Here is a 112170-nt window from a genome sequence, read left to right as displayed (position 1 = left end):
GCGGTGCGCGGCGAATCGGTCCGTGCCCTGTCGCGACTGCTGAGCATCCTTCCCGACCATCAGCGTGAGTTGCTCTGGTGGCGCTTGGGCCTGGGCATGAGCGCGGCCGAGGTCGCCCAAGCCCTGGGCTGCTCGACCGGGTCCGTGCGGGTACGCCAACACCGGGCGCTGACCCGGCTGCGCAAACACCTCGAAGCGGGCGGCCGGGCCCTCCCGAGCACGGCTTTGGATGCCCTGGCCTGCGCCTGACGCGGTCAGCGGAACCTCAGGACCACTCGCGACGAGCAACCCGCCCGCCACACACGGCGATGACGCGCACGCGGACGTCAACGCCCGTGCGCGAACACGACAGCGGCACAACGCTCGACGGGGGCGTCCCGCCACATCGATGACGGTGCCGCCCGTACGCCCCCTTGACCAGCCGGTGGTCCGGCAGGCCCAGGACACAGCGATCGGTGGGCCGCGTCGGTCAGTGTCCGGTCGCGGCGCCGAGCAGGGTCGACGAGAGCGTGCGGGCAGCCTCACGCTCGGCGATCGAGCGCCGAGGCTGCGCCGGGATGGCGACATCCTCCGGCCGCGGTTCGGCCAGTCCCTCGGCGGCACTGAGACCGAGCATGTCCAACAGCACCGCGAGTTCCTCGGCGTTCTCGGCCTGGCTCGCCAACACCCTGGCGGCGAGGTGGCGCTTCCTCGATTCCTGCTCCGTGCCGCTCATCGAGTCCTGCCTTTCTTCACCGTCTCCTGCTTCCGATCCCAGGAAACCGCAAACAGCGGGGTCCTCCACAGGGAGTCTGGTCAGGACTGTGCGGGACCTTTGTCCCGTCGAGCCCTTCAGCCCGCATTGACGGGACTTCCCACTCTGTGTAAAACCACACCGCCACCGCAAGCTGAGGTAGGAACAGCGAGAGGTGACAGTGATGCTCAACAACGAAACCCTGGTCGTGCCGGACACCGACACGGTGCGGGCGGCACTGGATCTCGCCTGCCGCGCGCCGTCGGTGCACAACTCCCAGCCCTGGCGCTGGCGCGTGGGCGGCTCGACGGTGGACCTGTTCGCCGACTGGAGCAGGCACCTGCCCGGGACCGACCCGGACGGGCGGGACCTGCTGGTGAGCTGCGGCGCCCTGCTGCACCACACGAAGGTGGCGTTCGCCGCGTTCGGGTGGCAGACCCAGGTCCACCGGATGCCCGATCCGGGCGATCCCCACCACCTGGCCACGATCGGGTTCGCCCCCGGTGAGGCCGACCGGTCCGATCTTGCCTTGGCCGCGGCGATCCTGCGCAGGCGTTCCGACCGGCGTGCCTACAGCGCGACCGCGCTGTCCGCGAATGTCTTGGCCACCCTGGCCGCCGCCGCGGACGCGAACGGGGCGGTCCTCGCCCCCATCACGAGCCCAGCTGCCCGTGCCCCGCTGGTCGCGGCGATCGCCCGGGCCACGGCGAAGCAGAACCGCGACCCCCGGTACCGCGAGGAGATCGCCCGCTGGAGCGGCAGGCAGGCCACGTCGCCCGACGGCGTCGCGTCGTCGAACACCGTGACCGCGGCGAGCTATGGCGCCATCGCCCTTCGCGACTTCGCCGCCCCGGCCATCGAGGTGCTCAGCCAGGTCTCGGGCGCGGGCCAGTTGCTGGTGCTGGCCACGACTTCCGACGACACGCTGTCGCGGTTGCGCGCGGGCGAGGCCTCCAGCGCCGTCCTGCTCGCCGCCACCGTCGCCCGGCTGGCCGTATGCCCGCTGACCCAGCCTCTCGAAGTCGAGTCGACCCGTGCGCTCGTGCGCGACACGGTCCTCGGCGGCGCACTCTTCCCGCAGATGGTGCTCCGGGTGGGTCTGTCGCGGCGCGGCGACCTGGCGTTGCCGACCACAGCACGCCGGCGGTTGGACGACATGCTCACGGCGTGACAGTCGTCGCCCGGTCGGCGGTCAGGCCAGTGGGACCCGCCAGACCACTCTCGTGCCGCCGCCTTCGGGCGCGGATATCTCGACCGTGCCGTGGGCGCGCGAGGCGCGGCGGGAGATGTTGGCCAGGCCGCTGCGCTTGCCCCGTTCGGCGATCCCGACCCCGTCGTCGGTGACCTCGATGGTCAGTTCGTCGCCCGCCTCGATGACGACCGTGATCTCCGAGGCGTTGGCGTGGCGCACTGCGTTGCCCATGGCCTCGCGGAGCGCCGCCTCGGCGTGCTCGACGAGGCCCGCGGGCACCAGGGTGTCCACCGCGCCTGAGATGCGGACCGCGGGCGAGACCGGCGACCCCGCACTCGTCTGGGCGACGATGTCGAGCAACCGTCTGCGCAGACTCACCGCGGCGCTCGCACGACTCTCGGTGTGCAGGTCGAAGATGGACGTGCGGATCTCCCGGACGATCTGGTCAAGTTGCTCGACCGCCTGACGCACCCGCGCGCGCACGTCCTCGTCGGCGATGCGCCGGAGCGCGCCCTGCAGACTCATCCCGGTGGCGTAAAGGCGTTGAATCACGTGGTCGTGCAGGTCCTGGCCGATCCGGTCACGGTCGGCGAGCACGTCGAGGAGCCGCAAGTTGCGCTGGCTGTCGGCGAACTCCAGGGCCACCGCCGCCTGCCCGGCGAACGAGGCCAGCAGCTCAGCCTGGTCAGCGGCGAACTGGGCGCCGGACTTGCCCCGAGCGGCGAGCAGAATTCCGCCGGTGTTGCTCAAGGGCACCGCCAACGCCGGTCCCAACGCGGTCGAGATGGGCCCGAGGTTCGCACCGAGGTGGCGCGAAGGGTCGAGCATGATCATCGGATCACCCGAGCTGAAGACCCCGTCGAGATCGGACACCTCCGCCCCGACAACCAACTCACTGTCCATGCCCGCCGCGGCCGCGACGCGCAGCAGACCCTGGTCAGCGGTGTCACCGAGGAGGATCAAGGCCACCTCGGCGTCGGCAAGGTCGACAACCCGCTCGGCGATCAGCGTCAGTGAGTCCTCCTGCGAGGCGCCCGCCAGCAGAGCGGCGTTGATCTCACTGGTCGCGGCCAACCACCGTTCCCGGATCCGGGACCGCTCGAACAGCCTGGCGTTCTCGATGGCGACACCGGCCGCGCTCGCCAGTGCCCTGATCACGATCTCGTCGTCGGAGGTGAACTCGGCCCCACCACGCTTCTCGGTCAGGTAGAGATTGCCGAAGACCTCGCCGCGCACATGCACCGGCGTGCCCAGGAAGCTGCGCATCGGCGGGTGGTTCGGCGGCAAGCCCACCGAGGCCGGGTGCTTGCTCAGGTCCGCGAGCCGGATCGGCACCGGATGCTTGATGAGCAGCCCCAACAGGCCACGGCCTTCGGGCAGGTGCCCCATCGTCTGCCGCTCCTGCGGGTGGATGCCCTCGAAGACGAACTCCGAAAGTCCTTCACCCTCGCCCAACACGCCCAGCGCTCCGTACTGGGCGTCGACCAGTTCGACCGCGACCTGCACGATCCGCAGCAACGTCGATTCAAGCTCGAGCCCGGCGCCGACGACCACGACGGCGTCGAGCAGGCGCTGCAGTCGGTCGCTTGTCTGGCGCACCTCGGTCAGGCGCTCCTGCAACTCACCCAGGAGCTCGTCGAGCCGCAGCCCGGACAAGGACACGCGCACGCGATCACCCGGTGCGGACATCAGGAACCAGCCGCCTGGTCATCGCACGCGCTCCCACCCGCGCCGAGGGGGTCGGCTGCCGAGCTGGGTGTCACGGCTGCGGTAGACGATGTAGGGGCGGGTCAGGTAGCCCAGCGGCATGGAGAACACGTGCACCAGGCGGCTGAAGGGCCAGAACGCGAACAGGGCCCACGCCGCGAGCGCGTGCAGCTGGAACCCGATCGGCGCGGCCCGCATCAGCATGGGCTCCGGCTGGAAGTAGAAGATCGAGCGGAACCACGGTGAGACCGTCTCCCGGTAGTCGTGGGGGTGGTCGGTCAGGTTGCCCAGCACGGTGGTGCCCAGGCCCAGCACGATGGTGCCGACCAGCAGCACGTACATGACCTTGTCGTTGCGGGTGGTCGCGGAGAACACCGGGCCGACGGTGCGCCGCCGGTAGACCAGGATCGCCGCCCCGGCCAGCGTGCAGAACCCGGCCAGGACACCGAGAACGACGGCCACGACGTGGTAGGCGCTCTCGCTCACCCCGAGGGCCTCGGTCCACGACTTGGGGATGAGCACCCCGCCGACGTGGCCGAGCGCGACGAGCAGGATTCCGAAGTGGAACAGCGGACTCCCCAGGCGCAGCAGCCGGTTCTCGTAGAGCTGGGAGGAGCGGGTGGTCCAGCCGAACTTGTCGTAGCGGTAGCGCCAGATGTGTCCGACCACGAACACCGCGATCGCCACGTACGGCACGACGACCCACAGCATGATGTCGAGCGTGGTCGGCGCCGTGACGCCGGTTTCCTGAGCGGCGGTCATCGGGCGCCTCCCTGTGCCTGCGGCATGTACTCGGGCGGCGCGAAGGGCGCGAGGCCGACTTCCTCCTCGGGTGGCCCTTCGGCGGCCAGACGGGCGACGGCTTCGTGTTCGCGTTTACCCAAGGGCGGCAAGGTCGCGGTCACCGACTCCAGGACGTGCGCCCAGGGCGAGCCGGTCTCGCGCAGGCCGATGCGGATCAGTTCGAGCCCGGCGCGGTGTTCGATCATCAGCCGCGGTCCGGTGACCGGGTTGCCGGTGGCGGCGAACTCCAGCACGACCGCGAGGTGGTCGGGCAGTTCGCTGTCGCCGAGTTCCAGGCCTGCGGCCCGGTAGGCGTGTTTGAACCGCAGCAGCGCCATGCCGCGTTTGCGGGTGTCGCCGTAGGCGAAGTAGGTGAGGTAGGGGCTGAACCGCTTGCGGTGGTCGAACGTGGCCACGTAGTCCGCGGCCAGGTCGATCAACGGTGTGGCCGACACGTGGTCCAGGAACGCGTTCAGTGGTGCGGCCAACGCTGTGGGCAGCGTCGCGGTCGCGGCCCGCAGCAGCGCAAGCCGGTCGACGAGTTCGTCGTCGGGATAGCTCATGAGAAGGGACTGGGTTTGCCACGCGGTGGCGCAGTCGGCTTCGGAGAAGGTCATGGTTTCGGGTCCACTTCCGCGGCCGGGTCGCCGCCGCCGGGCTCGTCCATCGGTGGGAACAGTCCTTCCGGGCGGCCCTTGCCGTCCCAGTTGAGCAGGTTGACCCGGCTGCCCTTGTCCTCGGGCGCGGCCATGGTGTCGCTGGTCTGCCGGTCGCGCAGCATGCGGAAGTTCTCCACCGCGATCGGCGATGCGCCGCCGGAGCTCTCGCCGAACGGCCCGGAGCCGCCCATGCCGGGGCCGCCCTCGTAGTCGAGGCTGCACTCGGTGGCCAGTTCCTCCAGCCCGTGGGCCTGTTCGGCGTGGGCGGGCGGGATGACGTAGCGCTCGTCGTATTTGGCCAGCGCGAGCAGGCGGAACATGTCGTAGATCTGCTCGCCGGTCATGCCGACCTTCGCCGCGATCGCCTCCTGGGGTTCGCGGCCGAGGTTGATGTCGCGCATGTAGGAACGCATGGCCGCGAGCCTGCGCAGCACCGCGTTGACCGGCTCGACGTCGCCCGCGGTGAACAGTTGCGCCAGGTACTCGACCGGGATGCGCAACGCCTCGATCGCGGCGAACAGGTTCCCGTGGTCCTCGGCGTCGTGGCCGGTGTCGCGCACGATGTCCACGACCGGCGACAGCGGCGGGATGTACCAGACCATCGGCATGGTGCGGTATTCCGGGTGCAACGGCAGCGCCACGCGGTAGGTGTTGATCAGGGAGTAGATCGGGGACCGCTGGGCGGCCTCGATCCAGTCGCGTTGGATTCCCGCCCGTTCGGCCTCGCGGATCACCGCGGGGTCGTTCGGATCGAGGAAGACCTGGCGCTGCGCCTCGTAGAGGCCGGTCTCGTCCGGTGTGGACGCGGCCTCCAGGACTTTGTCCGCGTCGTAGAGGATCAGGCCGATGTAGCGCAGGCGGCCCACGCACGTCTCGGCGCACACGGTCGGGAGTCCGACCTCGATGCGGGGGAAGCAGAAGGTGCACTTCTCCGCTTTGCCGGTGCGGTGGTTGAAGTAGACCTTCTTGTACGGGCAACCCGACACGCACATCCGCCAGCCCCGGCACCGGTCCTGGTCGACCAGCACGATGCCGTCCTCGCTGCGCTTGTAGATAGCGCCCGAGGGGCACGAAGCGGCGCACGAGGGGTTGAGGCAGTGCTCGCAGATCCGCGGCAGGTAGAACATGAAGGTCTGCTCGAACTCGAACTTGACCTTGTCGGCGATGCCTTTGAGCATCGGGTCCTTGTGCCCGTTCTCGGACGCGCCGCCGAGGTTGTCGTCCCAGTTCGCCGACCAGGTGATCTTCGTGGGTTCCCCGCTGATCAGCGATATCGGCCGGGCGACCGGGGTGTGCTGCTGCGCGGGGGCGCTGATGAGGTTGTCGTAGTCGTAGGTCCAGGGTTCGTAGTAGTCGTCGAGGGCGGGCAGCTTCGGGTTGCTGAAGATGGTCAGCAGCTTGCGCAGCCTGCCGCCGCCCTTGAGCCTGAGCCTGCCGCGCTTGCCGAGCTCCCACCCGCCGCGCCAGCGCTCCTGGTCCTCATAGCCGCGTGGATACCCTTGTCCGGGGCGGGTCTCGACGTTGTTGAACCACACGTACTCGACACCGGAGCGGTTGGTCCACGCCTGCTTGCAGGTCACCGAGCAGGTGTGGCAGCCGATGCACTTGTCGAGGTTCATCACCATCGCCATCTGGGCCATGACGCGCATCAGTACTCGACCTCCTGGCTCCGGCGCCGGATCACGGTGATCTCGTCGCGCTGGTTCCCGGTCGGCCCGAGATAGTTGAACGCGAAGCTGAGTTGCGCGTACCCGCCGATCAGGTGGGACGGTTTGATCATCAACCGGGTCAGCGAGTTGTGGATGCCCCCGCGTTTGCCGTTGGTCTCGCTGCGCGGCACATCGATCAGCCGGTCCTGCGCGTGGTGCATGTAGACGGTGCCCTCGGGCATGCGGTGGGAGACCACGGCGCGGGCGACCACGATGCCGTTGCGGTTGACCGCCTCGATCCAGTCGTTGTCCGCCACCCCGATCTTCACCGCGTCCAGTGTGGACATCCAGATCGTCGGCCCGCCGCGCGAGAGGCTGAGCATGAACAGGTTGTCCTGGTACTCGGAGTGGATGGACCACTTCGAGTGCGGCGTCAGGTACCGCACGGTGATCCCGAGCGGACCCTGCTCGCCGATGCGTGGCTCGTCGAACAGCGCGGTCATGTCCAGCGGCGGCCGGAAGACCGGCAGGTTCTCGCCGAGTTCGGATATCCAGTCGTGGTCGAGGAAGAAGTGCTGCCTGCCGGTGAGGGTGTGCCAGGGCTTGAGCCGCTCGACGTTGATCGTGAACGGCGAGTACCGCCTGCCGCCGGTCTCCGAGCCCGACCACTCCGGTGAGGTGATCACCGGGACCGGCGCGGACTGGGTGTCGGCGAAGGTGATCTGCTTGCCCTCGTGTTCGGCGGCCAAGTCCGCCAGCTGCGTCCCGGTGCGTTGTTCGAGGGTGCGGAAGCCCTGGGTGGCGAGGTGGCCGTTGGTGGTGCCGGACAGGGCGAGGATCGCCTCGCAGGCGTGCACGTCGCGCACCAGCGACGGGCGGCCGTCAGCGGGTCCGCCCCGGATCGCGCCGTTCTTGTGCTTGAGGTACTCGACCTCCCGCTCGACCCGGAAGGTGACGCCCTTGGTGGTCGCGCCGAGCGAGTCGGCCAGCGGGCCGAGCGCGCCCATCTTCGCCGCGATCGCGGTGTAGTCGCGCTCCACGACCGTCAGTCTCGGCATCGTCACACCGGGGACTGGCTCGCACTCCCCCGCTTTCCAGTCGCGCACCACACCGTGGGGGTTGGCCATTTCGTCGGGGGTGTCGTGCAGCAGCGGGGTGGCGACAACGTCCTTGCGCGTCCCGAGGTGTGTCTCGGCGAGTCTGCTGAAGGCCTCGGCGACGGCCTGGAAGGCGGCCCAGTCGGTGCGGGTCTGCCACGGCGGGGCGATCGCGGGGTTGAACGAGTGCACGAACGGGTGCATGTCGGTGGTGTTGAGGTCGTGTTTCTCGTACCAGGTCGCCGCGGGCAGCACGACGTCGGAGAAGACGGTGGTGCTGGTCATGCGGAAGTCCAGTGACAGCAGCAAGTCCAGCTTGCCGACCGGCGCCTCGTCGTGCCACACGATGTCCTTCGGGCGCGACTCGGGTGGGGTCTCCTCGGCGCGCAGCGAGTTGTCCGCGCCCAGCAGGTGTTTGAGGAAGTACTCGTTGCCCTTGGCCGAGGACCCGAGCAGGTTCGCCCGCCAGACGGTGAGCACCCGGGGGAAGTTCTCCCGGGAGTCCGGGTCCTCACAGGCGAACCGCAGCCGCCCGGCCTTCAACTCGCCCGCCACGTGCTCACCGATGGGGGCACCGGCCCGTTCGGCGTCGTCGGCCAGGTCCAGGGGGTTGCGGTCGAAGGTCGGGTAGGACGGCATCCAGCCCATCCGGGCGGACTGGGCGATCACGTCGGCGGTGGTCTTGCCCGCCAGCTGCCCGCCCGCCGTGGCGGCTGCGAGGGTGTCGGCGCCGAAGCGGTCGTAGCGGAACTGGTCGGTGTGCAGGTACCAGTAGGCGGTCTGGATCATCTGCCGCGGCGGTCGCGACCAGTCCAGTCCGAACGCGAGCTGGGACCAGCCGGTGATCGGGCGGCACTTCTCCTGACCCACGTAATGGGCCCAGCCGCCGCCGTTGACGCCCTGGCAGCCGGTCAGCGTGGTCAGCGCCAGGAACGACCGGTAGATGGTGTCGGAGTGGAACCAGTGGTTCGTCCCGGCCCCCATGATGATCATCGACCGGCCGCGGGACTCCTCGGCGTTGGCCGCGAACTCCCGTGCGATCCGAGCCGCGGCCTGTGCCGGGACACCGGTGATGGCCTCCTGCCACGCCGGCGTGTAGGGCTGCCCGGCGTCGTGATACCCGCTGGGCCACACCCCGGGCAGGTCGTCGCGGCGCACGCCGTACTGGGCGAGCAGGAGGTCGAAGACTGTCGTGACCAGGTGTTCCCCGACCCTGCGCGCGGGCACTCCCCGGCGCAGCACGGCCGCCGAGCCGGCCGGGGCGTCGAAGCGTGGCAGGTCCACGAGGACCGACTCGCCGCCGTGGACCGACAGCAGTGGGTCGACGTCGCCGAGGTCGAGGTTCCACCGCCCCATTCCCTGCTCGCCGTAACGGAAGCCCAGGGAGCCGCCGGGCACGACCGGGTCGCCGGTGGCCGAGTCGAGCAGCACGGTCTTGAACGCCGCGTTGTCCTGATCGGCATGACCGGCGAGGTCGGCGGCGGTGAGGAACTTCCCCGGCCGGTGGGCGTCGCCGTGCTCGTCGAGCCGGACCAGGAACGGCAGGTCGGTGTAGCGCTTGACGTAGTCGGTGAAGTACGGCACCTGACGGTCGACGAAGAACTCGCGCAGGATGACGTGGCCCATGGACATGGCCAGCGCGCCGTCGGTGCCCGGCCGGGCGGGCAGCCACTCGTCGGCGAACTTGACGTTGTCGGCGTAGTCCGGCGCGACGGCGATCACTTTCTGGCCGCGGTAGCGAGCCTCGGCCATCCAGTGCGCGTCCGGGGTGCGGGTCACCGGCACGTTCGAGCCCCACATGATCAGGTATCCGGCGTCCCACCAGTCGCCGGACTCGGGCACGTCGGTCTGGTCGCCGAACACCTGCGGCGAGGCCACCGGAAGGTCGGCGTACCAGTCGTAGAAGGACAGCATCGTCCCGCCGAGCAGCGAGACGAACCGGGCGCCGGAGGCGTGCGAGACCATCGACATGGCCGGGATCGGGGAGAACCCGGCGATCCGGTCGGGTCCGTAGCGCTTGATCGTGTGCACGTGCGCGGCGGCGATCATCTCCGTCGCCTCGTCCCAACTCGACCGGACCAGCCCGCCCTTGCCGCGGGCGGCCTTGTAGCGGCGGGCCCGCTCCGGGTCCTCGACGACGTCGGCCCAGGCGAGCACCGGGTCTCCGGTGCGGGCTTTGGCTTCCCGGTACATCTCGAGCAGGACGCCGCGGACGTACGGGTAGCGGACCCTGGTGGGCGAATACGTGTACCAGGAGAACGCGGCACCTCTCGGACACCCACGCGGCTCGTACTCGGGGCTGTCCGGGCCGACCGACGGGTAGTCGGTCTGCTGGGACTCCCAGGTGATGATCCCGTCCTTGACGTAGACCTTCCACGAGCACGACCCGGTGCAGTTCACCCCGTGGGTGGAGCGCACGACCTTGTCGTGGCTCCACCGGTCCCGGTAGAACTCGTCGGCCTGCCTGCCACCGATCTGGTGGAGCGTGCGAAGATCCGGGGACACTTCCGCGCGACTGAAGAACCGGCGCGTGCGCACCAGGGCCTCGGTCAGTTCGGTGTCCAGACCCGCGACTTGGGAACGGGGGTCGGTTTCAGTGCTCACGAGCAGGCTCCTCTGGCGGTCACAGTCAAGGCTGAGTCCACAGGGCCATTACGACCCTAGTGGCGTTGCGGGCGGTTCGCAGATCACCGACCAGGCGCAAGCCCGGTCACTGATCGTGCGCGAGCACGGCCCGCCGGACCGCGGTCGAGGTGAACACCAGGGTGGCGAGGGCGACCACAGCCAGTGCGGCCAGCCCGAGCGCGTAGGAGCCGAACGCGCCGTACAGCGCGCCCATCAACAGCGGTGGGACGAATCCGCCCAGCCCGCCCGCGGCCCCGACGACCCCGGTGACCGAGCCGACCTTGTTCGGCGGGGCGAGCAGGGCGACCAGCGCGAACACCGCTCCGCTGCCCGCGCCGAGCGCGGCGGCCATGGACAGCAACGCCACGGTCCCCAGCGGCATGAGCGGCGGGGTGAACGCCTGCACGGCCGCGCCCACAGTCACCACGGCCAGGCCGGACGTGAGGACCCGCACCGGGCCGAACCGGTCGGACAGCCAACCGCCGACCGGCCGCATCAGCACCGCGAGCAGCACGAACCCGGCCATCCGGTTGGCCGCGTCGGCCTGGGTCAGTGCGTAGGCGGTCTTGAGGTAGGCGGGCAGGTACACGGAGAACGCCACGAACCCACCGAACGCGACGGCGTAGAGCACCGAGGCCTGCCAGGTGATCGGCAACCGGACGGTGTCGGCCAGGCGGCGGAGCATCGACTGGGTCGGCACCACCCGTCCCGGGGCGTCGCGCAGCAGCAGCGCCGCCGCCACCGCGTAGATCGCCAGCACCACGGCCGTCACCAGGAAGGGGGTCTTGAGTCCGCCTCCGTCCACCAGTTTGACGGTGGTCAGGGCGCTGATCGCGGTGCCGCCCATGCCCGCGCCGAACACACCGATCGCCAGCCCGCGCCGCTCGGGTGGGAACCAGGCGTTGACGAACGGCACCCCGACCGCGAACGAGGTGCCCGAGATCCCCAGGAAGAACCCGCCGACGAGCAGTCCGCCCAGCGAGGTGTGCCCGGCCAGCCCAAGGAACAGCACCGGCACGATCGTCGCCGCAGACACGAGCGGGAACATCACCCTGCCGCCGAACCGGTCGGTCAACGCCCCGACTGGGATGCGCCCCACCGAGCCGACTATCACCGGAACCGCCACGAGCAACGCCTGTTGGAAGGCACTCAAGCCGAGCGAGTCCTTGAACAGCGGACCCAGCGGGCTCAGCAGCGCCCAAGCCCAGAAGTTCAGGGCGAAACCCAGGGTGGCGAGGGCGAGCATCCACATCCGCCGAGTGGTCGTCGGAGGACTTCCCGGGGTCGGTGGCACCGGCACGCCTTCGGCGTGGACCCCGGTCGGCCTGTGGTTCGTCCTGTGGTTCGTCGTGGTCATCGTCGTCCCGACTCGTCGTCGCACTCTGGTGTGTCCAGGATGCGAGGCGCCGCGACGGACGAGTAGAGATCAACGAACCAGAACCGCAGGGACTAACGTCCCAGTCCCATTCGGACGGTGGCCGGTCGTGCGCGCGCGGTCAGTCTCCGTAGACGACGGGTTCCAGCACGGCGGGATCGATCCAGCCGTCGGTGTCGATGTCGTTGCGGGCGGCGATGTCCAGCAGGTCCTCCAGCCGCGCCTGGTAGAGGTGCGCGGCGTAGTCGTGGCCGCCGCGCTGGGCGTCGGCGATCGCCAGGGCCACATCGTCGACGCGGCCCCGCAGAGTCGATCTGAACATGCTCGTCGCCTCCACTTTCCGAACGGGGAGATTCCATCATCTTCATATTTGAAGAACTTTGCAAGTGTTTTCGGTGCGATGATGCCCACTGCCTACTACAGGTCGTTGCCCGCGTAGGACAGGTTGAAACTCTTGTTGACCAGCGGGAAGTCCGGGACGATCGTGTCCGCCAGCGCGACCGGCAGCGCGGGCCAGTTGAAGAAGCTCGGGTCGGCGACCTTCACCCGCGACAGCGTGCCGTCGGCGGCGATTTCGACCCGGTGCACGATGGTTCCCCGCCAGCCCTCCACGATGCCCACTCCCGAACGGCCCGCGCCACCGCTCGACGCCGACTCGGCGGTCGGCCCGCCGATCGCGTCGGCGAGAGCGGCGATCATCGCGATCGAGGTGGTGATCTCCTCCGCTCGGACCAGGAAACGGGACAGGACATCGCCATCGGTGTGGGCGTGCTCGACACGGTTGGACTCGCCCGGCAGGAACGGGTGGTCGTGCCGGGCGTCGACGGTCAGTCCGCAGGCTCGGGCGACGTAGCCGAGCGTGCCGAGGTCGGCGGCCTGCTCGCGGGTGAGCGGGGCGGTGCCGGTGAACCGGTCGCGCACCACGCTGTGATCCAGGGCCAGGGTGGCGATCTCAGCCATGTCGGCGCCGACGGCGGCCAGCGCCGTCGGGTCGGGCAGGGCCCGCACCCGCGCCCCGCCGGGGCGAATCGCGCCACGCAGCAGGCGATGACCGGTCACCTCGTCGTTGATCCGCAGCAGCCGCTCGCGCACCCGCTGGGCGTGGACGTTGAGGATGCCGTGGCCGACATCGTTGCACAGCGCGCCCAGGTCGGTGACGTGGTTGTACAACCGCTCCAGTTCCAGCAGCACACCCCGGATCCGTTGCGTGGCGGCGGACACCGCGTCGCCGCGGGCGTCCTCGACGGCGAGGCAGAACGCCAGGGTGTGCCCGACCGAGGTGTCGCCGCTGATCCGCTCGGCCAACTCGACACCCCGCTCCGGCGTGCGGCCGTGGAACAGCTTCTCCAGTCCTCTGTGGACAAACCAGAGGCGGGCCTTGAGGTTGAGGATGGTCTCCCCCACCACGGAGAACCGGAAGTGCCCCGGCCCGATCATGCCCGCGTGCACCGGGCCGACAGGGATCTCGAACACACCGGGACCTTCGACCGTTCGGAAGGGGTACGGCCCGTCGACGTCGCCGAAGCCCGGCGGGTCACCGGCGTCGGCGAGCATCGGGTACCAGCCCGCGGGCCAGTGGAAGTGCCGGACCAGGCGACGCGGCAGCGGGTGGTCGTCGGCGACGATGCCGAACAGGTCGCGCATCTCCCGCTCGAAGCGGCCCGCGGCGAACGACAGCCCCGCCAGGCTGGGCACGTGCGGGTGGTCGCGGTCGAGCGGGACGTGCAGTTCGACGCGCCGGTCCGGGCGCGGCGCGGTGAACAGGTAGACCGCGCGCAGCCGGTCGGTGTCGTCGTGGCCCGCGACCAGGGCGACCCGGAATCCTTGGCCCAGCAGTGCCTCCGCCAGCCCCGGGAGTTCCTCCGGGGTGATGGTGCGGGCGGTGCGGCGCTCGCCGACCGGGGTGCTCATCGGACTCCCATGGCGGTGTCGGCGGCCAGGTCGATCAGGGTGGTGAGCGGGCCGGTGGCGATCCCGATCAGCGCGCACGCGAGCAGGGCCGCGCCGATCGCGACCGCGGTGGTCGCGGGCAGACTCGAGGTGTCGGTCGTGTCGGGGGGTTCGCCGAGCAGCATGCGGCTGGTGTGCGACACCAGAGCGGCGGCGATCACCAGGACGAGCACGAGCGCGGCGGCGGTGGCCCAGCCCAGGCCCGCGGCGAATCCGGCGCGGACGATGCCCAGTTCGCTGGCGAAGACGCTGAACGGCGGGAACCCGATCAGCGCCAGCACACCGAACCCGAACCCACCGGCGAGCAGCGGCTGCCGGGCGGCCAGTCCGCGCACCCCGTCGACGACCAGCAGACCGACCGACCCCGGATTCGCGGTCACCGGCTGGGCTTGCGCCGCGATGCGGCTGGTTCCGGTGACTTGCAGGATCCGGCCCGCGCCGACGAACAGCGACGCCTTCACCAGGCCGTGGCCGAGGATGTGCAGCAGCACCGCGGCCAGCGCGAGCGGAGTGCCGATCGCCGCGCCAAGGGCGACCAGTGCCATGTGCTCCATGCTGGAGTACGCGAGCAGCCGTTTGTAATCGCGCTGCGCGAGCAGCAGTGAGGCGGCGACGGCCAGCGAGGCGATGGCCATCACCGCGAGGAGGGCACGGGCGAAGCCCGCGCCGAGTGCGACGTCGGAGATCACCTTGACTCGAAGGATCGCGTAGCCCGCGACCGAGAGCAGCACCCCGGACATCAGCGCGGACACGGGGGCGGGCGCCTGGGAGTGCGCGTCGGGCAGCCACGCGTGCAGCGGGGCGAGGCCCGCTTTCGTTCCGAATCCGATGATCAGCAGGACCACGGCGATCCGGGTGACGTCGCCGTCCAGGCCCGCCGCCGCGGCGCCGAGTTCGGCGAGGTCAAGACTGAGTGGCCCGCCCGCGGCGTGGCGGGCGGCGTGGTTGAGCACGATGATGCCCAACAGGGCCAGCGCGATCCCGGTCGAGCAGATCACCACGTACTTCCAGGCGGCCTCGACACCGGCCCGGCTTCGGCGCTGCCCGACGAGGAAGGCCGTGACGATGGTGGTGGCCTCGATCGCGACCCACAGCAGGCCGAGGTCGGCGGCGAGCACGGCCATCGCCATCGCGGCGAGGAACAGGTGAACCAGCACGCTGTGCCGGGTCGCGGTACGCGCGGTGTCCCGCCCGGCGGTGATCTCGGCGCGCAGGTGGGCGGGGGTGGCGACAGCGGCGATGAGCGCGACCGCGCCGATCACGATGAGCATGAACGCCGAGAGCGCGTCGATTCGCAGCGGACCGGCGTCGTGGGGGCCGGTGGTCACCACGGACATGGCTGCCACGACACCCAGGCTGAGCATGGCCGCGGCACTCCCCACGCCAAGCCACACCGTGGAGCGGCGCCACCCGGCCAGGGCGAAGACCAGCGCGGCGAGTAGCGGTACGAGGATCGGGGTGAGGATCATCATCAATCACGCAACTCCCGCAGGCCGTCGAGGTCGGTGTCGCCGAAGGCCTCCCGCATGCGGGTGGTCAGCAGCTGCAGGACGAGCACGGCGAGCAGCACGTCGAGTGACACGCCGATCTCGACGGCAAGGTCGATGCCCGCGGTGGTGAGGAACCCGACCGCGGTGATCCCGTTGTCGAGCAGCAGGAACCCGACGACCTGCGAGAGCGCGCGGCGGCGGGTCACGAGCACGAAGAACCCGATCAGCACCACGGCCACACCGACTGGGATCGCCCGGGTGGCTGGTGAGGGAGCCAGCGAGACCAGCGGCGCGGACACGACGTAGGCCAGCATCATCAGCACGGCGGCGGCCAGCAGCGAGGCGGCCACGTTGACCAGTGGCGCGGTCTCCCGCCGCGCCGCGACCGCCAGGGCCCGGCGCAGCAGGTACGGCAGCACGCCCGCGCGCAGCACGCCGATCCCGACCGCGATCGCCCACAGCTCACCGGAGTCCTCGTGCGCGGCGAGGACGGCGACCAACCCGGCCAACGCGAGGCCCTGCAACGCGAAGACGCGCACGATCACGGCGAGTTCGCGCCGCCAGAGGATCAGCACGGCGGTCAGCAGCATCGCGCCCGCGGTGAGGTCCACCAGTTGCGTGAACAGGGTCTCGTTCACCGATTCTCCTTTCAGGCCAGGAAGAACGACGCCGAGACGGCCAGCAGGGACAGCAGGAAGGACCCGGCGAGCAGCTCCGGGACGCGGAACAGGCGCAGCTTCGCGAGGAAAACCTCCGCGGCGGCGAGCAGCGCCCCGAGGACCGCGATCTTGACCACCAGCGCGAGGACCCCGACCAGCAGCGCGAGCGGCGCGGCCGAGGTCGCGATCCCCCAGGGGGCGAACAGGTTCGCGAACAGGCCGAGGAACACCGTCAGTCGCATGGCCGAGGCCAGCTCGACGAGCGCCAGGTCCGGACCGGCGTACTCGAGGGTCATCGCCTCGTGCACCATCGTCAGCTCCAGGTGCGTGGCCGGGTTGTCGACCGGCAGCCGCCCGGTCTCCGCGACGATCACCACGACCAGTGCCACCGCGGCGAGCAGGCTCACCGGCGAGACGACCCGCGCGGGATCGTTCAGGGTCGAGGACACGATCGCGGCCAGGCTGGTCGACCCGACCGGAACCGACAGGGCGAAGATCGCCACCAGCAAGGTCGGCTCGACCAGTGCGAGGATGGTCATCTCCCGGCTGGCGCCCATCCCGCCGAACGCGGTGCCGGTGTCGATCGCGGCCAGCGCGAGGACGGCCGTGCCCAGGGCGAGCAGGGCGACCACGGCGAACAGGTCGGCCACGGGATCGGCCGCGGACGCGGTCGTGACGAAGGGCGCGACCACCGCGACCACCAGGGTGGTGGCCACCAGGACCAGTGGCGCGACCCGGAACAGCTCGCTGGTGCCCCGCGGGGTGATCGCCTCCTTGCCGACCAGTTTGCGCAGGTCGCGCCACGGCTGCAGCACGCCCGGCCCGACGCGCCCCTCCAGTCGGGCCCGCACCTGCCGCAGCACGCCGACCAGCAGCGGAGCGCCGCCGACGATCAGGACCGGCTGGATCACCCCGCCGATCAGGCCCAGGAGGGTCATCTGGTCACCGCCAGCAGGATCAGCAGACCGCACAGCGTGTAGAAGCCGTAGCCGAGGTAGCGGTGCACGCTGCCGGTCGCCAACCGCGTGCCCGCCCGGCCCCACGCGGCCACCGCGGCGAGCACCGGTTGGTAGAGCCTGCGCTCGACCCGGTCGGGCACCGCCCGCCGGTAGGCCACCGCGCGCACCAGGTACCGCGACTCCTCGAAGTGGTCCACGTCCACGTCCTGCTCGGGCGCCAGAACATCGTCGAACACCCGTTGCAGCGGCTCGGCGAACGACGTCGCCGTGTATTCCATCCGCGCGGAGAGGGGACCGCCGCCGCAGTCCCACAGCCGCGCGGTCCGGCGCGCCCGCCGCGCGGCGACCGCGCGAAGCACACCCAGCGACACCACCGCCGCCACCAGGAGACCCAGGGTGATCATCAGCGGTGACAGCGATCCGGCGACGCCCGCGAGACGAATCGTGACCGTCCCGGTCACGGCGGACGCCTCACCACCCAGCGCGACACCGGAGGCCGCACCCACCGCGGGCAGGACCAGCGTCGGCGCCAAGGCGAGCACCGCGCAGGCCAGACCCGCCAGCCCCATCCCGGCGAGCATGGTCGGCGGGCTCTCATGGGCCCGCGCCGCCGCCTCACCGCGCGGCTTCGCGAGGAAACCGACACCGAACGCCTTGACGAACGTCGCCACCGCCAGGCCCGCGGTCAGCGCGACGGCGGCGACCGCCACCGGCATCACGATCGCGTCGGCTCCGCCATCGGCGGGCAACCCGTGGATCAGCGCCTGCAGCAGCAGCCACTCCGAGACGAACGCGGTCCCCGGCGGCAGCGCCGAAGCGGCCAGAGCACCCCAGCCGAACGCCGCCGTGGTCACCGGCATCCCCGCGCGCAGGCCCCCGAGTTCGTCGAGGTCGCGCGTACCGGTGGCGTGCAGCACCGAGCCCGCCGCGAGGAACAGCAACGACTTGAACGCCGCGTGGTTGAGCACGTGCAGCAGCGCGGCGGCCAGCGCCAACCCGCTGAGGACCCGGTCGCCGAAGGCAGCGAACAGCCCGGCGGCGCCGACCCCGATGAGCACCAGCCCCAGGTTCTCCGTCGTGGAGAAACCCAACAGCCGCTTGAGATCGGTGCTCATCGCGGCCTGCAGGATCCCGTACACCGCCGACACCGCGCCCAGCGCCAGGACCAGCAGCCACCACCAGCGCGGACCGCCGCCGAGCAGGTCGAACCCGACCCGCACGATCCCGTAGACACCGAGGTTGACCATCGCCGCGGACATCAGCGCCGAGACATGGCTCGGGGCCTCCGGGTGCGCGCGCGGCAGCCAGGCGTGCAGCGGCAGGATTCCCGCCTTCGACGCGAACCCGGCCAGGGTCAGCAGGAACACCAGTGCGGCGACCGAGGGCGAGACCTCCGCTTCGCGCAGGGCCGCGAAGTCGTCGCCCGGGGCGTGCGCGGCGAACACGAGCAGTCCACTGAGGATGGTGACGAAGCCGAGGTGGGTCATCACCGCGTACCAGCGGGCGGCCGAGGCCACCGCCGGTCGGCGGCGGTGCTCGGCGAGCACCAGCAGCAGCGAGGTCAGCGCCATAAGTTCCCAGAAGACCAGCAGCGTGCCCACCGAGGACGCGACCGGGACCAGCAGCATCGCCACCACGAACAAGGGAAAGACCGCCTGCACCAAGCGGGAATCGAGGCCGTGGCGGGCGTAGGAGACGCCATACACACCGCAGGCGACGGCGACGCCGCCGGTGACCGCGACGAACAGCGCGCCCAACGCGTCCAGCGTGAGCGACACCCCCGACAGTGGCAGCAAGCCCGGCGCGGCAAGGGAAAACGACTCACCGGTGAGCGCGGCTCCCCCGGCCAGGAGCGCGGCCACCCCAGTCGTCGCGGTGCCGATACCGACCAGGGTCGACCGGCTCCGCGCGGTGGCGAGCGCGCCGATGATCGCGGTGAGCGCGCCGATGGACACGGCGGCGCCGAAACTCGAAGCGGCCAGGTTCATCTGCCGGTCAGCTTCCGCAACCCCTCGACGATCGCCTCCGGCCGCGGTGGGCACCCGGCGATCTCAAGGTCCACCGGGACGACATCGGACACCGGCCCGACCACCCCGTACGCGCCGGCGAAGACACCGCAGTCGCGGGCGCAGTCGCCCACGGCGACCACCAGCTTCGGGGCCGGGACGGCCTCGAAGGTGCGGCGCAGCGGCTCTGCCATGTTGCGGGTCACCACACCGGTGACCAGCAGCGCGTCGGCGTGCCGGGGCGAGGCCACCAGCCGCGCGCCGTAGCGCTCCGCGTCGTGGACCGGCCCGAACGCCGAACCGATCTCCACCTCGCAGCCATTGCATGACCCGGCGTCGACATGCCGGATCTGCACGGAGCCGCCCAGCCCCGCCGCCGCCTCGACCCGGTCACCAGGGGCAGGCGGCGCGGGCTCGGCGATCCGCCCGGTTCGGCGGATCTTGCGCCAAAGACCCAGCATCGGCACTCCTCGTCAGGGTGCGACCACCCCCGCCGGGCGGGCGAGCCAAGGATCAGCGGGGATGGTCGCGGCTCATGAACCCCGCGCCGTGCGCAGGTCCTCCAGTAGCTCCATTTGTCCGGAAAGGACACCGGTCAGGATTTTGCGTGCGACGGCCAACAGCTCGGCCACATGCGGGCTGGTCAGCGAGTAATAGACGGTCGATCCTTCTTTGCGCGTGGTCACCAGCCCGGCCCGGCGCAGCACGGCGAGCTGCTGCGACAGGTTCGACGGCTCGATGCCCATCTCCGGCAGCATCTCCGCCACCGCGTGCTCGCGCTCGCTGAGCAGCTCGAGCACCCGGATGCGAACGGGGTGGCCCAGCGTCTTGAAGAACTCCGCTTTCAGCGCGTAGAGGGGCTTGCTCATGAGCACCCCTCCTCGCCGGCAGGCGAATGCCGCGTTGTCGTCATGGCCGCGATCCTCCCTGGCCCGAGCCCATGACGATGCGGCGACACCCTGTCATCATGCTTCTTCAATTGCCAATCTTAGCAAGTCATCAAGCGATGGGGGTCGTGGTGTCACTCACTCGTCGGGGCGAGATGGCCGGGTTTCCCCGCAGCGTCCGCACGGTCAGCGGCAGGAAGCCCGTCGCGGTGACCAGCGCGCCGATCGTCATCCAGTTCTCGGTTCCGGCGAAGGCGAGAATGAGGGCGTTTCCGGTGATGACGGCGATGGCGGACCACCGCGACAGAAGGCCGCCGCGGGTGAGCGCCGAGGCCAGGACGATCAGTCCGACGAAGACCAGCACGGACAACCCGGTGGACACCAGGAGCACGCCTTGCACCGTGGTCAGCGCGCGCACCACCGGGCCGAGATCGGCGATCTCGTCGGGGGAGACCGAGCCGACGACCGGGAAGGACAGCCAGGCACCGAGAACGCCGACGAAGTACACCGCGCCGATGGTGGTCAGCGCGGCCCCGATCACGGCCCGCCACGGCGCCGCCCGGTAGAGAAGGAAGGCGAGATACAGCACCGCGGCGATGATGACGGGCATGGCCGCGTAGATGAAGTAGTGCGGCAGGAGCAGGTACCGGAATCCCCCGTCCGCGCCGGTGATCGTCGCCAGGAACTGCTCGGCCGACGAGGACTTGCCCGAGCCGGTGTAGGGCGAACTGAGGTCGAAGGTGAAGAAGTCGCCGACGCCGCGGTAGTTGAGCGCCCAGCCGATCGCCAGCCCCAAGGGCCCAAGCACCAGCGATACTCCGCCGACCGCTCGCACCACGCGGTCCACAGTCCTTGTCCCGCCACTGTCCACAATGTCCTCCGTGTCATGCGCGCCGGTGAATTCGGGACGATCGTCCGGTAATGGACGCTTGTCTCATATTCGAGTATTCTTGGCGGCAAACGCGCAGGTCAATCCACAGATCGCCGGTGTAGTGCGCTACCGGACAGAAGCGGGAAAGTGTCCAGCGTCGGAGGTTCGATGCGACAGGCCAAGACAGACCGCCGTTCGCGGCGGACTCAGCAGCTGCTCATGCGCGCGCTGATGGATCTGCTGCGCCGCAAGCGATACCACGCGATCACGGTGCAGGACATCGTCGACGAGGCCGATGTCGGCCGCTCCACCTTCTACGCGCACTTCACCGACAAGGACGACCTGCTGGTCGACGGCGTCCACCGAATGCTGGCCGGTCTCGACGAGGAGGCAGGCGAGCCGGACATCGCCTGCCCGTACCCGACAGCGGCGCTGCTGCGTCACCTCGGCGACGAGGCCGACCTCTACGCCATCCTGGCCAAGGACCGCGGGCTCGCGGTCTTCCTCACCGCGATGCAGGAGCACATCGCGGCCACGCTCACCGCCCGCCTCACCGCCCGCCTCGGCGACGACGTCACCCCGTCGATTCCGCCCGCGCTGCTGGCCGCCCTGGTCGCCTGCATGCTTCTCACCTCGATCCGGCTCTGGATCGAAGGCGGCCTCACCCTGCCCGTCGAGACGGTGGACCGCATGTTCCACACCGCCGCCACCGCGACCATCGACGCCGGTCTGCGGCCCCGCTGAGGTCGGAAACGGCCCGAGCCGCACCGGATAGTGGCAGGCGCGCCGGTGTCGCCGCGGCGGTGAGTCCTCCGGCTTCGTGTCGGTCGGAACCTATGACCGCGGCCGCCGCAGCCACTTGTCGGCCGCGACCACGAGGCTCGCCGCCGCGGCGATGGCCAGGATGCGCAGCCAGGCCGGTCCACCGATGGGTGCGGTGCCGAACAGGGTGTTCATGGCGGGCAGGTAGGTGATGGCGAGTTGCCCGATCGCCTGGACGGAGACACCGACGATGATCCACCGGTTGGTGAACAACCCGATCCGCCAAGCCGAGCGCGTCAGTGAGCGGCAGCTGAACAGGTAGAACGCCTCCACCACGACGAACAGGTTCATCGCCGCGGTGCGGGACTCGGCCAGGGTCGCGCCGTGGGCGAGTTCCCATTCGAACAGCCACCACGAGCCCGCGACCAACAGGGTCGACACCAGCATGATCCGCGCTATCAGCCCGCCGGTGAGCAGCGGCTGATCAGGGTCGCGGGGCGGCCGGGTCATGATGGCCGGTTCCTTCGGCTCGAACGCGAGCATCAGCCCCATCGCGACCGCGGTGGTCATGTTGATCCACAGGATCTGGGTGGGCAGGATCGGCAGGGCCGTGCCGAACACGATCGCGGCGAGGATGACCAAGCCCTCACCGATGTTCGTCGGCAGGGTCCAGGTGATGAACTTCGTGAGGTTGTCGAATACGCCGCGGCCTTCCTCGACCGCGGCTTCGATGGTGGCGAAGTCGTCATCGGTGAGCACCATGTCCGCGGCGTCCTTGGCCACCTCGGTGCCGGTCTCGCCCATCGCCACGCCGATACCCGCCTGGCGCAGGGCGGGGGCGTCGTTGACCCCGTCGCCCGTCATGGCCACCACGTGGCCGCGGGCTTGCAGCGCCTCGACAAGGCGGAGCTTCTGCTCCGGGGACACCCTGGCGAACACACTCGCGCGGTCCGCGGCCTCCGGGAAATCCTCGGCCGGTATCGCGGCCAGGTCGGCGCCGGTCAGCACGACGCCCTCGCCTGGGTCGCGGCCGTCGAGCAGTCCGACCTCGCAGGCGATGGCGGTGGCCGTCGCGGCGTGGTCACCGGTGATCATCTTGACCGCGATGCCCGCCGTGTGGCAGGCGGCGACCGCGGCTTTCGCGGCGGCCCGGGGTGGGTCGAGCATGGCCTGCAACCCGGTCAGGACCAGACTTCCCGGCACCGCTTCGTCGGCGAAGTCCTCCGGGCCGCCCACGGTGCGCATCGCCGTGGCGAGCACCCGCAGGCCCCGTGCCGCGAGTTCCTCGGCGGCGCGCAGCACCCTGTCACGCTGGAGCGGCTGGATGGCGCCGTCAGGGCCCATCTGTGCGCCGGACAGGTCGAGCATCCGCTCGACGGCGCCCTTGGCCAGCACCACGTGGCCCGCGGTGTCGGTGTCGCGGTGCAGAGTGGCCATGTACCGGCGGTCGGAGCTGAACGGGATGGTCTTGACTCGTGGCACGAGGTGCGTGACTCGCTCGGGGCCGAGTCCGGCTTTGGCGGCGACGACCAGCATCGCGCCCTCGGTGGGATCGCCGACGACCTCCCAACGTCCGCCCCGTTCGGCGAGGGCGGCGTCGTTGCAGGCGGCGCCCGCCAACAGCGACCAGCGCAGCGACTGGTCCTCGGTCGCGCGGGCGCCGGTGTGGTCGTTCAGCGTTCCTTCCGGGGCGTAGCCGGAGCCGGTCACCTCACACCGACCGCCGGGGGTCCACACGATGCGCACCGTCATTTGGTTCTCGGTGAGTGTGCCGGTCTTGTCCGTGCAGATGACAGTGGTGCTGCCCAGGGTCTCCACCGCGGGCAGCCGTCGGATCACCGCGCGTCGCCGCGCCATCCGGGCCACACCGATGGCCAGGGTTATGGTCACCGCGGCGGGCAGGCCCTCGGGGATCGCGCCCACCGCGAGCGCGATCGCGGCGGTGAACGTCGCCACCGCGTCCTGCCCGCGCATCAGGCCGACGGCGAAGGTGATCGCGGCCAGGGCAAGGATGCCCACCGTCAGGATCTTGCTGAAGTGGGCGAGCTTTCGCGTCAGCGGTGTCGCCAGGGTCTCCGCGGCGCCGACCAGCCGGTGTATCTCGCCGAGTTCGGTCTCGGCCCCGGTCGCGACCGTGATCCCGAGTCCCCCGCCGGTGGTCACCAGGGTGCCGGAGTAGGTCATGTTGCGGCGGTCGGCCACCGGGGTCGCCCTCGACAGCACGACCTCGTCCTTGCGCACCGCCAGGGATTCCCCGGTCAACGCGGACTCGTCCACGCGCAGCTCGGTCGACCGGACCAGGCGCAGGTCTGCGGGAACCCTGTCACCCGCTTCAAGCCGCACCAGGTCGCCGGGAACAAGGTCGTCCGACGGCACGATCCGCTCGTGGCCGTCGCGGACGACTTTGGCCTGCGTGCGCGCCATCGACCGCAGGCTGTCCAATGCCGCCTCGGCCTTGTATTCCTGGATGAAGCCGACGAGCGCGTTGACCAGGACCACGCCGAAGATCACCGCGGAGTCGACGTACTCACCCAGCCCGGCGGTGATCGCGCCCGCGGCGAGCAGGACGTAGATCAGCGGGTGGTGGAACTGCCGCAGGACGCGCACCAACAGCCCGACGCCCGCGGTGGCGGGCAGGGTGTTCGGCCCGAACCGGTTCAGCCGCGCGTGCGCTTCGTGGGCGCTCAGGCCGCGGTGGGCGTCGGTTTCCAGCAGCAGCACCACTTCGTGGGCGGCCAGTTCGTGATGTGCCGCCGACGCCGGCGGCGAGGCGACACTGGTCATCAGGTTCCCATCCCGTGGGCGTGGGCGGGCGCCCGCTGTGGCGCGTCACCGGTGCAACCGACGATCATGACCGGACAGTGCGCGTGGCGGGCGCAGTGCGCGCTGGTGGAGCCAAGAAGCAGGTCGGCCACCTGGCCGCGTCCACGCGTGCCCAGCACGAGCAAGTCGGCGTCGGCACTGTGACGCACCAGCACCTCGGCGGCATGGCCGTGCACGACGACCGGGATGCCCTCCACACCGGTCGCGACGAACTCCGCGGCGATGAGGCGGTGGCCCCAGTCGATGAGCTGCTCGACCGTCGGCGTGAGCATTTCCGTGCCGAGGTGATCCCAATGCACCGCGTGGACAACTTCCAGCGCGGCGCCACGAAACCGGGCCTCCTGAGCCGCCACCCGCAGCGCTTGGTGGGAATGTTCGGACATGTCGACGCCCACGACAACCCGGCCGTGGACAGTGGTTCCGGGCCGGTCGGGGTGTACCACGACGACGGGGCAGGGTGCGTGCGCGAGACACGTGCGGCTGACTGAACCCAGCAGCAGACCCGCGACCGAGCCGCGAGAGCGTGATCCGACCACCAGGAGGTCCGCGCCGCGTGCGGCGGCTGCCAAGGCGGTGGCGGCGTCCCCGCGCCCACGGCGAATCGTCACCGGATACCCGCCGGTTGCCTCTTTGGAGAAGAACTCCGTCGCGGGAAGGCCACGATGGTCGACGATCGTCCACGCGACGAGTTCCGCACCGCGCAGCCGGGCTTCGCGTGCGGCCCAGGCGAGCGCCGCCGCGGCCGCGGGTGAGCCGTCGATCCCGACAATGACGCGGTGAGCTGTCGGAGCCATGTCAATCACCATCCTGAGTAGACACGAAGCGGCGAGTCGTCGGGCCCGAGATGGACCCGCGTCAGCCCACTCGCAGGGTGCGTTGTCCGGCGTCGACGAAATCCTTGGAGCCGTGGGCATGCGGGCCGGTGGTCGCGATGCAGACGGCACCGGCCGACGTGTCGTAGACGGCTGCGACGTGATGGCTGCGCGGACACCGCACGCTCAGCCGCCGGTGGTCGCCGCGGTGTGGTCGGAGTGCGGCCACCGCGGCCACCGCGCGCCGCGACCTGCTGAGGAGAGCCATGGCACCGACGCTAGGCGGGATCGTGATCGTCCACCGTGGCCGTAGGTCCCGAGGTGGCGGGACCTACGGCGTGGGCGACAAGACCGGTGAGATGGCTTCGGTCACCGCAAGCCGGGACGCAAGTCCCTGCCCGACCTCTTGGCGGCGGTGCAGAGTCGGCGTGAACCCCGGAGGTGGGCGATGGCCGTCACCTGGCGCGATGGAGCGAGCTCGGCGCTCGTGGCCGTGATCGTGGTCTCGTACACGTGGTACCAGAACACCGGATCCCTGTTGTTCGTGCGTGATGCGCGCGGCATGGCCGTGGTGGGTCTGGCCCTCGGTCTCACCGCGTGTGTGGTGGGTGCGAGGGTCACCGATGGGCACATGCCCGTGGCGCGGCTGGTGCTTGGCGTGCTCGCGATGATCAGCGGCGTGCTGACGCTGGTGGTCTCCGCCGAATGGTCACTGGGGCTGTTCATGTTGACCGTGATCACCCTCTGGCTCACCACCACGTTCCGCCACATCTCCGGGCGCCGTTCCACGCTCCCCTCGACGGAACCGGCGGATCGGGTCGAATCGGAGCGCTAGGCCGACCGCGATGGTCCCGGCAAGTCGGGTCCAAAGACCGTCGGACGCGACACCCCCGAAAGGCGAGGGTGGGACCATGATGCCGAGGCACCGCGCCACCACCGCGCTCGCACCCGCCGTCCTGGTGACCCTGGTCGGGTTGGTCGAAGTCGCTCGCGACCGCGACTGGGACCTGATCACGATCTTCGCCGCTGCCGTGGTGGCGCAGCTGGTCGCGCTCGGCGTTGTGTGGCTGGGCAGGCAGCCCGTCCATGTGCGAGCCGATCTCACCGTCTGGCTGCACGAACACGCCGCGGCCACCGGTGAGCCCGCTGGGCGGATCGTCGACCGCGCCCTGGCCGAGCACCGGGCCGGTCTCGTGGCAGGCGAACGGGAATCGCGATGACCGTCGTGGATTCGGAGGCGTTCACCGCGGGGCTCGGGTGTGGCGCTCCGCTGCTGAACGCGGTCGCGGGTGGGAAGGGGTCCGCCCTCGATCGCTTGGCGCGGTCGGGTTTCACGATTCCGCCGACGTCGATCGTGACCGCGACGGCCTATCGCACGGTGGCCGAACACCCGGACCTGGCCGCGCTGTTGGCCCGACTGTCCGACCCGCGGGCCATGGTGCCCGCGCAGGTCGTCGATGAGGCGTTTCTGGCCGTCCCGGTGCCGGACTCGGTGGCGTACTCCATCGTCGAGGCGGCCCGCGGGGTGGGCGGGCCGGTAGCGGTGCGTTCGTCGGCGACGGTCGAGGACACCGCCGGGGCCTCGTTCGCCGGCCAGTACCGGTCGACCCTCGGCGTCGAAGGCGACGACGCGGTGCTGCGCGCGGTGCGCCTGACCTGGGCGTCGCTGTGGCACCCGGCGCCCCGCGCCTATCGCGCGATGTGGGGTATCGGCGGCGACATCGCGATGGCCGTCGTGATCATGCGCATGGTGCGAGCCCGCACCGCCGGGGTGGCCTTCACCGTCGACCCCGGCGGCGACCCGGACCTGGTCCGGGTCGAGTCGGTCGACGGGCTCGGCGAGTCCCTGGTCTCCGGTGACCGGACCCCCGAGGTCTGGCTGGTGCCCCGCTCCGGGGTCCGCGATGACAAGGCACCGCAGGTGGTCCGCGCCGCCGCCGATCTGGCCTTACGGGTGGAACGTGCTTGTGGCGTCCCGCAGGATGTCGAGTGGGCGCGGGACGACGAACGGGTTTGGCTGGTGCAGGCCCGGCCGATCACCGTGGCGTCCGGCGACCGGACCGACCCGTGCGACACGCCCGTCGACGACAGTGAACTGACCACGAACGGCATCGGCGAGACCCTGCCCGGGGTCATCCCGCCGCTGGTGTGGGATGTGGCCTCGGTCCTGGTCGAGGAGGCGCTGCGGGACGCTCTCGACGCGCTGCGGGGGCTGCCCGCGCGGGATGGGCGGTTCGTGCGGCGGGTGCGCGGCCGTGCCGCGTTGGACCTCGACCTGCTGCGGGCCTCGGCCCGGACGATGCCCGGCGGCTCCGAGGCCGAGATCGAGCGCCAGTACTTCGGCGTCGCCGCGGACACCGCCGAGCCCCGCGCTCGCGGCGGGCCGCGGTCGCTGGCGCACGGGCTGCGCGCCGCCGCGCTGCGCAGGCGGTCGGTCGTGGAGGCCGAGGTGGTGATCGCGGCCATCGACGAGATCGTGGCCACTCCCCCGCCGCTGTCCGAGCGACCCGACGACGACCTGCTGGCGTATCGCCGCCGGCTGATCGCCCTGGGTGGGCGGGCCATGACGGTGGAGCTGGCCGTCGCCGCCGCCGCGGTCGCGGCCTACCAGCAGTTGACGGACTTCCTACTGCCCCATCTCGGCGATTCGGCGGCGTCGTCGTTCGCGCAGCGAGTCACCAGCGGCGCGGGAACCTCCGCGGCGCACCCGGCGACCATGTGCCGGTCGATCTTCGCGGGGCCGACGTGGGCGGAGGCGGGTCTCGACGCACCCGGGCGCGCGCCGCGCCGCGACGAGAGCAAGGCCGCGCGGCTGGACCTGGAGCGGCGCCTGCGCACCCCGCGGTGGCGGCGGGTGCGGATGCTCACCGGGCAGATCGTCGACGTGCGGATGCACCTGCTGCGGCGTCTCGTCGGCGACGCCGCCGACGGGTTGGCCCGCCGCGAACGGGTCAAGGCCGCCGTCCTGATCCTCGGCGGCGAGGTCCGACGGGTGCATCTGGAGTTGGGCCGCAGGCTCGTCGCGGCGGGCGTGCTCGACGAGGCCACGCAAGTGGATCTCCTCCACAACCGGGAACTCGCGCCCGCGCTTCGCGGCGCGGGCCCGCCACCTGTCGAGCTGGCTCACCGCGCGCGGTGGCTGGCGCGCCGACAGGTCGAGGGTCCGCTGCCGGTCCGGTTCACCGGCACACCAGACGTCGCCGCGCCCGCGGCCCCCACCGGCGACCAGCTCACCGGCTGGGCGGCGAGCCCGGGCACACACACCGGCCGAGCACGGGTCGTCACCGACCCCGTGGACACCGACTTCGCGGCAGGCGAGGTGCTCGTCGCCGCGGCCACCGACGCGTCCTGGTCGCCGCTGTTCCTGCGCGCCGGGGCCATCGTCGTCGAGCGCGGCGGGCCGCTGTCGCACGCCGCGATCGTGGCCCGGGAGCTGGGCGTGCCCGCGGTGCTCAACCTGCCCGGCTCCTGTGCGGCCCTCGACGGCCGCATGGTCACCGTCGACGGCGACACGGGCACCGTGACCGTCCACTCTGGAGGGACACAGTGAACCGCCGCCGCGTACGCGAGGACTGGCTGTCGGACTTCGACGTCACCCGCACGCACATCTTCGTGCCCGCGATCATGGGTGCGGGCGTCCTGGTCTCACTGCTCACCCTGCTTCGCGACGCGCTGCACGGCAAGGGCGGCCGTGGGCGGGCGCGTCGGATCGAGCTGGAGGCGCGGGCGACCGCCCGGCACACCCTGACCGGCGACCCCGCGGGCGACGCGCTCACCGCCGGGCTGCGCCCGCGCGCGGCCTATCTGCTGGCCGCGCTGAGCTGCGGCGGGTTCGCCGTTTACGTCCTGATCGGCGCCACGGCGAACTACCTGCGCCGGGGGGCGTACGTCGCGGACATCGCGTGGCTGTGGGCGCTGTCGCTGGCGGTGGCCGCGGCGCTGGGCGCGGTCGCGGCGGTGTGCGCGGTGGCGTACTCGCGTTGGCCGAAGGCCGCCCGGTGGGAGCTGACAATGCTCGCGCACACCCCGCTCGGCCAGTCGCCCGCCAAGCCGCGGGTGATCAGCGTGCTGCTGCTCGGCTGGGCGGCCGCGTTCGCCGGGGCCACCGCGGCGATCTTCACGTTCGTCGTGGCCAAAGCGCCGCGCAGGCTGGAGGGGCTGGACGCCTGGGTGGCCGCGACCGCCCCCAAGCTGCCCGGGGTGGACCTGGTCGGCCCGTTCGATCCGCTGGGGCCGGTGCCGCTGTACCTGCTGGCGGTCGCGGTGATCGGTTTGTCGGCGGTCCGCTGCTCCGCCGTCCCGGTGGTCTACGTGGTCGCCGCGGCGAGCGGCTTGCTGCTCGACGTCGCGCTCGACCTGCTGGTCCCGCGTGACCGCCCGATTGGTGCGACGGGCGACTCGTTCCCCAGCGGCCAGGAGATCCAGGGCGTGCTGCTCATCGGCTTCGCCCCACTGGCGCTGCTCGTGCTCACCCGGCGCACACGGGTGGCCTGGGTGGGGGCCGGGCTGCTGGCGCTGAGCGCGGGCGTGGCCGGACTCAGCGCGCTGCGCGCCGGAACGCACTGGTGGTCCGACTCGGCTTCCGGGGTGTTGTGGGGCGTCGCGGCGGTGCTGGCCTGCTGGTGGGCGCTTGCCCACCCCCGCCTGCACCGGCACTGCACCGACTGCCCTCTGGCGGCGTCGCCGCACCCGGGCGAGGTCGGCTTGATCCACGTGGGCCCGAGAGTGCAACGCGTCATCCGGCTGGCGAGCCGGGTATGGGCGCCCGCCGCGATCATCGGGTTCCTCGCGCTGGCCGGGTTCGTCGGGCTGCCGTCGAACCCGGAAGCCGACACCCTCGGCCCCCAGATCGCGGACCCGGCTCAGCTGGTGCTGCTCGCTCTGGCGACGGTGGGGTGGCTGCTGGCCTTGAAGTCCGAGGCGGCAGGCGCGGTGGTGCTGGCGCTCGCGGGCGGCGTGCTCGGCACGCTGGCGGCGCTGGCGTACCACCCGCTGGTCAGCCTGGCGGTCGCGGTGGTGTTCCTCGCGCCCGCCGCCGGTTTCTGGCTGGTGTGGCAGCACGGGCGCACGATCCGCGCGATCACCGTGCTGGCCGTGAGTTCGGTGCTGCTGCTGAGCGGCACGTGGGTCGGCGCGCTGACGGTCTACGACACCTACTACGGTCCCGCCCACCCCGCCTCCTCGGTGCCCGCTCTGCCCGCCGACCGGGTGCTGTGGTCGTGGGCGGGCGGCGTAACGACCGGTGGGGCGACCGTTGTCGCCGAACTCGCCGCCGGGTCCCGGCAGGCGCGGCTACGCATGGAGCCCGTGTCCGGCGTCGAGCCGATCATCATCTCGCCGCAGGCGGACGTGGGGGCCGACGGGGTCGCACGGCTGGTGGTCGACGGGTTGGCGCCGGGGACCGCCTACCGCTATCGGATCGAGGTCGACGGCGTGGTGGACCGCTCCCGCGGCGTGGGCGAACTGCGCACCGCGGGCGCCACGTCGTTGACAGTCGCGTTCGGGGGGTGCGCCCGCACGGGGTCGAACGGCGCGGTGTTCGACGCGATCCGGGCCCTGCGCCCCGACCTGTACATCGCCACCGGGGACCTGCACTACGGCAACCCCGACACCCCCGACGTCGGGCGCTTCGCCGGTTTCTACCGGCGGACCCTGACCGCGCCCGCTCAGGCGGCGCTCTACCGGAGTGTGCCGATCGCCTACGTGTGGGACGACCACGACTACGGGCCCAACGACGCCGACGCGAGCGCGCCGACCCGCGCGGCCGCCCGCGCCGCCTACGACCGGTACGTGCCGCACTACCCGCTCGCGTCGGGACCGGGCGAGGCGATCAACCAGGCGTTCACCCTGGGTCGGGTGCGGTTCGTGCTCACCGACACCCGTTCCGAGCGCACGGCCGCGACGATGCTCGGCGAGCGGCAACTCGCCTGGCTGCGACAGGAACTCGTGACGGCGAGCCACACGCACGCGGTCGTGGTCTGGGTGAATCCCGACCCTTGGATCGCGCCCGCCGACCCGACGGGCGACGACTGGGGCGGGTACGCGCAGGAGCGCCGGGTGGTGGCCGACACGATCGCCGAGGCGGGCATCCGCAACCTGGTCATGGTCAGCGGCGACGCCCACATGGTCGCCATCGACGACGGCACGAACACCGACTACAGCACCAGCGGCTACCCCGGTTTCCCGCTGCTGCACGCCGCGGCGCTCGACCGTCCGGGCGGTGTGAAGGGCGGCCCGTACAGCGAGGGCGCGTTCCCCGGGGCGGGCCAGTTCGGCACGCTCACGGTCACCGACGCGGGGGCGTCGGTCGCGGTGACGCTCACCGGGCGCGACTGGCGCGGGGAGGTTCTCGCCGAGCACCGGTTCACGGTTCCCGCGCGGTGAACCCGCTGGTGGACGGGCCTACGTCGCGGAAGCCCAGAGCAGGGCGGAAACCAGCACACCCAGTCCGTTCGTGGCCCAGTGCAGGCCGGCGGAGGCCAGCACGCTGCCGCTGCGCCGGCGCAGTTCGGACAGCAGCACCCCGGCGAGGCCGGTGAACAGGACCGTGCCCGCCACGACGAGGATCTGGGCGCGCAGATCGGTGCCGACGGCCGAGCCCAGCGCCGCGTTCTGCGTGTTGAGCCGCAGCGAGGGGATGACGTGCCATAGGCCGAACAGCGCCGAGGACAAGCCGATGGCCCACGCGGTTCCCAGCCGGCCGCGCAGCATCGCGGGCAGCACGCCGCGGAACGCGACCTCCTCGATGAGGATGGTGTGCACGGGAATCAGCACCAGCGCGAGCAGCAGCGCCTGGCTCATGGCCATGTCGTAGCGGATGTCGGCGAACGCCGACCGGGTCATCGGCAGCAGCGCCCCGACGATGTAGACCAGCGCGACGAGGGCGATGGCGACCCCGCCGTAGAGGGCACCTTTGCGCCAGGTCTTGCGGGCGAAGCCGAGGTCGTGCCAGGACAGGCCGTGCAGGCGGGCGAGCACCACCAGCACCACGGCGACCGCGGGTCCGATGAACGGGCCGAGCCCGCCTGGCATGAACACAGGCGCGACGTTGAACCCGACCAGTGCGGCCAGCGCGGCCAGCAGGAACGGCCACCGACGGCGCGTGGTTGCCGCGGTGGGGGGACGGCTGAGGACTGTGGTGTTCGCTGAACTCTCGATATGACCAGTCTACGTGGCGAACAGGTGCGAGCGGCGGGCCCGAATTCGAGGCGATCGGCTACGAGCCTGGGCGGTACCCGAGGAACGCCTCCAGGCGCTCGGTGTGCGACGCGGTCCAGTGTGCGGGTGGCGCGATCCACGCCCATGAGGCGACCGCGTCTTCACGGTAGTTGTGGCCGTAGCCGCTCGGCGCGTCGTTGGCGACCAACAGGTCGGCGGTGAGCTGGGCGAAGGTGATGAACGGGTACCACCGCACGCCCGGGCTCACCCCGGGGCCGCGGTCGGTGAGCCAGGACGGCGCGCGCAGAATCAGGTCCGGCGACCACCACACCACCGGATCGGACTGGTGCTGCAGGTATCCGACGCGGGGGTGACCCCAGGGCCCGGTGGGGACACCGAAGTCGGCGGCGCTCGCCCCGAACCGCGCGGTCACGCCACCGTCGTACACCGGCAGCGCTTCGGTGGACCCGGGTTCGCGGGCCGCGGTGAGCTCCTTGCGGTTGGGGCTGTTGTTCGGCGGGCCGACGAGCAGGACGCCGTCGGCGCGCTCACTGAGTTCGGAGGGCCCGGCGAAGGTCGCGTCGGCGCCCAACGCGCCGAGGCTCTCGCCGAACACGAGCAGCTTGGGCCGGGAACCGACGGGCAGGAGGGACCACCGGGCGTGGACTTGGTCGAACAACTCGTGTCCGGCCGTGCGCACCGCGTCGCCGTCGGTGAGGAACGACAGCCAGCTGGGCAGGTGGGAGTACTGGATCGCCACGATCGCGGTGTCGCCGCCGTGCATGTACTCCAGTGCCCCGGTGAACGCGGAGTCGATGTATCCGCGGCCGGTGGTGGTGACCACGCAGAGCACGGATCTGGAGAAGGCGCCGGTGCGTTCCAGTTCGCGCACCGCCAGGGCCGCGGTGTCGTGGATGGACGGCGCCGAGCGCCTGCCCGCGTACGCGCGGATCGGCTGTTTCGCCTGCCCGCCGGTGAACCGGCTGATGTCGGCGGCGGTGGGCCCGCCGATGAGGAACTCCCGCCCCTGCCTGCCGATGGTGTCCCAGGCGACGAGGGACTCCGCGCTGCCCGACAGCTCGGCGGCGGCCGGGCGGGCGCGTGGTCCGCCTTGTTCGTCGAACAGTCGGAAGTTCTCGTTCGCCAGCGCGAAAACGCCGTACACGACGGCGAACTGGGCGGCCAGGACCGCGGCGAACACGGCGGTGCCCGACAGGCAGGCCGCGGGCAGGCGCCGCAGCCGACGGGTGAGCACGTGCGTGAGCCGCCGGGTGGCCCAGGACCGGAACCGCGACATCGCCAGCAGCATCAGGAAGATCGCGGCGGTCACGAGCGGCACCCTGAGGTACTGCAGGGTCGACGGCGCCTGCACCCCGGTCAACAGAGAGACCTCCTGCTGCCAACCCGCGCCCTGGTAGGCGAACACCGCGATCAGCGGCCCGGTGGTGTAGGCGAGCACCCGCCGGGCGATGGCGCGCAGGTCGGGTTGAATCCGGCGCAGCAGCGGCGCTCCGAGCTTGCCCAGGCCGATGCCCACGAGGTAGCCGAGGCTGACCGCCACGCCGCTGATCACGCCCTGCAGCAGCCACGGCCGGGGCAGCAGGGAAGGCGTGACCGACAGGTAGAACATGCCGATGGCGATCGTGGTGCCCACGAAGTCCAGCCTCGCCAGGGCCGCGGCGGGCACCCGCGCCGCGCCGCGCCGGATCGGCCAAGCCGGGAACGCCAGTCGCCCGGACCGCAGCACTGGATCCGGGATCCGCGCCAGGCCGGTCATCCCGCTTCTCGCCCGGCGGCGAGGTGTCGAGCCGACCGTGCTCGCGTCACCGCGCGCCACAGTTTCCGCAGGGCCCCGCGGCGTGGAGTCTCAGGTTCGGCGGCGCCTCGCGGGTCGAGCGCCGCGCGGACCACCAGCACCACCGGCACGGCGAGCAACGCGCCGACGATGCCCGCCAGCACCACGCCCGCGGCGACGGCGAACACCACGGCCAGCGGGTGCAGCCGCACGGCCCGGCTGAGCAGGAAGGGTTGCAGCACCTCGCCTTCGAGTTCCTGGACGGCCACCGAGAGCAGCAGCGTCGCCAGCGCCATCACCGGCCCGCCGGACACGAGGGCGACCAGGACCGCCACGAACCCGGCGAAGAACGCGCCGACATAGGGCACGAAGGCGGCGAGGAAGACCAGCGACGCCAGCGGGACCACCATCGGAACACCGATGATGAGCAGTCCGACGCCGATCGCCACCGCGTCCACCGTCGCCACCACCAGGGTCGCCCGGGTGAACCCGCCAAGCGAGCTCAGCGCCAGCCGCCCGGTGTCGTCGACCCGCGCCCGCACCCGGTCGGGCGTCACGGTGAGCACCCAGGCCCAGATCCGTTCGCCGTCATAGAGGAAGAAGAACAGGGCGAACAGGGTCAGGACCAGCCCGGCGAGCGCCGCCCCGATCGCCGCTGCGGTGGTCGACGCGCCGCTGACGATCCGCTCGGCCTGCCCGCCGACCAAACCGACCAGGTCGTCGACCGCGGCGTCCATCTGGCGCTCGCTGAGCCCCAGCGGGCCGGTGACAAGCCAGTCGCGGATCGACATCACACCGTCGCGCAAGGTGCCGCCGAGGTCGCCCGCACCCGTGATCAACGCGTTCACGGTGAGGGTGAACAGCCCGCCCAGCACGGTGAGGGAACCGAGCAGAACCAGCGCGGCGGCCAGCCACCGGGCGCAGCCGCGGCGGACCAGCCACTGGGCGACGGGCGCGAGCAGCGCGGCCAACAGGACCGCGATGGCGAGCGGGATGAGTACCGCGGCCAGCGCCAGCACCACCCGCAGCGCCACATAGCCGATCGCAAGGAAGATCAACACAGCGGCGCCGGTCCAGACCGCGCCGCCTCCCCGGAATTTCGCTGTGCCGCCTCCTCGGAATTTCAACGGTTGGTCACCTGTGAGGGACCGTGCGCGATGGTGGGAGCCGTGGTCAGCCGCCGTCACGGTCCCCTCAGGCGCCGGTAGGTCCTCTCCGCCAGGGATCGCGTCTCCGTGACCGAGGGATGGTGACGAACCGGTTCGCGCCATCGTCTACCTCCCTTTGGTGCCCGACGTCGATCCGCTGCTGCGCCTGCCGTTCACGATGCGCCAGGCGGGTCGGGGGCGGACCGGGTCGAAGATCCCGACTGTGGCGGGTACATCCGCCCTTTCGTGCGCCAGATGCCCTAGGACCCGCGCGGTAAGGGACCTCACGCACTGTGTGCCGTCGCCTGCGCAGGCGAGCGTCACAGTGCGGCGTGCGTCCCTCCGCCGCCTCGACATTCGGAGGCAACGATGCGATGGCGGACCGTCATGACCGGGCATCGGCGGCTGTGGGCACTCATCGCGGTGGCCGTCGCGATCACGCTGACCGTGGTGCTGTTCGCCATGTTGGGTGGGCCGGGCAGGCTGACCACCGGACACCCGGTGACCGGTTCCGCGCCGACCACCACCGCGGTGCTCCCACCGCCGTCCGAGCCGTCGGCCCCGGTGCTCGCGGTCAAGATCGACAATGTGTGGCAGGCGCGGCCGCACACCGGGCTGTGCGGCGCGGACATCGTCTATGTCGAACCCGTCGAAGGCGGCCTGACCCGGTTGCTCGCGCTGTACCAGGGTGAGCAACCGGATGCGGTGGGGCCGGTCCGCAGTGCGCGGCGCACCGACATCGGGCTGCTCGCCCAGTACGGCACCCCGGTGTTCGCCTACTCCGGGGCCGCCCCCGAGCTGCTGCCCGCGCTCGCCGGGGCCGAGTTGGTCAACGCCTCCCCGCACGAGACCCCGGGCGCCTACTACCGCGACGACGACCGCGCGGCCCCGCACAACCTGTTCGTGCGCCCGGCTTCCCTTCCGACCGCGGCGAAGCCACCCCAGTCGCCGCCGCTGCAGTTCGGGCCCGCGCCCGCGTCCGGGGTGGCGGCGGACCGCCACCAGGTCGGCTTCCGCGCCGCCGACTACGCCTTCACCTGGTCCGCGGAGTCGGGCCGGTGGGCGGTGTCGATGAGCGGCAGACCGCTGACCTCGACCGAGTGCGGCCCGCTCGGCGCGGCGACCGTGGTCGAGCAGCGGGTCGCGATCACCGCCGATGAGGCCATTGAGGACAGTGCGGGCACCCGCTCCCCCGTCGTGCGGAGCGTCGGCGGTGGGTCGGCCACCGTCCTGCGTGATGGCAGGCGCTTCGCCGCGAGGTGGTCGAGGCCGGACGCGGCCTCGCCCACCCGGTTCCGCACCGAGGTGGGCGAGGCCTTGCCGCTGTCGGGCTATCCCGTCTGGATCCTGCTCGTCCCGCAGTGATCAGTCGTCGTCCGAGGCGCGGCCCGGGGGTTCGTCGCTGACCTCGACCGCGCCGAAGATCGCGGTCGCGTTGACCTTGAGCAGCGGCGCGTCCGCGGGCAGCGAGCCGTTGCCCCTGGTCTTGTCCTCGTAGCCGCCGAAGATCGGCAGCCCACCGACAGAGACCCGCCATCCCTTGGGCACCAGGACATCGACACCGCCGAAGAGGGCGAACGCGTCCACTGTGGCCGATCGGTCGATGTGCGCGTCGCGCAGGTCGAGGGTGGCGCCGCCGAACACGGCCGAGACGGTGCTGTGGTCGAAGTGCTCGCCGTGGTCGGTGGTCTTCGCCTCGCCGAACAGCGCGACCGGCGCCCGGGAGAGGTGGTCGTGGGTGCGGTTGCGGACGACACTGGCCAGCACCACGATGCCGATCGTGATGAGCAGTGCGGGCCCGATCAGGTCCTCGTCGGCCCAGTCGTTGGTGTCGGCCAGCAGGATCAGGCCCAACCCGGTGACCACAGCGGGGCCGAGGGAGACCCGGCCCTGGGTGATCATGGCGACCACCCCGAGCCCGCTGAGCGCGGCGGGCCACCACCGGTCGATGGTGGTGCCCGCGTCGAGCACGTCGAGCGCGTCGAGGGCCAGGAATGTGCCGAGGACCAGCAACACCAGGCCGATCCACAGTCGCACCGGTTTCACGACTGATCCTCCGGCTCGGTCCCGGGTCCATCGGTGGTCGGGCTCGCGGGGCGCTCGACCTTGATCGTGCAGTGGACCGCGAGCGCGGCGAGCGCCCCGAGCGCGGTCGCGGCGGGCGCGACCACGGCGGCGACGACACCGGCGGTCACGGGCAGCTTCGCCACGGTCTCGCCGTGGCTGTTGCGGACGACGATGCGGCGGACATTGCCCTGGTGGACGAGTCGCTTGGCGTCGTCGAGCCAGGTTTGCCCGCTCAGCAGCACCGCCGCGCGCCGGTCGTTGTCGACTTCCTGGTCCAGCGTCATGACGTGTCTCCTCAATTCGTGTGTCTTCGCTGTCCTCACCACCGTCGTCGGCCGTGCTGCAGCGGGCACAGGGCCCTCTGGCACCTCGCACAGGGACCTCTAGCGACATCGTTGATCCGGGAACGGCGCGCGCCCCGGAATGGTCGATGAAGCAGAGGAGTCACCGGCAGGATCAGTGGGTCGCCGCACCCAGTTCACAGGGCTTCATCGGCGCGTTCCAGCGCACGAATGCCCGCGCGGTTACCACCGGCGCTCCCGCCTTCTCGTCCGCGAGATGATCCGCCACCCACGCCCGTCCGGGCGGGCACTCGAACTGGCGCACCGGATGGGCGTGCACGGCACCGACCCACGCCGGCCGTAACCTTGCGGGTCATGGCGACCACCGAACTGCCCGCGAACCTGCGAGCCGACGTCGAAACCCTGTGGGCCTACCACGACATGGGCCACCAACCCCGCCACTGCGACGTTGGCATCGGCCTCGGCTCCCACGACCTCGGCGTCGCTATCCACGCCGCGCAGCTATACCAGCAGGGCCTGTTCGAGCGGATCGTGTTCACCGGCGCCAACGCCCCCACCACCATCGAACGCTTCCCCCGCGGCGAAGCCGTCCACTACCGCGAGCACGCCATCGAACTCGGCGTCCCCGCCGACGCCATCCTCATCGAGACCGCAGCTACCAACACCAGCCAGAACCTCACCAACACCCGCCAGGTCCTCGCGGACGGGGACATCCACCCGGCGTCGGTCATGCTGATCTCCCGGCCCTACCAGCAGCGCCGCGCCTACGCGACCTGCCGCAAGGTCTGGCCCGAAGTCGACGTCATCTGCTTGTCCCGGCCGCTACCGCTCGACAAGTACATCGCCACGATCGGGGACGCCGACCGCGTCATCAACATGCTCGTCGGCGACACCCAACGCATCACCGAATACGCCCGCCTCGGCTTCGCCATCGAGCAGGACATGCCCGAGCCGGTGCACGCCGCCTACCAGCGGCTTGTCGACGCGGGCTTCACCAACCGCCTGATCTGACCACCGGGCGCCCGCTTACCGCGGCCAGCGTAGGAAGTCCAGCACGTAGCGCCACGCGTCGCCGCTCCTCGACACCGCACGATTCCCGCTGTGCGGGAGCTCAACGCCCGCATCGGCAGCGCACTGAAGGGCTGCGTGACGCGGTGGTCATTCCTGTCTGGTCGTCCACTGCACGCGCACCCGGGTCCACTCGTCCGCCCAGCGGCGCAGTCGGTGGCGGTCCAGCGCCCACCGCACGAGCTGGTAGGCGAGGAGGAGCCCGACGACGCCGAGGCACAGGGCGATCAGGCCGGTCGCCACCGCCGCGACGACCACTCCCCCTTCGGTGATCGGCGCGAGGGTCACCTCGCCGGACCGGTCGACCCAGATGTCCACCCGGTCACCGGCGGCCGCCTCCTGGCGCACGTTGACTTTCCCGACCGCGACCTGTCCGTCCGGCCGCACCCACGAGGCCCGCACGAGCTCGCCCAGGACCCCGGGGTCGACGCCGGGCGCCGGTTCGAGCAGGGTCGCGGTGGTGGGCATCCTGTCGTCGCGCTGCTGCCGGGCCAGTTCGGAGGTGGTGGTGTAGGTTTCCGAACCCACCGCGCCCGCGACCGGCACCGTCACCATCAGCAGCAGGACGAGGATGAGCAGGCAGCCCGCCTCGATCCAGTCGCTGGGCCTGGCCAGCGCGCAGCGCCCGGGCCACAAGCGGCGGGCCAGGCGACCCAGGTCCATTGTGGAGGGCATCTCGACGCCCCTTTCGCTCTCGGCTCTGTTGGTGTCGCGGGACAATCACAGCGCGTGCGGTGGTGGCCGCCACACGGCACAAGGCCCCCGTCCGGCCGGGACTTCGGTCAGCGCCGGGTGAGGCGGGCGCCCAGCCAGAAGCACAGGGCGATACCCGCCGCGCCGACGAGGACCGCCTTCGCCTCGGCGGGCAGGGGCAGCGGCCGGGCGGCGACGGCGAGGGTGATGAGGACCGGCCCTTGCGCCACGAAAGCGACGAAGGCGCCTCGGGACAGGGTTTTGGCGAGCGGACCGTGCCAGGTGAATCCGCGCTGGGCGAGTCCGAGCAGCCACACGGACCCCGCGACCACCAGCGCGCCTTCGAAGGCCGCGGTGCCCAGGGCCGGTAGGTTCCATCCGCCCTGGAAGGGGGCCAGGTCGTCGGTGAGGTCGCGCACGCCGACCAGCAGCCCCAGCGACGGCACGAGGATGATCGCGGTCAGCGCGACGGCCGCGCAGCCGCGGTAGACCCGCTCGGGGACTCTGGTGGCCCATCCCTGACGGGCGGCGACGATGCCGAGGCAGAACATCGCGGCGAGTTGCGGCCACTGCCATAGGTGCAGGTCGAGTGGTTGGGCGCTGCGCGCGGGCAGCCACAGCCGCACAACGAAGGTGGTGGCGGTGACCAGCACGGCCACCGCGATTAAGTGGTGTCCGAGCAACGCGCGGGTGGGTGCGTCCGCACGGGAGGGGCGCACGAAGCGGCGCCACGCGGCGAAGGCCAGCGAGTAGATCAGCAGGATCTCGGCGAACCACAGCGCGCCGGAGTCCAGCAGCGGCTCGCGGGCCAGCGTCACGTCCCACGGCGCGCCCTCGCGGCCCGCCGCCCGGTAGGCCAGCCACATCGAGAGCGGCCACAGCAGCAGAGCCGAGACCAGGAAGGGCACACCCAGCCGCCGCAGCCGGTCCCGCGCGAAACCGCCCGCGCCCTTGCGGGCCAGCGCTTCCGGGGAGAACAGGCCCGCGACGAAGAAGAACACCCCGATCATGTAGAGCCCGGACGAGCCCAGGATCGTGCCCAGGACCAGTTCGACGCCCGGGGTGAACGTGACTTCGTTGACCTCGTCGTAGGCCCACCCGCCGGTGGCCGAGTAGCCCAGCAGCGCGTGCCCGCCGATCACCCAGGCGACCATCAGGGTCTTCAGGTTGTCGATCTGCGGCAGCCTGGTGCTTGTTCTCGGTTCGCTGGTGGTGGACATGTCAGTGGCAGTGGTGGCCGTTCCAGCCGGCGTACCCCTGGTGCGTGCCCGGGTTGTGCCCGGCGTGGAACCCCATTGTCTGAGCGCAGGTCGACACGTGGTGGCCGAACTCCTGGCCGGTGTCCGCCTGCGCGGTTCCGCCGCCCAGCGCGGTGAGGGTGGCGGCGACGAGCGCGGTCGCAAGGATGGTGGCGTTTCGGTTCATGGCGGTGCCCTTCCCGAGGGTTGTCGTCTCTCCAGGACAGTCGCCGCGGCGACCCTGGCGGAGAGTCGAAAGGCGGTGGTCTCCGGGACCAACGGAGCTTTGATCGCGGTGTCGGACCTTGGTCCCTCGGGGTGGTGTCTTTCGCGGCTGCCGGGCGCGCTCCCACGCGAGGTCTGCTTTCGGTGGGACCATCCGCGAAAGGGAGCGACAGATGATCACGTGGCTGAGGACGCACCGCCTGGTCGCGGTGGGAGCGAGCGCGCTGGTGGTGTTGTTGGTCGCCGTGCTGTCGGTGGTGCTCACCCGAGGCGGCGACGAACCGGACGTGGCCGAGCCGGGCGCTTCGGCCACCCCAACGACCACGACCACCACGGAGACGACCGCGACGACGACTTCGGCGCCCGCCACCTCGACGGCGCCCGCGACCTCAAGCGCCACCGCGACGTCGACCACACGTCCGTCACCGAAGCCCACCACCTCGATGGCGCCGACGACGAAGGCCCCGCCGTTTCCCGCCGCGCTGCGCGGGCAGGACCTCACGGTGCTGCCCACCTCCCGCAAGGTCGTCGCACTGACCTTCGACGCGGGCGCGAACTCGGCGGGCCTGCCCAAGATCCTGGCCACGCTCTCGGCCAAGCAGGTGCCCGCCACGTTCTTCCTGACCGGCACGTGGGCGCAGTCGAACCCGGCCGGGGTCAGGTCGATCGCGGCGGGCGGGCACCGGGTGGGCAACCACTCCATGACCCACCAGCACCTGCGCGGGATGTCCGACGCGGCGGTCGCCGACGAGCTGGCTCGGGCCGAGCGGGCGATCCGGGCCGCGGGAGCCGACCCGCGCCCGTGGTTCCGGTTCCCGTTCGGCGACCGCGACGCCCAGACCATCGCGGCGGTCAACGCGGCGGGCTATGTCCCGGTCCGCTGGACGGTCGACACCCTGGGCTGGAAGGGAACCAGTGGCGGGATCACCGCCGCCCAGGTGACTGAGCGGACCCTGAACGCGCTGCGGCCCGGCGAGATCGTGTTGATGCACATCGGCTCCAACCCCGAGGACAAGTCCACTTTGGACGCCGACGCGCTGCCCGGGATGATCGACGCGCTGCGCGCCAGGGGATACGGGTTCGTGACGATGCAGGCCGCCCTCGGCTGACCCGGTCCGGGGATCACTCTCGGGTTCGAAGGTGCTTGTCGAAGAACGCGATGACGCGGCGGCGGGCGTCCGCCGTGGCGTCCGGGTCGTAGCGGGTGCCGGAAATGCGGGCCAGCAGTCGCAGCATGGGAGTCGTATCCGCGGGGTCGTGGTCGTTCATGAACCCGTGGCCGACGCCGGGGTAGATCTTCACATCGTGCTCCACACCGAGATCGGTGAGCACCCGCTCCATCCGCACACCCGCCGATCGGCCCAGCGGCGACCGGTCCGCGCCGCCGAAGCTGCCCACGATCGGGCAGGCCTCGCCGAGCCAGGTCTCGGCGTCGGTGGGGCATCCGCCGTAGTTGACCGAGGCGGCGGAGTAGCCGTTGCCCGGGGCCAGGGCGATCGCGTAGCCGCCGCCCATGCAGAACCCGATGACACCGGTGGTGCCGGTGCAGTCCGGGTGGTCGACAACCCAGTCCTGGGCGGCTTTGATGTCGTCGAAGGTCCGGCCCCGCCGCCTGCCCAGGTCGCCCATGATCGTGCGCAGGCAGCCCAGGCGACTTCCCCAGTAGTACAGGTCGGGGGCGATCGCCAGGAACCCCTCCCCCGCCAGCCAGTCGGCCTGGGCGCGCAGATCGGTGGTCATCCCGGTGACGTCGTGCACCACGACCACGCCCGGCCAGGGTGGGTCCGAAGTGGGCACCGCGAGGTAGGCGGGCATGAGCCCCAGTGGGGTCTTGACCTGCAGGTCCGTCATGGCGATCCGTCCTTCCGATTCAGTTCGCGGTCTCGGCCGCCTCGCGTAACCAGGCGCCGACCTCGTCGTCGAGGTCGGCGAGGTCGTGGATCTCGAGGTGGTGCATCCAGTGCCCGGGCGCGGGATTCACCACCTCCTTGAACCGCTCGGAGTCGACCTGTCGGCTCAGTGCGATCGACAGCACCACCTCGGCGCCCGGTTTCGCGAGGTAGCGGCCGGGCAGCCACAGATAGGCGAATCCCCGCGAGCGGCGGAAGGCGAGTTGGCTGCGGCTGACACGCACGGTGAACGGGCCGAACGCGGCGACGATCGAGCAGGTGCGCTGGAACACCGCCGCCGCGAACGGCCTGCCCGCGAGGAACTCCTCGAGCGTCATGCCTCCATGGTGGCTGATCAGCGGGCCAGTGTCCGTGCGCCGACGCGCAGCGCCAGCTCCATCGCCCGCCAGCCTTGGCCCGAGTGGAACGGCAGGCCGCGGCGGAACCGCATCGGCAGGTACACGCCGAGGGCCTTCTTGCCCAGCCGCCAGATGGGGCTGGTACCGACCCGGTAGGCATCGGCCTGGTCCTGGTCGACCGCGACCGGGGCCGACGGGTCGCCGGTCGCGATGAGCGGCACCTGCGCGAAGGTGGCTTTGTCGAACATCTCCATCACGCACATGCTGGTCGGGGTGAACGCGTCGGCGGGCGCGGTGCCGCGGATCTCCGCGGCGATCACCCCGGCGGCGGCGTCGGCCTGCAGGAACGCCAGGAACGCCTGTTTGACGGGGAAGTCGCCCGCGTCACCGGGCGCGAAGATCTCGGGGTGGTCGACGAGCGCGCGGCTCGCCGGGTCGCAGGTGAGGAATCCGCGGTCGTCGGCGGCCAATCCCTCGTAGCGCACGGACGCGACATACGGCGGGAACGTGACGAGCAGGTCGTAAGACTCCTCGGTGCCGTCGTCGAAGAGCAGTTCCGACTCCCCCACCTTGGTCACGGCCGCACCGGTGCGGCCGTCGATGCCGCGGTCGGCGAACTCGTCGGTGACCACCTCGTGCAGCCGCGGGCCGAACGCCTGGATGAACGTGTGCTCGTAGGTGCGCAACGCCACTTCGACCTGGTGGCGGACGTCGCGACGGCGCAGCCAGGTGTCGAGCATGAAGGCGAGTTCGTAGAGCGGCCCCGCGCACTTGTTGCCGGGCGGCACCAGGAACACCACCCGCTGTTGCCTGCCGTGCCGGGCGTCGGCCACGACCCACTGCAGCGCCTCACCGAGGCGATGCAGCTGCCCCGGGGTCCACATCTGGTATGCGTGCTCGGCGAGGCCCGGGATCTCCTCGGGCGCCATGGCCGCACCGGTGGCGATCACCAGCCGGTCGTAGTGCAGTGGCAGTCCCGTGGTCAGGTGCACCCGGCCGCCCGCGATGTCGACGTCCTCCACGGTGCCGATCCGGTGGCGGATGTCCCTGCGCGCCATGGCTTTGGCCAGTGGGATGTGCAGCGGGGCCTCGGCGGCGCCGAAGGGCAGGTAGATGGTGTTGGGCTTGAACAGGAAGTCGTCGCGGTCGGACACCACGGTGGTGGCGACCTGGTCGTCGGTGAGCTGGGCGGCGAGTTGGAAGGCCGTCTCCAGCCCGGCGAAGCCGCCGCCGAGGACGACGACACGTTCGGGGGCCATGGGAACTCCTTGGGTCGAGGGACACGCCCTTCCTGATCGAAGTCGCCATACGCGCCGCCGGTCAGCGCCGAACGTCCCGTGACGAAGGGGACAAGAACCCTCCCGGCCGGCGGGACGCCGCGCGCAGCATCGGTGTCCTGGGACAGGGAGGCAATGACATGACGATGAACGTCGCCATCAACGGATTCGGCCGGATGGGCAGGAACATCCTGCGCCGGGTCATCGACCGCGTCGAGGACGACATTCAGGTGGTCGCGATCAACGACCTGACTGCCCCCGCCGTGCTGGCGAATCTGCTGCGCTATGACTCGACCTACGGGCCGTGGGGCTCGGAGGTCGGGTCGGGCGACACCTGGATCTCCGTCGACGGCCGGGTCATCCAGGTCAGCGCGGAACCGGACCCGGAACTGCTGCCGTGGCGAGCGCTGGGCGTGGACCTGGTGATCGAGGCCAGCGGCCGCTTCCGGACCCGCGACGCCGCCGCCGCGCACCTGCGCGCCGGGGCCTCGAAGGTGGTGGTCACCGCGCCGGGCAAGCAGGTCGACGCGACCATCGTGCTCGGCGTCAACGAGGACACCTACCGGCCGGACGCGCACCACGTGGTGTCCAACGCATCGTGCACGACGAACTGCCTCGCGCCGATGCTGGCGGTGCTCGACGCCGCGTTCGGGGTGCGGCGCGGGCTGATGACCACGATCCACAGCTACACCAACGACCAGTCGCTGCTGGACTCGCCGCACAAGGACGCGCGCCGGGCCCGCTCCGCGGCGGTCAACATCATCCCGACCAGCACCGGCGCGGCCGCGGCCGTCGGCGAGGTGCTGCCGCGGCTGCGCGGCAAGCTCGACGGGGTGGCGGTGCGGGTGCCGGTCGAGGACGGGTCGCTGACCGACCTGTGCGTGGAACTCGACGTGGCGGTGACCGCGGCCGAGGTGAACCAGGCGTTCGCCGAGGCGGCCGAGGGCCATCTCAAGTCGATCCTGCGCTACACCGAGGACCCGATCGTGTCCCGCGACATCATCGGCGACCCGGCCTCGTGCGTGTTCGACGCGTCGCTGACCCGGGTCAGCGACAACCTGGTCAAGGTGTTCGGCTGGTACGACAACGAGTGGGGCTACGCCAACCGCACGGTCGAACTCGTGGCGCTGATGGCCGGTTCGCGATGAAGGCGACCATCCCTTTGGGACGGTTCTCGGGTATCCCGATCGGCGCGCACTGGTCGGTGCTGCTGACGGTGGCGTTGCTGGCCTGGCTGCTCGCGGTGGACGTGCTGCCGACGACCGCGCCGGACGCGCCCGCGGCCGCCCGCTGGGCGAGCGCTGGCGTGGTCGCGGTCGTGTTCCTGGCGTCCCTGGTGGCCCACGAACTCGCGCACGCGCGGCTGGCCAAGCGGTTCGGCGTACGGGTCAAAGGCATCACCCTGTGGATGCTCGGCGGGGCGGCGACCCTCGACGACGAGCCGTCCACCCCGAAGGCGGACGCGCTGGTCGCCGTGGCGGGGCCTGCGACCAGCGCTGTTCTGAGCGCGTTCTTCCTGGCCGCCGCGGCCGCCGCCGAAACCGGCGGGGGCACGGGTCTGGTCGTGTCCGCCCTGGTCTGGCTCGGCGCGGCCAACCTGATCCTCGCCGTGTTCAACCTGCTTCCGGCGAGCCCGCTCGACGGTGGCAGGCTGCTGCGGGCGTGGCTGTGGCACCGATCGGGCGACCGGTCGAAGGCGGTGGCGACGTCCTGCGCGGTGGGCCGGGCCCTGGGGACAGGGCTGATCGCCCTGGGTGTGTTCGAGGTGATCGCACTCGGTTCACTCGGCGGGCTGTGGCTGGCGCTGGTCGGCTGGTTCATCACGCTCTCGGCTACCGCCGAACGCGCCCAGTCAGCGGTGCTCACCCAGTTGGGCACGACGACCGTGGCCGACGCGATGTCGGCGAACCCCGTGGTCGCCCCCGGGTGGTGGACGGTGGACGCGTTCGCCAGACACGTCGCGAGCGCGGGGGTGGCGCACCGGGTGTTCCCGGTGCTGGACTTCGGTGGCGCGCCGATCGGCTTGGTCAGCCTGCACGACCTGGGCAAATCGGGGGTCAACTCGTCGGAGGCGGTCCGGTCGGTCGCCCGGCCGTTGGACGTCCGCGCCACAGCGGGCCTGGACGAGCCGCTGGCCGACGTGGCGCGGCGGGCGGTGTTGCGTCCCGGTGAGGACGCGATCGTGGTGGTGCGCGACCACACGCTGGTGGGTCTGCTGACCGCGACCGACATCACCAGGACGCTGGAACTGGCCCGGCTCGGCGAGCACCCGCGCAAGCGCGCGGGGAGCGTCTAGACATCGCTTCGGCACACCACGCCGACGAGGGTGCCCCGGCTGTCCACGACGAAGAGCCTGCGAACGCCCGGTTCGGCCAGCTTCCGCAGGGCGTCGGCCAGTGGGTGGTCGGCGTGGACGGTGGGCGCGGTGGCGGTGGCCAGGTCGAGCGAGGACAGCGCCGTGGCACGGCGATTGCGTGTTTTGCTTGCCAGCCGAGCGAACCAGCGCTTCGGTCCGGGCTCCACTTCGGACCTTACTTCGGACCTTACTTCGGACACCGCGCCGAGCAGTCGGCCGGTGATGTCGACCAGGGGCAGCACCGAGCTGCCGTGGGCCGTCATGGCGGCGATCACCCGGATGTACGGGGTGCCAGGGCACACGGCGGCCACCGGCTGAGTCATCACCGCTGCCACGGTCGGTTCCCACATCACGGCCTCCCGCGCGCTTCGCGTTCCGGGTCCAGACAAGCGCGGGCGGGCAGGCCGGGGCAGAGAAGGTGTTCCCTGTCCGGACGGGACCTTGTTCTCTCCCGCGCCGCGGCCGGGCCGATCAGGCTGCGTCAAAACGACCGGGGAGGCAGCAACATGGCGGGCACCGCGAGCAAGTCCCTGACCCGAGAGCAGGACGCCGCGCTGCGCAAGCTCGGCGCCGACGGCCTGCTCACCGACGTCCAGGTCGACGCCGTCCTGGCGGCGCTGCGGGCCGGCCGGGTGACCGCCACCGAGCCGCGTCGGGTCGCGGAGATCCTGGGCTATCTGGGCGGTGCGCTGATGCTGGCGGGCGCCAGCCTGCTCGTCGGCACGTCCTGGGAGGACCTCACCCGGCCCGGGCGGATCGCGGTGCTGGCGCTGGCGTTCACGATCCTGGCGTCCGCGGGAGTTCTGGCGGCGCACGGTCGGGTGAGCCCGGCGCGGACCCGGGTCAGCGGCGTCCTGCTCGCGTTGAGCGCGGTGGTGGGAGCCTTGACCGCGGGGACTATTGCCACCGGCCACGAAGGTGTGTGGGCGGCGGGGGCCGCGTTCCTGCTCGCCTTGTGCGGCTACCTGTACGTGCCGTCCCTGGCCGGTATCGCGGTGGCGGCGATCAGCGGTTTCGCGCTGGTGTCGCAGGTCATCGTGGACCTGCTCGCGGCGGACTCCCGGTATCACGCGGGCGCGCTCATCGCGTTGGGGCTTGGCTGGGGTGTGTCGGCCTGGGCGGGCGCGGTGCGTCCGGCCTGGGCTGGGTTCACCGTGGCGGCGGGCATCGCCCTGCTGGGCGCGCAGCAGCCGCTCGGCATGTCGGGCTGGGAGCCGTGGGCCTATGGGCTCACCGCGGGCATCGCCGTTCTCTGTTTCGCGACGTACCCGCTGCACCGGTCCCCCGTGCTGCTCGCCGCCGGGGTGCTGGGCGTGACCATCGCGGTGCCCGAGGCCATCTGGGACTGGACGGGCGGCACCGTCGGCGGCGCCGCCATCGTGCTCATCGCGGGGGCGGTCCTGCTCGTCATGGGCGCCCTGAGCCTGCGCGTCCGACACTGACAGGAGATTCCACAATGGAACGAAAGCCCCAGGTGCTGGTGGCCTACGCCACCGGCACCGGATCGACCAAGGGTGTGGCGGAGCGGATCGCGGCGACCCTCACCGAACAGGGCCACCCGGCCCACGCCCGGTGCGTCACCGAGCAGCCCGACCCCGCCGACTACGACGTCGTGATCCTGGGCAGCGCGGTCAACGGCGCGGCGTGGCTTCCCGACGCGGTCGGCTACACCCGCACCCACCAGGGCAGTCTCGCCCAGCGTCCATTGTGGTTGTTCAGCGTCGGTTTGCGCGGCACCCAGCGCGGCCCGATCACCAAGGTCTTCGCCCGGCAGCAGGCGCGCGCGGAACTGCCCGGTGTCACCGGGTCGCTGCGTCCGCGCGGCTACCGGTTCTTCGCCGGGGTGATGGACGAGGCGAGCACGTCTCGGCTGTCGCGGCTGGTGTGGAAGGGGCTGGGTGGCCGGTTCGGCGATTTCCGCGACTGGGCCGCGATCGACGCCTGGGCCCGCGACATCGCCGAGTCCCTGGCAGCTGCCCGACGCTGAGAGCGGCCGACGCCACGGCGCGCCTGGACACCTTGGGCGCCACCGCCATGGGAGTGGCGGGCCGAGGCGAATCCCGTCGCCGGGGCCGCTGCCGTCGCGGCGGCCCCGCACCTTCTCGCCCGGTCAGCCGGCGGGGCGGCGTAGCATCCGCAGGCAGCCCGCGATGGTGCGCAGACCGCTGTAGTCGTCCTCTTCGAAGCGCATCCCGGTGCGCGTGTTGAGCTGCTCGACGAAGGCGAGGAAGTCCAGCGAGTCCAGTTCCAGGGCCTCGCGCAGATCGGTGTCGTCGGCCAGCTCGGCGATCGGGGCGTCGGGCACGATGGCGAGCAGCGCGTCGGACACCGCCTCGCGGGCGGCGCTGTCGGTGGCGGATCTGGTCATAGCAGCTCCTCGGGTGTTTGCAGACTGTTGTCGATCATGTGCAGGAAGCGGGCGCCGACCGCGCCGTCGGTGGCCCGGTGGTCGGCGGCGAGGGTCACGGTGACCACCGGGCGCACGCCGAGCAGCCCGTCGACCGACCAGGGCCGTTCCACTACGGCGCCGAATCCGACCAAGGCCACCTGTGGCGGGTGGATCACACCGTGGACGACCTCCACGCCCAGATCGCCGAGGTTGGTCACGGTGATCGACGCCTGGCCCAGGTCGGAGGCCCGCGGCCGCCCGGACCGGGCGCGCGTGGCCTGCTCGCGCAGCCCGCGCATGATCTCCGCGAGCGGGAGCGTGTCGGCTTGGGGCAGGACGGGCACGAGCAGGCCGCCGCCGCGCACCGCCACAGCCATCCCCAGGTCCACTGTGGATGATGGTTGCAGGGCGCCGTCGACCCAGTGTCCGTTGAGTTCCGGCACCGCGGCGGCGGCCAACGCGGTCGCCTTGAGCAGCAGCGCGGCGGGCAGGACGCGCTCGGCGACCGGCAGGGCCTTGTTGTGCTCGCGCAGCCAGGCGAGGGCGCGGTCCAGGTCGACCGTGGTGGCCAGGTGGTAGTGCGGGATGTCGCGGTTGGCCCGGCTCATGAGCGCCGCGATGGCGGTGCGGTTGTCGACGCCGCGCGCCTTGACCGGGCGCCGTTGCGCCGGTTGCCGTTGCGCCGGTTGCCGTTGCGCCGGTTGCTGTTCTGCCGCGGCCCGGATGTCGGCCGCGGTGACGGGGCCGTCGCCGGGGTGCAGCGCGGCCAGGTCGACGCCCAGGTCGGCGGCGAGCTTGCGGGCGTAGGGCGAGACCCTCGGCGCCTGCTGCCCCCGGGGATGGGGCGGTGTCTGCGGGCGTTCGGCAGGGCGGGGTGGGTGCGGGGTGGCCTGCTCGATGTCGTGGCGGGTGACCGCGCCGCCCGCGCCGGTGCCGTGCAGCGCGGCGAGGTCGAGGCCTGCCTCTTTGGCGAGGTGGCGCACGATCGGCGTGGTGGGTCGGGTCGCGGGGCGCGTGGGCGGTTCAAGGGTGGTCGCCGCCTGGTCACCGGTGTGCACCGGCGCGGCGGCGGAATCGGGCGGTGCGGGCGCGTCCGGGCGCCCAGGTGTGGTCGGTGCCGCGGCTTCGTCGGTCGTGATCACCGCGAGTGGGGTTCCGACGGGCACCGACCGGCCTTCGGGCACGAGCAGCCGGTCGACGCGACCGGACTGGAAGCACTCGACTTCGACGGCGGCCTTGGCGGTGTCGACGACGGCGACCACGTCGCCTTTGCGCACCAGGTCGCCGGGTTTGACGAGCCATTCGGTGACGGTGCCCGATTCCATGTCGGCGCCCAGTGACGGCATCACGAACTCGGCCATGTCAGCCCACCATCGCGCGTACGGCCGCGACGATGTCGGCGACCTGTGGTAGCGCGGCCTGTTCGAGCTGGGCGGCGTAGGGAACCGGCACCTCCGCGGCGCACACGCGGGCCACGGGGGCGTCGAGTTGGTAGAAGGCCTGTTCGGCGATGCGGGCGGCGATCTCGGCGGCGAGGCTGCCGCTGCGCCAGCCCTCGTCGACGACGACGGCGCGGTGGGTGCGGCCGACCGACTCGAGCAGGGTGCGCTCGTCGAGCGGCCGCAGGGTGCGCAGGTCGATCACCTCGGCGGAGATGCCCGCGTCGGCGAGTTCGCCCGCGGCGTCGAGCGCCTTGGCGACGGTGCCGCCGTAGCTGATCAGGGTGACGTCGGTGCCGGGTCGGCGCACGGCGGCGGTGTCGATGTCGACGGGCCCGCCGTCGCTCAGCTCGCCTTCCACCGAGTACAGGGAGTTGTGCTCGAACATGATCACCGGGTCGGGGTCGGCCAGCGCCGTGGCGAGCATCCCGCGGGCGTCGGCGACGGTGGCCGGCGAGATGACCCGCAGACCGGGAATGTGGGCGTACCAGCCTTCGAGGCTGTGCGAGTGCTGCGCGGCGAGCTGGCGGCCCGCCCCGGTGGTCATCCGGATCACCAGGGGCACCGCGATCTGCCCGCCGGACATGTGCAGCAGGGTGGCCGCGTTGTTGAGGATCTGGTCGAGCGCGAGCAGGCTGAAGTTGACGGTCATGATCTCCACGATCGGGCGCATCCCGGCGATGGCGGCGCCGATGCCCGCGCCGACGAACGCCGACTCCGAGAGCGGGGTGTCACGGATCCGGTCGGGTCCGAATTCCTCGAGCAGCCCGAGGCTGACCGCGTAGCAGCCGCCGTAGCGGCCGACGTCCTCGCCCATGAGGAACACGCGCTCGTCCTCGCGCATCGCCGAGCGCATCGCCTCGCGGAGGGCTTCACGGTAGGTGGTCCGCACGGTCGTCACGTCCGTTCCGAGTAGACGAAGCGGGTCAGGTCGGCGACGGGTTCGACGGGTGCCTGTTCGGCGGCGGCGACCGCGGTGTCGATCTCTTCACCGATGGTCGCCTCGATGCCCGCCAGGTCCTCGTCGGTGAGCTGGTCGGCCGCGCGCATCAGTTCGGTGAGCGCCGGGATCGGGTCGCGCCGCTTCCAGGCGCCGATCTCGGCTTTGTCGCGGTAGCGGTCGGAGTCGTACATGGAGTGCGCGCGGAACCGGTAGGTGCTCAGTTCCAGGAAGCACGGCCCGGATCCGCCACGGATCGTGTCGACGGCGCGGGCGGCGACGTCGGCGACCGCTTCGGCGTCCATCCCGTCCACGGCCCACGAGCGCATCCCGTAGGACGACGCCCGCAGCGCGAGGTCGGTCACGGCGTGCTCGCGTTCCAGCGCGGTCCCCATGGCGTAGCGGTTGTTTTCGCAGCAGAACAGCACCGGCAGCCGCCACAGGGCGGCCAGGTTCATGCACTCGTGGAACTCGCCCTCGGCGACGGCGCCGTCGCCGAACAGACACGCGGTGACCGTGGGCCGGTCTCGCATTCGGTCGGCGAGCGCGAGGCCCACAGCGACCGGGAGCCCGCCTGCGACGATCGCGTTGCCCCCGTAGAAGCGGCGCTCGCCGTCGAACAGGTGCATCGACCCACCGCGGCCGTGGCTGGCCCCGGTGGCGCGGCCGAACATCTCGGCCATCACCGCGGCCATGGGCAGGCCGCGGGCCAGGGCGTGGCCGTGCTCACGGTAGGTGGAGACCACCGCGTCGAGGGGGCCCAGCGCGCGCAGCACACCGGCCGACACGGCTTCCTCGCCGATGCACAGGTGCATGAATCCGCGGATCTTCTCGGCGCTGTAGAGCTCGACGCACCGCTCCTCGAATCGGCGCACTCGGAGCATGGTGGTGAGCAGCTCCAGGCGGGTCTTCGCGTCGGCCGTGGTCATCACGCACTCTCCAGTGTGGACAGATCACCTTCGGGGGTGCCGAGTTCGCGGGCTTTGAGCAGCCTGCGCATGACCTTGCCGCTGCGGGTGTGCGGCAGGGCGTCGTCGAACGCGATCTCCTTGGGGGCGACCGCGCCGAGCGCGCGCCTGCCGAAGGCGAGCAGTTCCCCGCGCAGCTGTTCGGTCGGCTCGAATCCCGGGCGCAGCGACACGAACGCCTTGACGAGTTCACCGGCGACCGGGTCGGGTTTGCCGATGACACCGGCCTCGGCCACGGCCGGGTGCGCCATCAGGGCGCTCTCCACCTCGAACGGGCCGACGAGGTGGCCCGCGGACTTGATCACGTCGTCGGCGCGGCCGACGAACCAGTAGTAGCCGTCGGCGTCGCGGCGGGCGAGGTCGCCGGTGAGGTACCACCCGTCGGCGAAGCAGGCCGCGTACCGGGCGGGCTCGTCGAGGTAGCCGCGGAACATCGATGGCCAGCCGGGGCGCAACGCCAGTTCGCCGACCTCACCGGGTTCGGCGACCTCACGAACCTTGCCGTGGGTGATCTGGGCACGCCCGTCGGGCCCGCGGCGCAGCACCGCGGCGGTGACGCCGGGCAGCGGGCGGCCCATCGATCCGGGCCGGACCTCCTCGGCACGGAAGTTGCTGATCATGATCGCGCCGGTCTCGGTCTGCCACCAGTTGTCGTGCACCGGCAGACCGAGCACGTCGCGGCCCCAGATGACGGCCTCGGGGTTGAGCGGCTCGCCGACGCTGGCGACGTAGCGCAGCGCGGACAGGTCGTACTCCCCCGCGATGTCGGCGCTGTGCCGCATGAGCATGCGCAGCGCGGTCGGCGCGGTGTACCAGACCGTCACCTTCTGCTCGGAAAGCACGCGGTACCAGCGGCGGGTGTCGAACTCGCCCTCGTCGCTGACGACGGTGGCGCCGATGGTCAGCGGGGCGATGATCCCGTAGGACATGCCGGTCACCCACCCCGGATCGGCCGTGCACCAGAAGACGTCGCCCGCGCGCAGGTCCAGCGCGTGTTTGGCGGTGCTGTGGTGGGCGACGACGGCCTCATGGACGTGGACGGCCGCTTTGGGTTGGCCGGTGGTGCCGCTGGTGAAGTGCAGCAGGGCCATGTCCTGCGGGGACGTGGGCTCGACGGTGAAGTCCGGGGAGCTGCCGGCGAGCTGTTCGGCCAGGGTGGCCTCGCCGGGCAGCGGGTCCGGGTTGACCAGCAGCACGTGGCGCAGCCCGGGCAGGTCGTCCTTGATCGGCGCGATCTTCTTCCAGTACAGCGCGGGGGTGGTCACCAGCACCGCGGCGCCGCCAAGCCGCATCCGTTGGCGAATCGGTTCGGGCCCGAACGCCGAGAACAGCGGGGCCAGCACACACCCGGCCTTGAGCGTGCCGAGCACGGCGACGTAGAGCTCGGGGACCCGCCCGAGCAGGGTGAACACCCGCTCGCCGCGGCCGACACCCAGTGTCCGCAGCAGGTTCGCGAACCGGTTGGTCCGCTCGGCGAGGTCGGCGTAGCTGATGTCGGTGACCTGGTCGTGCCGGTCGATCCAGCGCAGCGCGGTCACCTCCCCCCGGCCCGCGGCGACGTGGCGGTCCACCGCCTCGTAGGCGATGTTGAGGCCCCCGCCGGGCAGACCCGACAGTTCGGCACGCGCGGCGCCCCAGTCGAACGCGCGGCAGGCCCGCGCGTAGTCGGTCAGGTTCGACTGCTCTCGCACGTCGCGCGGCTTGGTGATGGGCGCCCAGTGGCTGCTCGTTGTCTGCTGCACCACCCCATCAAGCCGCGCGCGGCCCGGGACCGCGAGGGGCCAAGGGCCCGCTTGGGCCGGGACCGTCGCCCCTCGTCGCGGCGGATCAGGTCTCGCATCGTCGGAGGCACACCCACGAAAGGACTGTCATGATCAACTACAAGCTCGGGGACAAGGTCGCCGTCATCACCGGCGGCGCATCCGGTATCGGCCGGGCGTGCGCGCACACCATGGCCCGCTCCGGCGCCGACGTCTCGATCTGGGACCTCGACCAGGACGCCATCGACGACACGCTCAAGGAACTGGCCCGCTACGGCCACCGCACCCACGGGATCGTCGTCGACGTCGCCGACAGCGCGGCGGTGGACCAGGCCATGGCCGATGTGGTCGGCACCCTCGGCCGGGTCGACATCGCCGTGTGCAACGCGGGAATCGGCGGTGAGGCGAGCACATCGGGCGACTACACCGACGAGGGCTGGCACCAGGTCATCGGGGTCAACCTCGACGGGGTGTTCTTCACCCAGCGCGCCGCGATCCGCGCCATGCGCGCCAACGGCGGCGGGTCGATCGTGAACATGGCCTCGATCCTCGGCCAGGTCGGCTTCCCCACCGCGAGCGCCTACACCGCGGCCAAGCACGGCGTGGTGGGCATGACCCAGGTCGCGGCCTGGGAGCACGCGGCCGACGGCATCCGCGTCAACTCGGTCGGTCCGGCGTTCATCCGGACACCGCTGCTGACCGCCCGCCTCGACGAGGCCACCCTGCAAGCCATGGCGGGCCAGCACGCGCTCGGGCGCATCGGCACGCCCGAGGAGGTCGCCGAACTGGTCACCTGGCTGGCCAGCGACGCGGCGTCCTTCGCCACCGGCACCTACTACCCGATCGACGGCGGCTTCCTCGCCAAGTAGGCGCCGGCGGCACAGACCTCCGCCACCGTCCGATGGAGACCATCGACTCTGTGGCGCACCGGCTAGGTGGCGAAGCGTTGGCACTACCGGGATCTGATCCCGGTCCCCGGCCCGAGAGCGGATCGGCGTGGTGCCGCGGCACGCACGCCCGGACCGTCCCGTCGCCCCCCACGGCGGGCGTCTCCGCCTCTCGGGCCGGTGCGATCTCGACGGGAACGAGGGAGAGCAGTGGAGCAGCTGAGCCCACTCGACGCGGCGTTCCTCGACGTGGAGGACGCCGACCCGCACGCCGCACTGGCCATCGGGTCCGTCGCGGTCTTCGCTGGGCCCACCCCCGACCCCGCCGCGGCCCGGGCCGCCATCCTCGCCGCCATGCGAACCGTCCCGCACACCACGCAGAAGGTGCGCAGGACACCCCTCGACCTGACAGCACCGGTGTGGGTGGACGACCCGGACTTCGACCCCGACAACCACCTGCGGCGCACGGCGCTGCCCGCGCCGGGCGACGACGCCGAGCTGTGCGAGCTGGTCGGCCGGGTCATGTCGTCGCGAATGGACCGCGACCACCCGCTGTGGGAATCATGGGTCATCGAGGGCCTCGCGGGGAACCGGTGGGCGCTGCTGACCAAGGTGCACCACAGTGTCGCCGACGGCGTGTCGGGCAGCCACCTCTACGAAACCGCCCTCGGCGACCGGCCACCGACGGTGCCGGCGTCGAGCCACTGCGGGCCGCTGCGCCTGCTGTTGCGGGCGGTCGACCCGCGCAAGCCCATCGGCGTGCTGTGCGGTGCCGCCCGCTCCCCGGTCCGGGCTGGGCGCAGGGTGATCGCCGCGGCCCGTGGCCTGGTGTCGCTCGCCGCCGTGGCGCTCCCGGCCGATCCGTCACCGCTGACCGGACCGCTCGGGTCGCGGCGCGGCTACGGGGTGGCCCGCGCCTCGCTGCCGCAGGTCGCCGAGATCGGCAGGCACTTCGGGGCCACCGTCAACGACGTCGTCCTCACAGCGGTCAGCGCGGCGCTGCGTGAACTGCTGCTCAGCCGAGGGCAGGCGCCTTCGGCGCGCGCGGTGCGCACCCTGGTCCCGGTCTCGACGCGCGCCGCCGGTGAGGACACCCTCGACAACCGGATCTCGCTGCTGCTGCCGTTGCTGCCCGTCGACATCGCCGACCCGGTCGAGGCGCTGCACGCGGTGCGTGCGCGGCTGGGCTCGGCCAAGAGGAGCGACCAGACCCACGCGGGCACCGCGGTCACCGACCTGGCGGCCTACGGCCCGTTCGCGCCGATCTCCGCGGCCATCCGGATCGCCGCCAGGCTCCCGCAGCGCAACATCATCACGGTCACCACGAACGTGCCCGGCCCACGCAACCCACTGTCCTTTCTGGGCAGCGAACTCGTGGAGCTGATGCCCTACGTCCCACTCGCCTTGCGGCTGCGCACCGGGGTGGCGGTGCTGTCCTACCGCGACCGCCTGGTCTTCGGGGTGACCACCGACGCGCACAGCGTCCCCGAGGTCGACCTGCTGACCCGCACCATCGAACGCACCATCGCCGAGTTGGCCGCGTCCACGCGACCGCTCGGCATCCCCTTCTCAGCAAAGGAATCCGGATGACAACCCTGAGCATCATCAAAGCCGACACCGGCGGATTCGTCGGCCACTGCGAGGTCCACCCCGACATGCTCGTCGCGGCGACCACCGCGGTGGAGACCGCCATCGCCCAAGGCCTGCTGATCGACGGGAAGGTCAGCCGCTGCGGCGACGACATCTCGCTGATCATGACCCACGACCACGGCCCCGACGCGGAGCCGGTGCACACCTTCGCGTGGGAGACGTTCCTGCGCACCACCGAGATCGCCAAGCAGCTCGGGCTCTACGGCGCCGGGCAGGACCTGCTGTCCGACGCGTTCAGCGGCAACCTGCGCGGCATGGGACCCGGCTACGCCGAACTGGAGTTCACCGAACGCGCCAGCGAGCCGGTGATCTGCTTCCTGGCCGACAAGACCGAGCCGGGGGCGTGGAACCTGCCGCTGTACAAGATGTTCGCCGACCCGTTCAACACCGCGGGCCTGGTGATCGACGAGAAGATGCACGACGGGTTCCGCTTCGAGGTCTACGACCTCTACGAGGAGAAGCGCATCACCTTCGACACCCCGCGCGACAGCTACGACCTGCTGATGTTCATCGGCGCCCCCGCCCGGTACGTGGTGCACAGCGTCGAGTCGATCAAGCTGGGCGTCCCGGCTGCGGCCACCTCCACCCAGCGGCTCTCGCTGATCGCCGGGCGCTACGTCGGCAAGGACGACCCGGTCATGATCGTGCGCTGCCAGTCGGGCCTGCCCGCGGTGGGCGAGGTCCTGGAGCCGTTCTCGTTCCCGTACGCGGTGGCGGGCTGCATGCGCGGGTCCCACCACGCCCCGATCATGCCGGTGGGCCTGGCGCAGGCCACCCCGGCCCGGTTCGACGGCCCGCCCCGGGTCGTGGCGTTGGGCTTCCAGATCACCGGTGGCAAGCTCATCGGCCCGCGGGACATGTTCGCCGACCCGTCGTTCGACCGGGCCCGCTCGCAGGCCAACGAGGCCATGGACTACTTCCGCGGGCACGGCCCGTTCGAGCCGCACCGGCTGCCCCTGTCCGAGCTGGAATACACGACGATGAGCGCGCTGGAGGCGAAGATGGCCGACCGGTGGGAGCCGATGCCGCCGGTGCCCGCGACCCGCGCGCCCGTGTAGCCGAGCAGGCCGTCGCCCCGGCGGGTGTCGCCGGGGCGACGGCTTTCAGTTCACCAGAACGGCGGCGCCGTGGACACGGTCGGCGGCGAGGTCGGTCAACGCGGCGTCGGCCTGGTCGAGGCGGTAGGGCGACGTGGTCACCCGCAGGTGGTGTTCTTCGGCCACGGCAAGGAATTCGCGGGCCTGGGCCCGGGTGTTCGAGGTGACGCTGCGGAGCTGCCGCTCCTGGAACAGGTGCCGCTGGTAGTTCAGCGACGGGATGTCGCTGAGGTGGATGCCTGCGACGGCCAGCGTGCCGCCCCGATCGAGCGCGGCGAGGGCGGGCGGCACCAGCTCTCCGGCCGGGGCGAACAGGATCGCCGAGTCGAGTGGTTCCGGTGGCGGATCGGCGGCGCCCTGGACCGAGGCGGCGCCCAGATTCAGCGCCAGTCGTCGGGCCGCGGCGTCCCGGGTCATCACGTGCACCGTCGCGCCCCCGGCCAGGGCGACCTGGGCGGCGAGGTGGGCGCTGGCGCCGAACCCGTACACCCCAAGGGTCCCGCCCGCGGGCAGCTCGGCGCGCAGCAACGCGTGGTAGCCGATGACGCCCGCGCACAGCAGCGGCGCGAGTTCGGTGTCGGAGTACCCGGCGGGCAGCGGCAGCGCGAAATCGGCGGGCACGGTGGTGTATTCGGCGTACCCGCCGTCGGCGTCCCACCCGGTGTACCGCGAGAGCGGGCACAGGTTCTCCCGGCCGCGCAGGCAGTACCGGCAGCGCCCGCAGGTGCGCCGCAGCCACGCGACCCCGACCCGGTCACCCACCGCGAACCCGGTGACCCCGGTCCCGGTGCCGACGACCTCGCCGACCACCTCGTGGCCGGGCACGACCGCGGCCCGGTGCACCGGCAGGTCGCCCTCGGCGACGTGCAGATCGGTGCGGCACACCCCGCAGGCCAGCACCCGCACGAGCAACTCGTCGGGGCCGGGCTCGGGGATCGGCAGCTCACCCAGGCGCAGCGGCCCGGTCGCCATCGGCCCCGGCAGCGGCACCTGCCAGGCACGCATCCTGTTCTCCGCTCGGTCGACTGTCCCACCTGACGATAAGACGACCTTCGCCGGTCAGGCAGGGCAGATCTTCGGCGCCGCACGGGACCAAGTGCCCTTCGCCCAGGCCGACCCGGGCGGCCACGCTGGACTGGACGGACCCCCTCGGACAGGAGCACAGCCGTGGACACTTCCAACCGTGAACACAGGATCGTCGTCGGCATCGACGGGTCGCCGCGCAGCCGCGCCGCCCTGCGATGGGCGATGGAGGAAGCGCGCGGCAGGCACGCGGTCGTGCGGGCGGTCGAGTTGACCGCTCCCCGACCCGCGGGCATGGGCGGTGCGCCGCGCCCGCGGGAGCACACCGACACCGAGCGACTCGCCGACTTGGTGGCCGAGACCGCCGCCCGAGTCGACGACGCGCCACCGGTCGTCGACACCGCGATGCCCGGGCACCGCGGCCGTGAGCTCGCCCGCGTCGCCGAGGACGCGGACCTGCTGGTCATCGGCGCCCACCAGCACGCGGCGAACGTCACCACCGGAGTCGGGGCGTTCGCCGCGGACCTGCTGCGGCACGCGACCTGCCCGGTGGTGATCGTCCCCGCCGACTGAGTCCCACACAGCTGTGGGCGGGACCCGTACGCGGGTCCCGCCCACAGCTTTCTCGGCTACAGCAGTGGCCCGGGCAGCGCCGACTCCACCATGGAAGTAGTGGCGGTTTCGCGCACGGCCATGATGTTCGGCACGACGACCACGGGGCAGCGGGCGAACCGCACGCAGTACGCGGTGACCGAGCCGAGCAGCACCGACACGATCCGGCTCACACCGTGGCTGCCGACCACGAGCATCGCCGCGTCGGCGGCGTCGTCCACGAGGACCCTCCCCGGCGCGCCGGTGCGGTAGACGTGGGACAGGGTGACGCCCGGTCGGCGCCGCGACGCCGTGTCGATCTGTTCGGCGACACCCTCGACGAAGTATCCGGGGGCGTCCTGCGGGGCGGCGGTCACCGCGCGCACCGGGCAGCCGCGCCGGGCGGCTTCCTCGACCGCCCACGACAGGGCCGCGGCGGCGGTCGGCGACCCGTCGACGCCGACCACGATGGTCTGGGTGTGCTGTCCTTGCGGCATCATGACTCCTCCGGCCGATGAGCTGGGTGTGCGCTGATTTCCCGCTGGACGCGGGTGAGGCGGGCGTTCGCGGCGGCGTCGGCGGCGGCGAGGTCGGCCGCGCTGACCACATGCCCGTCGGGTCCGGGGAACACGAGCACGACGCGGTCGGTGTCGAGCCACCGCACCACGAACGGCGGGGTCCCGCCCGCGCCGCGGACCTGCTCGATACGGCCGCGTCGGGCGTGGTGCTCGATGTCGGAGCGTTCGATGACCAGCCAGTCACCAGGTTCGGCGTGCATGCGCGGTCCTCCCGTCCTGTCTCACCCATCACGGTCGTTGCCGAGCCGTGTCGTCGACAGGGCATCTGGGCCCGCCGCCGCGGGACCTCGGTCTCTCGCCCGCACCCCACGCGCGACCGACAGTGGAGGTGACCACAAACCATGTTGGTGAAGGGAAAGGCCATGACCGCACCGGAATTGGATCGCGTCACGGTGAACGACGCGATCGAGCTGGCTGCCAGGGCGCCGTCGGTGCACAACTCGCAGCCGTGGCGCTGGCTGATCGGGGACGACTCGGTGCATCTGATGGCCGACTGGTCCCGCCAGGTGCCCGCGACCGACCCGCAGGGCCGGGACCTGCTCATCAGCTGCGGCGCCGCCCTACACCACCTGCGGGTCGCGTTCGCCGCGCTGGGATACGCCACACTGGTGCACCGCATCCCGAACCCGGCGGCGCCCGATCACCTGGCCGCCGTGGAGTTCGTCCCGGCCGAGCCGTCCCGTGAGGACGTCGCCCTGGCCACGGCGATCACCCGCAGGCGCACCGACCGGCGCGCGTACTCGTCGTGGCCGGTGCCCGCGGAGCTGATGGATCTGCTGGTGGAGCGCGCGGCCCATGAGGGTGTCCTCGCGATCCCGGTCGCCGACACGGAAACCCGTTACCGGCTCGCGGTGGCGATGGAACTCGCCGCCGAGCGGCAGCAGCACGACCCCGAGTACGCCGCGGAGATCGCCCAGTGGAGCGGCCGGAGCCGGGTGAGCACCGACGGGGTCCCCGCGGCCGCCGCACCGGCGGGCAGCGAACACCACGGCGACACCCGGATGCGCACGTTCACCGGGGGCGAGCTGCGTGAGTCGCCGGTGCGCCGCAACGAGCCCGACGCCGCTGAACTCATCGTGCTGGCCACCCCCGGCGACGACGCGCTGTCGCGGCTGCGCGCCGGTGAGGCCGCGAGCGCGGTGCTGCTGACCGCGACCGAGCTCGGGTTGGCGACTTGCCCGCTGTCACAGGGGATCGAGGTCGCCGACAGCCGCATCCTGATCCGCGACACCGTCCTCGACGGCGCCGCCATCCCCCAGTTGGTCCTGCGGGTCGGGTGGGCGCCCACCTCCGCCGAGCCGCTGCCCGCCAGCGCGCGCCGCGCGGTGGCCGACATCAGCGCACCCCTCTGATCTGCGAAGGGAACGACCACCATGCCGTATGAGATCTCGATTCAGGACACCCCGCCACGTCTGGTGCTCAAGATGAGCCACACATTGCGCGCGGCGACCATAGGCGAGGACGTCGCAGGGGCGATGGCGGACCTGTACCAGCGGGCGGGCCGAGCCCACCTGCCCATCACCGGCCCGCCCGCCATCACCTATCGCGGCGAGTTCCGCCCGGACCAGCCGATCGACGTGGACTTCACCGTCCCCGTGGGCACGGCCGACGACACCGCCGGGGTGGTCCGGCAGGAGGCCGCCACCGTCGCCACGACCCGGCACCGCGGCGCCTACGACGACATCGGCGCCGCGCACCAGGCCCTCGACGAGTGGATCCGGGCCTCGGGCAGGCGCGCTGCGGGCCCGCCCACGGAGACCTACCTCGTCGGCCCGGACCAGGCCGCGGGTGTGGACGACCTGCTCACCGAGGTGTCCGTCCCGGTGGCCACGTAGGCGACCGGCCCTCGCAAGTCGGCGCCCGCCTTCCCGGCGGGCGCCGACTTGTGTGCACCGCTTGTGATCAGCCGCGGTCGCGGCGGCGGAACCCGGCCACGCCCGCCGCGTTGATCACCGCGGCGGTGGCGCTCAACCCGAGCAGCGGTGTGGCAGTCCACTCCGAGCCCGGGAGTTAGGGGATGTGGGTGAACGGCGAGAGGTCCTGACCCACTGGTCGAGCTCCAGCAGCGGGCCGAGGTCGCTGAGCACGATCACCGCGACCAGCGCCCACCCCACAGGTCCGCACCGAGGACGGTGGCCCGTCCCCCGACGACCCGGAGCAGACCGAGCAGCGCGCGCAGGGCGGTGGTCTTCCCGGCGCCGTTCGGCCCGAGGAACCCGTGGCCTCACCGGTGCGGACCTCAAGGTCCATCCCGTCGAGGGCGTGGGTGCGGCCGAAGACTTTGACCAGTGACTCCGTCCGGATCGCAGTAGTCATGGCGCCACGCTGCGCCGGCGCGACCCGGTGGTGAAACCCACCTCACGCTGGGCGACGACCGGCGCCGTTGATGTTCTGAACGTTGGACTCGTTGTTTTGAACGTTGGACTCGCGATCGTGCCGGGAAGTCCTCAGGTCCCCGAACCCGCACCCGAAGGGCTCATCGGGTCTTGTCGCGGCCGAAGGGCACTGGGCGGGTGGGACTTAGGCGACTGTGCGCCCACCCGGTGACGGTGTGCGATCACCTCAACTGACCATGGAGGCTTCCCATGTCCATTCGCGGACACGTCGTTCTCGGTGTTCTCCTCGCCACGGTCGCCACGGCGACCGGATGCGGCCGTTCCGAACCCGGCACACCACAACCGACCCCACCCACCGGCACCAGCACCGCGAGCAGCGGACCGAGCACCAGCACGACACCCGCCACACCGACGACCACACCACCGAGCGCGGCGCCGACGACCAGCGCACCCGCCCCCACAACCCAGCCCCCGGCCGCCACCGCGGGCGTGTCGGTGTATTTCCTGCGCGGGGAGAAGCTGATCGCCACCCGCAGGCAGGTCCAGACACCCGCGGTCGCCTCGGCGGCGGTGCGCGCGCTGCTGCAGGGGCCCACAGCGGCCGAACAGCAGGCCGGGTTGACCTCGGCGGTCCCCGCGGGCACGACCCTGCGCGGCATCGCCCTGCGCGACGGGCTCGCCACCGTGGACCTGTCCGGGTCGTTCGCCTCCGGCGGCGGCACCCTGTCGATGACCGCGCGGCTCGCGCAGGTCGTGTTCACCCTGACCCGGTTCGCCACGGTCGACCGGGTGAACTTCCGGCTCGACGGTGCCCCGGTGACGGTCTTCGGCGGCGAGGGGATCATCCTCGACCACCCGCAGACCCGGGCCGACTACGAAGACCTCTCCCCCGCCGTGCTGATCGAATCGCCGACTATCGGCACCACCGCGCGCAGCCCCCTGCGTGTGTACGGCACGGCGAACACCTTCGAAGCTGTCTTCCAACTCCAGATCGTCGACTCCGGGGGCCGCTCACTCACCGACCGGCGGGTCATGGCCACCTCGGGCACCGGCACCCGCGGCACCTTCGACGTCACCCTGCGCTTCACCGCGCCCCAGGCAGGCACCGGAAAGCTCATCGCCTGGTACTCCTCGCCCAAGGATGGCAGCCGCGTCGTCGTGGCCGAGATCCCCGTCAACCTCGCCCGATGAACGCGCCGAGGCACACGCGAATGGCGAACAACGAGATCGTGGTCGGGGTGGACGGCTCACCCGCGAGCCGCTCCGCCCTGCGCTGGGCGGTGGAACTCGCGGCCACCACCGGGGCGCCGGTGACCGCGGTGGAAGTCGGCTACCCCGTCACCGTCGCCCACGTCACCGCCTTCACCCCGATGCCCTACGGCACCGCGCCACCGCTCGAACAGGCCCGTCCGAGCCCGCGCCTCTACGACCTGGTCGTGGCGGCCCGGGCGGGCGTCTGGGGCGCCCCGGAAGTCCGCAGACTGCACGTCGACGGTGATCCCGGGGCCGAACTCACCAGGCTCGCCGAGTCCGCGGCCATGCTGGTGATCGGCAAGACCAGGCACAGTCGACTGGCCGAGTTCGTCCTCGGGAGCGTCGGGGCACACTGCCTGCGCCACGCCCGCTGCCCGGTCGTCACGGTGCCCGCGTGACTTAGGTCGACGCTGGTCGGGAACAACTGCCCTGCCACCGCCGCGGTGTCGGCGCGACGCTGTTCGCATGACTCAGGTACTCATCGCATACGCGAGCAAAATGGGCTCCACCAAGGAAATCGCCGACGCCATCGGCGTGGAACTGTTGAAGCTGGGGGTTTCGGCGGACGTGCGTGACGTGGCCGGTGTGACCACGCTCAAAGGCTATGACACCGTCGTGCTGGGCAGCGCGGTCTACGCGGGCCGGTGGCGCCCGGAGGCATCCCGCTTCGTCAAGCGCAACGCCCCAGGTCTGGCCGCCCGCCGGGTATGGCTCTTCGAGAGCGGCTGGATCGGCAAGCGACCGGAGACGATCACCCCGTCGCCGTTCGCCGCGAAGTGGGCGGGCCGCATCGGAGCACCGCCGCCCACCGTGTTCGGCGGGCGCCTGGACCCGAAGCTCGCCACCGGGCCGATCGACCGGCTGCTGGCCAAGCGGATGCCGGGCGACGCCCGCGACTGGGACGAGATCCTCGCCTGGGCCCGCACCCTCGCCGCGGCCCTGACCGGGGACCGCGAGGAGCACCGATGAGCCGCCACCGGCCCGACCCCGAGACCATGTACGGCGCGCTGGCCCTGGCCACCCGCGCCCCGTCGGTGCACAACACCCAGCCGTGGCGCTGGCTCATCGGGCGGCAGTCGCTGCACCTGATGGCCGACTGGACCCGGCAGGCGCACGTCACCGACCCCGACGGGCACGACCTGCTCCTCAGCTGCGGCGCCACCCTGCACCACGCCAGGGTCGCCTTCGCGGCGCTGGGCTGGGCGAGCCGGGTGCACCGGATCCCCAACCCGGCCGACACCGACCATTTGGCGGCCATCGAGCTGCACCCGGCCGACCCGTCCGACGAGGACGTCGCGCTGGCGGCGGCGATCACGGGCAGGCACACCGACCGGCGCCGGTACTCGTCGTGGCCCGTGCCCCAGGGACATGTGGACCTGCTGGTCGAGCACGCCGCCCGGCAGGGTGTCCTCGCCGTGCCGGTCACCGACCCGATCCGCAGACACCGACTCGCCACGGCGATGGGACTGGCGGCGGACAAGCAGGAGAGCGACCCCGCCTACAACATGGAGATGGCACTCTGGAGCGGGCTCGGCCTCGCCGCCACCGAGGGCGTGCTGAGCGCGAGCGCCCCCGCGGGCAGACGCTGCCACGGCGACACGCGGATGCGCACCTTCGCCCGCGGCGACCTCCTCGAGTCCACTGTGGAACCCTCAGCGCTCGACGGCGGGGAACTGCTGGTGCTGACGACCCCCCAGGACGATCCGGTGTCGCGGCTGCGCGCCGGTGAGGCCGCGAGCGCGATGCTGCTCGCCGCCACCGATCTCGGGCTGGCCACCTGCCCTTTGTCACAGGTTGTCGAAGTTCCCGGCGGCAGGCAAAGCGTCCACGAGGACGTCCTCGACTCGGCCGGTGTGCCCCACCTCGTGCTGCGGGTCGGCTGGGCGCCGATCGCCGCCCCCACCCTGCCCCGCAGCAGGCGCCGCCCGGCCGAGCAGGTCACCGCGTTCCTGCCCGGCGCCGCGCCTTGCCGCGCACATCGGTGAATCCGCGCGAACGGAAGTGACCGGTGGGCGTAGGCCCACCGGTCACTTCCCACGTCCAGCTCAGAGAACGCGCGCACCACCCGACTCACGCCCACGTTCAGCAGGCAGCCTGCCGCAGCAGAAGTAGGCGATCGGGCCGACGAAGTTCACCGCGATCGCCGCGGCCCACAGCGGCTTGCGGCCACGCACCTGCTCCGGCGTGCGGCGGGCCAGGTCGGTCCACGCGGCGGCCGCGAGCGCGAACTCGACAAGACTCGCCGCGATGAACCCTCTGCGCTGCCCCGGCCTGAGGTCACTCCACTTCTTGCGAGTCATGTCCCGCCTCACAGTCCGGTGCTGACCGCGTCGTCGATCTCGTAGCGCAGGTTGCTGCGCACGCCCACGACCCCCGAGACGGCCCCGGTGAGGGCGCGGGCGACCTCGGCGGTGCTGCGGTGCTCCAGCGTCCCGTAGAGGGTGGCGACGCCGTCGTGGACCTTCACGGTCACGGTCCCCGGGATCAGCCACATGCCCCTGGCCAGCACCTGGCGCTCGATGTCGGCGCGGATGTCGTCGTCGTCGCGCAGGAACGTGCCGAGAACGTCGCGGCGCGCGAGCACCCCGACGACGCGGCCCGTCTTGTCCACGACGAACAGCCTGCGCAGCTTCTTCTCTGCCAGCAGACGGGCCGCGACGGTCACCGGCTCATCCTCGCCGACGGTCACCGCGGGCGAGGTCATGATGTCGGCCGCGGTGCTGCCCTTCGCCTTGAGCCACCGCGCTTTGCGCCCACGGCGGGCATACCAGGGCGGCGGGTCGTCGGTTCCCGCGTGGTATTCGCGCTTGGCCAGCGCGTCGGCCTCGGACACGACCCCGAGCGGCCGCAACTGCTCGTCGAGCACCGGCACGGCGCTGATCGCATTGCGCGCGAGGGTCAAGATCACGTCCTTGACCGGTGTGCCGGGGTCGACCGCGACCACCTTCTTCGCCATCACGGCCGCCACCTTCAGTTCGGGCATGTCCGCCTCCCGTGTCGTTCGGTTTCTCCCCTCCAGACAACCCGTCGTCCCGACTTGGCGGCAGAGCAGCAGTCCCCGCCGACGGCGGCCGAAGGTCCCGGTTCACCAGGGCCCTCGCCGCGCCGTTGGTCCCCGCCTGCCAGGACTGAAGGGCGCGGCACAGACGGGAGGATGGGATGTGGTGGCGGTCACAGCCCGACGGTCATGGTGGACAGGTACCGAAACCACGCCGAAAGGAACCGACGATGTTCCAGCACCGAGTCACCACCGCCACCGTCGCTCGGACCCCGGCTGTGGAACCGGCGGGCCCCGTCCGCGACCGCTACGCCGACCTTCGCGACCGCCGCCTCGCCGTCGAACTGTCCATTGAGGACGCAGCGGAGGACGGTGACCTGAATCCGCTGGACCGCAAGACCTGTCGGACCCACCGGCGCTGGCTGCACGACTGCGTGTCCTCACCGCTGCACGTGATCCCCGTAACCGGACACCGCTGGTGCCGCGACTGCTCTTGCGCGGTGAACATCGCGATCGACGCCCTCACCGGCGCCGTCCGACTGACCTGCCCGAAGTGCTCCCGCACCCCCGACACCGCCGCGACCCGACAACTCGTCCGCGCCTGCCGGGCCAGCCTCGCCGCAGCCACGCACGCCGACGTCGACCCGTGGACCACCATCGAGTCCCTGCGCCGCCGCCCATCGCGGCGCTGACGCGTCGATCGTCCCGCGAGCACGGGACCTTCGCCCCTCGGCCACCCCACCCGCCCACGCGCACGCTGGGTATCGACCCCAGGAGGAACACCATGACCGAAACCAAGCAGTGGCGCGTCGACATCTTCATCGACGAGCACGAGGAACGCACCCGCGCGAAGGCCCGCCTGACCACCCGGGACAACACCGCCCTCGTCGGCATCGGGCTCGCCCGGCTCGCCCCCAGCGACACGAACGTCCCCGAGATCGGCGACGAACTCGCCACCGCCCGCGCCCTGTCCGACCTCGCGCACAAACTGCTCGAGGCGACCGTGACCGACATCGAGGCGGTCACCCACCGCCCCGCCCACCTGACCCGCTGATCGCGGCTCGACCGAGGAGTTCGACATGCACGGATGGGACTACGGCAACTACGGCGGCATGGGCTGGCTGGGTGCGCTGATGATGATCGTCGCGATGATCGTGTTCTGGGGCGGTCTGATCACCGTCGCAATCCTGGTCATCCGCCACTTCGGCAAGCACCGCACCGACTCCGGCGCCCGCGCGATCCTCGACGAGCGCTTCGCCCGCGGCGAGATCGACGCCGAGGAGTACCGCGCCCGCCGATCCACCCTGACCGGCTGACCGACGCCATGGACGGCGCGCTCACCCTCACCGACACCCGATCGGACCGCGGCGCGGACACTCCCGCCGCGGTCCTCGACTGCGCGGGGCTCACCCGATCGTTCGGCGACCGGCTCGCCATCGACGACGTGAGCCTGCGCATCGCGCCCGGCGAGACCTACGGGCTGCTCGGCCCCAACGGGGCGGGCAAGAGCACCACGATCCGCATGGTCTGCGGGCTGCTCACCGCCGACGCCGGCACGGTCACCGTCGCCGGGCTGCCCATGACACCCGGCGCCCCGGCCCGCGCCCTCGTCGGGTACGTGCCGCAGGACGTCGCCCTCTACCCAGACCTCACCGCCCGGGAGAACCTGCGGTTCTTCGGCCACATGTACCGGCTGCGCGGAAAGCAGCTGGCCGAGCGGGTGGCCGAGGTCCTCGACCTGACCGGGCTCACCGACCGCGGCGGCGACCGGGTCGAGTCGTTCTCCGGCGGCATGCGCAGACGCCTCAACATCGGCGCCGCGCTGCTGCACCGCCCGACCCTGCTCGTTCTCGACGAACCCACGGTCGGGGTCGACCCGCAGAGCAGACACGCGATCCTCGACAGCGTCCGCGCCTTCGGCGCCGCGGGCATGGCCGTCCTCTACACCACGCACTACATGGAGGAAGCCGAACGCATCTGCGACCGCGTCGGCATCATCGACCACGGCAAGCTCATCGCCGAGGGCACACCAAGGGAACTGGTCGCCCAGGTCGCCGAGCGCGACCGGGTCGAACTGACCGCCACCGGGAACCTGCCCGGGTTCGCCACCGCCTGCGCCGCGCTCACCGGTGTCACGCACACCGATTCCGGCGACGGCATGGTCACCCTGCTCGTCGAGGACGGCCGCGCCGTGCTGCCCGCCGTGCTCGACGCCGCTGAACGCGCCGACATCGCAGTGCGCTCGGTCCAGGTGGTCGAACCGGACCTGGAATCGGTGTTCCTGCACCTGACCGGCACCAGCCTCAGGGAGTGACATGCACCCGGCCCTCACCATCGCGGGCAAGGACCTGCGCCAACGCCTGCGCGACAAGTCCGCGATCGTGCTCGGACTGCTCGCCCCCCTGGCCATCGCGGCGCTGATGAGCTTCGCGTTCGGCTCGGCGCAGACCTTCCACCTCGACACCGCCATCGTCGACGAAGACCACGGCGAACTGGCCGCCGCCTTCACCTCGATGCTCTCCAGCGACGACCTCTCCGACCTCGTCACCCTCGTGCCCGCCACCAGCCGAGCCGACGCCGAGTCCAAACTGGACAATGGTGAGGTCGCGGCGGTGTTCGTCATCCCCGCCGGGTTCACCGCCGCCGCCCACGGCGGCGGCGCGGTCCCCGTGACCGTGCTCGGCACCGTCGACCAACCCGTCGCCACCCAGGTGGGCACCGCCATCGCGAACGCGTTCGTCGCCCGGTTCAACGCGGTGCGGCTGTCGGTCGGCGTGGCCGTCGCCGGCCGAACCCCACCCTCCGACGCCCTGGTCGCCGACGCCGCCCGCGCCGCCCTGCCCGAACAGGTCGTCGCCCGAAGCGCGGGCACCCGCCCACTGGACGCCATCAGCTACTACGGCCCCGGCATGGGCATCTTCTTCACCATGTTCGCCACCGGGTTCACCGCCCGCGGCTACTTCGCCGAACGCGCCAACGGCACCCTCGACCGCATCACCGCCGCACCCGTCGGCCCCGGCACGGTCCTCGCGGGCAAATCACTGGCCACCTTCGGCTACGCCCTCGCGAGCCTGACCACCATGGCCGTGGTGACCACCCTCGTCTTCGACGCCTACTGGGGCCCACCCGCCGCCGCCGGGGCACTGATCATCGCCATATCACTGGCCCTGGTCGGGCTGACCGCCCTGGTCATCGCGATCTCCCGCACCGAACGCCAGGCCGACGGGCTCGCAGGCATAGCGACCTTCGCCCTGGTCCTGCTCGGCGGGAACTTCGTCTCCCTGTCCATGGCGCCCGCCGCGCTGCGCACACTCGCCCTGTTCACCCCGAACGGGTGGGCCATGCGCGGCTTCACAGACCTGTCCACCGGAGCCGAAGCGTCCGCCATCGTCCTGCCGCTGGCCGCCATGCTCGGCTTCACCGCCGCCACCACCGCGATCGCGATGTTCCTCATTCGAAGGACGGTGACCCGATGACCGCGCTCACCGTGACCGCCGTCGAACTGCGCAGACTGTTTCGTGACCGCACCGCGATCTTCTTCATGGTGCTGCTCCCGATCGTGATCATCCTCGTCATCGGCGCCACCGCCGGGAACGCCACCGCCCTGCGCGTCGGCGTGGTCACCGCCGCCGACACCGGCCCCCTCGCCCGCACCCTCGTCGACGACCTGCACGCCATCCCCGGCGCCCGCGTCACCGACCCCGCCGACGAGGAAACGGCCCGCACCGCCCTGCGACGAGGCGAACTCGACGCCGTCGTCCTGATCCCCACCGACCTCGACGCCACCCTGCGCGCCGGAGGCACCGCGGCCATCCCGGTCCTCGGCAGCGGCTCCCAGGCAGGCGTCCAAGCCGCCCAGTCCGCGGTGTCCGGCGCCGTCGCCACCCACGCGGCCCGCGTCCAAGCCGCCCGCTTCGGTGTCGCACACAGCGGCGGCACCTTCGACCAGCAACTGGCCACCGCCGACACCGTACGCACCATGCTGCCCGCCATCGAGGTCCGCTCCGAGACCGTCGACGCCGACAGCGACTACCTGCCCCGCGGATTCGGCTACAGCGCCCCCACCATGCTGGTGCTGTTCGTCTTCATCAACTCCCTCGCGGGCGGAGCCGCCATCATCCAGGCCCGCAAACTCGGCATCCACCGCCGCGTCATGGCCGCCCCCGTCCGCGCCCGCGACCTCGTCTTCGGCGAAACCCTCGCCTACGCCGTGATCGGCCTGCTGCAGTCCCTGCTCATCGTCGGCATCGGCGCGGGCCTCTTCGGCGTCGACTGGGGCGACCCCACCGCGGCGGCCGCCCTCATCGGCGTCTGGGTCCTCGTCGGCGCGGGCACCGGAGTCCTGGCCGGAACCCTGTTCAGCACCCCCGAACAGGCCTCCGCCATCGGCCCGGCCATCGGCATCGCCTTCGGCATGCTCGGCGGCGCCATGTGGCCACTGGAGATCGTCACCCCGCTCATGCGGACCATCGGACACCTCGTGCCCCACGCCTGGGCCGTCGACGGCTGGGTGGAAGTCCTCTCCCGCGGCGGCGGAATCGCCCAGATCGGGACCCAACTCGCGGTCCTCGGCGCGTTCGCACTGGTCCTGCTGACCATCGCCAGCCTCCGACTGGGCAGGCGCGTCACCGAATAGCACCCGCACAGACGGATCCCCGCTCCCCCGACGTCGGGAGAGCGGGGATCCGTGTGATTCAGCGCGCCGGGTTCGTCCGCACACCCGAGCGCAGCGCCGCCTCCAGCAGGATCCGCTGCTCCGCCGAGGCGATCGCCGACCGGGCCGACGACACCGCGTCCGGGATCACCGACACCGACGTGATCCCCAACCGCACCAGGTGCTCGGCGAAACCAGGGCGGGTCGACGGGGCCTGACCGCACAGCGACGACGTGATGCCCAGCCGCTTCGCCGAGACCACGATCCGGGCGATCGCGTCGAGCACCGCCGGGTCGCTCTCGTCGAACAGCTCCGCGCACACCTCCGAGTCCCGGTCCACACCCAGGATCAGCTGCGTGAGGTCGTTGCTGCCGATCGACACCCCGTCGATCCCCATCGACACATACTCCGGCAACCAGTGCAGCACCGACGGCACCTCCGCCATCACCCACCGGCGCATCCCCCGGGCCCGGCCCAGCTCACTGGCGTCCACCAGCTCCAGGCACGCCTCCAGCTCCCATTTGGTGCGCACGAACGGGATCATCAGATGCAGGTTCGGGGTGCGCTCCCGCACCCGCGCCAGCACCCGCAGCTCCAACGCGAACAAGTCCGGCTCCCGCACATACCGGAAACAGCCGCGGTACCCGATCATCGGGTTGCTCTCCACCGGCTCGTACGCCGCTCCCCCAACCAGACCGCGGAACTCGTTGCTCCGCAGATCCGTGGCGCGATACACAACCGGCCGCGGCCCGAACGCGGTCGTGATCCGCAGCAGCGACTCCGACATCGCCGACACGAACGTCTCCTCCTCACCCCGGGCAAGCAGGTCCCGCGGGTGCCGACCACCGAGGGCCTCGGTGAGCATGAACTCCGCCCGCAGCAGCCCAACACCGTCGACGTCGAGCGCGGCCACCTCCTCCGCCTTCTCCGGCATCGCCAGGTTCACATACAGCCGCGTCCCCGTCGGCTGGACCGCCTGTGCCGTGACCGGGGCGGTCCTGGCCGGAGCCGACACCGTCCGGTCACCGGCGAACACCACCCCAGCCGAACCGTCCACAGTGACCAACAGACCATCGGCGAGATCCGTGGTGGCGGTGCGCGCACCGACGACACACGGCACACCCAGCTCCCGGGCCACGATCGCCGCGTGGCACGTCATGCCGCCGCTGTCGGTCACCAACGCCGCGGCCCGCCGGATCGTCGGGACCCAGTCGGGGTTCGTCATCGGCGCCACCAGCACCTCCCCCGCGAGCAGCGCACCACCCTGCTCCGGTGAGGTCAACACCCGCACCCGTCCCACCACTCGTCCCGGCGCGGCCCCCGAACCGGTGACCAGCGGCCTTCCCGTGGTCGCGGGCCCCGGGGGGCCACCGACCGTCGTGATCGGTCGCGCCTGCACCAGCCAGGTCATCCCGGCCGCGTCGATCGCCCACTCGATGTCCTGCGGCCGCCCATAATGCTTCTCGACCCGCAGTGCCAGCCGCGCCAGGTCCGCTGCCTCCGCGTCCCGCAGGACCCGCTGAGCCGCGTGCGCGGCATCGAGATCGACCCGCCGGTCGCCACCATCGGCGCCACGGACCAACTTGAACGTCTTGTCACCGACCCGGACCCGCACCAGCCGCTGGTCGTCTCTGGCCAGCACATAGGTGTCCGGCTCCACCGAACCCGACACCACCACCTCGCCCAGCCCGAACGCCGCCTCCACCACCACCCTCGACGCGTCCCCGGTGCTCGGGTCCACGGTGAACGTCACGCCCGCACGCTCCGCCTCCACCATGCGCTGCACCACCACGGCCATCGCGGGCTCACCGGTGAAACCCCGGCTCGCCCGGTACGCGATCACCCGAGGCCCGAACAGCGACGTCCAACACTCCACCACCCGATCCACAAGCTCATCGACACCGTGGACATTGGTGAACGTCGCGTTCATCCCGGCGAACGACGCGTCGGCCCCGTCCTCCCCGGTGGCCGACGACCGGACAGCGACATCCCCGCCAAGCACCGCGTACGCCGCCGCGATGTCCTCGCGAACCCGCGCGCCCACCCCCGCCTTGGCCACCAGTTCCCGCAGCCGCTCGCCGGCCCCCGCCAACCGCACCGGGTCGTCCACCGCGGACAACGCCTCCGCGTGCACCTCGGCGAGCTCGGCACGGACCCCCGCACCGTCCATCGAGTCGAGATAACCCGACCGCAGCACCACGAACCCCGGCGGCACCGGCAAGTCCGCCGCCACCAGCTCACCAAGGTTGGCGCCCTTGCCGCCGGCCTCCTCGGCGTCGCGCAGACTGATCCGGGTGAAATCGAGAACATGGCTCATAGCGACACGACTCCCATTTCGGCGACCGCGACCCGCACCTCGGGTGGCTGCCGCAAACTGTTCTGAACAGTGCAGTGATCAACCGCCGCGAGCAGCGCGGCCGTGCGGTCGGCGTCGAGCGGCACGGGCGCGACCACGGTCAGCTCCACCCGACCCACCCGCGGCGGGTCGGCGCGCATCGTCCAGCGGCACTCGACCCGCAAGTCCTCCTGCGGCAAACCCTGATGCCGCAAGTACCCGGCCGCGTAATGCGCGGCGCACGTGGCCAACGACATCACGAACAACTCCACCGGCGTCGGACCGACCTCGACACCGTCGTCACCACGGGGCTGATCGGCCAACACGACGTGCCCGCGGGTCTGAATCTGGAACCTGTCGTCACCCACATGGGTCACGCTGATGGCGGCCATATCCCCTCACTTTCGTTCATACGGAAAGAAAGAACCGCGCACCGGCCCACTGGCCGGTGCGCGGTCGCACTCACTTCTTGGTCGTCGACACCGGAACCTGACGGGCCTCCGGCACCTTCTTGATCGGCACCTCGACCGTGAGGATGCCCGCGTCGTACCCGGCCTTGATGTGGTCGGAGTCCGCCCCCTTCGGCAACGTCACCGTGCGGCCATAGGAGCCGTAGTGGAACTCGGTGTGCGACTTGGTGTGCTTCTCCTCCGACCGCTGCGCCGCGATCGTCAGCTCACCGTTGGCCACCGAGATCTCGATGTCCTTCTCCGCGTCCAACCCGGGCATCTCCGCCCGGACCACATAGCGGCCGTCGTCGAAGTAGTCCTCGACCCGAACCATGTGCCGGTCCGTGAACGGAAAAGTCTCCATCAGACGGATGAGATCCGGGAACATCGAGGAGCGGGGAACAATGCTGGTCATGGCCAGTCCTCTCATGGCTGTCGAAACCGGTACCCCACCAGCACACTCCGCCCGCCATCGGCAGAGCAGGGCACCAGTTCCCGACCAGCAGGGACCTTGGCCTCACACCACGACATGCTCACCATCGCGCGGCACCACCGCGTTCCATCCCAACTCGACACCCAGCCGACGCGCCAGCTCCGCCGACGCCGCGGGCTCGCCATGCACCAGGAACGTCGTCCCCGGCGCGGAGGCCGCCGAATTCGCCCACGCGACCAGCTCATCGGAATCCGCGTGCGCGCTGAACCCCTCCAACACACCCACCCGCGCCCGCACCGGCACATACCGCCCATGGATCTTCAGCTGCGTCGCCCCATCCACCAACTGCCGAGCCCGGGTCCCCGCCGCCGCGAAACCCACGATCACCACCGTGTTCCGCCGATCCGGCAGCAGATGCGTCAGGTGATGCAGCACCCGCCCACCCGAAGCCATCCCCGACGCCGAGATGACGATCGACGGCATCCGCGGATGGTTGGCCCGCATGGACTCCTCCACCGTGCGCAGCTCCTGCAGATTCGGCACGGCGAACGGGTCACCCCCGGCGAGATCCGACCGGATCTCAGCCCACCGCTCGCCGATCGCCCGCCGATAAACCCGCAGCGACGCCAACGCCATCGGGCTGTCCACCAGCACCGGCACCTCCGGAATCGCACCGGCCCGCATCAGCTTCGCCAACTCGATCAGCAGCACCTCCGTGCGGTCCACCGCGAACGCCGGGATCAACACGCTCCCCCCGCCCGCGACCGTGCTCGTGATGAGCTCCGCCAACTCGTCGGACGCACCCTCGTCACGGTGCTCACGCGCACCGTAGGTCGACTCCATGACCAGGACATCGCACTCCGGCCGCGCCCGCGGCGGCGCGAGCAACCGGTGCGCCTGGCGACCCATGTCGCCGCTGAACACCGCCGACCGCCCACCAAGCTCCAGCCGCGCCCACGCCGACCCGAGAATGTGCCCGGCCTCCCCGAACTCCAACTCGACGCCTTCGGCGATCGTCGTCGGCGTGCCGAAGTCGACAACCCGCAGACACGACAACGCACGCTCGGCATCCCGGTCGTCATACAGCGGCAGCGCCGGCCGGTGCTTCGACCAGCCATGGGTGTTCGCGTGCGCCGCCTCCTCCATCAGCAGGTGGGCGCTGTCGCGCAACACGATCTCCACCAGCGCGGCGGTCCCGGGCGTGACGTACACCGGACCGCGCCACCCTTCCCGCACCAACACCGGCAAATAGCCGCAGTGGTCCAGATGCGCATGGGTCAACACCACCGCGTCCAGTTCAGTCACGTCGACCGGCGGCCGCTGCCAGTTGCGGCGCCGCAGCGGCGCCAAACCCTGAAACAGTCCACAGTCGACAAGAACTCTCGAATCCCCCGACCTGACAAGGAACTTGCTGCCGGTGACCGTCCCGACCCCACCGAGAAAATCGATCGACGGCGGAACCTTCAGGCGACTGTCATGGTCGGACAACGCGGGCGCGGCGGTCATGGACTTCTCCTCAGTGAGCGAGACGCCGCCTTCGCGGCGGCGTCGGCGAACAGAACGACAGGAACGGCGAAAGCCGCGGCCAACCAACCCAGCAGGTTCGGCAGCGAGCCACCAAGCAACTCAGGCAACGGCGGAAGCACCAAGAACAAGAACAGCAGCACCACCTCCACACCGACCGCCACCAACAGCAGCGGATTGCCCCGCAGACCCACCCGCCCCACCCAGTGCGACTCGCTGCGGCACGCGAACGCGTTGGCGAGCTGGCCGAGCACGATCGCCGCGAACGCCGTGCCCGACGCGGTCGCGAGCAACGCCGGGTCGGCGTCACGGCCGAACGTCCATCCGCCCGCGAACAACACAGCGAGGAACGCGCCCATCGTGGTCAACGCCTCAGCAGGCCCCAGCACACCGAAAGCCCGCCGCAACACCGTCCGGTCCATCAGCGAATCCGTCCGCATCCGCCCACGCATCGTCCGCGGATTCGCGGGTTCGGCCCCCAAGGCCAACGCGGGCAGCAGATCCGTCCCGATATCGATCGCGAGAACCTGCAACACCGTGATCGCCAGCGGAATCTGCCCACCCGACAGCGCCCACACACCGAACGGCGTGAGCTCGGCGACGTTGTCAGTCAGGTGATAGGTCAAGAACCGCCGGATGTTGGCGAACGTCGCCCGACCCAGCTCCACCGCCGCGACAATGGTGCCGAAATGGTCATCGAGCAGCACCAAGTCCGCTGCCTCCCGCGCCACATCCGTGCCCGAAGCACCCATCGCCACACCGATGTCCGCGGTGCGCAGCGCGGGACCGTCGTTCACACCGTCCCCGGTCATCGCCACCACATGCCCCCGCGCCTGAAGCGACCGCGCGATCCGCAGCTTGTCCTCCGGGTTCACCCGGGCGACCACGATCCCGTCGTGGTCAAGCAGTTCACCCAGCGCCTCGTCGTCGGCGGGCAAATCCGCGCCGACCACCACCGTCGAGTCCACACCCGCCAAGCCCACCTCGACCGCGATCGCGTGCGCGGTGCCCGGGTGGTCGCCGGTCACCATGGCGAGCTTGATGCCCGCCCGCCTGCAGGCCACGATCGACTCGGCGACATCCGGCCGCGGCGGATCCTGCAGCGCGACCAGACCCAGCAACCGCAGCCCCTGCTCCACACTGTCGGCCACGTGCGCGACCGCGTCGGGCACGGTCGGGCGCCACGCCACCGCGAGCACCCGCAGGCCCGCGGCACTGAGCCGAGCCAAGGCCGCCTCGGCCGCCGCGGGGGCTCCGACACAGCGGGGAAGCACCGAGTCGGGCGCGCCGACGACGTGCACGCCCTCGGCGTCCACCACCGAAGACCGCCGCCTGCGCGGGTCGAATGCATGCCGGACCACGGGCACGGGCGGCGCCGCACAACCGGACCGGGTCGCCAACACGTGCAGCGCGACCTCCATCGGGTCGCCCACCGGATGCCACTGCCCGGCAGGCTCACTCGCGCGCGCGTCCGGCGAGCAACGGGCCGCCGCACTCGCCAGCGCGGGCAGCAGAGCCAGCGCCGCGGGCGGACCCGCGAGATCGCCCTCAGGCGCGTAACCCTCGCCCGTCACGGCAACCTCACCCTCGGGTGTCCACACCCGCACGACGGACATCTCGTTGCTGGTGAGCGTGCCGGTCTTGTCCGTACAGATGAACGTGGTCGACCCCAGGGTCTCCACCGACTCGAGCCTGCGCACCAGCGCGTGCCGGTGCGCCATCCGCTGCGCGGCCCTGGCCAGCGACAACGTCACGGTGGGCAGCAGACCCTCGGGAACCAGCGCCACCGTCACCCCCACCGCGAACAGGAAGCTGTCCGCGGTGCTCAGCCCCAACAGCATCGCCGCGGCGAAGAACACCACCCCCACGACCACCGCCACCATCGCGACCGTCCGCACCACCCGGTGCAGCTGCGTCGCCAACGGGCTGCGCGGCCGTCGAGCCCCCGCGGTCACCGCCGCGATTCCCGCCAGCCGCGTCCGCGCCCCCGTCGCCACGACCTCGGCCGTGCAATGCCCCTCCACCGCATAGGTGCCAGCGAAGAGCGACCCGCCTGGCTCCGGGCGGATCGACTTGCTCTCCCCGGTCAGCATCGACTCGTCCATGGTGAAACCGGACCTGTCGATCACGGTCGCGTCGGCACAGACCCGGTCACCGGCCTCGAGCAGCAACAGGTCGCCCACGACAAGGTCCTGGCCACCGATGACGACCGTATGCCCGTCACGGCGAACCGACGCCCTGACCGGGAGCAGGTCCCGCAACCGCTGCGCGGCCCGGTCGGCCCGGTACTCCTGCACGAACGAGAACACACCGTTCACGAGCACCACCACGACGATCGCGACCGCCAGTACCGGCATGCCCGCGACCAGGGCGAGCCCCGCCGCCACCCACAGCATCAGCGCGAAGAAATGCACCAGCTGCGCGACAAGCAGCGTCACCGGGTGCGCACGCCGCGGCGCGGGCAGGGTGTTCGGGCCGTCCCTGAGCAGCCGCCGGGCCGCTTCGCCCCCCGTCAGCCCGGACGTCGCGGTTCCACCCACCGCCTGCCGAACGGCAGACACCTTCGATCCGCCGGTCACGGCGAGGTCCGAAACAATCGCGCGCCGATCAAGCCCAGCGCGACCAGCCAGCCAAGGGCGAGCAGCAGCGGACCCCACTGGTCGAACGTCGCCGTGAGCCCACCGTCGAGCAGGACCCGGTCGGCGCCATAGCCCGGCAGCAACCGCGCCCACGCGGGCGGCTCGGCCCGCAGCATCGGGCTCTGCGCGATCCCGAGGTCCAGGAACGGCACCAGGAACGCGATCAGCACCCCGGACACCCGACCGAAAATCGGGCCAAGGCAGACACCGAGCAGCCCATAGGTGAGAGCGAGCAGCAGGTTGCCCGCCGCGTAGACCACCCACTGGCGGGCGTCGAACACCATCGCAGTCACGGCCAAGGACGCCGCGGTCACCAACAACGCCGCCGCCGCGACCACACCCAGGCGAGCGGCCAGCAGCGCGCGCACACCGAAACCGGCGAGGATCAGCCTGCCGTCGCCCGCCCGGGCGTCAAGGACGACGAACAACCCGGCCAGTGCCGCCAGTGCCGCGATGGCGATCGGCGTCATCGTCCCGGCATGCATGTCCGGGAGCCAGAACGTGAAGTCCATCGCGCGACCGTGGTCCACAAGGGACAAAGTCATGGTGCCGGGCGCGGTGATCACCTTCGACAGCCAGATGAACACGACCGGCACACCGATCAGCAGCGCCCACAACACCGGATTGCGGCGGTAGTCCCGCAGACCCATCCGCAGCGCGGTCCGGAACGGGCCCCCATGGCCGCGGCGCCCGCGAACGACCCTCGTGGTCCCGGTGACCACAAGGCCGGCCAACACCAGCGCACCCAGCGTCCACGCCAGCGCCCACCCGAGATCCCCGAGCCTGCCGCCGTGCCGGGACGGGAGGTCGACCATCCACAGTGTCGTGAAATGGGTCGGAAACCACCGGGTCGACAGGCGATCCGGCGAGCCGAGCGCCGGCCCGAAGAACACGTCCAGTATCCAGATGAACAGGATCAAAACCGTGCCGTTGACAGCGTTGCGCACCAACACTCCGGTGAGTGCGCCGATGGCCAGGTAGACCACCGCGAACATGATTGTCCCCGCACCGACCCGCCAGGGATCATCGATTCCCGTGCGCAAGGCCAGCGCGGTGAGCGCCGCGGCGGAGGCCAGCGCCACCAGAACCAGCCCGGTCACCATGCGCGCGACCACCAACCGGCCAGCCGGTAGGCCCGCCAGGACAAGCCTGCGGTCAGCCTCCCGCGACCCGCGCAACTGGAAATACATCGCGATCGCGGACAGGAAACCCGCCGCCCACCCGGCGGCGGCGGTCTCCACCGACGGACCGGTGCCGCCGAGGAGTCTCGCGGCGTCGGCCATCGACCCGGCCGCGACCACCACGAACACCACCGGCACCAACACCAGCACCAGCGGGTTGACCGGGTTGCGGGCGTAGTCGGCGAGGAACCTGCGAACGAACAGCGCACTCGTCATCTAGGGCCCGCCCGCCCGTCGCGCAACTGCACGATCCGGTCGAACCGCCCCTCGTCGGTGACGAAGTGGCTGATGATCAGCACCGAGCGACCCGCCTGCCTGCGGCCCGCCACCAGGTCCCAGAACTTGAGGTAGGTGTCCCAGTCGAATCCCGCGTAGGGCTCGTCCAGCAGCAGCACCTCGGGATCGCCCAGCAACGCCAGACCAAGGTTGAGCTTGGCCAACGTGCCACCGGAGAGCTGATCCGCGCGGGTGCCCGCGTACCGCTCGAACCCCAGCGCGGCGTACAGGTTTCGCCGCGACCGGCGCTCGTCCTCCGCGCTCATCTTGTAGGCACGGCCGAACAGCTCGAAGTGCTCGTCGCACGTGAGCCGCTCGTAGAACACCGGCTCCTGCGGGCAGTACCCCAGGCGGCCCGACACCGCGACCGTGCCCGCGTCCGGCCGCAGCGCGCCGACGAGGATCTTCATCAGGGTCGACTTGCCCGACCCGTTCTCCCCCACCAGGCCCACGACCTCACCCGGGCGCAGCGCGAGATCGACACCGCGCAGAACATCCTGGCGGCGTGCGACCGGCCACACCCCACGCCGGTAACTCTTCTCGATACCGCGTGCCTCGAGCACCGACTCCACCGCCGTCACGACCGTAGCCATGTCACTCACCACCCTTCATTCGGCCGAAACAGCGCCCACCTCACCCTGTCCTGGCGTTTTTGGTCTTCGCTGTTAAGCGCACCTGCTGAAAGCGGGTTTATCGGATATCTTGATAGTGAATACTGGATAGTTCGATTGATGCAGTGGGTAGGGGAGTCGGCGGTCATGGCGCGGTCCAGGTCCCGGCCACGTCTGAGGCGAAGCCTGTGAGGCGTAGTTCGACGGCCGCTCCGGCGGGGACCTCGGCGCTGAACCGGAGCTGTCCCTCACGGTGGTGCCCGCCGGACCCCGGCCCCTCCCAGACGGCGCTCTCGACCTGCTGGTCGCCGATCCGCAGGCGCGCGGAAGCCGCCAGGTCCTGGTCGAGCTCCACGGAGTGGGTGTCGAGCTTGATCTCGAAGACCGCGCCAGATCTGTCCAGGGTCAGCGGGGTCATGGTGACTTCGACCGAGCCCGCCTGCACGACCCGTGTCTCCATGGCGGGCGCGGTGTTCGAGTCGGTCGCGGGGCGCGCGGCCAACCAGGCGACTGCTCCGGCGGCGATCAGCGCGGCGGCGACGAAAAGGACGAGCTTGCGCCGGTACGGCGTGGTAATGGTCATCTGGCTCAACTCCCAGCCGTGACAGGGACGGGCAAGCGGTGGAGGCGGCGGGCCGCGATGGCCACGCCGATCGCGTTCACGGCGATGCCGGAGATCATGATCGGAACCCGGTAGTCGGCGAGGAACACCGCGGCGCCGGAAGCGCCGATGATCGGTGCGAGGTCGGCGACGTGGTGGGCACAGCAGGCGACCATGCCGACGGCGGAGGCGCCCGCGCCGCCACCTACGGCGGCCTTGGTCGCCGCCTGCAGCCGGTGGCGCCTGCGCAGCTCGACGAAAAGGCCGACCTGGGTGCCGAAACCGGCGAGGATCAGCACCAGCCACACCCAGTCGTCGACGGCTTGTCGGGCCAGGTGGTCGAGCCCGCCGACGCCGCCGACGACAGCCGCGTAGAACAGGCCCAAGGCGAGCGAGCCCAGGACACCGGCGCGTACCGCCGCGGGGTTCATCGCGGGCCTACCGTCGGCCGGACGGCCGCTGATCGCGGTCATCGGTCTTGGTGGGCGGCGGTTCGGTCTTGTCGCCGCCGTGCACGGCGCCGCCCATCATGAACATCATCATCAACGGGCAGGCGAGAACCAGCAGCCCGATCAGCAGGGTGTTCACCGGGACCCCGGCGAAGGCGAGGCCGACGATGAGGATGGCGAGCGCGATCGCGTAGAGCGGCAGGTGTTGGCGTCTCATGGCGGTTCCTTTCACCGGATGCCTTCACCCTCGCCCCGATCCGGGCGTTTGCGGAGGGGACAACGTCGGCTCGTCCGCACCGAAAGTCCCCGTGCGGCACCGGCATAGGTCCCTGCCCCTGCCGGGTACCCCACGCGCACGATGAGGTGACCATCGCTGAGAGGAACGCGCCATGAGCACGGCCGATATCACGGTGCTGGCGGCGGCTGTCGCCGTCATCAGCGGACTGGCCTGGTATTTCTTCGCCCCGCGGCGGGCCCGCGGGGCTGAACTGGCCGACGGAGTCCAGCGGGTGGAGATCACCGTGCGCGGGGGCTACCGGCCAGATCGGATCCGGGTGCGGCAGCACGTCCCGCTGGAACTGGTGTTCGACCGCCAGGAGAGCGGGGACTGCACGTCGCGGGTGGTGTTCGGCGATCTCGCGGTCAACGCCGCGCTGCCCGCGTTCACCAAGACCACGGTGCGGGTGAATCCGGCCGAGGCCGGATCGTTCGGGTTCGCTTGCGGCATGAACATGATCCACGGCACGCTGGTGGTGGACCCGGCCGAGGACGATGCCGCGCCCACCACCGCACTCCCCTCCCCCAGCTTCGCGGGCAACGCCGCCGATGAGGAGGCCGCGCAGGAGCGCGAGCGGCGCGCGGAGATCGCGGACCTCACCCGCCGCGTGCTCATCGGCGCGGTGCTGACATTTCCGGTGCTGTTCGGGGTCATGGCGCACGAACTGTTCGGCGCGATGTGGGTGCCTGCTTTCCTGCTGAATCACTGGGTCCAGTTCGCCCTGATCACGCCGGTGATGATCTACACCGGGTGGCCCGTCCACCGCACCGGCTGGCTGACCCTGGCGCACCGGGGCGCCGACATGAACAGCCTCATCACCCTGGGGACGGTGGCCGCCTACGGGTACAGCGTGGTGGCCACCGTGGCGCCGGGCCTGCTGCCCAGTGAGGTCCGGGAGGTGTACTACGAGGCAGTCGGCGTGATCCTCACGCTCATCCTGCTCGGCCGGTTGCTTGAGGCACGGGCCAAGGCGGGCACCGGGGAGGCGATCCGCGCCCTGCTCGGGCTGCGCGCCCGCACCGCCCGTGTCGTGCGCGACGGCGCCGAGGCCGAGATCCCCGTGGACGACGTCGTCGTCGGCGACGAGGTGGTCATCCGGCCCGGCGAGAAGATCCCGGTCGACGCCACCGTGGTCGCCGGTTCGTCCTCGGTGGACGAGTCGATGGTCACCGGCGAGTCCATGCCCGTGACCAAACACGAGGGTGACACCGTCATCGGCGCCACCATCAACGGCACCGGGTCGCTGCGGGTGCGGGCGGCGAGAGTCGGCGCCGACAGCATGCTGGCCCAGATCGTCGACCTGGTGCGGCAGGCCCAGGGATCGAAGGCCCCGATCCAGCGGCTGGCCGACGCCACCGCCGCCTACTTCGTGCCCGCGGTCATCGCGATCGCCGTCGCGGCCTTCGCCGCCTGGTTTGTCCTCGGCCCGCCGCCTGCGCTCACCTTGGCCTTGGTCTCCGCGGTCGCCGTGCTGATCATCGCCTGCCCGTGCGCGCTGGGACTCGCGACCCCACTGTCGATCATGGTCGGCACCGGAAAGGGCGCCCAGGCGGGAATCCTGATCCGTTCAGCCGAGGCGTTGGAGACCGCGCACAAGCTCGACACCATCGTGCTCGACAAGACCGGCACGATCACCGCGGGCAAGCCCGCGCTCACCGACATCCGAACCGTCGGCGACCTCGCCGAGACCGAACTGCTCGCCCTGGTCGCCGCCGCCGAGGCCGACAGCGAGCACCCGCTCGCCACGGCCATCACCGCCGCCGCGCTCGATCGCGACCTCGCCCAGGGCAAGGCCACCGAGTTCGACTCGGTCACCGGGAAAGGCGTCCGTGCCATCGTCTTCGGGCACGTCGTACTGGTCGGCACGAAGCGGCTGCTCGCCGACGCCGGTGTCGACACCGCGGCGCTCGAGCCCATCGCCGCGGAGTTCTCCGCGCAGGGCAAGACCGCCGTGCTGTCCGCTGTGGACGGTCGACCCGCCGGCGTCCTCGCCGTCGCCGACACCATCAAGGAGGACTCGGTCGCCGCGATCTCGGCACTGCGGGCGCTCGGGCTGGAAGTCGTGATGATCACCGGCGACAACGCCCGCACGGCGGACGCGATCGCCGCCCAGGTCGGGGTCGCGCAGGTCCTCGCCGAGGTGCTCCCGGAGCACAAGGCGGGCGAGATCCGTCGGCTGCAGCAGCAAGGGCGCCGCGTCGGCATGGTCGGCGACGGCATCAACGACGCGCCCGCGCTGGCCCAGGCTGATGTGGGTCTGGCCATCGGGACGGGCACCGACGTGGCGATCGAAGCCGCGGACATCACTCTCATCTCGGGTTCGCTCGCCGGTGTCGTCACCGCCATCAGGCTTTCGCGGGCGACGATGCGCAACATCCGGCAGAACCTGTTCTTCGCCCTCGTCTACAACGCCGTCGGCGTCCCCATCGCCGCGGGCGTGCTGTACCCGGTTCTCGGCTTGCGCCTCAGCCCGATGATCGCCGCGGCGGCCATGGCACTGAGTTCCCTGTCGGTCGTCGGCAACGCCAACCGCCTGCGCCGCCACCGAGTCGCGCCACTGCCCCACACCTCGACCATCAGCTCGGCGACGACGGAGCCACGGACACCGTCGACATCGAAGATGTAACAACAGCGATCTCCTCGCCGACGGTCCGTGGTGGTGATCGGACCACCGCCATTCCGTCAGCCGACGCCGATCCGTCGCACGGCAGGAGGCATTCGGATGGGTCTACACGACCGTCTCAGGGGAGTTCGCCACTCGTCCGGCCCAAGTCGGCAATCAGGTTCTGTGCGTCCGCACCCAGGCGACGATGATCTCGAGGTCGTCGGTGAGTCCGCCTATCAGGCGGCGCTCTGGGCGATCTGCGGTGGATCGGGCGGCGACCGGGTGCGGCACCAGATCGTCGCGGTGCTGGTGCCCGAACCCACGAACCCTTACGACGCGAACGCGATCTCCGTCCAGGTCGACGGACACGTTGTCGGTTACCTGCCAAGGGATATCGCGGCTCAGTACCTTCCCGCGTTGCTTGGGTTGATGAATCTGGCTGGAGGTCATGTCGCGCTCGACGGCGTGATCGTCGGCGGCGGGTACTACGAGAATGGCCCGGGCAGACTGGGTGTCTGGCTTTCGCATGACGCTGAAGCCTTCGGTGGACAGGCCCGTCGCGCCGGACAACCCGACGTCCGCGAGCCGTCGATGCGCACCGGTTTCAGCGAGGCCTGGCGAACGGACGCTGAGGACGACTCATACGACCTCTCCTGGTACACCGGCCTGCCGGTCGGCGACAGGCAGGCCGTCGCCGCCCTGCGGGGCTTGTTGGCGGCCGAGCGCGATCCGATCGACCGGCACTTCCAGTTCGCTGAACTCGAAGCCCGGTTGTACCGATGCCGCGAGCTCTACGACACGGCGCTCGACGAGTTCGATGACGCGTGCCGACAGCATGACGCGGAGATGGAGACGATCTGCCAGTCGTTCATGGCGAAGTGGAACAAGGTTCCGCTGCTGGAGACGTATCGGCAGATGGCGATCCGGCAGCAGAAGAACAAGGACTGGGACGCCTGCCTGTGGTGGGCTGAACGCGGACTTGAGCTGTATGGGAACGACGCGGCCCGGGAGGACGCTGTCGAGGACCTCCTCAAGCGTCGCAACCGGGCCCTGTCCAAGATCGAGGCCCGGTAGGCGCCGAAGGTGAACGACCGGCGCTGAGCCATCGGCCGGGAAGTCAGGTGGAACGGGAGCCCAGCCGAGCGGCGAGCACGGCGAGGCCGGGAAGCAGTGCGATCCCCGCGACGATGGCCAAGTCCGTCAAGCCGACCGGCTCCGTCCCCAGCAACGCACGCAGTGGTGCGAGGTAGACGCCGCCCAGCTGCAGGAGCACCGCGCCGGCGACGGCGATGTCCAGGAAACGCGGCCGCAGACCCGTTCCCCGTGTGCGCACGGCGAGGGCGACGCCGAGTTGGGCCAGGCCCAGGGTCAGGAAGATCAGGCTCTGCCACGGACGCCCGGTGGCCGAAGCCCACACGCCGACGCCCAGGGTCACGGCCGCGATGAGGGCGCCGGTCCAGGCGATGCGCCGCCAGAGGCCGTCGCCGAGGATGAACTGCTGGGGTGGGCGTGGGCGGGCCCGCATGATGGCCGGATCGGCTGGTTCGGCGCCCATCGCGACGCCGGGGAGGCCGTGGGTGAGCATGTTGATCCACAGGATCTGTGCCGGTAGCAGCGGCAGGGCCAGACCGAACAGCGGTCCGAGCAGCATGACCACCACCTCGGCCACTCCTCCGGCCAGCGCATAGCGCAGGAAGGTGCGGACGTTGGCGTAGATGCGCCGCCCTTCCTCGATCGCCGCCGCCACGGTGCCCAGGTTGTCGTCGGTCAGGACCAAGTCCGCGGCCTGCCTTGCGACCTCGGTGCCCTCGCCGCCCATCGCGGTGCCGATGTCGGCGCGGCGCAGGGCTGGGGCGTCGTTGACGCCGTCGCCGGTCATGGCGACGACCTCGCCGCGGGCCTGCAGTTCGGCGACGATGTCGAGCTTCTGCTCCGGACGTGTCCGCGCGTAGACGCCGTCGGCGTCGATGCCGACCCGGGCCGCCAGCGCGTGCGCGGTGTGCGGGTGGTCGCCGGTGATCAGCAGCAGCCGCACACCCGCCCGGCGGAACGTGGCGACCACCTCGGCGGCGGACTCACGCGGCGGGTCGATGATCGCGACCAGCCCGACCAGCGCCAAACCCTCGGCGTCGGCGTTGGGCCGCGGTCCCTCCGGATATGTCCGCTCGGCCACGGCGAGCACCCGATACCCCTTACGCGCGAGGGACATCGCCGTCTCGCGCGCGTGGGCCGGTACCTCGCACAGCAGCCCGGGGGTGTCCAGCAGGACTTCCGGCGCGCCCTTGCACACGACGAGCCATCCGTCGGGCGCGCGGTGCACTGTCGTCATCCGCTTGCTGTCGTGGTCGAACGGGATCTCGGCGACCCGCGGGTACCGCTCCCCCAGCGCGGCCGAATCGACGCCGCCCTTGGCCGCGAGCACGACCAGTGCCGCCTCCGTCGGGTCGCCCACGGCCCGCCAGATTCCGCCTTCCTCGTCCGGTCGCGCGATGTCCGCGTCGTTGCACAGCGCGCCGTCGCGCAGCAGCCGGGCCAAGCCCGTGTCCGGGCTGATCTCCCCCACCGGTTCGTAGCCCGCGCCGGTCACCGCGGCCTCACCGCACTCCGGTGTCCAGAGCCGCTCCACCAACATCCGGCCCTCGGTGAGGGTGCCGGTCTTGTCCGCGGCCAGCACGGTGACCGATCCGAGGGTCTCCACCGCGGGTAGGGACCGCACGACTCCGCCGCGCTTGGCCATCCGGTGCGCGCCGAGCGCCAGCGCGAGGGTAACCACCGCGGGAAGCGATTCCGGCACCGCGGCTACGGCCAGGCTGATGCCGACCAACGCCATCTCGGCCAACGATTCCCCGCGCAGCAGGCCGGACACCGCCACCACGCCGGAAAGCGCGATGGCCGCCAACGCCAGCACGCGGCCCAGGCCGGACAGCCTGCGCTGCAAGGGAGTGGGCCGCGGACGCTGCTCGCCGAGCAGTGTCGCGATCCGGCCGAGGCTGCTCCGCGCTCCGGTCTGGGTGACCTCGCAGAGACCGCGGCCCCGGGTCACGACGGTTCCGGCGTAGACCAGGTCCACGTCGGCGACGCCCGCCCGCTTGTCCACCGGCACGGACTCCCCCGTCAGCGCCGCCTCGTCGACCTGAAGGTGGTGTCCGTCGCGCAGGACGGCGTCGGCGGCGACGATGTCGCCCGCTTCGAGCACGAGCACGTCTCCGGGAACGACCTCCGCCGCGTGCAGGACGACACGGTGTCCATTTCGGACCAGTCGCGCGGTCGGCGCGGACAGGTCACGCAGGGCCGCCAGCGACCGTTCCGCACGGAGTTCCTGCGCCACGCCGACTGCGGTGTTGAGCACGACCACCAGGGCGATGACCGCGGTGTCGGTGAGGTCGCCGAGCACCATGGCCAGCGCGGCGGCGGCCAACAGCAGCAGGATCATCGGGTCACGCAGTTGCGCGACGACCCTGGTCCACGGCTTCGGCCTCGCCGCCTCTGGGATCGTGTTGGCGCCCACCTCGGCGCGAACCGCCGCCACTTGAGCGTCGGTCAGCCCCGTGGCGAGCGAGTCGGTCGGGATCGCGGTCGTCATACGGTCCACGCTGCCTTGGACCGTCCCGGGAGCAGAAGGACCTAAGGTCCCGGGCACCGCCGGTAGAAGGGCATGTCCTAGCCGACGATCGCCGTGGCGGTCTCCAGGTAGATCAGGATGGACAGCAGGTCCTGCGCCACGGTCGCCAGCGGCCCGGACCCGTACACGGGGTCCAGTCTCATCGCCGAGAAAAGCCACGGCAGGACCATCGCGACGATGGTCGCCACGCCGCAAGCCGCCAACAGCGCGATTGCGACGGCGGTGGCGACCTCGGCGTCACCCCAGATCCAGAACGTGACCGGGCCCGCGACCGCCGCGAGCAGGACACCGATCAGCCCGCCGGTGATCACCTCGCGCACCGCGATGCGGCCGACCTGGACACCGACGGACAGCCCGCGGACGACAAGCGTCTCGGTCTGGGTGCCGACGGCGTCGGCGAGGTAGACCACGGCGGGGACGAAGAACGCGAGCAGGACGTTGGCCCGCAAGGCTTCCTCGAAGGCCCCGACCACTCCCGCCGCCAGCATGGCGCCTGCGAGCCCGACGAGCAGCCAGGGGAGCCGGTGCCACAGCCGTCTGGTGACCCGCTCCTGACTGGCCGCCCTCGCCGCCGACGCCGTGCCGAGGAAACCACCCAGCCGCGCGAGGTCCTCGTCGTGCTCGGCCAGCAGCACCGCGAGCAGCCGCTGCGGCGGGATGAGACCGAGAAACCGGCCTGCGTCGTCGACGACGGCCAGTCCTGGCTCGTCGCGGTGCACGGCGGCCCACGCGGCGCGTTCCTGGTGCGTGTGCGGCGCGACCACGGGCGGGTCGGTGTCCATCACGTCGGCCATCGTCGAGCGCGGTGGCGCGGCGAGCAGGCGTTCCACCGTGGCGAGGCCGACCAGGACACCGTCGCGGCACACCGCGATGACCGCCGCGCTGTCGAACCGGCGTCCACGCAGGGCGTCGAGCACCGCGCCGACGTCGTCGTCGGGCCGGGCGAGCGGCACCGAGTTCGTCGCGTGCTCGATGGCGGTGCGCAGCATCGGTTCCGGGTCGGCGGTCATGCCCTCAGTGTCGCCCGGATCCCACGCGGCAATGGTCCTGTCATCGCGCGACCGAAGTCCCTGCTGCCGCGACAGGCGATGGACGAGTGTCGGACTCAACGAAGTCCGAACCGGAGGCTGAACATGAATCTGACCTGGCGGGACGCGACCAGTTCGCTGCTGGTCGCGGCGATCCTCGTGCCCTACGCGTGGTTCGTCGGGGGTGGCGGGGCACTGCTGGTGCACGACGCGCGCGGCGTGGCGGCGACCGGGCTGGTGTTCGGCATCGCCGCGTGCGTCGTTGGCGCCCGGGTGAACGGTGAGCGCATGCCCGCACTTCCGCAGGCCTTGGCACTGGCGGCGGCGGTCTTCGGTGTGCTCACCCTGGTCATCGACGCCGCCTGGTCGCTGACTTTCTTCATCGCGACGGCGGTCCTGCTCTGGGCGTTCACCACCGTCCGGCACGCCCTCGCCTATGAGGGACGCCACCGCGCGCGGGCGCAGGCGCGGTCATGAGGATCCTGATCGCCTCCGCGAGTCTGCACGGCTCCACCGCGCAGATCGCCGACGCCATCGCCGAGGAGATCCGCGCGGCACTGCCGTCGGCTGAGGTCGACGTGCGCGCCGTGCACGAGGTCGGCCGGGTCGACGGCTACGACGTCGTCATCCTCGGCAGCGCCGTGTACACCGGGCACTGGTTGGCCGAGGCGGTTCGCTTCGTCCGTGCCAACGCCCCCATCCTGTTCACCCGGGCGGTCTGGCTGTTCTCCAGCGGGCCGGTCGGCAAGCTGCGGCCGTTCCTCGAACCGATCGAGGCAGCGGAGATGGCAGGCATCTCCGCTGCCCGCGAACACCGCGTCTTCGACGGATGCCTGGACCGCTCCCAGCTGCGCTGGTACGGACGCGCCCTGGCCACCGCCACCCACGCGCCCGAAGGCGACTTCCGCGACTGGCAGGCCATTCGCGGCTGGGCGCGGGGAATCTCCGTCTGGCTGCGCACCCACGAAACCACCCGACACACCCTGGAGCGACGATGACCGAGACCGCGATCACCACCAAGATCCCGACGCCCGCCGTGGTGCTCCGCGGGGAGTTCGGCGCGGGGATCGGCGACTACGCCACGCGCAAACTCACCAAGGCCCTGCTGCACGCCCACCACCGGGTGCACCTGGTTCGGGTCGCCGTGACCAGGTATCCGGATCCCGCCGTGGCCGAGCCTGTGCGCGCCACCGCCGACATTGATCTGGACGGCAGGCACGTGCACGTCCACGCCGACGCGACCGGAGCCCGTGAGGCGATCGACCGACTCGCCCACCGGCTCGCCCACCGGCTGGCGAACCTCTGGCGCAGGCCGAGCAAGCACCGGAACACGGCGCGGCCCTCGACGACGCCGGGCAGGCAGGTGGTGTCCCACGTGACCTACTCGGCGCCGGGCGCGGCCATCGAGGACGCGATCGCCGAAATGGACAGCCTGGGCTACGACTTCCACCTGTTCACCGACGCGGACGGACTGGATTGCCTGCTGCGCAAGACCCCTTCCGGCTATCTCGTCGCCGCCGTCGACGGACAGACCCCGGCCACCCCGACCGGCGTGTGGGAGTGCGTGGGGTCGGCCCCCCGGCTGACCGTCGAGGAGGCGCAGGTGCGATTCGACCTGTCGGGACAGCGGTTGCTGTTCTACGCCGACGCCGACGACAACCGCGGGCGCGTGCTCTACCGCCGCGACGACGGCGATTACGGGCTCATCCATCCCGCGCCCTGACATCCACACCAACCCTGCTTTAGGAGTGTCATGCGAAACGACTCGGCGACCCCGGGCGACACCGCGACGACGGGCGTGACCAGCCCGCCCCCGTCCTATCCCGTCCGCGTCGACGGCAGGCTCGACCAGCCGCTGTCACGCTGGCTGTGGCTGGTCAAATGGCTGCTGCTGGTTCCGCACTATGTGGTGCTCATCCCGCTGTGGCTCGGTTTCGTCGTCGCCACGGCGATCGCGTTCTTCGCGATCCTGATCACCGGCCGCTATCCGCCCGCGCTGTTCGCCTACACCGTGGGCGTCCTGCGCTGGTCGTGGCGGGTGCACTACTACGGCTACGCCGGGCTCGGCACGGACCGCTATCCGCCGTTCACCCTCGCCGACGTGCCCGACTACCCGGCCCGGCTGCGCATCGCCTACCCCGACCACCTGTCCCGCGGTCTGGTGCTGGTGAAGTGGTGGCTGCTCGCGCTGCCGCACTACCTCATCGCCGCGCTCTTCGCGGGCGGCGGGCTGTGGTTGGGCGCCTCCGACAACGACGCGGGCTTCGACTGGGCGGCGGGCGGACTCATCGGGGTCCTGGTCGTGGTGGCCGGGGTCATCCTGTTGTTCAGCGGTCGCTACCCCCGCGAGCTGCACGAGTTCGTCGTCGGGCTGGACCGCTGGGTGTTGCGCGTCGCCGCCTACGGCGCGCTGATGACCGACCGGTACCCGCCGTTCCGCATCGACCTCGGCGCCACCGAGTCGGCGGCGCCCGTCGACGACACACCGCCGCCGGTCCCTCCCGTGTGGACTCCAGGACGCACCGCCGCCATGGTCGCGGGCGCGCTCCTGGCACTCGTGGCGATCGGCCCGCTCACGGCGGGCGCGGGAGTGCTCTGGATCAACGCCACCCAACGGGACGCCTCGGGCTACGTCGCCACCTCGACGATCGACCTGCGCACCCCGGGGCACGCCATCACCGAGGAAGCGGTCGCCATCCGCGACGACTTGGACTGGTTGTCCGGGGCGGTGGGCGACGTCCGGCTCATCGTCACCGCCTCCGATCCCGCGACACCGGTGTTCGTCGGCGTGGGGCCCGAGCCCGACGTGCGCCGGTACCTCGACGGCGTCGCCCGCGCCGAGGTCGGCCAAGCCGACTCCTCCGAGCTGATCACCGTGGAGCTGCCGGGCGGTCCACCGCCGACCCCACCGGGTGAGCAGTCGTTCTGGCTCGCGTCCAGCGAGGGCGCGGGCGCGCGCAACCTCGACTGGCGGCTGCATGACGGCGTGTGGACTGTCGTGGCGATGAACGCCGACGGCTCGGCGCCGGTGTCGATCGATGCCAGGGCGGCCGCCCGACTGCCCGGGCTGCCGTGGATCGGCGGCGTCCTGCTCGCCCTGAGCGGCCTGCTCCTCGCCGCGGCCGCGGCGCTGGTGATCGGATCGCTTCGGCGCGCGAGTCCGACAAGGACGAACTGATCGCGGCAGCGACGACCAACGCCCCTCGAAGGCGGGACCTTCGCCCGCCGAGTTCGTAGCCGGACAACCCAAGACTGAGCGCAGCACCCCAAGGAGGTCACCATGTCCATCAAGGACTCCCCGCGCACCAGCGCAAAGAAAATCCCTGTCCAGCACAACCCCAACGCGGTCACTGCGGAGCCGACCACCGCGGGCCGCGTCATCGCGGCGACGCGCATCGTCATGGGCCTGGTGTTCGGCTGGGCGTTCATCGACAAGTTCTTCGGCCTGGGCTACGCCACGACGAAGGGCTGGATCGAGGGCGGCTCACCCACCAAGGGCTTCCTCGGCGGGATCGACCACGGACCGCTCGGCTCGGTGTTCCGCGGCTGGGCAGGCCAGGCCTGGGCGGACTGGCTGTTCATGGCAGGCCTGCTCGGCATCGCCGTCGCACTGCTCGCGGGTGCGGGTCTGCGGATCGCCGCGGCCACAGGCGGACTCCTGCTGATGATGATGTGGGTCGCGGACTGGCCGCTCGCCCGGCACACCGACACCGGCGAGCTGACCCGCTCCACCAACCCGATCATCGACTCGCACCTGGTCTACGCCCTCGTGCTGGTCGCGCTCGCCGTGCTCTACGCGGGCGATGTGTGGGGCCTCGGCAAGCAGTGGGCCCAGACCAACATCGTGCGCCGCAACCCCTGGCTGCGCTGAGCGGCCACCGCCCAAGGCTCCGATGTGGACACCCACGTCGGAGCCTTGGGTCTTGAGACCACCAAGGAGACAGACGATGAAGCACCGAAAGATTCAGAACGTGATGACAACCGACGTCGCCACGGTCACCCCGGACACACCGTTCAAGGAAATCGTGTCCCTGTTGGACAGCAGGCACATCAGCGCCGTACCGGTCGTGGACCAAACCGGGAAGGTGCTGGGCGTGGTGTCCCACGCGGACCTGCTGGCCAGGCAGATCACCCAGGACCCGGACGAGCGCAGGTCGCTGCTGACGTGGCTCATGCCGCACGACCACACCGAGGGCGACACCGCGGGAGAGCTGATGACAGCGCCCGCGCACACCATCACCGCCGACGCCACTGTCATCCACGCCGCCAAAGAGCTGCGCCGCCACGGCATCAAGCGGCTGCCCGTCGTCGACGAGGCAGGCGGGCTGGTCGGCATCGTCAGCCGGGTGGACTTGCTCAGCGTCTTCCTCCGCGACGACGACGAGATCGCGGACGAGATCGCGCACGAGGTGTTCGAACGCAACCTCGGCGTGATCCCCGGCCCGGGCACAGTGAGCATCGACGTCGAGGAGGGCGTCGTGACGCTGCGCGGGGAGATGGACCGCAAGAGCTCGATACCGGTCGCCGTCGCGCTGATCCGCCGGGTCGACGGCGTCGTGGACGTCAACCCACACGTGGCCTTCGCCTACGACGACACACACATCCACATCCCGGAGCCCATGGCCGTGGACATCACCCACGAACCACGGGTCCGGGGCTGACCACTACTCGCCCGATCGGCGCGTCCCGGCGACGGAGACGCGCCGATCGCACGTCGCGCTCACCACTCCGGGCACAGCCCTCGCCAGGACGGTCGCGACGTGCCGGTCGGTCGCGTCGTCGTGCTCGTCGTCGATGGTGACGGCCCCGTCGGCCACCCGCACACTCCAGCGGCCGCGGCCGCCATAGATCTCCAGGCGGTGGCGGACATCCTTGGCGACGGCCTCGTCGTCACGGGCGATCGTGCGCAGCAGGTCGCGGCGGGTCACGATGCCGACGACGTGCGAACCCTCGACGATCGGCATGCTGCGGTGCCCCGCGCCGAGCAGGGCGGCGGCCAGGTCGGCGACGTCGGCGCCGGGGTTCATCGAGGTGACCGGGGTGCTCATCACCTCGCCAACCGAGTGCGCGACCGCGGGACCGGTCGCCTGGGCTCCGGGATGGATCAGCGACCGGGGATCACGCGGGAGCCGGTCACGCACCAGGTCGGCCTCGGTGACGACACCGACCAGACGGTCGTCCTCGTCGACGACCGGCGCGGCGGTGAACCCGTGGGAGGCGAGCAGCGAAGCCGCCTCCTTCACCGTGGTCGAGGTCCCGACCGTGAGGACGGGGCTGCTCATGATGTCCTTGGCACGCATCGTGCGTCCTTCCGAGGTTGCGAGGGTGTCCGTGGCCGGTCGCCGAGCCAAGCCCGAAGCCGGGTGGCCCTCCGACGCGACGAGTCCTTCGTGACTCCTCAACAGAAGCGCGGACCCCCGGCCGCCTACCAGTGCGACTGGGCACGAAGGGACCGGGACCTTTGTCCCTCTGAGCCCTTACTCCCGGCCGAGCAGGGACTTCGCACCCTGTGCGGGTCAACACAGGTGTCCCACGATGGGGACAGACAACCGAGAGGTGGCAGGGCGATGACTACATACGACACGCGGGCGGACAGGGCGTTCCCTGACACGGACACCCTGCGTGCGGCCCTGGAACTGGCCTGCCGCGCACCCTCGGTGCACAACTCGCAGCCGTGGTCCTGGCGCCTCGGCGAGTCCACGGTCCAGTTGTTCGCCGACTGGACCCGGCACCTGCCCGCCACCGACCCGGACGGCCGCGATCTGCTGGTCAGCTGCGGCGCCGTGCTGCACCACGCGCTGGTGGCGTTCGCCGCGTTCGGGTGGCGCACGACCGTGCGCCGGCTGCCCGACGCGACCGACCCCGACCACCTGGCCACGATCGAGTTCGCACCCGGCGACGCCGACCAAGTGGACCTGACGCTCGCCGCCGCCATCCTGCGCCGCCGGTCCGACCGGCGCGCGTACAGCGCGTCGGCGGTTCCGCCGGACCAACTGGTCGCGCTGACCAAGGCCGCGGGCCGCGCCGGGACCGTCCTCACCGTCGCGACGGACCCCGCGGTCCGGGCACCATTGGTCGAGGCGATCACCCTGGCCGACGCGGAGCAGCGCCGAAACCCGGACTACGCCCACGAGATCTATGTCTGGAGTGGCACACACACCAGGTCGCCCGACGGTGTTCCCGCCGCCAACGCGGTGACCGCGACGCACTATGGCGACCTGGCAATTCGTCAGTTCGCCACACCGGCGATCGAGGTCGCCGACCGCGCCTCGGGCGCGGGCGCGCTGATGGTGCTGAGCACCTCGTCCGACGACATGCTCTCGCGGCTGCGGGCGGGCGAGGCGACCAGTGCGGTCCTGCTCGCCGCGACCGCCGCCCGCCTCTCCAGCTGCCCGCTGAGCCAGCCGCTGGAGGTCTCGACAAGCCGTGAGCTGGTGCGCGACGAGGTCATCGGCGGGGCGATGGTGCCGCAGATGGTCCTGCGGGTCGGCAGGCCGCGGTCCAGGGACCGGGCCCTGCCCGCGACCGGGCGCCGAATGCTGGACGACGTGCTGACGGCTTGGCCCGCGCGGACCTGACGTCCCGGTACCAGAGGTGGTCGGCCTGCCCACGCTCACCGGCAGGCCGACGCCGACCTCAGCTCACGCTGGTCCGTCTTGGGCCGCCGCGCGCAGGATGTCCGTGGCCGTGAGAATGCCCGCGAGCCTGCCTCCGTCGGTGACCATCGCCGCGTCGACGCGACGTTCGGCCATCAGAGCGGCCGCGTGGCCGAGAGACGCCGTGATATCGACGCTTGGATGGCGGCCGGGAACGACGATCTCGGCGACGACGTGGTGCTGGCCGTCTCCGGTGGACCACAGGTGCCAGAGGACGTCGGACTCGTCGACCACGCCGAGGCATTCGCCATCGGCCACGACCGGCAGGTGGCGCACCTTCGCGCGCACCATCAGCCGCAGCGCCACCTCCAGTGGAGCCTGCGGCACGATGCCCACGACGTCGGCGCTCATCACCGAACGCAGGGGCACCTCGGCGAAAGGCGCATTGATCACATCGATGGTTCCCATGCTGGTGACGCTAGGTGCCGTGAGATCGAGTCGACAGAGACCTCGGACCCCGCCACGCTGGGTCCCAGACGGGGACTTTGGTCCCGAGTGATCGGGTCACCCGCCCCCGGCGGGCACGCCGTGTCGCCCGTAGGGTCGGTGGCGCAGGACCTGAGGAGGCCATTGATGACGATTCGGATCTTTTTGGTGGACGACCACGAGATCGTCCGCAGAGGGATCGCCGACCTGTTCGAGGACGAGCCGGACCTCGAGGTCGTCGGCCATGCCGCGTCGGTCGCCGAGGCGCTGACCCGCGTCCCGGCCAGCGACGCCGACGTCGCTGTGCTCGACGTGCGGCTGCCCGACGGCAACGGGGTCGAACTGTGCCGCGAGCTGCGTTCGCGGATGCCCGAACTGCACTGTCTGATGCTGACCTCCTACGCCGATGACGAGGCCCTGTTCGACGCGATCCTCGCCGGCGCGTCGGGCTTCGTCCTCAAGCAGGTGCTCGGCTCGGACCTGATGGCCGCGGTGCGCACCGTCGGCTCCGGCGGCTCCCTGCTCGACCCGAGAACGACGACCGCCCTGCTCGACCGCATCCGCCGCGAACGCGCCCAGGAAGACCCGCTGGCAGGCTTGACCGAGCAGGAGCGCACCGTCTTCGAGCTGATCGGCGAGGGCCTGACCAACCGGCAGATCGGCGAGCGCATGTTCCTCGCCGAGAAGACGGTCAAGAACTACGTGTCGCACCTGCTGGCCAAGCTGCAGATCCAGCGCCGCACCCAGGCCGCGGTCATGGCCGCCGACCTACGCAACAAGGACAAATAGCGTCAGCTCAGTGGGACGCGCCAGACCAGGTGGGTTCCGCCGCCCTCAGGCGTGGTCAGTTCGACCGCCCCGTGGACACGGGCGGCGCGGCGGCTGATGTTGTCCAGGCCGCTGCGCTTCACGCCCTCGGGAATCCCGTTGCCGTTGTCGGTGACCTGGATGGACAGCTCGTCGCCCGCGTCGATCACCACCGTGATCTCGGTGGCGCCCGCGTGGCGGACGGCGTTGCTCAGTGCCTCGCGCAGCGCCGCCTCCGCGTGCTCGGAGAGGCTCGGCGGGACCAACGTGTCCACCGCGCCGGAAATGCGCACGGTCGGCGATACCGGCGACTCCACGCTGGTCTCGGCGACGATGTCCAGCAGCCGCCTGCGCAAGCTGCCCGCGGCCTCCACCCGGCTCTCCGTGTGCAGGTCGAAGATGGACGTGCGGATCTCGCGCACGGTCTGGTCGAGTTGCTCCACCGCGCGGTGCACCCGCGAGCGGACATCCTCGTCGGTGATCCGGCGGACGGTGCCCTGCAGACTCATCCCGGTGGCGTAGAGCCGCTGGATCACGTGGTCGTGCAGGTCCTGGCCGATCCGGTCGCGGTCGGCCAGGACGTCGAGCAACCGCTGGCTGCGCTGTTTGTCGGCGAACTCCAGGGCGACCGCGGCCTGTCCGGCGAACGAGGCCAGCAACGGCGCCTGGTCGGCGGCGAACTGCGCGCCACTCTTGAGCCGACCGGCCAGCAGGATGCCGCTGATCCCCGACGCGTTGCGCAGCGGCACCGCCACCGCCGGGCCGAGCTTGCTCGAAATAGACCCGATGCCGTCTCCCAACTGTTGGGAGACGTCGGGCACCATGGCCGGCTCACCGGTGGCGAACACCTCGCTGACCACCGTGCTCATCCCCGACATCTCCGCGCCGAGCACGGCCTCCGTGTCGTCGCCGCTGACGGCGCTGATCCGCAGCACCGAGTGGCTCGCGTCGTCGGCCAGCAGGATCAGCACGACGTCGGCGTCGGCGAGTTCGACCACCCGCTCCGCGATCAGCGTCAGCGAGTCCTCCTGGGAGGCGCCCGCGAGCAGGGCGGCGTTGATCTCGCTGGTCGCGGCCAGCCATCGCTCGCGCATCCGCGACCGCTCGAACAGCCGCGCGTTCTCGATCGCCACGCCCGCCGCGCTCGCCAGCGCCTTGATCACCGTCTCGTCGTCGGAGGTGAACTCAGCGCCGCCGCGCTTCTCGGTGAGGTAGAGGTTGCCGAAGGCTTCGCCGCGCACCTGGACCGGTGTGCCGAGGAAGCTGTGCATCGGCGGGTGGTTGGGCGGGAAACCGACCGAGGCGGGGTGTTTGCTCAGGTCGGCCAGTCGAATCGGCACCGGGTGCTCGATGAGCAGGCCCAAGAGCCCGCGTCCCTCGGGCAGGTGCCCCATGTGCTCCCGCACGTCCGGGTGAATGCCTTCGTAGACGAACTCCGAGAGCCCCTCCTGGTCGCCCAGGACGCCCAACGCCCCGTACTTGGCGTCGACCAGTTCGACGGCGACCTGCACGATCCGTAGCAGCGTGGAATCCAGCTCCAGGCCGGCGCCGACCGCCACGACCGCGTCGAGCAGGCTTTCCAACCGATCGCTTGTCCGCCGCACCTCGGTCAGCCGCTCTTGCAGTTCACCGAGAAGCTCATCAAGGCGCAAGCCTGACAAGGAGACTGTCTCGCGGCCTTCCGGCTTGGGCATCCACACTCCGCTTCGTGGTCGATCCAGACATGACCACGATGCCACTCTCCAGCAAAACCGCAATGGGCGCGCCCCGCGTGTCGGTCAAGCCCGTCTCGATCCGGCGAGTCCGGCCGCCAACGGCTCCGAGTGGAATTGGCCGACCCGGATCACCACGACGGGCACCGAACTGTGCCGGAGGCAGTAGTCGATCACTGCCCGTGACCGGACCCGGTCACGGGTTCCGAGGACGAGCATGGCGGCTCCGGCCGCCGCCGCGACCAACGTGGGGCCCACCGCTCCCTCCGGGCTGTGGCACTCGACCGCCACGTCGGCGCCGCGCCCGCCGGTGGCCGCCCGGAGCAGGGACTGGGATTGCGCCCGCAGACTGCGTCGAGAAGCCCACAGGAAGTCATGGACCGTGCCCAATGACCACACGTTGACCGCGTGGACCGCGCAACCACGAGCCCGCGCCTCCGCGAGCGTCCAGCTCAGCGCCGCCTGACCCGCGTCGGATCCGTCGACGCCGACGACAATGGGAGTCATCGGTCAGACCTGCTCCGCCGGGACGCGCGGGCGCAGCGTCACACCGCGCACGCCCGCCACCGTGCGGGCCAGTGCCTGCACGACCCGGCGTTCCGCGTTGTCGTCGAACGGGCCGCTGATCGTGACGAGTCCGTCGGTGACCTCGGCGGTCCACCGGAGTTGGTTGCCGCTGTAGTCGGCGAGCAGCGCGCGCAGCTGGGCGGCGATGACGTCGTCGGTGCGGACCAGGATGCGCAGCAGGTCCCGGCGGGCGACGACACCGATGAGGATGTTGTTGTCGACCACGGGCACGCAACGCAGCCGTCCGGCGAGCATCCGCTCGGCCAGGTCGGCCACCTGGGCGTCGGGATCCACCACCTCGACAGGACTGCTCATCACCGCGCCCGCGGTCGTGGCGCCGAGTGCGGAGCCCCGCAGGGCGTCGGATTCCCCGACGATGCCGACGACCTGGGACTCGTCGTCGACCACCGGCAGAGCTGAGAACCGGTGCTCGGTGAGCTGGGTGATCACCTCCCGCAGCGGGGTGTCCGCCCGCACCGACAGCACGGGTCGGGTCATCACGTCTCGCACCTTCATGGCTTGGTTCCTTCCGGGTCGGGCCGCACGACAGCGACCGGGCATTCGGCGTGGTGCAGCAGCGCCTGACTGGTCGAGCCGAGGCCCATGCCCAGCAGCGCACCGTGGCCGCGGGTGCCGACGACGATGAGCTGCGCGCCCTCGGCCTTGTCGAGCAGGGCGCGCACGGGTCGGTCGCGCAGCACGACCCGCTCCACGGCGACGTCGGGGTACTTCTCCTGCCAGCCGGCCAGGCGCTCGTCGAGCAGCATGGTCTCGTCGACCTCGACCGCGTCCCAGTCGATCGTGGTGGGCAGCGCGGTCCACGCGCCGGTGAAGGCGATGTCGAGCCAGGTGTGCACCGCGACCAGGCTGGTGCGGCGGACGGAGGCCTCATCGAAGGCGAACCGGATCGCGGCCTCGGAGGCAGGTGACCCGTCGACGCCGACGACCACCGGGCCCGTGCCCGGCGTGGCCTGCCCTGGGAACGCCCCGCGCACGACGATCACCGGGCAGTGCCCGTGGGCGGACAGGGCGATCGCGACGGAGCCGACAAGCAGGCGTTGGAACCCACCGAGGCCGCGGCTGCCCAGGACCAACGCGTGGGCGCGCGCGGACTCCTCGATGAGCGCCTCGGCCGCGAAACCCATGCGCTGGTCGGTCACAAGCTCCACGGTGGGGGCCACGGCCCGCGCGGTGGCCGCGGCCTCGGCGAGGATGTGCTGCCCGTTGTCGGCGAGCGCGTCGATCCACAGTCCCTGGTCGGCGATGGTGGCCGGGTGGCGGATCGGCGGCAGGACACAAACGTGCACGATCCGCAGCGGCAGCTTCCGCCGCAGCGCCTCGGCGGCGGCCCATTGCGTGGCGCGCAGCGCGGAGTCCGAGCCGTCGACGCCGACGACGATGGGCTGGCGGAGGGGCTGGGTGGTCATGTCGTGCCTTTCGTGCGGTGTCGGATGACCTCGGTCAGTGGGCGGCGCGGGGTCGGCAGCACCTCGCCGGAGGGCAGGCCGACGCGCAGGATGGCTTGGGGGTAGCCGGGCAGGTCCATGGCCTCGATGAGTCCCGCGCGGACTTCGTGCAGGTGCAGCGGTTGGGTGAGCACCGACGCCGCGAGGCCCGCGGCGGTGGCGGCGAGCCAGATCTCCTGCAGCGCCATGCCCGCGTGCAGGTGGTCGCTACGCCCGTCCCCGACGGTGAGCACGATCAGCTGGGTCTCCGCGGCGATGCGCTCGGCGAGGACGTCCTCGTCGGGGATGCGGGTCGACGGCCCGACCAGCCCGGTCCACGGCAGGCTGCCGTGCGGCAGGTTCGCCTCGGGGATCCCGTCCGAGGTGGGATGTGACCCGTCGATGGTCCACGCCGCGAGTTCGCGGAGATAGGCGCGGTCGTGCTGCAGGGTCGTGCCCGCGTAGACGAGCCGGTGGGCCAGCGCCCGGACCTCGCCTGCGTCACGCACGACATGGGCGTTGAGCCCCGGCGTGCTGCTCGCGTGGACAAGCGCGAAAATCTCTTCTTTGCTCGGCGTGCCCGAGAAGCGCCCACGGCAGCTGTGTCGGCGTGCGATGGCCTGGAACAGTTCCAGCTCCCGACCGGTGGGCGTCACCCGGGCACCGGCGCGCACTCGGGCCACCTCGTCCGGCCGGTCCGGGTCGGCGAACTCCGCCACGGTGGCCGCCCAGCCGAGCCTGCGCACCGCGAGCCGCAGGTTGGTCACCGCAGCTCCACAGGAGATCATCCGGTCCCGCCCGGCTCGGTCATGGTGTGGGAGCTTGAGGTCGAACCGCTCGAACAGCGACGCCGTCCGGCCGTGCGTCTCCAGGAACCACGGCTGGGTGTTGTGCACCGACGGCGCCCGGCTGACCGCCGCCGCCATCAGAGCGACTTCGCCGACGCTCCAGTCGACGGATGGGACTGTGCTGGCCACGGTCGGTCAACTCCTCTGATCAGCTCTGGTTGGGCGGACATGTCAACAACACCACCGCGTGGTGTCCGGCCACGAGGGACCAAAGGGCCCGGCGGGTGGACCTGAGGTCCTCACATGCGCAAGTGGCGCAGCAGCGGGTCGTGGACCGCCACCGGCGCGAGCCGAATCCGGGCATCGACCGCCACGCATCCGTTTTCGGTGGCGATCAACGGGTTGACGTCGAGTTCGGCGATCTCCGGGATGGCTTGGGCCAGCCTGCCGACGCGCGCGAGTACGTCGCGGACTTCGGACTCGTCGGCCCGTGCGTGGCCGAAGACCGCCTGCGAGCCGCGCAGGCCGTGCAGCATCTCGTCGAGGTCGGCTTCCGACACCGGGGCCAGTCGCGCCGTGCGGTCGGCGATGGTGTCGGTGCTCGTGCCGCCGAGGCCGAAGACCACCAGCGGTCCGAACATCGGGTCGCCCTTGACGCCCACCAGGAGTTCGACGCCGTCGGTGTCGATCATCGGCTGCACGAACACCCCACGCAGGGCGCCGCCGAAGCGCTCGGCGAACGTCTCGTAGGCCGCGCGGACCGCGTGCTCCCCTACCGCGCCCAGCACGATGCCGCCACCGGAGCTCTTGTGCAGCAGGCCATCGGCGACCGCCTTGAGCGCCACCGGCCTACCCACTGCGGCCGCCGCCGCTACCGCGGCATCCGGGGAGTCGGTCAGGACGCCCGGCGCGGTCGGGACACCGACAGCGTCGAGGACGCGCAGGCAGCGCTCCGGGTCCAGCCAGCCGCCATCGGGGCTCGCCGCCAGGAACTCGCGGACGATCCCGGTGGCCGCGGCGGTGTCGAAGCCCTCCGGCTCGCGGGTGTCGGCCTCGGGCCGGTCTAGCCACTCGCGTCGTTGGACGCACCGGTTCAGCGCGCCTGCCGCGGCGACGGCGTCGCCGTAGCAGGGCACGGCGCCCAGCCGGGTGACCGCCGCCGACTGTCCAAGGTGGACAGCCAACAGCGGGGTGCCGGTGCGGGCGGCGGCCGGTCCGCACGCGGCGATCGCGTCGATCGGGTCACCGAGCGCGGTGGGCGCCGCGATGGCGACCACGGCGTCGATCGACGGTTCGGCCAGCAGCGCCTCCACACACCGCTGGAACACCTCGGCGGAGACGACCGCGCTGGTGTCGAGCGGGTTGGCGAGCGAGGCCTGCGCGGGCACGTGCGCGCGGAGGGCCTCAGCCACCCGCGCGGGCAGCGTCGGCAGCACCAATCCCTGACGTCCCAGGGCATCGGCGGCGATCACGCCCGCCCCGCCCGCGTTGCTGATCACCGCGACGCGGCGGCCCGCGGGCAGCGGCTGATCGACAAGTGCCGCGAGGGTCTCGGGCAGCTCCGAGAGCCGGTCCACCGCGATGACGCCCGCCTGCCGGTACAGCGCGTCGGCCGTCACGGCGGGCGTGGCCAGCGCGGCGGTGTGCGAACTGGCCGCGCGCTGCGCCGCCGGTGTCGCGGGCGGACGCACGGCCAGGATCGGCTTGGTCCTCGACAGCCGCCTGCACAGCGACGAGAACTTGCGCGGGTTGCCGAAGGACTCCAGGTACAGCACCGCGGCCTTCGTCTCGGGCTCCCCGGACCACCACAGCAGCAGGTCGTTTCCGCTGACGTCGTACTTGTCCCCCGTCGAGACCAAAGTGGACACACCAAGGCCGACCTGGTCGAGCGCCGAGAACAGCGCGATCGCCACTCCCCCGGACTGCGTCACCACCCCGACCGAACCCGCCTGGACCTCATTGCGGGCGAAGGTGGCGTTGAGCCGCACGGCCGGATCGCCGTTGTAGACACCGATGCAGTTCGGTCCCACCAGCCGCATCCCGAACTGCCGGGCCGTCGCGCGCAGGCTCGCCGAATCGTCGGCGCTGAGGCCTGCGGTGACGACGAGCAGCGCCCGGACACCCAGTTCGCCGCACTCGCGCGCGGTGTCGGCGATGGCCCGCGCGGGAACGCACAGCACGGCCAGGTCCGGGACCACCGGCACGTCCGAGACCCGCGCGTAGCTGGTGACGCCCGCCACCTCACGGGCGTGCGGGTTCACCGCGTACAGCGATCCCGTGTATCCCCCTTCGACGATGTTGGCGAGCAGGGCGTGACCGATGGAGTCGGGCGCGCGGCCCGCCCCGATCACCGCGACGCACTCCGGCCGCAGCACCGCGCTCAGGCTTGCCCGGTCGGCGATCTGTTCGCGCTGATGGACGGCCAGGTCGTACTCGCGCGTCGGGGCGAGCGGGATCACCACCTCGATCTCGTCGTCGGTCCGCCGGTGCGTGCGGGGCAGCCCGAGCTCGTCGATGAGCCGCAGCATCGGCGCGTTCTCGGTCAGGATCTCGGCTTTGAGCCGGGTCAGCCCGCGGCCGCGCGCCAGCGAGATCAGCTCCTCGATCAGCAGCGTGCCGATGCCGTGCACGTGCCGTTCGTGGGCGACGACCAGCGCGAACTCCGCCGTCGACGCGTCGGAGAGCGTGGCGTAGCTGGCGACGCCGAGCAGGTCCGCGCCCGCGAACGCGCCGATCCCGGCGTTGCCCGGTCGGCCGTCGGTGATGCTGTCGACGTACTGGTCGGCGTTGACCGGACACAGGGTGAAGAAGCGCCGGTAGCGGTCCTCCGGCGGCAGCAGGCGGTGCAGCCCTCGCATCGCCTCGGCGTCGCCGCGCCCGATCTCGCGGAGGGTGACGATCGAGCCGTCCACCAGCAGCGAGCGGGCATCCAACTCATCCACTGTGGACATCAGTGGTCCTCCGGCGACCGGAGCAGGGCGAGCGGGCATGGCGCGTGGTGGATGAGGGCCTGGCTGGTCGATCCCAGGGTGAGGCCGGTGAGGCCGCCGCGGCCGCGGCTGCCGATCACCAGGAGGCGGGCACCCTTGGCGTGCTCCATGAGCACCTTCGCCGCGCGGCCGCGCGGCGCCACCCGGGTCACCGACACGTCGGGATACTTCTCCTGCCAGCCGGCCAGTCGCTGCGCGAGCAGTTCCTCGGCGTTGACGGCCGCGGTGTCGAGGTACAGCGAGGCGTAGCCCTTCTCGAACACGTCGACCAGCGGCGAGTCATGCCAGGCGTGCACGGCGACCAGGTCCGCGCCGAGAGCGGAGGCTTCCTCGAAGGCGAACGCGATCGCGGCCTCACTCACCGGCGACCCGTCCACCCCGACGACGACCGGGCCCTCCTCCGGCTCGCCGCGCACCACGATGACCGGGCACTGGGCGTGCGCGGTGAGCCCGACTGCGACCGAGCCAAGCAGCAGCCCGCTGAACCCGCCGAGTCCACGTGATCCGACGACCAGCAGTGACGCCTTCTTGCTCAGTGATCGCAGGTGCGACACCGTGTCGCCGCCATGCGAGGTGACCGTGACCGCCACCTCCGGCGCCGCGGACTCCGCGGCGGCGCGGGCCTCGTCGAGGACCCCCGCGGAGACCTTCTTCATCGAGGCGAGGAGGTCGTGTCCGGCGATCAGCGCCTCCGGGTATCCGGAGATCGGCCAGGTGTAGACGTTGACGATGTGCAGCGGCACCTTGCGGCGCGCGGCCTCGGCGGCGGCCCAGCGGGTCGCGGCGATCGCCGACGCCGAGCCGTCGACGCCGACCAGGACTGGACTGGTGCGGTCATGAATGGTCACTGCGTTCTCCCTGAAGTGTCATGCCGGTGGATGTGTCGGACACGAGTCGAGTGACCTCGCTGATCGGCCTGCGGGGCACCGGTGATCCGCCGTACCCGTAGCCGAGGCGCAGGACCACGTGTGGGCTGCCCGCCCGCAGCAGTGCTCGCAGCGCCGCTCGGACGGCGGGCACCTCGATCGGCTGCGACAGGAACGAAGAGCACAGGCCGAGGTCGGCGGCGGTGAGCAGCACCCGCTGCATCGCCTTGCCCGCCTGCACCTGGTCGATCGGCGCGTCGCCTGGGGTGGTCAGCACCGCCAGCAACGGCTGCTGCTCGAACGGGCGCTCACGCGACGGGTCCTCGTCGTCGGTGAAGCGGCGCAGCGTGATCAGTCCGGGTGTCCGCGCCCGCGGGCCCAGCGCCCGTGTGGGCACACCGTCGAGACGGTTCACGTCGCCGTGGACCCAGTCGCGCAACTCGGCCCGGTAGGCGGGGTCCTCGCTCTGTACCGTGTCCGCGCGGCGGATCAGCGCGGCCACGGCGTCGACCTCCGGGGGTCGCTCGACGAGTCGCAGCCAGGCCCCTTCCCGCTCGGCGGCACGCATGAGCGTGGCTTTCACCGCGTCGGGCACGGCCCGTTCGAGGAACGGCCTGCGGTTGGTGTGCCTGCGCGGGATCATCTCGGCGAGCATCCGCTCGCTGGGGATCACCACGCGGTTGCCCGCGACGCGCACCGAGGCGAGCAGGTCGGGCCGGTGCGGATCGGGCAGCAGGTGCGTCACGGCGGCACGGCCGATCCCGTTGAGCGCCAGCCGGATGTTGAAGACCGCGGCACCGCAGGCGAGCCTCGCCTCACGCCCATCCGGGTCGGCAACGGGCAGCACGCGATCGCGGTCGAGGAACACTTCGACGCGGTCACCGTGCACCTCGAAGCGCCAGGGCTGGGTGTTGTGCGGCGAGGGCGCCCGGATCGCGGCCGACAGCGCGGTCCGCAGCGGGCCCTCGGTGTCGGGGTTGGTCATGAGTTCGCTCCGTCCCGCAGTGGGCTGCGCCAGGTCCAGTCGCGGACCGCTGGGAGGTCGTCGCCGGTCCGCCGGACGCACTCGGCCTGTTCAGCAAGCCGGTCGAGAATCCGCTGTCGCAGGTGCCCGAGCCGACCCGCGAGTCTCGGGACCCGCTCCAGGGCGGCGAGGGCGAGGTGGAACCGGTCGAGGTCGTTGAGCACGCACATGTCGAACGGGGTGGTCGTCGAACCACGGTCGTGGAAGCCGTGGACGTGCAGGTTGTCATGGTTCGGCCGGTCGTAAGTGAGCTGGTGGATGAGCCAGGGATACCCGTGGAAGGCAAAGATAACCGGACGATCGGCGGTGAAGATCTCGGTGAAGTCCTGGTCGGGCAGCCCGTGCGGGTGCCTGCCGGGCGTGAACAGCCGGGTCAGGTCGACCACGTTGACCACGCGGACCCGCACGTCGGGGGCCAACTCGGCCAGCACGTGCACGGCGGCAAGGGTCTCCAAGGTCGGCACGTCGCCCGCACAGGCCAGCACCACATCGGCCTCGCCGTCGCCGTCGGTGCTCGCCCACTCCCACACGCCCAGGCCCTGCGCGCAGTGCGCGGCAGCCTTCTCGGCGGACAGGTACTGAGGTGCGGGCTGCTTGCCCGCCACGATCACGTTGACCTGGCCGTGGGTGCGCAGGCAGTGGTCGGCGACCCACACGAGGGTGTTCGCGTCCGGCGGCAGGTAGACCCTGGTCACCTCGGGCCGCTTGGACAGGATGTGGTCGATGAAGCCGGGGTCCTGGTGGGAGGCGCCGTTGTGGTCCTGGCGCCACACGTGGGAGGTCAGCAGGTAGTTCAGGCTCGGCACCGGCCGCCGCCACGGCACGGAGTCGGCGGTGAGCAGCCACTTCGCGTGCTGGGCGACCATCGAGTCCACGATGTGCGCGAACGCCTCATAGGTGGAGAACAGGCCGTGCCTGCCCGTGAGCAGGTAGCCCTCGAGCCATCCCTGGCACAGGTGCTCGGAGAGCACCTCGACGACCCGGCCGGTCGGCGAGAGGTACTGGTCGTTGTCCTGGGTGGGCAGCTGCCACCGTCTGCTGGTGACGTCGAACGCGGCGTCGAGCCGGTTGGAGGCGTGCTCGTCGGGGGCGAACAGGAGCAGGTTCGCGTTGGACTCGTTGCGCAGCAGCGCTTCCCGCAGGTAGTCACCGAGCACGCTGGTCGCCTGCGCGGTCACCTCACCGGGGACGGTGACGGCCACGGAGTGCGCCGCCGGGTCTGGCAGCCGCAGATCGCGCTGCACCTGGCCGTGCGCCCGCGGGTTGGCCGACATCCGCCGCTCTCCCCCGGGCCGCCACGCGGCCAGGCTCGGCGCCGGGCCGCCGTCCGCGCCGAACAGCTCGTCGGGCCGGTAACTGGCAAGCCACTGCCGCAGCAGGTCCAGCCGCGCGGGGTCTTGCCGGACGTTCGTGAGCGGAACCTGGTGTGAGCGCCAGGAGCCCTCCACCACGTGCCCATCCACCTGCGCGGGCCCAGTCCAGCCTTTGGGGGTGCGCAGGACGATCATCGGCCTCCCCGCACCATGGGCGGTCCCCCGGCGGATGCGCTCGATCCGCGCCACGCACTCGTCGAGCGCGGCCGCGTAGGCGCGGTGCACCTGCGCGGTGTCGGTCCCGGCGACCTCGATCGGGTCCCAGCCCTGGCTCCGGAGGTACCCGGCCAGTTGCTCACGGGGGATCCGCGACAACACGGTCGGGTTCGCGATCTTGTAGCCGTTGAGGTGCAGGATCGGCAGTACCGCGCCGTCGCGCCACGGGTGCAGGAACCTCGGCGCCTGCCAGCTCGCGGCGAGCGGCCCGGTCTCGGCCTCCCCGTCCCCGATGAGACAGGCGACGATCAGCCCGGGGTTGTCGAACGCGGCACCGGTGGCGTGCGCCAGTGAGTACCCCAGCTCACCGCCCTCATGGATCGACCCGGGCACCTGCGGCGACGCGTGGCTGGGCACACCGCCGGGGAAGGAGAACTGGCGGAACAGCGCGGCCATTCCGGCCTCGTCCTGCCCGACCTCGGGGTAGAGCTCGGAGTACGTCCCCTCCAGCCAGGCCGCCGCGTTCAGCGCCGCGGCGCCGTGCCCCGGCCCGGTCACCAGCATGACCTCGAGACCGTTGCGCATGATCACCCGGTTGAGGTGGGCGTAGGTGAGGGTGATCCCGGGGACCGTCCCCCAGTGTCCGACCAGCCGCGACTTGACGTGCTCGGGCCGCAGCGGCTCGCGGAGCAGTGGGTTGTCCATCAGGTAGATCTGCCCGACCGACAGGTAGTTCGCCGCCCGCCACCACGCGTCGACCCGCCCGAGCGCCAACTCGTCGGCGTCGCTCGGCGCGGTCATCGGAAACACGGTCATGGTGGACGTCTCCTCGTCTCGGGTACGTCCAACGATGACCGAGACCACCCGTCCAAGGCCGCAGCCCGGAGACCTCATTCGACAGGGACCAAAGTGGTCTTCGGCGGGACCTTCGACCCGTCCCGATCGAGCCGGTTGGGCTCTTCAAAGGCCCGGTGGGATGACGCAGCCTGGGATCGAGGTGAGAGAGATGACCATCCAGGACAGGATCGACACATACGTCCCAGCGCCCCGGACACCACCCGGACTACCAGACTTGAGCGCGCGCGTGCGGGCGGCACTGAACGACGTCCCCGGCGTCGACACAAGCCTCGTCCGCGCCGCCGTCGACGGCGGCGGCGACGTCCTGCTCGTGGGCCGAGTCCAGTGGAGCAGCGAAGCCGAGCGAGTCCTCGCCCATGTCCAACAGGTCACGGGCATCGCACGGCTGCGCAACCGCATCGGCTTCCACTACGACGATGTCGACGACAGCCGCCTGCACGGTCTGGGCCTGTTCGGCTAGGCAGCAGTTTGATCTCGGCCGACCCAGCAACGGCGTGAGTTGCCCACTCGCATTCGCAGTCCTTGGTCGAGATCAGCGTCTTGCCCGATCATGTTGTCCTCTATGGACATCACGCGGGCCGTCTCGACGTGGACACGTTGCGGCACGGGCAATACTCCGGTGTGGATCACACACACCCGGGTACTCCGCGCGGATGCGGACGGCCGCCTCGATGCCCGCCGTCTCGTCCGTCGGCGGCATCCGGATGTCCAACACGGCGATGTCCGGCCGGTGCTCCCCTACCGCGCGCAGCAGGTCGGCGGCGTTCTCGGCCTCGGCGACCACGTCGACACCGCCGTCGGTCGCGTCACGGCGAACCGGACGAATGCGTTGTCGTCGGCGACAACCGCCCGCAGAGTCATACCTTGATCGTATTGGCCGCCCTCAGCGTCGGTGGTGAAGGGTGAGGGGAAAGCCCCAGCCGCGCCGCGGATGGCCCAGTGCGGGTGGGAGACTCGACCGTGTCTCGGGGCCGGGTGCGCAGGCACCCGCCTGTCTCGAACACCGCGACGCACGCCGAACGGCTGGGGCTCCTGCAGCGCTCCAGACCCCGAAGACCCGGTCTCCTCACCCGCGGCTGATCACTCGGCGTCGACCACCGCGGGCGGTGAGGCCTGCGCTTCGCGGTTCTCGACCTTGATTCCGCACTTGCCGACCAGCGCCACCCCGGCTCCGATCGTCGTCGCCACCGGCGCGGCCAACGCGGCCACCACGCCGACGGCCAACGGCACGTCCAGCACTACGTCGTCGTCACTGTCACGGACGACCACCCGGCGGTTGATGCCCTCGTGGAACAGCCCCCGAACAGCGTCGACCACGGAATCGACGGCGGCGCGGGTCGCCTCGGGCTTACTCTCGTTCATGAACTCTCCTCGTACTGCGGAAAAGATCCCCTGACAACCCCATGCTGCCCGTTCCGCGACGGCGCACCATCAGGGTTTCCCCGGGCATCCCCCTGATTCGCCCCTGCCGACCGTCCGGGGTGGCTCTCACGCCAGATGCGGGCACCGACCCAGATCTCCGCCGGTGCGCTCGACCGCTCACCGGCAAGGGAAGCCACCGCGACGTTCCAGCTGGCCGTGCGCGGGGAGACCGGAGGGTGCGCGGGTTACCAGACGCACCGCTCCGGGTCGCTCGCGGCGGCCGCCAGTGAACACCAGCCGGACGGCGGCTACTTTCCAGAGCCAGGCGGGAGTCCACCGCGCCTGCCTCGACGGCCCCGGCGTCGACTTCGACCTGCACCTGCAGCGGTGGAACGGCACCGCCTGGACGAACGTGGCCCAGGGAACGACGTCGGGAGCAGACGAAACGCTCACCTACACCGGTTCCGCCGGGTACTACCGATACCGAGTGCACGCCTGCTCGGGGTCGGGCGACCACACGATCGGCTACGACGCGCCATGACGCCTCGACCCGGGCCCTTCGGGGTCCCGGGGGGTGCGGCTTCGTCCCGGAGATGGTGACGGTCGCCAGACAACTCGGCGGTTTCGATGTATCCGTAGTCGTGTCGGATGATCAGGCGCGGGTTCGCTGACGGGCGGCGAGGCGCGCGGCGAGCCACAGCGGGAGGGCCGCCGCGACGCCGGTGAGCACGAGCAGGGTGACCGACAGGGTGCTCGCGTAGCCGAGTTCGCCGTACTCGAAGGCCCGGCGGTAGATCAGCAGCGGCGCGGTGAGGGTCGCGTTCGCCGGGCCGCCGTCGGTCACGAGCATCGCGGGCACAAACGCGTTCTGCACGACCACGACGATGTCGCGGACCGCGAGGACGAGAACGATGGGTGCCATGAGCGGCAGCGTCACCCGGGTCATCGCGAACCAGGCGGAGCCGCCTTCGAGTTCGATGGCCTCGTAGAGCCGGTTGGGGATCGCCGCCCGCGCGGCCAGAGCGACGATGAAGGCCTCCCCCACCTGCAAGGCCATGACCAGCACCAGCCCGGCGCGCGCGCCCCAAGGCGTCGTGAGAAACCCAGGGTCCGCGACGCCGAGCGCGCCGAGGACAGCGGGCAGCGGGCCGTAGAGCGGGTTGAGGATCCACAGCCACAGCAACGCCCACGCCGCGTCCGGGATCGCGGACGGCAGGTAGGCGGCGGCCCGGCCGACAGCCGTCCGCGCGCCACGCGGCCGGGCCAACAGCAACGCCGCGCCGACCGCGAGGAACAGCCGCAGCGGCACCACGATCACGGCGATGACCGCGCTGACGCCGACCGCGTCCCAGAACGCGCGGTCGCCCGCCAGGCGGACGAGGTTGTCGGCGCCGGTGAACTCCGGGGGCCGAAAGCCGAAGTAGTCGGTGAAGGCGAGGGCGGCGGCCAGGGCGAGGGGAACGATGACGAGGAGGAGGGACCCGAGGAGGTAGGGGACGGCGAGGGGCCATCGCCGGATCGCCGCGCCCACGCCGCGGCCGCGGGAGGCGGCGGTCGGGGCGGTGCCCTTGTGCGGCCCGACCGCCGCCACGTGCCGCTTCACCGCCACGCCCCGGGTCGGCGTGGGTGACCGGTGGGTGTGCCGTCGTCGGCGCTTTCGGTTCGGAGTCTCTCGGTCATCGGCGTTCGCCTGTTGTGGCGTTGAAGTGGTGTTCGTCCTGCGGGCGCCAACTCACCGTGACTCGGTCCCCGACCGTCGGGGCGTCGGACCACGGCAGGCGGGCGAGCAGGTCGGTGTTCGCGTCGTCGGGTTTGACTCGCACGAGGCACTCCTCCCCCGCGGGTTCCACCTCGACCACCGAACCGGCTCGGCCGCCCGCCTCGGGCAGGCACACCCGCACGCGTTCGGGGCGCAGGCCCACGACCGTTCCC

The 112170-nt window shown here is 71.3% G+C and carries 110 protein-coding genes and 1 pseudogene (2 of these 111 only partly in view); 42 read left to right on the top strand and 69 right to left on the bottom strand.

Translation table 11 applies throughout. The annotated features are described in order from the left end of the window. Positions 1-249: the 3' end of a sigma-70 family RNA polymerase sigma factor gene (locus GPZ80_RS01850; protein WP_187217975.1), read on the top strand. 366 nt of this gene lie to the left of the window's left edge; the window shows 249 of its 615 coding nt (coding positions 367-615); its start codon lies beyond the left edge, outside the window; the stop codon is at positions 247-249. A 220-nt stretch (positions 250-469) separates the two neighbouring features. Here GPZ80_RS01850 and GPZ80_RS01845 read toward each other — a convergent pair whose 3' ends face one another. Next, positions 470-715: a hypothetical protein gene (locus tag GPZ80_RS01845; RefSeq protein WP_187217974.1), complete on the bottom strand. Its 246-nt coding sequence runs from the start codon at positions 713-715 to the stop codon at positions 470-472. A 202-nt stretch (positions 716-917) separates the two neighbouring features. On the opposite strand from GPZ80_RS01845, the gene GPZ80_RS01840 reads away from it, so the two are divergent. Beyond that, complete coding sequence (locus GPZ80_RS01840) at positions 918-1904, top strand: Acg family FMN-binding oxidoreductase (protein WP_187217973.1); 987 nt, start codon at positions 918-920, stop codon at positions 1902-1904. Between the two features lie 21 nt (positions 1905-1925). Here GPZ80_RS01840 and GPZ80_RS01835 read toward each other — a convergent pair whose 3' ends face one another. The 15 genes from GPZ80_RS01835 to GPZ80_RS01765 form a co-directional block, all read right to left on the bottom strand. Further along, positions 1926-3614: a sensor histidine kinase gene (locus tag GPZ80_RS01835; RefSeq protein WP_187217972.1), complete on the bottom strand. Its 1689-nt coding sequence runs from the start codon at positions 3612-3614 to the stop codon at positions 1926-1928. Positions 3615-3632: 18 nt separating this feature from the next. Continuing rightward, positions 3633-4394 carry a respiratory nitrate reductase subunit gamma gene (narI, locus tag GPZ80_RS01830; RefSeq protein WP_187217971.1) on the bottom strand — a complete coding sequence of 254 codons (762 nt, stop codon included), beginning with the start codon at positions 4392-4394 and terminating at the stop codon, positions 3633-3635. Then, complete coding sequence (narJ, locus tag GPZ80_RS01825; protein WP_187217970.1) at positions 4391-5032, bottom strand: nitrate reductase molybdenum cofactor assembly chaperone; 642 nt, start codon at positions 5030-5032, stop codon at positions 4391-4393. The genes narI and narJ overlap by 4 nt, the downstream gene beginning before the upstream one ends. Then, positions 5029-6723: a nitrate reductase subunit beta gene (narH, locus tag GPZ80_RS01820; RefSeq protein WP_187217969.1), complete on the bottom strand. Its 1695-nt coding sequence runs from the start codon at positions 6721-6723 to the stop codon at positions 5029-5031. Before narH ends, narJ begins: the two co-directional genes overlap by 4 nt. Continuing rightward, the gene (locus tag GPZ80_RS01815) at positions 6723-10424 is read right to left on the bottom strand and encodes a nitrate reductase subunit alpha (protein WP_187217968.1); all 3702 of its coding nucleotides are present in this window, start codon (positions 10422-10424) and stop codon (positions 6723-6725) included. The genes narH and GPZ80_RS01815 overlap by 1 nt, the downstream gene beginning before the upstream one ends. Positions 10425-10530: 106 nt before the next feature. Then, positions 10531-11691, bottom strand: a complete 1161-nt coding sequence (locus tag GPZ80_RS01810) for a nitrate/nitrite transporter (protein ID WP_222718820.1) — start codon at positions 11689-11691, stop codon at positions 10531-10533. Between the two features lie 250 nt (positions 11692-11941). Beyond that, positions 11942-12142, bottom strand: coding sequence for a hypothetical protein (locus GPZ80_RS01805; protein WP_187217966.1), 201 nt, complete (start codon positions 12140-12142; stop codon positions 11942-11944). A gap of 95 nt (positions 12143-12237) precedes the next feature. Beyond that, positions 12238-13731, bottom strand: a complete 1494-nt coding sequence (locus GPZ80_RS01800; protein WP_187217965.1) for a hydrogenase large subunit — start codon at positions 13729-13731, stop codon at positions 12238-12240. Next, positions 13728-15242 carry a proton-conducting transporter transmembrane domain-containing protein gene (locus tag GPZ80_RS01795; RefSeq protein WP_187217964.1) on the bottom strand — a complete coding sequence of 505 codons (1515 nt, stop codon included), beginning with the start codon at positions 15240-15242 and terminating at the stop codon, positions 13728-13730. The genes GPZ80_RS01800 and GPZ80_RS01795 overlap by 4 nt, the downstream gene beginning before the upstream one ends. Then, entirely contained in the window at positions 15242-15898 is a 657-nt protein-coding gene (locus tag GPZ80_RS01790) for a hypothetical protein (protein ID WP_187217963.1), read from the bottom strand. The genes GPZ80_RS01795 and GPZ80_RS01790 overlap by 1 nt, the downstream gene beginning before the upstream one ends. Before the next feature lie 11 nt (positions 15899-15909). Continuing rightward, positions 15910-16857: a respiratory chain complex I subunit 1 family protein gene (locus GPZ80_RS01785; RefSeq protein ID WP_187217962.1), complete on the bottom strand. Its 948-nt coding sequence runs from the start codon at positions 16855-16857 to the stop codon at positions 15910-15912. Continuing rightward, positions 16854-18866 (bottom strand): proton-conducting transporter transmembrane domain-containing protein, encoded by a 2013-nt coding sequence (locus tag GPZ80_RS01780; protein WP_187217961.1) that lies wholly within the window; start codon positions 18864-18866, stop codon positions 16854-16856. Before GPZ80_RS01780 ends, GPZ80_RS01785 begins: the two co-directional genes overlap by 4 nt. After that, positions 18863-19345 carry an NADH-quinone oxidoreductase subunit B family protein gene (locus GPZ80_RS01775; protein WP_187217960.1) on the bottom strand — a complete coding sequence of 161 codons (483 nt, stop codon included), beginning with the start codon at positions 19343-19345 and terminating at the stop codon, positions 18863-18865. Before GPZ80_RS01775 ends, GPZ80_RS01780 begins: the two co-directional genes overlap by 4 nt. Before the next feature lie 72 nt (positions 19346-19417). Continuing rightward, positions 19418-19753, bottom strand: coding sequence for an ArsR/SmtB family transcription factor (locus GPZ80_RS01770; protein WP_187217959.1), 336 nt, complete (start codon positions 19751-19753; stop codon positions 19418-19420). A 130-nt stretch (positions 19754-19883) separates the two neighbouring features. Further along, positions 19884-20579, bottom strand: a complete 696-nt coding sequence (locus tag GPZ80_RS01765) for a hypothetical protein (protein ID WP_187217958.1) — start codon at positions 20577-20579, stop codon at positions 19884-19886. 231 nt (positions 20580-20810) lie between these two features. Between GPZ80_RS01765 and GPZ80_RS01760 the strand changes: the two genes are divergently transcribed. Next, a complete protein-coding gene (locus GPZ80_RS01760; protein WP_187217957.1) occupies positions 20811-21386 on the top strand; it encodes a TetR/AcrR family transcriptional regulator in 576 nt (191 codons plus the stop codon). Between the two features lie 90 nt (positions 21387-21476). On the opposite strand, the gene GPZ80_RS01755 is transcribed toward GPZ80_RS01760, so the two are convergent. The 3 genes from GPZ80_RS01755 to GPZ80_RS01745 form a co-directional block, all read right to left on the bottom strand. Continuing rightward, complete coding sequence (locus GPZ80_RS01755) at positions 21477-24188, bottom strand: cation-transporting P-type ATPase (RefSeq protein ID WP_187217956.1); 2712 nt, start codon at positions 24186-24188, stop codon at positions 21477-21479. Beyond that, positions 24188-25021, bottom strand: coding sequence for a universal stress protein (locus tag GPZ80_RS01750; RefSeq protein WP_187217955.1), 834 nt, complete (start codon positions 25019-25021; stop codon positions 24188-24190). Before GPZ80_RS01750 ends, GPZ80_RS01755 begins: the two co-directional genes overlap by 1 nt. A gap of 61 nt (positions 25022-25082) precedes the next feature. Then, on the bottom strand, positions 25083-25307 hold the full coding sequence (locus GPZ80_RS01745) for a hypothetical protein (protein WP_187217954.1): 225 nt from the start codon (positions 25305-25307) through the stop codon (positions 25083-25085). 180 nt (positions 25308-25487) lie between these two features. Between GPZ80_RS01745 and GPZ80_RS01740 the strand changes: the two genes are divergently transcribed. The 4 genes from GPZ80_RS01740 (at position 25488) to GPZ80_RS33585 (ending at position 31423) form a co-directional block, all read left to right on the top strand. Next, on the top strand, positions 25488-25874 hold the full coding sequence (locus GPZ80_RS01740; RefSeq protein WP_187217953.1) for a hypothetical protein: 387 nt from the start codon (positions 25488-25490) through the stop codon (positions 25872-25874). 76 nt (positions 25875-25950) lie between these two features. After that, the gene (locus tag GPZ80_RS01735; protein ID WP_187217952.1) at positions 25951-26259 is read left to right on the top strand and encodes a hypothetical protein; all 309 of its coding nucleotides are present in this window, start codon (positions 25951-25953) and stop codon (positions 26257-26259) included. After that, positions 26256-28589 carry a PEP/pyruvate-binding domain-containing protein gene (locus GPZ80_RS01730; protein ID WP_187217951.1) on the top strand — a complete coding sequence of 778 codons (2334 nt, stop codon included), beginning with the start codon at positions 26256-26258 and terminating at the stop codon, positions 28587-28589. Before GPZ80_RS01735 ends, GPZ80_RS01730 begins: the two co-directional genes overlap by 4 nt. Then, on the top strand, positions 28586-31423 hold the full coding sequence (locus GPZ80_RS33585) for an alkaline phosphatase D family protein (RefSeq protein WP_187217950.1): 2838 nt from the start codon (positions 28586-28588) through the stop codon (positions 31421-31423). Before GPZ80_RS01730 ends, GPZ80_RS33585 begins: the two co-directional genes overlap by 4 nt. Before the next feature lie 18 nt (positions 31424-31441). Here GPZ80_RS33585 and GPZ80_RS01720 read toward each other — a convergent pair whose 3' ends face one another. The 3 genes from GPZ80_RS01720 to GPZ80_RS01710 form a co-directional block, all read right to left on the bottom strand. Then, on the bottom strand, positions 31442-32071 hold the full coding sequence (locus GPZ80_RS01720) for a CPBP family intramembrane glutamic endopeptidase (RefSeq protein ID WP_187218302.1): 630 nt from the start codon (positions 32069-32071) through the stop codon (positions 31442-31444). Positions 32072-32255: 184 nt separating this feature from the next. After that, positions 32256-33974: an alpha/beta hydrolase gene (locus tag GPZ80_RS01715; RefSeq protein ID WP_187217949.1), complete on the bottom strand. Its 1719-nt coding sequence runs from the start codon at positions 33972-33974 to the stop codon at positions 32256-32258. Further along, complete coding sequence (locus GPZ80_RS01710; protein ID WP_187217948.1) at positions 33971-35053, bottom strand: AI-2E family transporter; 1083 nt, start codon at positions 35051-35053, stop codon at positions 33971-33973. Before GPZ80_RS01710 ends, GPZ80_RS01715 begins: the two co-directional genes overlap by 4 nt. Before the next feature lie 474 nt (positions 35054-35527). Here GPZ80_RS01710 and GPZ80_RS01705 point away from each other — a divergent pair, with 474 nt between their 5' ends. Beyond that, on the top strand, positions 35528-36505 hold the full coding sequence (locus GPZ80_RS01705; protein ID WP_246476634.1) for a DUF3048 domain-containing protein: 978 nt from the start codon (positions 35528-35530) through the stop codon (positions 36503-36505). Here GPZ80_RS01705 and GPZ80_RS01700 read toward each other — a convergent pair whose 3' ends face one another. Together GPZ80_RS01700 and GPZ80_RS01695 are read right to left on the bottom strand one after the other, a co-directional pair. Next, positions 36506-37186, bottom strand: coding sequence for a LiaF transmembrane domain-containing protein (locus GPZ80_RS01700; protein WP_187217947.1), 681 nt, complete (start codon positions 37184-37186; stop codon positions 36506-36508). After that, positions 37183-37491 carry a DUF4342 domain-containing protein gene (locus GPZ80_RS01695; protein ID WP_187217946.1) on the bottom strand — a complete coding sequence of 103 codons (309 nt, stop codon included), beginning with the start codon at positions 37489-37491 and terminating at the stop codon, positions 37183-37185. Before GPZ80_RS01695 ends, GPZ80_RS01700 begins: the two co-directional genes overlap by 4 nt. Positions 37492-37863: 372 nt before the next feature. Between GPZ80_RS01695 and GPZ80_RS01690 the strand changes: the two genes are divergently transcribed. Continuing rightward, on the top strand, positions 37864-38520 hold the full coding sequence (locus GPZ80_RS01690) for a YdcF family protein (protein ID WP_187217945.1): 657 nt from the start codon (positions 37864-37866) through the stop codon (positions 38518-38520). 147 nt (positions 38521-38667) lie between these two features. Here the strand turns inward: GPZ80_RS01690 and GPZ80_RS01685 are convergent, their stop codons facing one another. The 3 genes from GPZ80_RS01685 to GPZ80_RS01675 form a co-directional block, all read right to left on the bottom strand. Beyond that, positions 38668-39252 carry an Rv1733c family protein gene (locus GPZ80_RS01685; RefSeq protein ID WP_187217944.1) on the bottom strand — a complete coding sequence of 195 codons (585 nt, stop codon included), beginning with the start codon at positions 39250-39252 and terminating at the stop codon, positions 38668-38670. A gap of 107 nt (positions 39253-39359) precedes the next feature. After that, the gene (locus GPZ80_RS01680; protein ID WP_187217943.1) at positions 39360-40490 is read right to left on the bottom strand and encodes an acyltransferase family protein; all 1131 of its coding nucleotides are present in this window, start codon (positions 40488-40490) and stop codon (positions 39360-39362) included. Between the two features lies 1 nt (position 40491). After that, positions 40492-40695 carry a hypothetical protein gene (locus GPZ80_RS01675; RefSeq protein WP_187217942.1) on the bottom strand — a complete coding sequence of 68 codons (204 nt, stop codon included), beginning with the start codon at positions 40693-40695 and terminating at the stop codon, positions 40492-40494. A 211-nt stretch (positions 40696-40906) separates the two neighbouring features. Here GPZ80_RS01675 and GPZ80_RS01670 point away from each other — a divergent pair, with 211 nt between their 5' ends. Then, a complete protein-coding gene (locus GPZ80_RS01670; protein WP_187217941.1) occupies positions 40907-41842 on the top strand; it encodes a polysaccharide deacetylase family protein in 936 nt (311 codons plus the stop codon). A gap of 13 nt (positions 41843-41855) precedes the next feature. Here the strand turns inward: GPZ80_RS01670 and GPZ80_RS01665 are convergent, their stop codons facing one another. From GPZ80_RS01665 to GPZ80_RS01655, 3 genes are read right to left on the bottom strand one after another with little or no spacing between them, the layout of a single operon-like run. Beyond that, complete coding sequence (locus GPZ80_RS01665) at positions 41856-42584, bottom strand: dienelactone hydrolase family protein (RefSeq protein WP_187217940.1); 729 nt, start codon at positions 42582-42584, stop codon at positions 41856-41858. Between the two features lie 19 nt (positions 42585-42603). Next, positions 42604-42960 carry a DUF5655 domain-containing protein gene (locus GPZ80_RS01660; RefSeq protein ID WP_222718745.1) on the bottom strand — a complete coding sequence of 119 codons (357 nt, stop codon included), beginning with the start codon at positions 42958-42960 and terminating at the stop codon, positions 42604-42606. A gap of 17 nt (positions 42961-42977) precedes the next feature. Beyond that, a complete protein-coding gene (locus GPZ80_RS01655) occupies positions 42978-44240 on the bottom strand; it encodes an NAD(P)/FAD-dependent oxidoreductase (RefSeq protein ID WP_187217938.1) in 1263 nt (420 codons plus the stop codon). Between the two features lie 158 nt (positions 44241-44398). On the opposite strand from GPZ80_RS01655, the gene gap reads away from it, so the two are divergent. Both gap and GPZ80_RS01645 read left to right on the top strand, forming a co-directional pair. Next, positions 44399-45406, top strand: a complete 1008-nt coding sequence (gene gap / locus GPZ80_RS01650) for a type I glyceraldehyde-3-phosphate dehydrogenase (protein WP_187217936.1) — start codon at positions 44399-44401, stop codon at positions 45404-45406. Next, entirely contained in the window at positions 45403-46554 is a 1152-nt protein-coding gene (locus tag GPZ80_RS01645; protein WP_187217935.1) for a site-2 protease family protein, read from the top strand. The genes gap and GPZ80_RS01645 overlap by 4 nt, the downstream gene beginning before the upstream one ends. Here GPZ80_RS01645 and GPZ80_RS01640 read toward each other — a convergent pair. Continuing rightward, complete coding sequence (locus GPZ80_RS01640) at positions 46551-46964, bottom strand: CBS domain-containing protein (RefSeq protein WP_187217933.1); 414 nt, start codon at positions 46962-46964, stop codon at positions 46551-46553. The two genes, GPZ80_RS01645 and GPZ80_RS01640, sit on opposite strands and share 4 nt — an antisense overlap. Before the next feature lie 156 nt (positions 46965-47120). Between GPZ80_RS01640 and GPZ80_RS01635 the strand changes: the two genes are divergently transcribed. Both GPZ80_RS01635 and GPZ80_RS01630 read left to right on the top strand, forming a co-directional pair. After that, positions 47121-48056 carry a DUF2157 domain-containing protein gene (locus tag GPZ80_RS01635; protein ID WP_187217931.1) on the top strand — a complete coding sequence of 312 codons (936 nt, stop codon included), beginning with the start codon at positions 47121-47123 and terminating at the stop codon, positions 48054-48056. 14 nt (positions 48057-48070) lie between these two features. Beyond that, positions 48071-48601 carry a flavodoxin domain-containing protein gene (locus GPZ80_RS01630; RefSeq protein WP_187217929.1) on the top strand — a complete coding sequence of 177 codons (531 nt, stop codon included), beginning with the start codon at positions 48071-48073 and terminating at the stop codon, positions 48599-48601. Between the two features lie 123 nt (positions 48602-48724). On the opposite strand, the gene GPZ80_RS01625 is transcribed toward GPZ80_RS01630, so the two are convergent. The 5 genes from GPZ80_RS01625 to acsA are packed head-to-tail and all read right to left on the bottom strand — an operon-like array spanning position 48725 to position 54092. After that, entirely contained in the window at positions 48725-48982 is a 258-nt protein-coding gene (locus GPZ80_RS01625) for an acyl carrier protein (RefSeq protein ID WP_187217927.1), read from the bottom strand. Beyond that, positions 48979-50364 carry a dihydrolipoamide acetyltransferase family protein gene (locus tag GPZ80_RS01620; protein WP_187217925.1) on the bottom strand — a complete coding sequence of 462 codons (1386 nt, stop codon included), beginning with the start codon at positions 50362-50364 and terminating at the stop codon, positions 48979-48981. The genes GPZ80_RS01625 and GPZ80_RS01620 overlap by 4 nt, the downstream gene beginning before the upstream one ends. A 1-nt stretch (position 50365) precedes the next feature. Beyond that, positions 50366-51343 (bottom strand): alpha-ketoacid dehydrogenase subunit beta, encoded by a 978-nt coding sequence (locus GPZ80_RS01615; protein WP_187217923.1) that lies wholly within the window; start codon positions 51341-51343, stop codon positions 50366-50368. After that, positions 51340-52311: a pyruvate dehydrogenase (acetyl-transferring) E1 component subunit alpha gene (gene pdhA / locus GPZ80_RS01610; RefSeq protein WP_187217922.1), complete on the bottom strand. Its 972-nt coding sequence runs from the start codon at positions 52309-52311 to the stop codon at positions 51340-51342. The genes GPZ80_RS01615 and pdhA overlap by 4 nt, the downstream gene beginning before the upstream one ends. Continuing rightward, complete coding sequence (acsA, locus tag GPZ80_RS01605) at positions 52311-54092, bottom strand: acetate--CoA ligase (protein ID WP_187217920.1); 1782 nt, start codon at positions 54090-54092, stop codon at positions 52311-52313. Before acsA ends, pdhA begins: the two co-directional genes overlap by 1 nt. A 128-nt stretch (positions 54093-54220) precedes the next feature. Between acsA and GPZ80_RS01600 the strand changes: the two genes are divergently transcribed. From GPZ80_RS01600 to fbp, 3 genes are all read left to right on the top strand, one after another. Continuing rightward, the gene (locus tag GPZ80_RS01600) at positions 54221-54979 is read left to right on the top strand and encodes an SDR family NAD(P)-dependent oxidoreductase (RefSeq protein ID WP_187217919.1); all 759 of its coding nucleotides are present in this window, start codon (positions 54221-54223) and stop codon (positions 54977-54979) included. 228 nt (positions 54980-55207) lie between these two features. Then, positions 55208-56587 carry a wax ester/triacylglycerol synthase family O-acyltransferase gene (locus tag GPZ80_RS01595; RefSeq protein WP_187217917.1) on the top strand — a complete coding sequence of 460 codons (1380 nt, stop codon included), beginning with the start codon at positions 55208-55210 and terminating at the stop codon, positions 56585-56587. Beyond that, entirely contained in the window at positions 56584-57705 is a 1122-nt protein-coding gene (gene fbp, locus GPZ80_RS01590; RefSeq protein WP_187217916.1) for a fructose-1,6-bisphosphate aldolase/phosphatase, read from the top strand. Before GPZ80_RS01595 ends, fbp begins: the two co-directional genes overlap by 4 nt. A gap of 45 nt (positions 57706-57750) precedes the next feature. On the opposite strand, the gene GPZ80_RS01585 is transcribed toward fbp, so the two are convergent. Continuing rightward, positions 57751-58749: a zinc-binding alcohol dehydrogenase family protein gene (locus tag GPZ80_RS01585; RefSeq protein ID WP_187217914.1), complete on the bottom strand. Its 999-nt coding sequence runs from the start codon at positions 58747-58749 to the stop codon at positions 57751-57753. Between the two features lie 162 nt (positions 58750-58911). Between GPZ80_RS01585 and GPZ80_RS01580 the strand changes: the two genes are divergently transcribed. Further along, complete coding sequence (locus GPZ80_RS01580; protein ID WP_187217913.1) at positions 58912-59340, top strand: universal stress protein; 429 nt, start codon at positions 58912-58914, stop codon at positions 59338-59340. 56 nt (positions 59341-59396) lie between these two features. Here GPZ80_RS01580 and GPZ80_RS01575 read toward each other — a convergent pair whose 3' ends face one another. Together GPZ80_RS01575 and GPZ80_RS01570 are read right to left on the bottom strand one after the other, a co-directional pair. Next, a complete protein-coding gene (locus GPZ80_RS01575; RefSeq protein ID WP_187217912.1) occupies positions 59397-59855 on the bottom strand; it encodes a universal stress protein in 459 nt (152 codons plus the stop codon). Beyond that, positions 59855-60136, bottom strand: coding sequence for a DUF1918 domain-containing protein (locus GPZ80_RS01570; RefSeq protein ID WP_187217911.1), 282 nt, complete (start codon positions 60134-60136; stop codon positions 59855-59857). The genes GPZ80_RS01575 and GPZ80_RS01570 overlap by 1 nt, the downstream gene beginning before the upstream one ends. 162 nt (positions 60137-60298) lie before the next feature. Between GPZ80_RS01570 and GPZ80_RS01565 the strand changes: the two genes are divergently transcribed. Next, positions 60299-61288: an Acg family FMN-binding oxidoreductase gene (locus GPZ80_RS01565; RefSeq protein ID WP_187217910.1), complete on the top strand. Its 990-nt coding sequence runs from the start codon at positions 60299-60301 to the stop codon at positions 61286-61288. A 21-nt stretch (positions 61289-61309) separates the two neighbouring features. Continuing rightward, the gene (locus GPZ80_RS01560) at positions 61310-61771 is read left to right on the top strand and encodes a GyrI-like domain-containing protein (protein ID WP_187217909.1); all 462 of its coding nucleotides are present in this window, start codon (positions 61310-61312) and stop codon (positions 61769-61771) included. Positions 61772-62046: 275 nt separating this feature from the next. Here the strand turns inward: GPZ80_RS01560 and GPZ80_RS01555 are convergent. Continuing rightward, positions 62047-62252: pseudogene (locus GPZ80_RS01555) on the bottom strand (ATP-binding cassette domain-containing protein); the annotation flags it as partial. Between the two features lie 269 nt (positions 62253-62521). Between GPZ80_RS01555 and GPZ80_RS01550 the strand changes: the two are divergent. The 4 genes from GPZ80_RS01550 to GPZ80_RS01535 all read left to right on the top strand — a co-directional run bounded on the left by GPZ80_RS01550 (position 62522) and on the right by GPZ80_RS01535 (position 65511). Then, entirely contained in the window at positions 62522-63463 is a 942-nt protein-coding gene (locus tag GPZ80_RS01550) for a GerMN domain-containing protein (RefSeq protein ID WP_187217908.1), read from the top strand. Beyond that, positions 63460-63924 carry a universal stress protein gene (locus GPZ80_RS01545; protein WP_246476633.1) on the top strand — a complete coding sequence of 155 codons (465 nt, stop codon included), beginning with the start codon at positions 63460-63462 and terminating at the stop codon, positions 63922-63924. The genes GPZ80_RS01550 and GPZ80_RS01545 overlap by 4 nt, the downstream gene beginning before the upstream one ends. Before the next feature lie 67 nt (positions 63925-63991). Next, positions 63992-64495 (top strand): flavodoxin domain-containing protein, encoded by a 504-nt coding sequence (locus GPZ80_RS01540; protein WP_187217907.1) that lies wholly within the window; start codon positions 63992-63994, stop codon positions 64493-64495. Further along, complete coding sequence (locus tag GPZ80_RS01535) at positions 64492-65511, top strand: Acg family FMN-binding oxidoreductase (RefSeq protein ID WP_187217906.1); 1020 nt, start codon at positions 64492-64494, stop codon at positions 65509-65511. Before GPZ80_RS01540 ends, GPZ80_RS01535 begins: the two co-directional genes overlap by 4 nt. Before the next feature lie 60 nt (positions 65512-65571). Here GPZ80_RS01535 and GPZ80_RS01530 read toward each other — a convergent pair whose 3' ends face one another. After that, complete coding sequence (locus tag GPZ80_RS01530) at positions 65572-65826, bottom strand: PLD nuclease N-terminal domain-containing protein (RefSeq protein ID WP_187217905.1); 255 nt, start codon at positions 65824-65826, stop codon at positions 65572-65574. A gap of 8 nt (positions 65827-65834) precedes the next feature. Continuing rightward, on the bottom strand, positions 65835-66509 hold the full coding sequence (locus GPZ80_RS01525; RefSeq protein WP_187217904.1) for a CBS domain-containing protein: 675 nt from the start codon (positions 66507-66509) through the stop codon (positions 65835-65837). 245 nt (positions 66510-66754) lie between these two features. On the opposite strand from GPZ80_RS01525, the gene GPZ80_RS01520 reads away from it, so the two are divergent. The 6 genes from GPZ80_RS01520 (at position 66755) to GPZ80_RS01495 (ending at position 71160) form a co-directional block, all read left to right on the top strand. Further along, positions 66755-67216, top strand: a complete 462-nt coding sequence (locus GPZ80_RS01520) for a hypothetical protein (RefSeq protein ID WP_187217903.1) — start codon at positions 66755-66757, stop codon at positions 67214-67216. Between the two features lie 92 nt (positions 67217-67308). Then, entirely contained in the window at positions 67309-67578 is a 270-nt protein-coding gene (locus GPZ80_RS01515; RefSeq protein WP_187217902.1) for a DUF1876 domain-containing protein, read from the top strand. A gap of 25 nt (positions 67579-67603) precedes the next feature. Then, positions 67604-67840: an SHOCT domain-containing protein gene (locus tag GPZ80_RS01510; protein WP_187217901.1), complete on the top strand. Its 237-nt coding sequence runs from the start codon at positions 67604-67606 to the stop codon at positions 67838-67840. Positions 67841-67848: 8 nt separating this feature from the next. Beyond that, the gene (locus GPZ80_RS01505) at positions 67849-68838 is read left to right on the top strand and encodes an ABC transporter ATP-binding protein (protein ID WP_187217900.1); all 990 of its coding nucleotides are present in this window, start codon (positions 67849-67851) and stop codon (positions 68836-68838) included. Between the two features lies 1 nt (position 68839). After that, positions 68840-70000 (top strand): ABC transporter permease, encoded by a 1161-nt coding sequence (locus tag GPZ80_RS01500; protein WP_187217899.1) that lies wholly within the window; start codon positions 68840-68842, stop codon positions 69998-70000. Next, positions 69997-71160, top strand: coding sequence for an ABC transporter permease (locus tag GPZ80_RS01495; protein ID WP_187217898.1), 1164 nt, complete (start codon positions 69997-69999; stop codon positions 71158-71160). Before GPZ80_RS01500 ends, GPZ80_RS01495 begins: the two co-directional genes overlap by 4 nt. A 58-nt stretch (positions 71161-71218) precedes the next feature. Here GPZ80_RS01495 and ppsA read toward each other — a convergent pair whose 3' ends face one another. The 10 genes from ppsA to GPZ80_RS01445 all read right to left on the bottom strand — a co-directional run bounded on the left by ppsA (position 71219) and on the right by GPZ80_RS01445 (position 81893). Continuing rightward, on the bottom strand, positions 71219-73495 hold the full coding sequence (ppsA, locus tag GPZ80_RS01490) for a phosphoenolpyruvate synthase (protein WP_187217897.1): 2277 nt from the start codon (positions 73493-73495) through the stop codon (positions 71219-71221). Continuing rightward, the gene (locus GPZ80_RS01485; RefSeq protein ID WP_187217896.1) at positions 73492-73881 is read right to left on the bottom strand and encodes an OsmC family protein; all 390 of its coding nucleotides are present in this window, start codon (positions 73879-73881) and stop codon (positions 73492-73494) included. Before GPZ80_RS01485 ends, ppsA begins: the two co-directional genes overlap by 4 nt. Positions 73882-73975: 94 nt before the next feature. Continuing rightward, positions 73976-74377, bottom strand: a complete 402-nt coding sequence (locus tag GPZ80_RS01480) for an Hsp20/alpha crystallin family protein (RefSeq protein WP_187217895.1) — start codon at positions 74375-74377, stop codon at positions 73976-73978. 102 nt (positions 74378-74479) lie between these two features. Further along, the gene (locus GPZ80_RS01475) at positions 74480-75901 is read right to left on the bottom strand and encodes an MBL fold metallo-hydrolase RNA specificity domain-containing protein (protein WP_187217894.1); all 1422 of its coding nucleotides are present in this window, start codon (positions 75899-75901) and stop codon (positions 74480-74482) included. Then, a complete protein-coding gene (locus GPZ80_RS01470) occupies positions 75898-78480 on the bottom strand; it encodes a cation-translocating P-type ATPase (protein ID WP_312880052.1) in 2583 nt (860 codons plus the stop codon). Before GPZ80_RS01470 ends, GPZ80_RS01475 begins: the two co-directional genes overlap by 4 nt. Positions 78481-78494: 14 nt before the next feature. After that, a complete protein-coding gene (locus GPZ80_RS01465) occupies positions 78495-79955 on the bottom strand; it encodes an ABC transporter permease (RefSeq protein ID WP_187217893.1) in 1461 nt (486 codons plus the stop codon). Further along, the gene (locus tag GPZ80_RS01460) at positions 79952-80608 is read right to left on the bottom strand and encodes an ABC transporter ATP-binding protein (protein WP_187217892.1); all 657 of its coding nucleotides are present in this window, start codon (positions 80606-80608) and stop codon (positions 79952-79954) included. The genes GPZ80_RS01465 and GPZ80_RS01460 overlap by 4 nt, the downstream gene beginning before the upstream one ends. Positions 80609-80771: 163 nt before the next feature. Continuing rightward, positions 80772-81209, bottom strand: a complete 438-nt coding sequence (locus GPZ80_RS01455) for a hypothetical protein (RefSeq protein WP_187217891.1) — start codon at positions 81207-81209, stop codon at positions 80772-80774. 5 nt (positions 81210-81214) lie between these two features. Continuing rightward, entirely contained in the window at positions 81215-81700 is a 486-nt protein-coding gene (locus GPZ80_RS01450; RefSeq protein ID WP_187217890.1) for a hypothetical protein, read from the bottom strand. Then, complete coding sequence (locus tag GPZ80_RS01445) at positions 81666-81893, bottom strand: DUF2933 domain-containing protein (protein ID WP_187217889.1); 228 nt, start codon at positions 81891-81893, stop codon at positions 81666-81668. Before GPZ80_RS01445 ends, GPZ80_RS01450 begins: the two co-directional genes overlap by 35 nt. Positions 81894-82065: 172 nt before the next feature. On the opposite strand from GPZ80_RS01445, the gene GPZ80_RS01440 reads away from it, so the two are divergent. Further along, a complete protein-coding gene (locus GPZ80_RS01440) occupies positions 82066-84579 on the top strand; it encodes a heavy metal translocating P-type ATPase (RefSeq protein WP_187217888.1) in 2514 nt (837 codons plus the stop codon). 162 nt (positions 84580-84741) lie between these two features. Next, positions 84742-85632, top strand: coding sequence for an HIRAN domain-containing protein (locus tag GPZ80_RS01435; RefSeq protein WP_187217887.1), 891 nt, complete (start codon positions 84742-84744; stop codon positions 85630-85632). Positions 85633-85675: 43 nt separating this feature from the next. Here the strand turns inward: GPZ80_RS01435 and GPZ80_RS01430 are convergent, their stop codons facing one another. Further along, positions 85676-88141, bottom strand: coding sequence for a cation-translocating P-type ATPase (locus GPZ80_RS01430; protein WP_187217886.1), 2466 nt, complete (start codon positions 88139-88141; stop codon positions 85676-85678). Positions 88142-88218: 77 nt separating this feature from the next. Further along, the gene (locus tag GPZ80_RS01425; protein ID WP_187217885.1) at positions 88219-89190 is read right to left on the bottom strand and encodes a magnesium transporter; all 972 of its coding nucleotides are present in this window, start codon (positions 89188-89190) and stop codon (positions 88219-88221) included. A 123-nt stretch (positions 89191-89313) separates the two neighbouring features. Here GPZ80_RS01425 and GPZ80_RS01420 point away from each other — a divergent pair, with 123 nt between their 5' ends. The 6 genes from GPZ80_RS01420 (at position 89314) to GPZ80_RS01395 (ending at position 93869) form a co-directional block, all read left to right on the top strand. Continuing rightward, positions 89314-89685: a hypothetical protein gene (locus GPZ80_RS01420; RefSeq protein ID WP_187217884.1), complete on the top strand. Its 372-nt coding sequence runs from the start codon at positions 89314-89316 to the stop codon at positions 89683-89685. Next, positions 89682-90206 carry a flavodoxin domain-containing protein gene (locus tag GPZ80_RS01415; protein ID WP_187217883.1) on the top strand — a complete coding sequence of 175 codons (525 nt, stop codon included), beginning with the start codon at positions 89682-89684 and terminating at the stop codon, positions 90204-90206. Before GPZ80_RS01420 ends, GPZ80_RS01415 begins: the two co-directional genes overlap by 4 nt. Continuing rightward, entirely contained in the window at positions 90203-90931 is a 729-nt protein-coding gene (locus tag GPZ80_RS01410; protein WP_187217882.1) for a sigma 54 modulation/S30EA ribosomal C-terminal domain-containing protein, read from the top strand. The genes GPZ80_RS01415 and GPZ80_RS01410 overlap by 4 nt, the downstream gene beginning before the upstream one ends. Before the next feature lie 30 nt (positions 90932-90961). Continuing rightward, complete coding sequence (locus GPZ80_RS01405) at positions 90962-92386, top strand: DUF4389 domain-containing protein (protein WP_187217881.1); 1425 nt, start codon at positions 90962-90964, stop codon at positions 92384-92386. Between the two features lie 102 nt (positions 92387-92488). Next, complete coding sequence (locus tag GPZ80_RS01400; protein WP_187217880.1) at positions 92489-93079, top strand: hypothetical protein; 591 nt, start codon at positions 92489-92491, stop codon at positions 93077-93079. 76 nt (positions 93080-93155) lie between these two features. Next, a complete protein-coding gene (locus GPZ80_RS01395) occupies positions 93156-93869 on the top strand; it encodes a CBS domain-containing protein (protein WP_187217879.1) in 714 nt (237 codons plus the stop codon). Positions 93870-93872: 3 nt separating this feature from the next. Here the strand turns inward: GPZ80_RS01395 and GPZ80_RS01390 are convergent, their stop codons facing one another. Beyond that, the gene (locus tag GPZ80_RS01390) at positions 93873-94508 is read right to left on the bottom strand and encodes a CBS domain-containing protein (protein ID WP_187217878.1); all 636 of its coding nucleotides are present in this window, start codon (positions 94506-94508) and stop codon (positions 93873-93875) included. Between the two features lie 267 nt (positions 94509-94775). On the opposite strand from GPZ80_RS01390, the gene GPZ80_RS01385 reads away from it, so the two are divergent. After that, entirely contained in the window at positions 94776-95786 is a 1011-nt protein-coding gene (locus tag GPZ80_RS01385; RefSeq protein ID WP_187217877.1) for an Acg family FMN-binding oxidoreductase, read from the top strand. 63 nt (positions 95787-95849) lie between these two features. Here the strand turns inward: GPZ80_RS01385 and GPZ80_RS01380 are convergent, their stop codons facing one another. Next, positions 95850-96272 (bottom strand): CBS domain-containing protein, encoded by a 423-nt coding sequence (locus GPZ80_RS01380; protein WP_187217876.1) that lies wholly within the window; start codon positions 96270-96272, stop codon positions 95850-95852. A gap of 165 nt (positions 96273-96437) precedes the next feature. Between GPZ80_RS01380 and GPZ80_RS01375 the strand changes: the two genes are divergently transcribed. Next, entirely contained in the window at positions 96438-97079 is a 642-nt protein-coding gene (locus GPZ80_RS01375; protein ID WP_187217875.1) for a response regulator, read from the top strand. Between the two features lie 2 nt (positions 97080-97081). On the opposite strand, the gene GPZ80_RS01370 is transcribed toward GPZ80_RS01375, so the two are convergent. The 9 genes from GPZ80_RS01370 to GPZ80_RS01330 all read right to left on the bottom strand — a co-directional run bounded on the left by GPZ80_RS01370 (position 97082) and on the right by GPZ80_RS01330 (position 108834). Beyond that, positions 97082-98791 (bottom strand): sensor histidine kinase, encoded by a 1710-nt coding sequence (locus GPZ80_RS01370; protein WP_187217874.1) that lies wholly within the window; start codon positions 98789-98791, stop codon positions 97082-97084. Positions 98792-98875: 84 nt separating this feature from the next. Continuing rightward, a complete protein-coding gene (locus GPZ80_RS01365) occupies positions 98876-99316 on the bottom strand; it encodes a universal stress protein (protein ID WP_187217873.1) in 441 nt (146 codons plus the stop codon). A 3-nt stretch (positions 99317-99319) separates the two neighbouring features. Continuing rightward, positions 99320-99892, bottom strand: coding sequence for a CBS domain-containing protein (locus tag GPZ80_RS01360; protein ID WP_187217872.1), 573 nt, complete (start codon positions 99890-99892; stop codon positions 99320-99322). Then, complete coding sequence (locus GPZ80_RS01355) at positions 99889-100803, bottom strand: universal stress protein (RefSeq protein WP_187217871.1); 915 nt, start codon at positions 100801-100803, stop codon at positions 99889-99891. Before GPZ80_RS01355 ends, GPZ80_RS01360 begins: the two co-directional genes overlap by 4 nt. Further along, positions 100800-101798 carry an Acg family FMN-binding oxidoreductase gene (locus GPZ80_RS01350; RefSeq protein ID WP_312880051.1) on the bottom strand — a complete coding sequence of 333 codons (999 nt, stop codon included), beginning with the start codon at positions 101796-101798 and terminating at the stop codon, positions 100800-100802. Before GPZ80_RS01350 ends, GPZ80_RS01355 begins: the two co-directional genes overlap by 4 nt. A 110-nt stretch (positions 101799-101908) precedes the next feature. Further along, a complete protein-coding gene (locus GPZ80_RS01345) occupies positions 101909-104560 on the bottom strand; it encodes a bifunctional acetate--CoA ligase family protein/GNAT family N-acetyltransferase (RefSeq protein WP_187217870.1) in 2652 nt (883 codons plus the stop codon). Further along, entirely contained in the window at positions 104560-105447 is an 888-nt protein-coding gene (locus GPZ80_RS01340; protein WP_312880050.1) for a universal stress protein, read from the bottom strand. The genes GPZ80_RS01345 and GPZ80_RS01340 overlap by 1 nt, the downstream gene beginning before the upstream one ends. Beyond that, positions 105434-106450 carry an Acg family FMN-binding oxidoreductase gene (locus tag GPZ80_RS01335; RefSeq protein WP_187217869.1) on the bottom strand — a complete coding sequence of 339 codons (1017 nt, stop codon included), beginning with the start codon at positions 106448-106450 and terminating at the stop codon, positions 105434-105436. Before GPZ80_RS01335 ends, GPZ80_RS01340 begins: the two co-directional genes overlap by 14 nt. Then, positions 106447-108834 (bottom strand): phosphoketolase family protein, encoded by a 2388-nt coding sequence (locus GPZ80_RS01330; protein ID WP_187217868.1) that lies wholly within the window; start codon positions 108832-108834, stop codon positions 106447-106449. The genes GPZ80_RS01335 and GPZ80_RS01330 overlap by 4 nt, the downstream gene beginning before the upstream one ends. On the opposite strand from GPZ80_RS01330, the gene GPZ80_RS33580 reads away from it, so the two are divergent. After that, positions 108833-109336 (top strand): BON domain-containing protein, encoded by a 504-nt coding sequence (locus GPZ80_RS33580; RefSeq protein WP_312880049.1) that lies wholly within the window; start codon positions 108833-108835, stop codon positions 109334-109336. The two genes, GPZ80_RS01330 and GPZ80_RS33580, sit on opposite strands and share 2 nt — an antisense overlap. A 72-nt stretch (positions 109337-109408) precedes the next feature. Here the strand turns inward: GPZ80_RS33580 and GPZ80_RS01320 are convergent, their stop codons facing one another. Then, the gene (locus tag GPZ80_RS01320; protein ID WP_187217866.1) at positions 109409-109660 is read right to left on the bottom strand and encodes a response regulator; all 252 of its coding nucleotides are present in this window, start codon (positions 109658-109660) and stop codon (positions 109409-109411) included. Positions 109661-109956: 296 nt separating this feature from the next. Further along, positions 109957-110238, bottom strand: a complete 282-nt coding sequence (locus GPZ80_RS01315; protein ID WP_187217865.1) for a DUF4342 domain-containing protein — start codon at positions 110236-110238, stop codon at positions 109957-109959. 286 nt (positions 110239-110524) lie between these two features. Here GPZ80_RS01315 and GPZ80_RS01310 point away from each other — a divergent pair, with 286 nt between their 5' ends. Beyond that, a complete protein-coding gene (locus GPZ80_RS01310) occupies positions 110525-110779 on the top strand; it encodes a hypothetical protein (protein ID WP_187217864.1) in 255 nt (84 codons plus the stop codon). A gap of 111 nt (positions 110780-110890) precedes the next feature. On the opposite strand, the gene GPZ80_RS32360 is transcribed toward GPZ80_RS01310, so the two are convergent. Both GPZ80_RS32360 and GPZ80_RS01300 read right to left on the bottom strand, forming a co-directional pair. Next, positions 110891-111841 carry a carbohydrate ABC transporter permease gene (locus tag GPZ80_RS32360; RefSeq protein ID WP_222718744.1) on the bottom strand — a complete coding sequence of 317 codons (951 nt, stop codon included), beginning with the start codon at positions 111839-111841 and terminating at the stop codon, positions 110891-110893. A 73-nt stretch (positions 111842-111914) separates the two neighbouring features. Then, positions 111915-112170, bottom strand: the 3' end of a protein-coding gene (locus GPZ80_RS01300; protein ID WP_187217863.1) for an ABC transporter ATP-binding protein. 746 nt of this gene lie beyond the right edge of the window; 256 of the gene's 1002 nt are visible here — the last part of the coding sequence; its start codon lies off the right edge, out of view; the stop codon is at positions 111915-111917.

It is taken from the genome of Actinokineospora xionganensis (genome assembly GCF_014323725.1).
GTDB classification, from domain to species: Bacteria; Actinomycetota; Actinomycetes; order Mycobacteriales; family Pseudonocardiaceae; genus Actinokineospora; species Actinokineospora xionganensis.
Note: the sequence above shows the minus strand (reverse complement) of the source record. Positions and strands in the feature narration are given on the sequence as shown.

Coding starts and splice junctions, on each gene's coding strand:
- GPZ80_RS01845 (WP_187217974.1), bottom strand. CDS start 715: ATGAGCGGCACGGAGCAGGAATCGAGGAAGCGCCACCTCGCCGCCAGG.
- GPZ80_RS01840 (WP_187217973.1), top strand. CDS start 918: ATGCTCAACAACGAAACCCTGGTCGTGCCGGACACCGACACGGTGCGG.
- GPZ80_RS01835 (WP_187217972.1), bottom strand. CDS start 3,614: ATGTCCGCACCGGGTGATCGCGTGCGCGTGTCCTTGTCCGGGCTGCGG.
- narI (WP_187217971.1), bottom strand. CDS start 4,394: ATGACCGCCGCTCAGGAAACCGGCGTCACGGCGCCGACCACGCTCGAC.
- narJ (WP_187217970.1), bottom strand. CDS start 5,032: ATGACCTTCTCCGAAGCCGACTGCGCCACCGCGTGGCAAACCCAGTCC.
- narH (WP_187217969.1), bottom strand. CDS start 6,723: ATGCGCGTCATGGCCCAGATGGCGATGGTGATGAACCTCGACAAGTGC.
- GPZ80_RS01810 (WP_222718820.1), bottom strand. CDS start 11,691: ATGCTCGCCCTCGCCACCCTGGGTTTCGCCCTGAACTTCTGGGCTTGG.
- GPZ80_RS01805 (WP_187217966.1), bottom strand. CDS start 12,142: ATGTTCAGATCGACTCTGCGGGGCCGCGTCGACGATGTGGCCCTGGCG.
- GPZ80_RS01800 (WP_187217965.1), bottom strand. CDS start 13,731: ATGAGCACCCCGGTCGGCGAGCGCCGCACCGCCCGCACCATCACCCCG.
- GPZ80_RS01795 (WP_187217964.1), bottom strand. CDS start 15,242: ATGATGATCCTCACCCCGATCCTCGTACCGCTACTCGCCGCGCTGGTC.
- GPZ80_RS01785 (WP_187217962.1), bottom strand. CDS start 16,857: ATGACCCTCCTGGGCCTGATCGGCGGGGTGATCCAGCCGGTCCTGATC.
- GPZ80_RS01780 (WP_187217961.1), bottom strand. CDS start 18,866: ATGAACCTGGCCGCTTCGAGTTTCGGCGCCGCCGTGTCCATCGGCGCG.
- GPZ80_RS01775 (WP_187217960.1), bottom strand. CDS start 19,345: ATGCTGGGTCTTTGGCGCAAGATCCGCCGAACCGGGCGGATCGCCGAG.
- GPZ80_RS01770 (WP_187217959.1), bottom strand. CDS start 19,753: ATGAGCAAGCCCCTCTACGCGCTGAAAGCGGAGTTCTTCAAGACGCTG.
- GPZ80_RS01760 (WP_187217957.1), top strand. CDS start 20,811: ATGCGACAGGCCAAGACAGACCGCCGTTCGCGGCGGACTCAGCAGCTG.
- GPZ80_RS01755 (WP_187217956.1), bottom strand. CDS start 24,188: ATGACCAGTGTCGCCTCGCCGCCGGCGTCGGCGGCACATCACGAACTG.
- GPZ80_RS01750 (WP_187217955.1), bottom strand. CDS start 25,021: ATGGCTCCGACAGCTCACCGCGTCATTGTCGGGATCGACGGCTCACCC.
- GPZ80_RS01745 (WP_187217954.1), bottom strand. CDS start 25,307: ATGGCTCTCCTCAGCAGGTCGCGGCGCGCGGTGGCCGCGGTGGCCGCA.
- GPZ80_RS01740 (WP_187217953.1), top strand. CDS start 25,488: ATGGCCGTCACCTGGCGCGATGGAGCGAGCTCGGCGCTCGTGGCCGTG.
- GPZ80_RS01735 (WP_187217952.1), top strand. CDS start 25,951: ATGATGCCGAGGCACCGCGCCACCACCGCGCTCGCACCCGCCGTCCTG.
- GPZ80_RS01730 (WP_187217951.1), top strand. CDS start 26,256: ATGACCGTCGTGGATTCGGAGGCGTTCACCGCGGGGCTCGGGTGTGGC.
- GPZ80_RS01720 (WP_187218302.1), bottom strand. CDS start 32,071: ATGCCAGGCGGGCTCGGCCCGTTCATCGGACCCGCGGTCGCCGTGGTG.
- GPZ80_RS01715 (WP_187217949.1), bottom strand. CDS start 33,974: ATGACCGGCCTGGCGCGGATCCCGGATCCAGTGCTGCGGTCCGGGCGA.
- GPZ80_RS01705 (WP_246476634.1), top strand. CDS start 35,528: ATGACCGGGCATCGGCGGCTGTGGGCACTCATCGCGGTGGCCGTCGCG.
- GPZ80_RS01695 (WP_187217946.1), bottom strand. CDS start 37,491: ATGACGCTGGACCAGGAAGTCGACAACGACCGGCGCGCGGCGGTGCTG.
- GPZ80_RS01690 (WP_187217945.1), top strand. CDS start 37,864: ATGGCGACCACCGAACTGCCCGCGAACCTGCGAGCCGACGTCGAAACC.
- GPZ80_RS01685 (WP_187217944.1), bottom strand. CDS start 39,252: ATGCCCTCCACAATGGACCTGGGTCGCCTGGCCCGCCGCTTGTGGCCC.
- GPZ80_RS01680 (WP_187217943.1), bottom strand. CDS start 40,490: ATGTCCACCACCAGCGAACCGAGAACAAGCACCAGGCTGCCGCAGATC.
- GPZ80_RS01675 (WP_187217942.1), bottom strand. CDS start 40,695: ATGAACCGAAACGCCACCATCCTTGCGACCGCGCTCGTCGCCGCCACC.
- GPZ80_RS01670 (WP_187217941.1), top strand. CDS start 40,907: ATGATCACGTGGCTGAGGACGCACCGCCTGGTCGCGGTGGGAGCGAGC.
- GPZ80_RS01665 (WP_187217940.1), bottom strand. CDS start 42,584: ATGACGGACCTGCAGGTCAAGACCCCACTGGGGCTCATGCCCGCCTAC.
- GPZ80_RS01660 (WP_222718745.1), bottom strand. CDS start 42,960: ATGACGCTCGAGGAGTTCCTCGCGGGCAGGCCGTTCGCGGCGGCGGTG.
- GPZ80_RS01655 (WP_187217938.1), bottom strand. CDS start 44,240: ATGGCCCCCGAACGTGTCGTCGTCCTCGGCGGCGGCTTCGCCGGGCTG.
- gap (WP_187217936.1), top strand. CDS start 44,399: ATGACGATGAACGTCGCCATCAACGGATTCGGCCGGATGGGCAGGAAC.
- GPZ80_RS01645 (WP_187217935.1), top strand. CDS start 45,403: ATGAAGGCGACCATCCCTTTGGGACGGTTCTCGGGTATCCCGATCGGC.
- GPZ80_RS01640 (WP_187217933.1), bottom strand. CDS start 46,964: ATGTGGGAACCGACCGTGGCAGCGGTGATGACTCAGCCGGTGGCCGCC.
- GPZ80_RS01635 (WP_187217931.1), top strand. CDS start 47,121: ATGGCGGGCACCGCGAGCAAGTCCCTGACCCGAGAGCAGGACGCCGCG.
- GPZ80_RS01630 (WP_187217929.1), top strand. CDS start 48,071: ATGGAACGAAAGCCCCAGGTGCTGGTGGCCTACGCCACCGGCACCGGA.
- GPZ80_RS01625 (WP_187217927.1), bottom strand. CDS start 48,982: ATGACCAGATCCGCCACCGACAGCGCCGCCCGCGAGGCGGTGTCCGAC.
- GPZ80_RS01620 (WP_187217925.1), bottom strand. CDS start 50,364: ATGGCCGAGTTCGTGATGCCGTCACTGGGCGCCGACATGGAATCGGGC.
- pdhA (WP_187217922.1), bottom strand. CDS start 52,311: ATGACCACGGCCGACGCGAAGACCCGCCTGGAGCTGCTCACCACCATG.
- GPZ80_RS01600 (WP_187217919.1), top strand. CDS start 54,221: ATGATCAACTACAAGCTCGGGGACAAGGTCGCCGTCATCACCGGCGGC.
- fbp (WP_187217916.1), top strand. CDS start 56,584: ATGACAACCCTGAGCATCATCAAAGCCGACACCGGCGGATTCGTCGGC.
- GPZ80_RS01585 (WP_187217914.1), bottom strand. CDS start 58,749: ATGCGTGCCTGGCAGGTGCCGCTGCCGGGGCCGATGGCGACCGGGCCG.
- GPZ80_RS01575 (WP_187217912.1), bottom strand. CDS start 59,855: ATGCCGCAAGGACAGCACACCCAGACCATCGTGGTCGGCGTCGACGGG.
- GPZ80_RS01570 (WP_187217911.1), bottom strand. CDS start 60,136: ATGCACGCCGAACCTGGTGACTGGCTGGTCATCGAACGCTCCGACATC.
- GPZ80_RS01565 (WP_187217910.1), top strand. CDS start 60,299: ATGACCGCACCGGAATTGGATCGCGTCACGGTGAACGACGCGATCGAG.
- GPZ80_RS01560 (WP_187217909.1), top strand. CDS start 61,310: ATGCCGTATGAGATCTCGATTCAGGACACCCCGCCACGTCTGGTGCTC.
- GPZ80_RS01550 (WP_187217908.1), top strand. CDS start 62,522: ATGTCCATTCGCGGACACGTCGTTCTCGGTGTTCTCCTCGCCACGGTC.
- GPZ80_RS01545 (WP_246476633.1), top strand. CDS start 63,460: ATGAACGCGCCGAGGCACACGCGAATGGCGAACAACGAGATCGTGGTC.
- GPZ80_RS01540 (WP_187217907.1), top strand. CDS start 63,992: ATGACTCAGGTACTCATCGCATACGCGAGCAAAATGGGCTCCACCAAG.
- GPZ80_RS01535 (WP_187217906.1), top strand. CDS start 64,492: ATGAGCCGCCACCGGCCCGACCCCGAGACCATGTACGGCGCGCTGGCC.
- GPZ80_RS01530 (WP_187217905.1), bottom strand. CDS start 65,826: ATGACTCGCAAGAAGTGGAGTGACCTCAGGCCGGGGCAGCGCAGAGGG.
- GPZ80_RS01525 (WP_187217904.1), bottom strand. CDS start 66,509: ATGCCCGAACTGAAGGTGGCGGCCGTGATGGCGAAGAAGGTGGTCGCG.
- GPZ80_RS01520 (WP_187217903.1), top strand. CDS start 66,755: ATGTTCCAGCACCGAGTCACCACCGCCACCGTCGCTCGGACCCCGGCT.
- GPZ80_RS01515 (WP_187217902.1), top strand. CDS start 67,309: ATGACCGAAACCAAGCAGTGGCGCGTCGACATCTTCATCGACGAGCAC.
- GPZ80_RS01510 (WP_187217901.1), top strand. CDS start 67,604: ATGCACGGATGGGACTACGGCAACTACGGCGGCATGGGCTGGCTGGGT.
- GPZ80_RS01505 (WP_187217900.1), top strand. CDS start 67,849: ATGGACGGCGCGCTCACCCTCACCGACACCCGATCGGACCGCGGCGCG.
- GPZ80_RS01500 (WP_187217899.1), top strand. CDS start 68,840: ATGCACCCGGCCCTCACCATCGCGGGCAAGGACCTGCGCCAACGCCTG.
- GPZ80_RS01495 (WP_187217898.1), top strand. CDS start 69,997: ATGACCGCGCTCACCGTGACCGCCGTCGAACTGCGCAGACTGTTTCGT.
- ppsA (WP_187217897.1), bottom strand. CDS start 73,495: ATGAGCCATGTTCTCGATTTCACCCGGATCAGTCTGCGCGACGCCGAG.
- GPZ80_RS01480 (WP_187217895.1), bottom strand. CDS start 74,377: ATGACCAGCATTGTTCCCCGCTCCTCGATGTTCCCGGATCTCATCCGT.
- GPZ80_RS01475 (WP_187217894.1), bottom strand. CDS start 75,901: ATGACCGCCGCGCCCGCGTTGTCCGACCATGACAGTCGCCTGAAGGTT.
- GPZ80_RS01465 (WP_187217893.1), bottom strand. CDS start 79,955: ATGACGAGTGCGCTGTTCGTTCGCAGGTTCCTCGCCGACTACGCCCGC.
- GPZ80_RS01460 (WP_187217892.1), bottom strand. CDS start 80,608: ATGGCTACGGTCGTGACGGCGGTGGAGTCGGTGCTCGAGGCACGCGGT.
- GPZ80_RS01455 (WP_187217891.1), bottom strand. CDS start 81,209: ATGACCATTACCACGCCGTACCGGCGCAAGCTCGTCCTTTTCGTCGCC.
- GPZ80_RS01450 (WP_187217890.1), bottom strand. CDS start 81,700: ATGACCGCGATCAGCGGCCGTCCGGCCGACGGTAGGCCCGCGATGAAC.
- GPZ80_RS01445 (WP_187217889.1), bottom strand. CDS start 81,893: ATGAGACGCCAACACCTGCCGCTCTACGCGATCGCGCTCGCCATCCTC.
- GPZ80_RS01440 (WP_187217888.1), top strand. CDS start 82,066: ATGAGCACGGCCGATATCACGGTGCTGGCGGCGGCTGTCGCCGTCATC.
- GPZ80_RS01430 (WP_187217886.1), bottom strand. CDS start 88,141: ATGACGACCGCGATCCCGACCGACTCGCTCGCCACGGGGCTGACCGAC.
- GPZ80_RS01425 (WP_187217885.1), bottom strand. CDS start 89,190: ATGACCGCCGACCCGGAACCGATGCTGCGCACCGCCATCGAGCACGCG.
- GPZ80_RS01420 (WP_187217884.1), top strand. CDS start 89,314: ATGAATCTGACCTGGCGGGACGCGACCAGTTCGCTGCTGGTCGCGGCG.
- GPZ80_RS01415 (WP_187217883.1), top strand. CDS start 89,682: ATGAGGATCCTGATCGCCTCCGCGAGTCTGCACGGCTCCACCGCGCAG.
- GPZ80_RS01410 (WP_187217882.1), top strand. CDS start 90,203: ATGACCGAGACCGCGATCACCACCAAGATCCCGACGCCCGCCGTGGTG.
- GPZ80_RS01405 (WP_187217881.1), top strand. CDS start 90,962: ATGCGAAACGACTCGGCGACCCCGGGCGACACCGCGACGACGGGCGTG.
- GPZ80_RS01400 (WP_187217880.1), top strand. CDS start 92,489: ATGTCCATCAAGGACTCCCCGCGCACCAGCGCAAAGAAAATCCCTGTC.
- GPZ80_RS01395 (WP_187217879.1), top strand. CDS start 93,156: ATGAAGCACCGAAAGATTCAGAACGTGATGACAACCGACGTCGCCACG.
- GPZ80_RS01390 (WP_187217878.1), bottom strand. CDS start 94,508: ATGCGTGCCAAGGACATCATGAGCAGCCCCGTCCTCACGGTCGGGACC.
- GPZ80_RS01385 (WP_187217877.1), top strand. CDS start 94,776: ATGACTACATACGACACGCGGGCGGACAGGGCGTTCCCTGACACGGAC.
- GPZ80_RS01380 (WP_187217876.1), bottom strand. CDS start 96,272: ATGGGAACCATCGATGTGATCAATGCGCCTTTCGCCGAGGTGCCCCTG.
- GPZ80_RS01375 (WP_187217875.1), top strand. CDS start 96,438: ATGACGATTCGGATCTTTTTGGTGGACGACCACGAGATCGTCCGCAGA.
- GPZ80_RS01370 (WP_187217874.1), bottom strand. CDS start 98,791: ATGCCCAAGCCGGAAGGCCGCGAGACAGTCTCCTTGTCAGGCTTGCGC.
- GPZ80_RS01365 (WP_187217873.1), bottom strand. CDS start 99,316: ATGACTCCCATTGTCGTCGGCGTCGACGGATCCGACGCGGGTCAGGCG.
- GPZ80_RS01360 (WP_187217872.1), bottom strand. CDS start 99,892: ATGAAGGTGCGAGACGTGATGACCCGACCCGTGCTGTCGGTGCGGGCG.
- GPZ80_RS01355 (WP_187217871.1), bottom strand. CDS start 100,803: ATGACCACCCAGCCCCTCCGCCAGCCCATCGTCGTCGGCGTCGACGGC.
- GPZ80_RS01345 (WP_187217870.1), bottom strand. CDS start 104,560: ATGTCCACAGTGGATGAGTTGGATGCCCGCTCGCTGCTGGTGGACGGC.
- GPZ80_RS01335 (WP_187217869.1), bottom strand. CDS start 106,450: ATGACCAACCCCGACACCGAGGGCCCGCTGCGGACCGCGCTGTCGGCC.
- GPZ80_RS33580 (WP_312880049.1), top strand. CDS start 108,833: ATGGTGGACGTCTCCTCGTCTCGGGTACGTCCAACGATGACCGAGACC.
- GPZ80_RS01330 (WP_187217868.1), bottom strand. CDS start 108,834: ATGACCGTGTTTCCGATGACCGCGCCGAGCGACGCCGACGAGTTGGCG.
- GPZ80_RS01315 (WP_187217865.1), bottom strand. CDS start 110,238: ATGAACGAGAGTAAGCCCGAGGCGACCCGCGCCGCCGTCGATTCCGTG.